General features: G+C 70.8%; 105 protein-coding genes, 2 tRNA genes, 2 pseudogenes and 1 riboswitch (1 of these 110 only partly in view). Of the genes and pseudogenes, 47 read left to right on the top strand and 62 right to left on the bottom strand.

The window, feature by feature from the left end:
* Window positions 1-481: 481 nt before the first annotated feature.
* The 6 genes from AB0K12_RS34510 to AB0K12_RS34535 form a co-directional block, all read right to left on the bottom strand.
* Window positions 482-3046 carry a valine--tRNA ligase gene (locus AB0K12_RS34510; RefSeq protein WP_364570889.1) on the bottom strand — a complete coding sequence of 855 codons (2565 nt, stop codon included), beginning with the start codon at window positions 3044-3046 and terminating at the stop codon, window positions 482-484.
* Window positions 3047-3128: 82 nt separating this feature from the next.
* The gene (gene clpX, locus AB0K12_RS34515) at window positions 3129-4412 is read right to left on the bottom strand and encodes an ATP-dependent Clp protease ATP-binding subunit ClpX (protein ID WP_043640058.1); all 1284 of its coding nucleotides are present in this window, start codon (window positions 4410-4412) and stop codon (window positions 3129-3131) included.
* Between the two features lie 184 nt (window positions 4413-4596).
* Window positions 4597-5220 (bottom strand): ATP-dependent Clp protease proteolytic subunit, encoded by a 624-nt coding sequence (locus AB0K12_RS34520; RefSeq protein ID WP_355420241.1) that lies wholly within the window; start codon window positions 5218-5220, stop codon window positions 4597-4599.
* 11 nt (window positions 5221-5231) lie between these two features.
* Window positions 5232-5864 (bottom strand): ATP-dependent Clp protease proteolytic subunit, encoded by a 633-nt coding sequence (locus tag AB0K12_RS34525; RefSeq protein ID WP_043640066.1) that lies wholly within the window; start codon window positions 5862-5864, stop codon window positions 5232-5234.
* A gap of 364 nt (window positions 5865-6228) precedes the next feature.
* Window positions 6229-7614: a trigger factor gene (gene tig, locus AB0K12_RS34530; RefSeq protein ID WP_364570892.1), complete on the bottom strand. Its 1386-nt coding sequence runs from the start codon at window positions 7612-7614 to the stop codon at window positions 6229-6231.
* A 179-nt stretch (window positions 7615-7793) separates the two neighbouring features.
* The gene (locus AB0K12_RS34535; protein ID WP_364570894.1) at window positions 7794-8660 is read right to left on the bottom strand and encodes a helix-turn-helix transcriptional regulator; all 867 of its coding nucleotides are present in this window, start codon (window positions 8658-8660) and stop codon (window positions 7794-7796) included.
* A gap of 234 nt (window positions 8661-8894) precedes the next feature.
* Here AB0K12_RS34535 and AB0K12_RS34540 point away from each other — a divergent pair, with 234 nt between their 5' ends.
* Window positions 8895-9371 (top strand): ATP-binding protein, encoded by a 477-nt coding sequence (locus AB0K12_RS34540; protein ID WP_364570896.1) that lies wholly within the window; start codon window positions 8895-8897, stop codon window positions 9369-9371.
* A 16-nt stretch (window positions 9372-9387) separates the two neighbouring features.
* On the opposite strand, the gene AB0K12_RS34545 is transcribed toward AB0K12_RS34540, so the two are convergent.
* Both AB0K12_RS34545 and AB0K12_RS34550 read right to left on the bottom strand, forming a co-directional pair.
* On the bottom strand, window positions 9388-9888 hold the full coding sequence (locus AB0K12_RS34545) for a DinB family protein (RefSeq protein ID WP_364570898.1): 501 nt from the start codon (window positions 9886-9888) through the stop codon (window positions 9388-9390).
* Between the two features lie 423 nt (window positions 9889-10311).
* Window positions 10312-10388: transfer RNA gene (locus tag AB0K12_RS34550), tRNA-Pro, on the bottom strand.
* 89 nt (window positions 10389-10477) lie between these two features.
* On the opposite strand from AB0K12_RS34550, the gene AB0K12_RS34555 reads away from it, so the two are divergent.
* The 7 genes from AB0K12_RS34555 (at window position 10478) to AB0K12_RS34585 (ending at window position 16776) form a co-directional block, all read left to right on the top strand.
* Window positions 10478-10548 (top strand) — tRNA-Gly (locus tag AB0K12_RS34555).
* A 127-nt stretch (window positions 10549-10675) separates the two neighbouring features.
* Complete coding sequence (locus AB0K12_RS34560; RefSeq protein WP_364570900.1) at window positions 10676-11329, top strand: uridine kinase; 654 nt, start codon at window positions 10676-10678, stop codon at window positions 11327-11329.
* A 4-nt stretch (window positions 11330-11333) separates the two neighbouring features.
* Window positions 11334-12644: a TrpB-like pyridoxal phosphate-dependent enzyme gene (locus tag AB0K12_RS34565; protein WP_355420222.1), complete on the top strand. Its 1311-nt coding sequence runs from the start codon at window positions 11334-11336 to the stop codon at window positions 12642-12644.
* A 253-nt stretch (window positions 12645-12897) separates the two neighbouring features.
* Window positions 12898-13674 (top strand): DeoR/GlpR family DNA-binding transcription regulator, encoded by a 777-nt coding sequence (locus AB0K12_RS34570; RefSeq protein ID WP_364570903.1) that lies wholly within the window; start codon window positions 12898-12900, stop codon window positions 13672-13674.
* Window positions 13671-14744 carry a galactose-1-phosphate uridylyltransferase gene (gene galT / locus AB0K12_RS34575; protein ID WP_364570905.1) on the top strand — a complete coding sequence of 358 codons (1074 nt, stop codon included), beginning with the start codon at window positions 13671-13673 and terminating at the stop codon, window positions 14742-14744. The genes AB0K12_RS34570 and galT overlap by 4 nt, the downstream gene beginning before the upstream one ends.
* 71 nt (window positions 14745-14815) lie before the next feature.
* A riboswitch (cyclic di-AMP (ydaO/yuaA leader) is annotated at window positions 14816-14954 on the top strand.
* A 5-nt stretch (window positions 14955-14959) separates the two neighbouring features.
* Window positions 14960-15916 (top strand): hypothetical protein, encoded by a 957-nt coding sequence (locus AB0K12_RS34580; RefSeq protein ID WP_364570907.1) that lies wholly within the window; start codon window positions 14960-14962, stop codon window positions 15914-15916.
* 71 nt (window positions 15917-15987) lie between these two features.
* Window positions 15988-16776, top strand: coding sequence for a hypothetical protein (locus AB0K12_RS34585; RefSeq protein WP_364570909.1), 789 nt, complete (start codon window positions 15988-15990; stop codon window positions 16774-16776).
* A 22-nt stretch (window positions 16777-16798) separates the two neighbouring features.
* Here the strand turns inward: AB0K12_RS34585 and AB0K12_RS34590 are convergent, their stop codons facing one another.
* Window positions 16799-18103, bottom strand: a complete 1305-nt coding sequence (locus AB0K12_RS34590; protein ID WP_364570911.1) for a site-2 protease family protein — start codon at window positions 18101-18103, stop codon at window positions 16799-16801.
* A 153-nt stretch (window positions 18104-18256) separates the two neighbouring features.
* Here AB0K12_RS34590 and AB0K12_RS34595 point away from each other — a divergent pair, with 153 nt between their 5' ends.
* Window positions 18257-18853, top strand: a complete 597-nt coding sequence (locus tag AB0K12_RS34595; protein WP_364570913.1) for a response regulator transcription factor — start codon at window positions 18257-18259, stop codon at window positions 18851-18853.
* A 128-nt stretch (window positions 18854-18981) separates the two neighbouring features.
* On the opposite strand, the gene AB0K12_RS34600 is transcribed toward AB0K12_RS34595, so the two are convergent.
* Window positions 18982-20097 carry a PP2C family protein-serine/threonine phosphatase gene (locus tag AB0K12_RS34600; protein ID WP_364570915.1) on the bottom strand — a complete coding sequence of 372 codons (1116 nt, stop codon included), beginning with the start codon at window positions 20095-20097 and terminating at the stop codon, window positions 18982-18984.
* 118 nt (window positions 20098-20215) lie between these two features.
* On the opposite strand from AB0K12_RS34600, the gene AB0K12_RS34605 reads away from it, so the two are divergent.
* Together AB0K12_RS34605 and AB0K12_RS34610 are read left to right on the top strand one after the other, a co-directional pair.
* Window positions 20216-21445: a GNAT family N-acetyltransferase gene (locus AB0K12_RS34605; RefSeq protein WP_364570917.1), complete on the top strand. Its 1230-nt coding sequence runs from the start codon at window positions 20216-20218 to the stop codon at window positions 21443-21445.
* A gap of 33 nt (window positions 21446-21478) precedes the next feature.
* On the top strand, window positions 21479-21625 hold the full coding sequence (locus AB0K12_RS34610) for a hypothetical protein (RefSeq protein WP_355420198.1): 147 nt from the start codon (window positions 21479-21481) through the stop codon (window positions 21623-21625).
* Here the strand turns inward: AB0K12_RS34610 and AB0K12_RS34615 are convergent.
* Window positions 21622-22089 (bottom strand): ribose-5-phosphate isomerase, encoded by a 468-nt coding sequence (locus tag AB0K12_RS34615; protein WP_345388030.1) that lies wholly within the window; start codon window positions 22087-22089, stop codon window positions 21622-21624. The genes AB0K12_RS34610 and AB0K12_RS34615 overlap by 4 nt on opposite strands.
* A gap of 99 nt (window positions 22090-22188) precedes the next feature.
* Between AB0K12_RS34615 and def the strand changes: the two genes are divergently transcribed.
* Complete coding sequence (gene def / locus AB0K12_RS34620; protein ID WP_364570920.1) at window positions 22189-22674, top strand: peptide deformylase; 486 nt, start codon at window positions 22189-22191, stop codon at window positions 22672-22674.
* Window positions 22675-22683: 9 nt separating this feature from the next.
* Window positions 22684-23415 carry an SDR family oxidoreductase gene (locus tag AB0K12_RS34625; RefSeq protein WP_364570922.1) on the top strand — a complete coding sequence of 244 codons (732 nt, stop codon included), beginning with the start codon at window positions 22684-22686 and terminating at the stop codon, window positions 23413-23415.
* Here AB0K12_RS34625 and AB0K12_RS34630 read toward each other — a convergent pair.
* Both AB0K12_RS34630 and AB0K12_RS34635 read right to left on the bottom strand, forming a co-directional pair.
* Window positions 23412-24815 (bottom strand): aldehyde dehydrogenase family protein, encoded by a 1404-nt coding sequence (locus tag AB0K12_RS34630; protein ID WP_364570924.1) that lies wholly within the window; start codon window positions 24813-24815, stop codon window positions 23412-23414. The genes AB0K12_RS34625 and AB0K12_RS34630 overlap by 4 nt on opposite strands.
* 101 nt (window positions 24816-24916) lie before the next feature.
* Entirely contained in the window at window positions 24917-25537 is a 621-nt protein-coding gene (locus tag AB0K12_RS34635; protein ID WP_364570926.1) for a disulfide bond formation protein DsbA, read from the bottom strand.
* A gap of 89 nt (window positions 25538-25626) precedes the next feature.
* Between AB0K12_RS34635 and pepN the strand changes: the two genes are divergently transcribed.
* The 3 genes from pepN to AB0K12_RS34650 all read left to right on the top strand — a co-directional run bounded on the left by pepN (window position 25627) and on the right by AB0K12_RS34650 (window position 30645).
* Entirely contained in the window at window positions 25627-28170 is a 2544-nt protein-coding gene (pepN, locus tag AB0K12_RS34640) for an aminopeptidase N (protein WP_364570928.1), read from the top strand.
* Between the two features lie 84 nt (window positions 28171-28254).
* On the top strand, window positions 28255-29544 hold the full coding sequence (locus AB0K12_RS34645) for a protein kinase (protein WP_364570930.1): 1290 nt from the start codon (window positions 28255-28257) through the stop codon (window positions 29542-29544).
* Between the two features lie 150 nt (window positions 29545-29694).
* Window positions 29695-30645, top strand: coding sequence for a hypothetical protein (locus AB0K12_RS34650; RefSeq protein ID WP_364570932.1), 951 nt, complete (start codon window positions 29695-29697; stop codon window positions 30643-30645).
* 153 nt (window positions 30646-30798) lie between these two features.
* On the opposite strand, the gene AB0K12_RS34655 is transcribed toward AB0K12_RS34650, so the two are convergent.
* The 3 genes from AB0K12_RS34655 to AB0K12_RS34665 form a co-directional block, all read right to left on the bottom strand.
* Window positions 30799-31161, bottom strand: coding sequence for a TPM domain-containing protein (locus AB0K12_RS34655; RefSeq protein ID WP_364570934.1), 363 nt, complete (start codon window positions 31159-31161; stop codon window positions 30799-30801).
* Between the two features lie 124 nt (window positions 31162-31285).
* Window positions 31286-31573, bottom strand: a complete 288-nt coding sequence (locus AB0K12_RS34660) for a hypothetical protein (RefSeq protein ID WP_364570936.1) — start codon at window positions 31571-31573, stop codon at window positions 31286-31288.
* 52 nt (window positions 31574-31625) lie between these two features.
* Entirely contained in the window at window positions 31626-33032 is a 1407-nt protein-coding gene (locus tag AB0K12_RS34665) for an amidase (RefSeq protein WP_364570938.1), read from the bottom strand.
* Between the two features lie 140 nt (window positions 33033-33172).
* Here AB0K12_RS34665 and AB0K12_RS34670 point away from each other — a divergent pair, with 140 nt between their 5' ends.
* The 5 genes and pseudogenes from AB0K12_RS34670 to AB0K12_RS34690 form a co-directional block, all read left to right on the top strand.
* Complete coding sequence (locus AB0K12_RS34670) at window positions 33173-34000, top strand: nuclease-related domain-containing protein (RefSeq protein WP_364570940.1); 828 nt, start codon at window positions 33173-33175, stop codon at window positions 33998-34000.
* 152 nt (window positions 34001-34152) lie between these two features.
* Window positions 34153-35991: a dihydroxy-acid dehydratase gene (ilvD, locus tag AB0K12_RS34675; RefSeq protein ID WP_364570942.1), complete on the top strand. Its 1839-nt coding sequence runs from the start codon at window positions 34153-34155 to the stop codon at window positions 35989-35991.
* 124 nt (window positions 35992-36115) lie between these two features.
* Window positions 36116-36559 (top strand): hypothetical protein, encoded by a 444-nt coding sequence (locus AB0K12_RS34680; protein WP_364570944.1) that lies wholly within the window; start codon window positions 36116-36118, stop codon window positions 36557-36559.
* 66 nt (window positions 36560-36625) lie between these two features.
* Complete coding sequence (locus AB0K12_RS34685) at window positions 36626-37129, top strand: WYL domain-containing protein (protein WP_364381371.1); 504 nt, start codon at window positions 36626-36628, stop codon at window positions 37127-37129.
* Between the two features lie 72 nt (window positions 37130-37201).
* Window positions 37202-37885, top strand: a pseudogene (locus AB0K12_RS34690) (serine hydrolase); the annotation flags it as partial.
* Window positions 37886-38218: 333 nt separating this feature from the next.
* On the opposite strand, the gene AB0K12_RS34695 reads toward AB0K12_RS34690, so the two are convergent.
* The 3 genes from AB0K12_RS34695 to AB0K12_RS34705 all read right to left on the bottom strand — a co-directional run bounded on the left by AB0K12_RS34695 (window position 38219) and on the right by AB0K12_RS34705 (window position 39819).
* Window positions 38219-38428, bottom strand: a complete 210-nt coding sequence (locus tag AB0K12_RS34695; RefSeq protein WP_364571277.1) for a zinc ribbon domain-containing protein — start codon at window positions 38426-38428, stop codon at window positions 38219-38221.
* 18 nt (window positions 38429-38446) lie between these two features.
* Window positions 38447-39244 carry a GNAT family N-acetyltransferase gene (locus AB0K12_RS34700; protein ID WP_364570947.1) on the bottom strand — a complete coding sequence of 266 codons (798 nt, stop codon included), beginning with the start codon at window positions 39242-39244 and terminating at the stop codon, window positions 38447-38449.
* 68 nt (window positions 39245-39312) lie between these two features.
* Entirely contained in the window at window positions 39313-39819 is a 507-nt protein-coding gene (locus AB0K12_RS34705) for an HNH endonuclease (RefSeq protein WP_345409331.1), read from the bottom strand.
* Window positions 39820-40102: 283 nt separating this feature from the next.
* On the opposite strand from AB0K12_RS34705, the gene AB0K12_RS34710 reads away from it, so the two are divergent.
* Window positions 40103-42160 carry a prolyl oligopeptidase family serine peptidase gene (locus tag AB0K12_RS34710; protein ID WP_364570949.1) on the top strand — a complete coding sequence of 686 codons (2058 nt, stop codon included), beginning with the start codon at window positions 40103-40105 and terminating at the stop codon, window positions 42158-42160.
* Window positions 42161-42258: 98 nt separating this feature from the next.
* Here AB0K12_RS34710 and purU read toward each other — a convergent pair whose 3' ends face one another.
* Window positions 42259-43113, bottom strand: coding sequence for a formyltetrahydrofolate deformylase (purU, locus tag AB0K12_RS34715; RefSeq protein ID WP_355420149.1), 855 nt, complete (start codon window positions 43111-43113; stop codon window positions 42259-42261).
* Window positions 43114-43288: 175 nt separating this feature from the next.
* Here purU and AB0K12_RS34720 point away from each other — a divergent pair, with 175 nt between their 5' ends.
* The 4 genes from AB0K12_RS34720 to AB0K12_RS34735 are packed head-to-tail and all read left to right on the top strand — an operon-like array spanning window position 43289 to window position 45774.
* Window positions 43289-44239 (top strand): inorganic phosphate transporter, encoded by a 951-nt coding sequence (locus AB0K12_RS34720; protein ID WP_364570952.1) that lies wholly within the window; start codon window positions 43289-43291, stop codon window positions 44237-44239.
* A gap of 23 nt (window positions 44240-44262) precedes the next feature.
* Window positions 44263-44895, top strand: a complete 633-nt coding sequence (locus AB0K12_RS34725) for a DUF47 family protein (protein WP_355420143.1) — start codon at window positions 44263-44265, stop codon at window positions 44893-44895.
* A gap of 22 nt (window positions 44896-44917) precedes the next feature.
* A complete protein-coding gene (locus AB0K12_RS34730) occupies window positions 44918-45256 on the top strand; it encodes a helix-turn-helix domain-containing protein (protein WP_364570954.1) in 339 nt (112 codons plus the stop codon).
* Window positions 45253-45774, top strand: a complete 522-nt coding sequence (locus AB0K12_RS34735; protein WP_364570957.1) for an NUDIX domain-containing protein — start codon at window positions 45253-45255, stop codon at window positions 45772-45774. The genes AB0K12_RS34730 and AB0K12_RS34735 overlap by 4 nt, the downstream gene beginning before the upstream one ends.
* Before the next feature lie 12 nt (window positions 45775-45786).
* On the opposite strand, the gene AB0K12_RS34740 is transcribed toward AB0K12_RS34735, so the two are convergent.
* From AB0K12_RS34740 to AB0K12_RS34770, 7 genes are all read right to left on the bottom strand, one after another.
* Window positions 45787-46560, bottom strand: a complete 774-nt coding sequence (locus tag AB0K12_RS34740) for a hypothetical protein (protein WP_364570959.1) — start codon at window positions 46558-46560, stop codon at window positions 45787-45789.
* A 74-nt stretch (window positions 46561-46634) separates the two neighbouring features.
* Window positions 46635-47780: a pyridoxal phosphate-dependent aminotransferase gene (locus AB0K12_RS34745; protein WP_364570961.1), complete on the bottom strand. Its 1146-nt coding sequence runs from the start codon at window positions 47778-47780 to the stop codon at window positions 46635-46637.
* 70 nt (window positions 47781-47850) lie between these two features.
* Window positions 47851-48303 (bottom strand): hypothetical protein, encoded by a 453-nt coding sequence (locus AB0K12_RS34750; protein ID WP_364570963.1) that lies wholly within the window; start codon window positions 48301-48303, stop codon window positions 47851-47853.
* Between the two features lie 30 nt (window positions 48304-48333).
* On the bottom strand, window positions 48334-50052 hold the full coding sequence (locus AB0K12_RS34755) for a tetratricopeptide repeat protein (RefSeq protein ID WP_364570965.1): 1719 nt from the start codon (window positions 50050-50052) through the stop codon (window positions 48334-48336).
* Window positions 50053-50249: 197 nt separating this feature from the next.
* On the bottom strand, window positions 50250-51503 hold the full coding sequence (locus AB0K12_RS34760) for a DMT family transporter (protein WP_364570967.1): 1254 nt from the start codon (window positions 51501-51503) through the stop codon (window positions 50250-50252).
* 301 nt (window positions 51504-51804) lie between these two features.
* Window positions 51805-52293, bottom strand: coding sequence for a GNAT family N-acetyltransferase (locus tag AB0K12_RS34765; RefSeq protein WP_364570969.1), 489 nt, complete (start codon window positions 52291-52293; stop codon window positions 51805-51807).
* Window positions 52290-53831, bottom strand: a complete 1542-nt coding sequence (locus tag AB0K12_RS34770; RefSeq protein ID WP_364570971.1) for an XRE family transcriptional regulator — start codon at window positions 53829-53831, stop codon at window positions 52290-52292. Before AB0K12_RS34770 ends, AB0K12_RS34765 begins: the two co-directional genes overlap by 4 nt.
* A gap of 275 nt (window positions 53832-54106) precedes the next feature.
* On the opposite strand from AB0K12_RS34770, the gene AB0K12_RS34775 reads away from it, so the two are divergent.
* From AB0K12_RS34775 to AB0K12_RS34790, 4 genes are all read left to right on the top strand, one after another.
* On the top strand, window positions 54107-54391 hold the full coding sequence (locus AB0K12_RS34775) for a hypothetical protein (RefSeq protein ID WP_355420113.1): 285 nt from the start codon (window positions 54107-54109) through the stop codon (window positions 54389-54391).
* 595 nt (window positions 54392-54986) lie between these two features.
* A complete protein-coding gene (locus tag AB0K12_RS34780) occupies window positions 54987-55850 on the top strand; it encodes a mechanosensitive ion channel family protein (protein WP_345388096.1) in 864 nt (287 codons plus the stop codon).
* Between the two features lie 10 nt (window positions 55851-55860).
* Window positions 55861-56241, top strand: a complete 381-nt coding sequence (locus tag AB0K12_RS34785; protein WP_364381334.1) for a globin — start codon at window positions 55861-55863, stop codon at window positions 56239-56241.
* Window positions 56242-56259: 18 nt separating this feature from the next.
* Window positions 56260-57768 carry a glycoside hydrolase family 13 protein gene (locus AB0K12_RS34790; RefSeq protein ID WP_364570975.1) on the top strand — a complete coding sequence of 503 codons (1509 nt, stop codon included), beginning with the start codon at window positions 56260-56262 and terminating at the stop codon, window positions 57766-57768.
* Here AB0K12_RS34790 and AB0K12_RS34795 read toward each other — a convergent pair.
* From AB0K12_RS34795 to AB0K12_RS34805, 3 genes are all read right to left on the bottom strand, one after another.
* Window positions 57763-58917 (bottom strand): MFS transporter, encoded by a 1155-nt coding sequence (locus tag AB0K12_RS34795; protein ID WP_364570977.1) that lies wholly within the window; start codon window positions 58915-58917, stop codon window positions 57763-57765. The two genes, AB0K12_RS34790 and AB0K12_RS34795, sit on opposite strands and share 6 nt — an antisense overlap.
* A gap of 27 nt (window positions 58918-58944) precedes the next feature.
* Window positions 58945-59319, bottom strand: a complete 375-nt coding sequence (locus tag AB0K12_RS34800) for a thioesterase family protein (RefSeq protein WP_364570979.1) — start codon at window positions 59317-59319, stop codon at window positions 58945-58947.
* 68 nt (window positions 59320-59387) lie between these two features.
* Window positions 59388-60818, bottom strand: a complete 1431-nt coding sequence (locus tag AB0K12_RS34805) for an MFS transporter (RefSeq protein ID WP_364570981.1) — start codon at window positions 60816-60818, stop codon at window positions 59388-59390.
* Between the two features lie 76 nt (window positions 60819-60894).
* Here AB0K12_RS34805 and AB0K12_RS34810 point away from each other — a divergent pair, with 76 nt between their 5' ends.
* Window positions 60895-61794, top strand: coding sequence for an SDR family oxidoreductase (locus tag AB0K12_RS34810; protein ID WP_364570983.1), 900 nt, complete (start codon window positions 60895-60897; stop codon window positions 61792-61794).
* A 1-nt stretch (window position 61795) separates the two neighbouring features.
* The gene (locus AB0K12_RS34815) at window positions 61796-62614 is read left to right on the top strand and encodes a MaoC/PaaZ C-terminal domain-containing protein (protein ID WP_364570985.1); all 819 of its coding nucleotides are present in this window, start codon (window positions 61796-61798) and stop codon (window positions 62612-62614) included.
* On the opposite strand, the gene AB0K12_RS34820 is transcribed toward AB0K12_RS34815, so the two are convergent.
* Window positions 62611-63222 (bottom strand): TetR/AcrR family transcriptional regulator, encoded by a 612-nt coding sequence (locus AB0K12_RS34820; RefSeq protein ID WP_345388109.1) that lies wholly within the window; start codon window positions 63220-63222, stop codon window positions 62611-62613. The two genes, AB0K12_RS34815 and AB0K12_RS34820, sit on opposite strands and share 4 nt — an antisense overlap.
* 90 nt (window positions 63223-63312) lie before the next feature.
* On the opposite strand from AB0K12_RS34820, the gene AB0K12_RS34825 reads away from it, so the two are divergent.
* Together AB0K12_RS34825 and AB0K12_RS34830 are read left to right on the top strand one after the other, a co-directional pair.
* Window positions 63313-64485, top strand: coding sequence for an acyl-CoA dehydrogenase family protein (locus AB0K12_RS34825; protein WP_364570988.1), 1173 nt, complete (start codon window positions 63313-63315; stop codon window positions 64483-64485).
* 5 nt (window positions 64486-64490) lie between these two features.
* A complete protein-coding gene (locus tag AB0K12_RS34830) occupies window positions 64491-66578 on the top strand; it encodes an acetate--CoA ligase family protein (RefSeq protein ID WP_364570990.1) in 2088 nt (695 codons plus the stop codon).
* Window positions 66579-66735: 157 nt separating this feature from the next.
* On the opposite strand, the gene AB0K12_RS34835 is transcribed toward AB0K12_RS34830, so the two are convergent.
* The 3 genes from AB0K12_RS34835 to AB0K12_RS34845 all read right to left on the bottom strand — a co-directional run bounded on the left by AB0K12_RS34835 (window position 66736) and on the right by AB0K12_RS34845 (window position 68852).
* On the bottom strand, window positions 66736-67863 hold the full coding sequence (locus AB0K12_RS34835; RefSeq protein WP_364570992.1) for a thiolase: 1128 nt from the start codon (window positions 67861-67863) through the stop codon (window positions 66736-66738).
* The gene (locus tag AB0K12_RS34840; RefSeq protein ID WP_345388117.1) at window positions 67860-68267 is read right to left on the bottom strand and encodes a Zn-ribbon domain-containing OB-fold protein; all 408 of its coding nucleotides are present in this window, start codon (window positions 68265-68267) and stop codon (window positions 67860-67862) included. The genes AB0K12_RS34835 and AB0K12_RS34840 overlap by 4 nt, the downstream gene beginning before the upstream one ends.
* Window positions 68268-68339: 72 nt before the next feature.
* The gene (locus AB0K12_RS34845; protein WP_364570994.1) at window positions 68340-68852 is read right to left on the bottom strand and encodes a VOC family protein; all 513 of its coding nucleotides are present in this window, start codon (window positions 68850-68852) and stop codon (window positions 68340-68342) included.
* A 165-nt stretch (window positions 68853-69017) separates the two neighbouring features.
* Here AB0K12_RS34845 and AB0K12_RS34850 point away from each other — a divergent pair, with 165 nt between their 5' ends.
* Window positions 69018-70337: an MFS transporter gene (locus tag AB0K12_RS34850; RefSeq protein WP_364570996.1), complete on the top strand. Its 1320-nt coding sequence runs from the start codon at window positions 69018-69020 to the stop codon at window positions 70335-70337.
* Here AB0K12_RS34850 and AB0K12_RS34855 read toward each other — a convergent pair.
* Both AB0K12_RS34855 and AB0K12_RS34860 read right to left on the bottom strand, forming a co-directional pair.
* A complete protein-coding gene (locus tag AB0K12_RS34855; RefSeq protein ID WP_364570998.1) occupies window positions 70334-71221 on the bottom strand; it encodes a LysR family transcriptional regulator in 888 nt (295 codons plus the stop codon). The genes AB0K12_RS34850 and AB0K12_RS34855 overlap by 4 nt on opposite strands.
* Window positions 71222-71393: 172 nt before the next feature.
* Window positions 71394-71720: a putative quinol monooxygenase gene (locus tag AB0K12_RS34860; protein ID WP_364571000.1), complete on the bottom strand. Its 327-nt coding sequence runs from the start codon at window positions 71718-71720 to the stop codon at window positions 71394-71396.
* Window positions 71721-71784: 64 nt separating this feature from the next.
* Here AB0K12_RS34860 and AB0K12_RS34865 point away from each other — a divergent pair, with 64 nt between their 5' ends.
* Window positions 71785-72159 (top strand): MerR family transcriptional regulator, encoded by a 375-nt coding sequence (locus tag AB0K12_RS34865; protein WP_364571002.1) that lies wholly within the window; start codon window positions 71785-71787, stop codon window positions 72157-72159.
* A gap of 56 nt (window positions 72160-72215) precedes the next feature.
* Here the strand turns inward: AB0K12_RS34865 and AB0K12_RS34870 are convergent.
* Window positions 72216-72542 (bottom strand): annotated as a pseudogene (locus AB0K12_RS34870) (alpha/beta fold hydrolase); the annotation flags it as partial.
* A 217-nt stretch (window positions 72543-72759) separates the two neighbouring features.
* On the opposite strand from AB0K12_RS34870, the gene AB0K12_RS34875 reads away from it, so the two are divergent.
* Entirely contained in the window at window positions 72760-73248 is a 489-nt protein-coding gene (locus tag AB0K12_RS34875) for a MarR family transcriptional regulator (RefSeq protein WP_364571004.1), read from the top strand.
* On the top strand, window positions 73245-74579 hold the full coding sequence (locus AB0K12_RS34880) for an MFS transporter (protein WP_364571006.1): 1335 nt from the start codon (window positions 73245-73247) through the stop codon (window positions 74577-74579). Before AB0K12_RS34875 ends, AB0K12_RS34880 begins: the two co-directional genes overlap by 4 nt.
* A 393-nt stretch (window positions 74580-74972) precedes the next feature.
* Here the strand turns inward: AB0K12_RS34880 and AB0K12_RS34885 are convergent, their stop codons facing one another.
* The 6 genes from AB0K12_RS34885 to AB0K12_RS34910 form a co-directional block, all read right to left on the bottom strand.
* On the bottom strand, window positions 74973-75125 hold the full coding sequence (locus AB0K12_RS34885) for a hypothetical protein (RefSeq protein WP_364571008.1): 153 nt from the start codon (window positions 75123-75125) through the stop codon (window positions 74973-74975).
* A 7-nt stretch (window positions 75126-75132) separates the two neighbouring features.
* A complete protein-coding gene (locus AB0K12_RS34890; RefSeq protein WP_364571011.1) occupies window positions 75133-75570 on the bottom strand; it encodes a hypothetical protein in 438 nt (145 codons plus the stop codon).
* Between the two features lie 183 nt (window positions 75571-75753).
* Window positions 75754-75942, bottom strand: coding sequence for a hypothetical protein (locus AB0K12_RS34895; protein WP_364571013.1), 189 nt, complete (start codon window positions 75940-75942; stop codon window positions 75754-75756).
* A 589-nt stretch (window positions 75943-76531) separates the two neighbouring features.
* The gene (locus AB0K12_RS34900) at window positions 76532-76870 is read right to left on the bottom strand and encodes a DUF1330 domain-containing protein (protein ID WP_364571015.1); all 339 of its coding nucleotides are present in this window, start codon (window positions 76868-76870) and stop codon (window positions 76532-76534) included.
* Window positions 76871-76993: 123 nt separating this feature from the next.
* A complete protein-coding gene (locus AB0K12_RS34905; RefSeq protein WP_364571017.1) occupies window positions 76994-77362 on the bottom strand; it encodes a nuclear transport factor 2 family protein in 369 nt (122 codons plus the stop codon).
* 444 nt (window positions 77363-77806) lie between these two features.
* Window positions 77807-78436 carry a LysE family translocator gene (locus AB0K12_RS34910; protein ID WP_364571019.1) on the bottom strand — a complete coding sequence of 210 codons (630 nt, stop codon included), beginning with the start codon at window positions 78434-78436 and terminating at the stop codon, window positions 77807-77809.
* Window positions 78437-78512: 76 nt separating this feature from the next.
* Between AB0K12_RS34910 and AB0K12_RS34915 the strand changes: the two genes are divergently transcribed.
* Window positions 78513-78983: a GNAT family N-acetyltransferase gene (locus AB0K12_RS34915; RefSeq protein WP_364571021.1), complete on the top strand. Its 471-nt coding sequence runs from the start codon at window positions 78513-78515 to the stop codon at window positions 78981-78983.
* 500 nt (window positions 78984-79483) lie between these two features.
* On the opposite strand, the gene ettA is transcribed toward AB0K12_RS34915, so the two are convergent.
* The 5 genes from ettA to AB0K12_RS34940 all read right to left on the bottom strand — a co-directional run bounded on the left by ettA (window position 79484) and on the right by AB0K12_RS34940 (window position 88302).
* Window positions 79484-81148, bottom strand: a complete 1665-nt coding sequence (gene ettA, locus AB0K12_RS34920; protein WP_364571023.1) for an energy-dependent translational throttle protein EttA — start codon at window positions 81146-81148, stop codon at window positions 79484-79486.
* Between the two features lie 391 nt (window positions 81149-81539).
* Window positions 81540-82886, bottom strand: coding sequence for a GGDEF domain-containing protein (locus AB0K12_RS34925; RefSeq protein ID WP_364571025.1), 1347 nt, complete (start codon window positions 82884-82886; stop codon window positions 81540-81542).
* An 838-nt stretch (window positions 82887-83724) separates the two neighbouring features.
* Window positions 83725-84384 carry a single-stranded DNA-binding protein gene (locus AB0K12_RS34930; protein WP_364571027.1) on the bottom strand — a complete coding sequence of 220 codons (660 nt, stop codon included), beginning with the start codon at window positions 84382-84384 and terminating at the stop codon, window positions 83725-83727.
* 373 nt (window positions 84385-84757) lie between these two features.
* Entirely contained in the window at window positions 84758-86380 is a 1623-nt protein-coding gene (locus AB0K12_RS34935; protein WP_364571029.1) for a GTP-binding protein, read from the bottom strand.
* Entirely contained in the window at window positions 86377-88302 is a 1926-nt protein-coding gene (locus tag AB0K12_RS34940; RefSeq protein ID WP_364571032.1) for a GTPase, read from the bottom strand. The genes AB0K12_RS34935 and AB0K12_RS34940 overlap by 4 nt, the downstream gene beginning before the upstream one ends.
* 271 nt (window positions 88303-88573) lie before the next feature.
* On the opposite strand from AB0K12_RS34940, the gene AB0K12_RS34945 reads away from it, so the two are divergent.
* A complete protein-coding gene (locus tag AB0K12_RS34945; RefSeq protein ID WP_364571034.1) occupies window positions 88574-88948 on the top strand; it encodes a hypothetical protein in 375 nt (124 codons plus the stop codon).
* A 625-nt stretch (window positions 88949-89573) separates the two neighbouring features.
* On the opposite strand, the gene cobA is transcribed toward AB0K12_RS34945, so the two are convergent.
* The 5 genes from cobA to AB0K12_RS34970 form a co-directional block, all read right to left on the bottom strand.
* Window positions 89574-90806, bottom strand: a complete 1233-nt coding sequence (cobA, locus tag AB0K12_RS34950; protein WP_355420020.1) for a uroporphyrinogen-III C-methyltransferase — start codon at window positions 90804-90806, stop codon at window positions 89574-89576.
* Window positions 90807-91088: 282 nt separating this feature from the next.
* Window positions 91089-92159 carry a nicotinate-nucleotide--dimethylbenzimidazole phosphoribosyltransferase gene (gene cobT / locus AB0K12_RS34955; RefSeq protein ID WP_364571037.1) on the bottom strand — a complete coding sequence of 357 codons (1071 nt, stop codon included), beginning with the start codon at window positions 92157-92159 and terminating at the stop codon, window positions 91089-91091.
* A 12-nt stretch (window positions 92160-92171) separates the two neighbouring features.
* Window positions 92172-93017: a sirohydrochlorin chelatase gene (locus AB0K12_RS34960; RefSeq protein ID WP_364571039.1), complete on the bottom strand. Its 846-nt coding sequence runs from the start codon at window positions 93015-93017 to the stop codon at window positions 92172-92174.
* Window positions 93018-93085: 68 nt separating this feature from the next.
* Window positions 93086-94264 carry an SAM-dependent methyltransferase gene (locus AB0K12_RS34965; protein ID WP_364571280.1) on the bottom strand — a complete coding sequence of 393 codons (1179 nt, stop codon included), beginning with the start codon at window positions 94262-94264 and terminating at the stop codon, window positions 93086-93088.
* Between the two features lie 79 nt (window positions 94265-94343).
* Window positions 94344-95423, bottom strand: coding sequence for a GNAT family N-acetyltransferase (locus AB0K12_RS34970; RefSeq protein ID WP_364571041.1), 1080 nt, complete (start codon window positions 95421-95423; stop codon window positions 94344-94346).
* A gap of 77 nt (window positions 95424-95500) precedes the next feature.
* Here AB0K12_RS34970 and AB0K12_RS34975 point away from each other — a divergent pair, with 77 nt between their 5' ends.
* Together AB0K12_RS34975 and AB0K12_RS34980 are read left to right on the top strand one after the other, a co-directional pair.
* Window positions 95501-95905 (top strand): DUF2795 domain-containing protein, encoded by a 405-nt coding sequence (locus AB0K12_RS34975; RefSeq protein WP_364571043.1) that lies wholly within the window; start codon window positions 95501-95503, stop codon window positions 95903-95905.
* A 3-nt stretch (window positions 95906-95908) separates the two neighbouring features.
* A complete protein-coding gene (locus AB0K12_RS34980; RefSeq protein ID WP_364571045.1) occupies window positions 95909-96922 on the top strand; it encodes a Vms1/Ankzf1 family peptidyl-tRNA hydrolase in 1014 nt (337 codons plus the stop codon).
* Window positions 96923-97013: 91 nt separating this feature from the next.
* Here AB0K12_RS34980 and AB0K12_RS34985 read toward each other — a convergent pair whose 3' ends face one another.
* Genes AB0K12_RS34985 through AB0K12_RS34995 form a run of 3 tightly spaced genes read right to left on the bottom strand, consistent with a single transcriptional unit; the run spans window position 97014 to window position 99711 of the window.
* Window positions 97014-97577 carry an LUD domain-containing protein gene (locus AB0K12_RS34985; RefSeq protein ID WP_364571047.1) on the bottom strand — a complete coding sequence of 188 codons (564 nt, stop codon included), beginning with the start codon at window positions 97575-97577 and terminating at the stop codon, window positions 97014-97016.
* Window positions 97574-98983, bottom strand: a complete 1410-nt coding sequence (locus AB0K12_RS34990) for a lactate utilization protein B (protein ID WP_364571049.1) — start codon at window positions 98981-98983, stop codon at window positions 97574-97576. The genes AB0K12_RS34985 and AB0K12_RS34990 overlap by 4 nt, the downstream gene beginning before the upstream one ends.
* The gene (locus AB0K12_RS34995; RefSeq protein ID WP_364571051.1) at window positions 98980-99711 is read right to left on the bottom strand and encodes a (Fe-S)-binding protein; all 732 of its coding nucleotides are present in this window, start codon (window positions 99709-99711) and stop codon (window positions 98980-98982) included. The genes AB0K12_RS34990 and AB0K12_RS34995 overlap by 4 nt, the downstream gene beginning before the upstream one ends.
* An 81-nt stretch (window positions 99712-99792) precedes the next feature.
* Between AB0K12_RS34995 and AB0K12_RS35000 the strand changes: the two genes are divergently transcribed.
* The gene (locus AB0K12_RS35000; protein ID WP_364571053.1) at window positions 99793-100503 is read left to right on the top strand and encodes an FCD domain-containing protein; all 711 of its coding nucleotides are present in this window, start codon (window positions 99793-99795) and stop codon (window positions 100501-100503) included.
* A gap of 20 nt (window positions 100504-100523) precedes the next feature.
* Here AB0K12_RS35000 and AB0K12_RS35005 read toward each other — a convergent pair whose 3' ends face one another.
* A complete protein-coding gene (locus AB0K12_RS35005) occupies window positions 100524-101951 on the bottom strand; it encodes a sulfatase (RefSeq protein ID WP_364571055.1) in 1428 nt (475 codons plus the stop codon).
* A gap of 86 nt (window positions 101952-102037) precedes the next feature.
* On the opposite strand from AB0K12_RS35005, the gene AB0K12_RS35010 reads away from it, so the two are divergent.
* A complete protein-coding gene (locus tag AB0K12_RS35010; RefSeq protein ID WP_364571057.1) occupies window positions 102038-103039 on the top strand; it encodes an LLM class F420-dependent oxidoreductase in 1002 nt (333 codons plus the stop codon).
* A 3-nt stretch (window positions 103040-103042) separates the two neighbouring features.
* Here AB0K12_RS35010 and AB0K12_RS35015 read toward each other — a convergent pair whose 3' ends face one another.
* Together AB0K12_RS35015 and AB0K12_RS35020 are read right to left on the bottom strand one after the other, a co-directional pair.
* Window positions 103043-104980, bottom strand: coding sequence for an FtsX-like permease family protein (locus tag AB0K12_RS35015; RefSeq protein WP_364571059.1), 1938 nt, complete (start codon window positions 104978-104980; stop codon window positions 103043-103045).
* Window positions 104977-105654: an ABC transporter ATP-binding protein gene (locus AB0K12_RS35020; RefSeq protein WP_364571061.1), complete on the bottom strand. Its 678-nt coding sequence runs from the start codon at window positions 105652-105654 to the stop codon at window positions 104977-104979. Before AB0K12_RS35020 ends, AB0K12_RS35015 begins: the two co-directional genes overlap by 4 nt.
* Before the next feature lie 107 nt (window positions 105655-105761).
* Here AB0K12_RS35020 and AB0K12_RS35025 point away from each other — a divergent pair, with 107 nt between their 5' ends.
* Together AB0K12_RS35025 and AB0K12_RS35030 are read left to right on the top strand one after the other, a co-directional pair.
* Window positions 105762-106412, top strand: coding sequence for a response regulator transcription factor (locus AB0K12_RS35025; protein WP_345388176.1), 651 nt, complete (start codon window positions 105762-105764; stop codon window positions 106410-106412).
* 46 nt (window positions 106413-106458) lie between these two features.
* On the top strand, window positions 106459-107307 hold the full coding sequence (locus AB0K12_RS35030) for a DUF4328 domain-containing protein (RefSeq protein ID WP_364571064.1): 849 nt from the start codon (window positions 106459-106461) through the stop codon (window positions 107305-107307).
* Between the two features lie 4 nt (window positions 107308-107311).
* On the opposite strand, the gene dnaE is transcribed toward AB0K12_RS35030, so the two are convergent.
* The 3 genes from dnaE to AB0K12_RS35045 form a co-directional block, all read right to left on the bottom strand.
* Window positions 107312-110962, bottom strand: a complete 3651-nt coding sequence (dnaE, locus tag AB0K12_RS35035; protein WP_364571066.1) for a DNA polymerase III subunit alpha — start codon at window positions 110960-110962, stop codon at window positions 107312-107314.
* Window positions 110962-111228, bottom strand: a complete 267-nt coding sequence (locus tag AB0K12_RS35040; RefSeq protein ID WP_305915238.1) for a DUF6504 family protein — start codon at window positions 111226-111228, stop codon at window positions 110962-110964. Before AB0K12_RS35040 ends, dnaE begins: the two co-directional genes overlap by 1 nt.
* 61 nt (window positions 111229-111289) lie before the next feature.
* On the bottom strand, window positions 111290-112057 hold the full coding sequence (locus tag AB0K12_RS35045) for a GntR family transcriptional regulator (protein WP_364571068.1): 768 nt from the start codon (window positions 112055-112057) through the stop codon (window positions 111290-111292).
* 112 nt (window positions 112058-112169) lie between these two features.
* On the opposite strand from AB0K12_RS35045, the gene AB0K12_RS35050 reads away from it, so the two are divergent.
* On the top strand, window positions 112170-112794 hold the 5' portion of the coding sequence (locus tag AB0K12_RS35050; RefSeq protein WP_364571070.1) for an ABC transporter substrate-binding protein. 527 nt of this gene lie beyond the right edge of the window; 625 of the gene's 1152 nt are visible here — the first part of the coding sequence; it begins with the start codon at window positions 112170-112172; its stop codon lies off the right edge, out of view.

Here is a 112794-nt window from a genome sequence, read left to right on the forward strand (position 1 = left end):
CTGAGCCAGGATCAAACTCTCCAAACAATGCTTGAAAAGAAGTCCTGGCCAACACTCATGTCCACATGAATGTCAACCAAAGGAATCCGTCAAAATATGACGGGGTTGTGCATCATGCACTGGCTTTTAACACACTGTTGAGTTCTCAAGAAACGGACGCGTACATCCGCACCAGGATCCTTGGGAGACCCCGGTGCGCGAGGCGCATATTTCGTTTCCTTTAGATTACCAGATCCGGACGAATCTTGTCAAACCGCCCGATCCGGGATCTTCCGGACTTCGCCCCTTCCGAGGCAACCCTGCTAACTTACTCCAACTTTCGGCTCTTGTCCAACCGCGTGGCGGACGCAACCCGAGGGTTGAGGTTCGTTCACTGGGATGTCAGGGCCCATCGGCCCTGCGGTTGAAAACTCTAGCAGCCTCTGAGGCGTGGAAGGTCCACTCTTCGGTAACGAATGGACCTTCCCTGCGTGCGTACCGTCTAAACACCCAGGGCGGCGAGCTGTGCCTCGAGGCGGTCGATGTCCGCGGACGCCTGCTCGGCGCGGCTCCTGACCTTGGCCACCACGTTTTCCGGCGCCTTGGCCATGAACTGCTCGTTGCCCAGCTTGGCCGCGACCTGAGCGGCCTCCTTGCGGGCAGCCGCGAGGTCCTTCTCCAGCCGCTTGCGCTCGGCCGCGACGTCGATGGCGCCGGCGGTGTCGAGCTCAACGCTCACGCCGCTCACCGTCAGGCGCGCGGTGGTGCTGAACGACTCGCCGGGCTCGGTGAGGCGCAGCAGCGAGCGTACGGCGCTCTCCTGGCCCGCCAGAGACGTGCCGGCCAGCCCCAGCCGCGCGGCCACCTTCTGCCCCGGCTTGAGCCCCTGATCGGAGCGGAACCGGCGGACCTCCGTCACCAGCTCCTGCAGCGCCTCGATCTCCGCCTCGGCGGCGGGGTCGGTGTAGCGCGGGTCGGCCGTGGGCCACGGGGCCACCACGATCGACTCGCCACCGGTGACGGCCCGCCACAACTCCTCGGTCACGAACGGCACCAGCGGATGCAGCAACCGCAGCAGCGCGTCGAGCACATGGCCGAGCACCAGCCGGGTGTGCTCCAGGCCCTCACCGAGCTGGATCTTGGCCAGCTCGAGGTACCAGTCGCACACCTCGTCCCAGGCGAAGTGGTAGAGCAGGTCGGACGCCTTGGCGAACTCGAACTCCTCGAACGCCGCGTCGGCCTGCGTGATCACCGACTGCAGCCGCGACAGGATCCACCGGTCGGCCGCCGTCAGCTCGGCGCCCTCCAGCGACCCCACGGCCGCGCCGTTCATCAGGGCGAAGCGGGTGGCGTTCCAGATCTTGTTGCAGAAGTTGCGCGAGCCGGCCGCCCACTCCTCGCTCACCGCGACGTCGGCGCCGGGGTTGGCGCCGCGCAGCAGCGTGAAGCGGGTGGCGTCGGCGCCGAAGCGATCGACCCAGTCGAGCGGGTCGACCACGTTGCCGAACGACTTCGACATCTTCTTGCCGTATTGGTCGCGGACCATGCCGTGCAGCGCGACGACACGGAACGGCGGCTCGCCGTCCATGGCGTACAGGCCGAACATCATCATCCTGGCGACCCAGAAGAACAGGATGTCGTAGCCCGTCACCAGCACCGAGGTCGGGTAGAAGCGCTTGAGCTCGGGCGTCTGGTCGGGCCAGCCCATCGTGGAGAACGGCCACAGGCCGGAGGAGAACCAGGTGTCGAGGACGTCGGAGTCCTGGACGTAGCCGGCGGGCGGCTCCTCGTCGGGGCCGACGCAGACGACCTCGCCGCCCGGGCCGTACCAGACCGGGATGCGGTGGCCCCACCACAGCTGGCGGGAGATGCACCAGTCGTGCATGTCGTCGACCCAGTCGAAGTAGCGCTTGGCCATCTCCGGCGGGTGGATGCGGGTGCGTCCGTCGCGCACGGCGTCGCCCGCGGCCTTGGCCAGCGGCGCGACGTTGACGAACCACTGCAGCGACAGTCTCGGCTCGACCACCGTCTTGCAGCGCGAGCAGTGGCCGACGGAGTGGAGGTAGGGGCGCTTCTCGGCGACGACGCGGCCCTCGGCGCGCAGCGCGGCCACCACGGCCGGACGCGCCTCGAAGCGGTCGAGCCCCTCGAAGGGCCCGTGCGCCGTGATCACGCCGCGCTCGTCCATGACGGTGATCGACGGCAGGTCGTGCCGGCGGCCGATCTCGAAGTCGTTGGGGTCGTGGGCGGGGGTCACCTTGACGGCGCCGGTGCCGAACGAGGGATCGACGTGCTCGTCGGCGACCACCGGGATCATGCGCCCGGTCAGCGGCACCTCGACCATGGTGCCGACCAGGTGGGCGTAACGCTCGTCGGACGGGTGGACGGCCACGGCGGTGTCGCCGAGCATGGTCTCGGCGCGGGTGGTGGCCACCACGATGTCGTCGGAGTAGCGGATGGAGACGAGCTCGCCTTCGTCCTCGCTGTGCTCGACCTCGATGTCGGACAGCGCGGTCAGGCAGCGCGGGCACCAGTTGATGATGCGCTCGGCGCGGTAGATGAGCCCCTCGTCGAAGAGCTTCTTGAAGATCGTTTGCACGGCCCGCGACAGCCCCGTGTCCATCGTGAACCGCTCGCGCGACCAGTCGACCCCGTCACCGAGCTTGCGCATCTGGCCGAGGATCCGGCCGCCGGACTCCTCCTTCCACTCCCAGACGCGCTCGACGAACGCCTCGCGCCCGAGGTCGTGCCGCGACTTGCCCTCCTTGGCCAGCTCGCGTTCGACGACGTTCTGGGTGGCGATGCCGGCGTGGTCCATGCCGGGCAGCCAGAGCGTCTCGCGCCCCTGCATGCGGGCGCGGCGCGTCAGCGCGTCCTGGATGGAGTGGTCGAGGGCGTGCCCGATGTGCAGCACACCCGTCACGTTGGGCGGCGGGAGGACGATGCTGTACGGCTCGCGCGAGCTGCCCGGGTCGGCGCGGAAGTAGCCTTCGGATACCCAGCGCTCGTAGCTGCGGGTCTCGACGTCGGCCGGTGTGTATTGAGTAGGCAGCTCTGGCGTTGTCACAGTGACCAATTCTAGGGAGACGGGAAAGCGGAACGCCCCATGGCCGGTGACCACGGGGCGTTGCCGATCTGGCTGGTGGCGCTCAGGCCGACTTCTCGCGCGGTGTGCGCTGCTGCTTGGCGGCGAGCTGGTCGCGCGGGACGAGCGTCGGGATCGCGTGCTCGATCACCGACTCGCGGGTGATGACGACGCGGGCGACGTCCTGCCTGGAGGGCACTTCGTACATGACGGACTGGAGCACCTCCTCCAGGATGGCGCGCAGGCCGCGAGCGCCGGTGCCGCGCAGGATCGCCTGGTCGGCGATGGCCTCGAGGGCGCCGTCGGTGAACTCGAGCTCGACGCCGTCGAGCTCGAGAAGCTTGCGGTATTGCTTGACGAGCGCGTTGCGGGGCTCGGTGAGGATCTGGATGAGCGCCTCGCGGTCGAGGTTGTGCACCGAGGTGATGACCGGGAGCCGGCCGACGAACTCGGGGATCATGCCGAACTTGAGCAGGTCTTCCGGCATCACGTCGCCGAAGATGTCGGCCGTGTCGACCTCTTCCTTCGAGCGGATGATGGCGTTGAAGCCGATGCCCTTCTTGCCGATGCGCGACTCGATGATCTTTTCCAGACCGGCGAACGCCCCACCGCAGATGAACAGCACGTTGGTGGTGTCGATCTGGATGAACTCCTGGTGCGGGTGCTTGCGGCCGCCCTGCGGAGGCACCGAGGCGGTGGTGCCCTCCAGTATCTTCAGCAGCGCCTGCTGCACGCCCTCACCGGACACGTCGCGCGTGATCGACGGGTTTTCGCTCTTACGGGCGATCTTGTCGACCTCGTCGATGTAGATGATGCCGGTCTCGGCCTTCTTGACGTCGTAGTCGGCGGCCTGGATGAGCTTGAGCAGGATGTTCTCGACATCCTCGCCGACGTAGCCGGCCTCCGTGAGCGCGGTGGCGTCGGCGATGGCGAAGGGCACGTTGAGCATCTTCGCCAGGGTCTGCGCCAGCAGCGTCTTGCCCGAACCCGTGGGCCCGAGCAGCAGGATGTTGCTCTTGGCCAGCTCGAGACCGTCGTCTCTGCCCCGGTCGCCCGACTGCACCCGCTTGTAGTGGTTGTACACCGCCACCGAGAGAGCCTTCTTCGCCTTGTCCTGACCGATGACGTAGGCGTCGAGGAACTCGTAGATCTCCCTCGGCTTGGGCAGGTTGTCCCACTTGAGCTCGGAGGACTCGGACAGCTCCTCCTCGATGATCTCGTTGCAGAGATCGATGCACTCATCGCAGATGTAGACGCCTGGACCGGCAATGAGCTTCTTGACTTGCTTCTGACTCTTTCCGCAGAAAGAGCACTTCAGCAGGTCTCCCCCGTCGCCGATGCGTGCCACCCCAGATACTCCTTTGCGTGGGACCGCCCTGCTCACGAGAGCAGTGTCTCCGGACATTCTCCGGACTAGGCCGAACCGCTCAGGTTTCGACGTTACCGTCTTCTGGGCCCTCAGTGAGCCCCCTAGCGGCGAGTCGCACCGGAACGTGCCCTATTGGGCAGCGCCCCGGTGCGTCACGTCTCGTCTAGGAAGCCACGGCCTGAGCTCGCTTCTTCCTGGACGGGATGATGTCGTCGATCAGACCATACGCCTTTGCCTCGTCCGCGTTGAGAATTTTGTCGCGTTCGATGTCCTTGCGGATGTCGGCGGAGGGCTTGCCCGTGTGGCGGGCCACGATGTCCTCCAGCAGCGTGCGCATGCGGAGGATCTCGCGGGCCTGGATCTCGATGTCGCTTCCCTGGCCGCCGCCCTCGGTGGACGGCTGGTGGATCAGCACCCGGGCATTCGGCAGCGCGAACCGCTTGCCCGGGGTGCCGCCGGCCAGCAGCACGGCCGCGGCGGAGGCGGCCTGGCCGAGGCAGACGGTCTGGATCTCCGGCCGGACGAACTGCATCGTGTCGTAGATCGCCGTCATGGCGGTGAAGGAACCGCCGGGCGAGTTGATGTAGATGCTGATGTCACGGTCGGGGTCGAGCGACTCCAGCGTCAGCAGCTGGGCCATCACGTCGTTGGCCGACGCGTCGTCGATCTGCACTCCGAGGAAGATGATGCGATCCTCGAAGAGCTTGTTGTACGGGTTCATCTCCTTCACGCCGTATGACGTGCGCTCGACGAAGGAGGGGAGAACGTAACGGCTCTGAATGTTCATGTCAGCTCCCCCTAGGAGACCGGGCCAGCGGAGGGCACCTGACGCGCGCTGCGCACCACGTGGTCGATGAAGCCGTAGTCCTTGGCCTCCTCGGCCGTGAACCAGCGGTCACGGTCGGAGTCGGACTCGATCTGCTCCAGCGGCTGCCCGGTGTGGAACGCGATGCGCTCGGCCAGCGTCTTCTTCACATAGAGCATCTGCTCGGCCTGGATGGCGATGTCGGCGGCGGTGCCACCGATGCCGCCGGACGGCTGGTGCATCATCACCCGGGCGTGCGGCAGAGCGTAGCGCTTGCCCCGCGCCCCGGCCGTGAGCAGGAACTGCCCCATCGATGCCGCCATGCCCATCACCACAGTGGAAACGTCATTGGGCACGTATTCCATCATGTCGTAAATGGCCATGCCGGCACTCACCGAGCCACCCGGCGAGTTGATGTAGAGCGTGATGTCGCGCTCGGGGTCGTCGGCCGCGAGCAGCAGCAGCTCGGCGCAGATGCGGTTGGCGATCTCGTCGTTGACCTCCTGCCCGAGCACGATGATGCGCTCGCGGAGCAGGCGCTGGTAGAGCTGGTCCTCAAGCCGGAAGGCGGAGCCGTTCTCACGGCCTCGAGACTCAGGCTGATAGAAGGTCGGCGGGCTGGTCACAGCGTCACCTTCCGATGCGTCGTAATCGATTGGCTTTGCTTGTGACCTTAACGCGCGCTGCCTACAGCTCATGCCCGGTCCCTGGTGCTGTTCGCTGACGGCGCATGTTCGGGCGGCGCGTTTGCCGTAGTTCCCGGCGGCTTTCGTGTCCTTACGAGCGGTTCCGCGGGAGCGCTGAGACGACCCCCTGAGACGGCCCTGAGACGGCCCTGAACGGCCCTGAGGCGGTCGCACACCCGAGTCGGCTCACGTACGCCGTTCCCGCCCGCGGCGCGCGCTGGGCCGCCTCAGCGCCGGTGGAGGGGCGGGCACGCGAAAGCCCCCGGGAGGTCCCAGGGGCTTTCGCAGTGCAGCGGGTGAGGCGTCAGGCCTCGGGCTTGGCGTCCTCGGCGGACTCGTCCTCGCCCTCCTCGACGACCTGCTCACCGTTGATCTCGGTGTAGATCGCCTTGAGGTCGACCTCGTTGCCGTCGGTGTCGACGACCTTGGCGGCGTCGCCCAGGACCGACTTGGCCTTGTCGCGCACGATCTCGACCATGGCCAGCGTCAGCTGGTCGTTGTCGGCGAGGTGCTGGGCCAGCTCGTTGGGCTGCACGCCCATCTCCATGGCGCGGCGCACGACGAAGTTGGTCAGCTCCTGCTCGGAGACGCCCAGCTCCTCGGCCTTGACGATCTTGTCGAGCACGAAGCCGACCTTGATGGCGCGCGCGGAGTTCTTCTCGAACTCCTCGAAGCGCTCCTCCTCCGTCGTCTGGTAGAGGCGGAAGAAGGCGTCGCGGCTGAGACCGCTCTCGGCGATCTGGTGGTCGAGGTTGTGCTTGCGGGCGTCGACCTCGGCCTTGAGCGCGCTGTCGGGCAGCGGGATGTCGATCTTCTCGAGCAGCGTGTCGAGAGCCTTCTCGCGGGCCTGGACGACCTGGTCGATCAGCTTGTTGCGGCGGGCCTGCTCGCGGATGCTGGCCTTGAGCTCGTCGAGCGTGTCGAACTCGCTGGCGAGCTGGGCGAACTCGTCGTCGAGCTCGGGCAGCACCTTCTCCTTGACCGACTTGACGTTGATGATCACGTCGGCTTCATCGCCGGCGTTCTCGCCGCCGACCAGCTCGGTCTTGAAGCTCTTCTCCTCGCCCGCGGACATGCCCTCGAGCGCGGCGTCGAGGCCCTGCAGCACGGAGCCGGCACCGACCTCGTAGGAGACCTCGTTGGCCTGCTGCTCCTCGATGTTCTGGCCGTCGATCTCGGCACGCAGGTCCATCACGACGAAGTCGCCGGTGGCGGCGGCCCGCTCGACGCCGGTGAGCGTGGCGAACCGCTGGCGCAGCGCGTCGAGCTGGGCGTCGACGTCTTCGTCGGAGACCTCGGCGGAGTCGACCGTGACCTCGACGCCCTGGTAGTCGGGGACGTCGAAGTTGGGCCGGATGTCGACCTCGGCGGTGAACTCGATCTGCTCACCGTCGTCGATCTTCGTCACTTCGATGTCCGGCTGGCTGACCGGGAACACGTCGACCTCGTCGACGGCCTGGCCGTACAGCTTGGGCACCGCGTCGTTGAGGGTCTCCTCCAGCACTACCGCCCGGCCGAAGCGCTGCTCGATGATGCGGGCCGGAACCTTGCCAGGCCGGAACCCGGGGACGCGCACCTGCTGCGCGACCTTCTTGTACGCCGCATCCATGCTCGGGCGCAGCTCGTCGAACGGCACCTCGACAGTGAGCTTGACCCGGGTCGGGCTGAGCTCCTCGACAGCGGTCTTCACGGAATGGTCTCCTTGATCAAGCTACGAGTGATCGCGGGCGCGTCCATTCGGTACGGCTCACGCGCCGCGCCCACATGAGCGGTGTTGGGCATGCTCCGCCACGGCGGCATCCAACGCCGATGGCCAGTCTAGGGCAGATGCACACCCAACCACGACGCCACCGCTATGAGAAACGCGGGTCAGAACTCGTCCGCGATCGTCCTCAACAGCTCGATCGTCTCATCCGGGGTGGTGCTCACGGCGCACAACCGCTCCATCACCTCGGTGTATCGGTCCACATCCTCACGCTTGTCCAGGTAGAGCGCGCTGGCCAGCTGCTCCACGTACACGACGTCGGGCAGGTCGGCGTCGGGGAAGCGCAGGATGCTGAACGCGCCTCCTTCCGCGCTGTGCCCGCCGAAGCTGAACGGCATGATCTGGATGGTGATGTTCGGCTGGCGCATGAGGTCGATGAGGTGCTCGATCTGCGCCTTCATCACCTCGATCCCGCCGATGGGCCGCCTGAGCGCGGCCTCGTCGATCACCGCCCAGAAGACGGGCCCGTCTGGCCTGTCGAACATGCGCTGGCGCTCCAGACGCAGGTCCACCCTCCTGGCGATCTCCTCCGCCCCGATGCCCGCCGCCCCGGCGGTCACCACAGCCCTTGCGTACTCCTTGGTCTGCAGCAGTCCCGGCACGAACTGGACCTCGTAGGTCCTGATCCTGGCGGCGGCCTCCTCAAGGCCGACGTACGCCTGGAACCACGTGGGCAAGACGTCGTTGAACCGGTGCCACCAGCCCGGCTCGTTGGCGGTGGAGACCAGATCGAGTACGGCGGCACGGGCCTGCTGATCCACGACCCCGTACAAGGTCAGCAGGTCCGCCACGTCGCGTTCTTTGAACCCCACTCGGCCGAGTTCCATCCGGCTGATCTTGGATTCCGACCCGCGGATGATGTGGCCGGCCTCCTCGCGAGTGACGTTCTTCGCTTCCCTGAGCTTGCGCAGCTGGGAGCCCAGGAGGATGCGCAGCGCCGTCGGTCCGGAACCCGGCTGGTTCTGCGTCACTTTGCCTCCTATCAAGGTCCGCACACACAGTGACACCCCACTGCCGGGTATGACAAGGTCTCAACCGGGTGTCCGATTCCATGACTTATGACCCGAAAACGCCGCTTGCGACTGCACATTGCACCTGCACGTGCATTTGGGTCTTGCAGCTGCCGCGTTCGTGACCCATGATGGCTTAGTGCATATTGGGCCATACATGCACTAACCAAGGCTTTACGGGGAGGTATCGGCAGCATGGTGGAGGACCCTCTGGCCACTGCCGACTGCCTGCAGATCACCCGCGAGGTGGGCTTCGACCACCTGCTCATGGGCGGCAAGCCGGGCACCACCGCCTGCCCGCTCCCCTTCCAGGCCGACTCGGTCAAGACCGCACGGGACGTGACCCGTTCGACCTTGCGCGGCTGGGGCCTGCACGAGCTGAGCGACGACGCCGCCCTGGTGGTCTCCGAGCTGGTCACGAACGCCGTCAGGTACGCGATGTACGCGGCGGGGCGGCGCGAGATCGAGCTCTTGCTGATGCGCGTGACGCCGCACGTGCTGCTGGCCGTGGCCGACCCGAGCGACGAGGTGCCGACGCCCAAGGAGCCCGACTTCATCTCCGAGAACGGGCGCGGCCTCTACATCGTCGAGACCTACAGCCAGTGCTGGGGCTGGGACCCGCTGGCGCGCGGCGGCAAGGCCGTCTGGGCGCTGTTCCGCGCCGACGCCTGAACCGCCGCTCTCTCCACTAGTCGCCTATCACTCCGTCGATGCGCTCGCGCAGCAGGTCGGCGTGGCCATTGTGGCGGGCGTACTCCTCGATCATGTGCACCAGGATGTAGCGGTGCGTGCAGTCGCGCCCCTTGCGGTCGCCGACGGCGTCGAGCGGCTTGGCGGCCGAGATGGCGCGGGCGTGCTCGATCTCCTCCTGCCAGGTGGCGAACGCCTCCTTCACCGAGGCGGTGTCCACCTCGGTGAAGTCGGCGTCGTTGTCGCGGTCCTTGTCCCAGAGCTTGGGCAGGTCCTCGCCGTTGAGCACGTTGCGGAACCAGACGCGTTCGACGTGGGCCATGTGCCTGACGAGGCCGAGCAGGGACAACTCGGACGGCTCCGCCGAGCGCAGGCGCAGCTGGTCGTCCGTGAGGCCGGCGCACTTGACGGCCAGGGTGCCGCGGTGCCATTCGAGCCAGTTGCCGAGCATGGTGCGCTCGTCGCCGGTCAGGGGAGGGATGGTTCTGGTGTTGGTCACGCTGACCGACCTTATCCGGATTTATCACTATTTCTTGCGTTGCAGGATGCGGGTGGCGGATGCCGTCCTCCAGGGTGACGGGGTTGATGAGCGGGCGGCGTACGCGCCACGATGTCGGCGCCGCCACGCCCGCGAGCACCGGCACCACGAGCCCTCCCGCCCCGGCCACGACCTGCAGCACCCACAGCACGACATTGGCGACCCGTCCGGAGCCACGTCCCTGTACGACCGTCATGCTCCCTCTCCCCTCGATCGGCTGGCACCGACGCCGGAAACATCGGCGCCCGGGGAGAATCGCGCCAGCTACCCGATGGGGTGCACCTGCCTCCACCGTTCTGCTCAAGGCCAAGCCGGTGACACCGGTAGCGGCAGTGTGCCTCTGAAGCACAAAGGCCCCACCCGGAACGGGAGGGGCCTTCTGGCTGGTCGGGGCGACAGGATTTGAACCTGCGACTTCTTGCTCCCAAAGCAAGCGCGCTGCCAAGCTGCGCCACGCCCCGTCTCGCCGAGTGCGCATACGCTCCGGGACTCCGGTACGCTTACGCCCTGACGACCGGATGAAGTCTAGACCAGAGTTCGACCGGTTCGCGCGGACGTAGCTCAATGGTAGAGCCCTAGTCTTCCAAACTAGCTACGCGGGTTCGATTCCCGTCGTCCGCTCTCCACGGCGAAAAGGCCAGGTCAGCCCCACCCGGGGCGCCTGGCCTTCCTCATGTCCGCGCCCTTGCTCGATTGTGGTGAAGTGGCCGGCGGCGTCATGAAAGCGCGGCCTCGTAGGGTGGAGGCGATGCGTGCCCGACCGATCTCCCGTGATGCTCTCGTCGAGGAGCTGGCCGAGCTGATCTCCGGCCGTCCGCCCGCCGAGTACGTGCGGGTGGCCGTCGACGGGGCGCCGGCGGCACGGCCCGAGGAGCTGGCCGACGAGCTGGTCGCGCCGCTGCGGCTGCGCGGGCGGCCGGTGGTGCGGGTGTCGGCCGGCGACTTCCTGCGGCCGGCGTCGCTGCGGCTGGAGTACGGCAGGACCGATCCCGACGCCTTCTACGACGACTGGCTGGATGTGAAGGCGCTGCGCAGGGAGGTCCTGGACGCGAGCGAGACCGGCCGGGTGCTGCCCGCGCTTTGGGACAGCTCCATCGACCGGGCCTACCGGGCGCCGTACGAGGAGCTGCCGCCCGGCGGGGTGGTGCTCGTCGACGGGACGCTGCTGCTGGGGCGCGGGCTGGCGTTCGAGGTGAGCGTGCACCTGTGGCTGTCGCGAGGCGCGCTCGAACGCGGCACGCCGGAGGGAGAGCGCTGGAAGCTGCCCGCGTACGAGCGGTACGAGCGCGAGGCCGACCCGCAGCGCAGTGCGGACGTGGTGGTGCGATCGGACCATCCGGCGCGCCTCGCCGTGCTCGTGCCCGACGGTACTGGTACGCGCGGACGCGGCGGCGCACACTGAGGCGATGATCCCCAGCAACTGGTACAACATCATCCCTGACCTGCCCGCACCGCCTCCGCCTCCGCTGCATCCCGGCACGCGGCAGCCCGTGGGCCCCGACGATCTCGCGCCGCTCTTCCCGATGGAGCTGATCGGGCAGGAGGTGAGCGGCGAGCGGTTCGTGCCGATCCCGCAGGAGGTGCTGGACGTCTACCGGCTGTGGCGGCCCACGCCGCTGATGCGGGCGCGCCGGCTGGAGAAGGCGCTGGGCACGCCGGCCAGGATCTACTACAAGTACGAGGGCGTCTCCCCGGCGGGCTCGCACAAGCCGAACACGGCGGTGCCGCAGGCGTACTACAACGCGCGCGAGGGGGTGCGGCTGCTCACCACGGAGACCGGTGCGGGGCAGTGGGGTTCTGCGCTGGCCTTCGCGTGCTCCCAGTTCGACCTGGAGTGCCGGATCTGGATGGTCCGGGCGTCGTACGACCAGAAGCCGTACCGGCGCTCGCTCATGCAGGTGTACGGCGCGACCGTGCACGCGAGTCCCTCGCCCGTGACCGGGGCGGGCAGCAAGGTGCTGGCCGACGACCCCGACTCGCCCGGCAGCCTGGGCATCGCGATCAGCGAGGCGGTGGAGGTGGCGGGCGCGAACCCCGACGCCCGCTACGCGCTCGGCTCGGTGCTCAACCACGTGCTCATGCACCAGACGGTGATCGGCGAGGAGGCGCTCGCGCAGCTGCCCGAGATGCCGGACCTGGTGATCGGCTGCACCGGCGGCGGCTCGAACTTCGCCGGCCTGTCGTTCCCGTTCCTGCGGGAGAAGCTGGCGGGGCGGCTGGCGACGGAGTTCAGGGCGGTCGAGCCGGCGGCCTGCCCGTCGTTCACGCGCGGCGCGTACGCCTACGACTTCGGCGACACGGCCGGGTTCACGCCGCTGCTGAAGATGCACACGCTGGGCCACTCGTTCGTGCCGGACCCGATCCACGCGGGCGGCCTGCGCTATCACGGCATGTCGCCGCTGTTGTCGCACATGTACGAGCTGGGCCTGTTCGAGGCGGTGACCCGGTCGCAGCGGGAGTGTTTCGCGGCCGGCGTACGGTTCGCGCGCACCGAGGGCATCCTGCCGGCGCCCGAGCCCACGCACGCGCTGGCGGAGACGATCGCGGAGGCTCTGCGCTGCAAGGAGAGCGGCGAGGAGAAGGTGATCCTGACCGCGCTGTGCGGCCACGGCCACTTCGACCTGGCCGCCTACGACCGCTATCTGGCCGATGAGCTGGAGGACTACTCGCTGCCCCAGGAGCGCATCGATCTGGCGCTCACGGAGTTGCCGGGGTAGGCCGGCGGGTGGCCGCGGGGGCGGCCACCCGGCCGCTCATCGCGCGGTGGGACGCTTACCGTGGTTCGCCTTCTTCTTCTTGCGTGCCCTGCCCTTACGTGCGCGTCTCGCCATGAGCTCGCCTCCCGCTGATCGGCACTTTCCGACCTTCAACGTCTCCCCGTGCGCTGACCAGCGCAAGCGTTCCGCACGAACTAACATTCCCCAACAAATCCGTGTCATAATTTGGTGGAATGTGTTGGAAGGAGCGGGTGTGCTCGCACAGCAGCGTCAGCAGGCGATCCTCGAACGCGTCCGCAGCAACGGCGGCGTGCGGGTGGCCGACCTCGTACGCGAGCTCGGCGTCTCCGACATGACCATCAGGCGCGACCTCGAGGTGCTGGCCGAGCGCGGCCTGCTGGAGAAGGTGCACGGCGGCGCGACCGCCCTGGGCCCCGGATCGACCGAAGAGCCGGGCTTCACCGCCAAGTCGGCCCGCCAGCAGCAGGAGAAGGAGGCCATCGCCCGGCAGGCGGCCACGCTCGTCCGGCCGGGCACGGCCGTCGCGCTGTCGGCGGGCACCACCACGTGGGCGCTGGCGCACCACCTCATCGGCGTGCCCGAGCTGACCGTGATCACCAACTCGATCCCGGTCGCCGAGGTCTTCCACCGCAACCCGCGCGCCGACCGGACGGTCGTGCTGACCGGTGGCGTGCGCACGCCGTCCGACGCGCTGGTGGGGCCGGTCGCGGTGGCCGCGATCCGCCGCCTGCACGTCGACACGCTCTTCCTCGGCGTGCACGGAATGAGCGTGCGGGCCGGGTTCACCACGCCCAACCTGCTGGAGTCGGAGACCGACAGGGAGCTGGTGGCGGCGGCGACCCGGCTGGTCGTCCCCGCCGACCACACGAAGTGGAACACCGTGGGCATCAGCACGATCGCGGAGCTGAGTGAGGCCGACGTGGTCGTCAGCGACGCGGGCCTGCCCGAGGAAGCACGCACTGAGCTGGCCGGACGGGCCGGCGAACTGATCATCGCGGAGGGCTCGTGAAGCGCACCATCACCCATCTCGCCGACGGACGGGAGCTGATCTACTTCGACCGGCGCGACGACGCCGACAGGAGCGCGATCGACCGCCGGCCGCTCGAGCCCCGGCCGCCGGCCTCCGAGCTGCGCTACGACCCGCTGACCGAGGAGTGGATCGCGATCGCGGGGCATCGGCAGACGCGGACGTTCCTGCCCACGGGCGGCACGGCCGAGTGCCCGTTGTGCCCGTCGACCGACGAGCGGTCGACGGAGATCCCGTCGTACGACTACGACGTGGTCGTGTTCGAGAACCGCTTCCCCTCTTTCTCCGGAAATTTGGGGACTTATGAGGATGTGGGCGGGCTGAGTGAGGTCCGGCCGGGAGTGGGGCGGTGTGAGGTGGTGTGCTTCACCTCCGACCACGACTCCTCCTTCTCCAGGCTCTCCGACGACCAGGTGGAGCTGGTCATGGAGGCGTGGGCCGACCGCACGGCCGAGCTGTCCGCCATTGAGGGCGTCGAGCAGGTCTTCTGCTTCGAGAACCGGGGCGAGGAGATCGGCATCACCATCGCCCACCCGCACGGCCAGATCTACGCCTACCCGTACGTCACGCCCAGGACGAAGCTGCAGCTCGGTGCGGCGCAGCGGTACAAGGGCAACCTGTTCGCCGACGTGCTGGCCGCCGAGCGAGCCGCGGGCACGCGGGTGGTGGCCACGAACGAGCTGTGGACGGCCTTCGTGCCCGCCGCGGCGCGCTGGCCGTTCGAGGTGCACGTTTATCCGCACCGGCAGGTGCCCGACCTGGCGGCGCTGACGGAGGCGGAGCGTGCCGCGTTCGCGCCGCTCTACACCTCGGTGCTGCGGGCGTTCGACGGGCTGTTCGGGGTCGTGATGCCGTACATCTCGGCCTGGCACCAGGCGCCGGTGCGTACGGGGAGGGAGCTGGCGTACCTGCACCTGGAGCTGTTCAGCATCAGGCGGGCGCCGAACAAGCTCAAGTACCTGGCCGGCTCGGAGTCGGCGATGGGGGCGTTCGTCAACGACGTACGCCCGGAGGAAGCGGCGCGCATGCTCCGATCACAGATAGATCACTAATAGATTTCTACTTAAGGTCGCATGACTCGTGATCTACCACTAATATCCCCATATGCGGCGGCCGTAACCCGGCCGACCGCCCGCCTAATCCCGGGCGCGTCGCCCGGGAGCCGGGGACCCAATCCGCACCTTGGGGTGAATCCGCGACAGCGGTAGGGAGCTCCATGCCCGAACCCGTCAGCTAACCCGGCCGGCAGAGGGAGAGGAACTCTTACGTGGCGGCTTCGTCCCCCGCGAAACTTGCCATCGGTCTCGTCACCGCCGCCGCCCTCGCCATCCTCCCGGCGAACGTCGCGACGGCCGCGCCCAAACCGACCGAGTCCGAGCTCCGCGCCCAGCTCAAGCAGCTCAACAACAAGGTCGACAAGCTCATCGAGAAGTACAACCTCAAGCGGGTCGAGCTGGCCGAGGCGCAGGAGTCCGCCAAGAACGCGCAGGCCAAGCTGGCCGCCGCCGAGCAGACGCTGGCCGCGGCCGAGCAGCGGGTCGCCGAGATCGCCCGCCTGCGCTACCAGAACATCGACCCGTCGCTGCCCGGCTTCATGCTGCCCAGCAACGGCGGCAGCGCGGCCCTGCTCGAACAGCTCACCGCCGAGCAGCAGGCCGTCGTGCAGAGCGTGGCCAAGGCCCGCGACGAGCGCAAGAAGGCCAGCGAGGAGGCCGCCGCGCTGACGGCCAAGATCAAGTCGGACGCCGCCACGGTCGCCGGCCAGCGCCGAGAGGCCGAGGACGTCATCAAGGACATCGAGAAGAAGCTGCAGGACCTGGTGCCGGTCGCCACGGGCCGCACGTCCAACGGCACCTGGGCGCCCGAGCTGCCCGGCGGCACCGACAACATCACCCCGCGTACGCGGCTGATGAAGGCCCAGGTGGAGAAGAACTTCGCGCTGCCGTTCACGGTCGGCTGCTTCCGCGGGGGCTCCAGCGGCGAGCACCCGCTCGGCCGGGCCTGCGACTTCATGATGAGCACCGGCGGCAGCATGCCCACGGCCGCCAACAACGCGCTCGGCGACCGCCTCGCGGAGTGGGCGCTGCAGAACAAGGACAAGCTCGGCGTGAAGTACGTGATCTGGAAGCAGCGCATCAACTCCGGCAGCGGCTGGCGCACGATGTCCGACCGCGGCAGCATCACCGAGAACCACTACGACCACGTGCACATCTCGATGAACTGAACGAAAGAGGCATCCCGCACCTGACGAACGGCAGGTGCGGCGGTCTTCTCCCGTACGCCAGGGTGAGCGCCATGTCATCGATCACCCTCACTCCCCCATCGGTCCACCCCAACGCCTGGTTCCCCGGGCGGCTCCTCGGCGGCGGCGCCCTGGTGCTCGGGCCGCTCCTGTGGTTCGCCGGGCTGGCGCTGCGCCATCTGGCGTGGAGCGCGGCGGACTTCACCCCGGAGCAGCGGGCGTCCTTCGCCACGCAGCCGTTCGCCGCGCCCGAGCAGCTGGCCGCGTACGTCGTGAGCCCCGGGCTCGCCACGGCCGGGTACGCCCTCTACACGGCAGGCGCCATCGTGCTGTGCCTGGCCTTCGCCACACTGGCCAGGGTGGTCGCGACGCGCTCGCCCCGGGCGGCCCTCCTGGGGGGCGCGCTGCTGGTCGTGGGCTTGTTCTCGCGCCTGTACTGGGCCGGGGTGGACGAGACGGCCCTGCGGCTCATCGGGACGCTCGGGCTGGAGCGGACGACCGAGATCGTCATGGACCTGTACGCGGACATCTCCTACGGGCCCTGGCGGGTGCCGGTTTCAGCGGCCTTCGGCCTCTACCTCGGGACACTGGTCCTCGGCGCGGCCGCCTTCCGTTCGGGCGTGTTCGGCACCGGGCGCCTCGCGTTGTTCGTGTTCTCCGGGTGGCTGTGGACCGGCGTGCTGAAGAGGAGCGAGCTGGTCGACGGCGTCCTGTCGGGCGCCGCCCTGTGCCTGGTGCTCGTGCCGCTCGGGATCTCGGTGCTGCGCGACGCCGTGCCCGAGCTGCGCGTGCCGGCGCGACCTGCCAGGGAGCGGGCGCGGCTGCGGGTGCTGAGCTGGTGACGCCCAGCGGACCGGCAGGACGTCAGTTCGTCAGCGTGAGCGGGTTGACCAGGTCGGCGTAGACGAGCAGGCCGGCCATGATGATCATGACGATCGCCACCGCGTACGTCACCGGCAGCACCTTCGCGATGTCCACATAGGCGGGCTCCGGCCTGCGCATGATCCTGGCGTAGGCCCGCTTGATGCCCTCCCACAGGCCGCCCGCGATGTGGCCGCCGTCGAGCGGCAGCAGCGGCAGCAGGTTGAACATGCCGATCGCCAGGTTGAAGCCGGCCAGCAGGTTGACGAAGATGGCGATCTTCTTCTCGGTCGACAGGTCGGAGGCGAGGATCTCCCCGCCCATGCGGCCCGCGCCGACCACGCCGACCGGGCCCTCGGGGTCGCGCTCCTCGCCGGAGAAGGCGGCGTGCCAGACGCCGACCATCTTGTTGGGCAGGTTGAGCAGGGAGCTCGCGACCCTGACCGACAGGTCGCCCATGTAGCCGACCACCTGGCCGATGCTCTGCTTCTGCATGACCTCGGTGGGCAGCACGCCGAGGAAGCCGACGTTCCTGTCGATCTTCGTCGGGTCGTCGAGGTTGGGCCGGTCTTGGGCGATGAGCGTGACGTCGAGCGTCATCGGCTTGCCGTCGCGGACGATGCCGACCTTGGCCGGGCCGGGGCCGTGGGAGCGGATGAGCTTGGTGGCGTCGTCCCACGAGGTGATCTTCTTGCCGTCGAAGGCGACGATCTCGTCGCCCGGCTTCATCCCGGCCTGGGCGGCCGGGGTCGGCTTGTCGGCGGGCGTGCACTGCGCGCGCTGCTCGGAGATCGGGATCACGCACGTGTTGGTGTCGGGCGACACGATCGGGGCCCAGGTGGGCAGGCCGATGCCGACCAGCAGGATGCTGAAGAAGACGAAGGCGAGCACGAAGTTCATCGCCGGGCCGCCCGACATGATGATGACCTTCTGCCACCACTTCTTGCGGTAGAAGACCCGCTCTTCGTCGCCCGGCCGCACCTCTTCCTGGGCGGCGTCGCGGGCCGACTCGATCAGCCCCTGGAACGGCCCGGTGGCGGTGCTGCGCACCTTGGTCGGGTCGTCGCCGGGACGCGGCGGCAGCATGCCGATCATGCGGATGTAGCCGCCGAACGGGATCCACTTGATGCCGTATTCGGTCTCGCCCTTGCGCCGGGACCACGCGGTGCCGCCGAAACCCACCATGTATTGGGTGACCTTGACCCCGAAGAGCTTGGCGGGGACCAGGTGACCGAGCTCGTGCAGCGCGATGGAGACCATCAGGCCGAAAAGGAACAGGATGATCCCCACGGCGTAGAGCCAGTTCATCTAGACGCGCTCCCGGCAAACGATAAGGACAGACGAAAGGTCCGACAGCCCCAGAGTAGTCGAACTCGCCATGCCGCACGGCGTACCGCTTTTGACAGGCATTGACAGCGTGCGATCAGACGATCACCCTAAGAGACGACGGAGGGGGACGTCTTGATCCGCATACTGATCGCCGAGCACCTTCCCTTGGTGCGCCGTGGTCTGCTCGCCACGCTCGGAGCCGAGCCCGACATGCGGGTGGTCGCCGAGGCGGGACACGCCGACGAGGTGGTCCGCGCGGCGCTGGACGCCGATCCCGACGTGGCGGTCGTCGATCTCGACCTTCCGGGACGGCCGGCGAGCGCCCTGCTCGCCGAGCACGCGCCCCGCTGCGGGGTGCTGCTCCTGTCGGCCGCCCCCAACCCGGCCCAGGTCCGCGAGGCGCTGGCGGGCCGCGCGCTGGGCTTCATGAGCCTGTGTGTACGCCCCGAGCACCTGACGGAAGGCGTGCGCCAGGTGGCCGCGGGCCATCGGGCGATCGAGGCGGAGCTGGCCGTGGCCGCGCTGGAGTGCGCCACCAACCCGCTGACCAGGCGCGAGCTCGACGTGCTGCGCATCGCGGCGGGCGGCGCCCGTTCGACGGAGATCGCCGACGAGTTGTTCCTGTCGGTCGGCACCGTGCGCAACCACCTGTCGCGCATCATGTGCAAGACGGGCGCCCGCAATCGGCTCGACGCGGTGCGCATCGCGAGCGACTGTGGCTGGTTGTGACGGGAGGAGCCGCGTGACGGGACCCGGTGGAGCCGCGCCGCTCCGCCGGGGCCCGACCCCCTAGAGGATCTCAGCCGGGCGGCGTCCGCTGAAAGTGACCGGTGTCACGACTCGTCCCGTGTGAAACGTCACGGTCGCCAGATGAGCACCAGCGCGCAGTCGTCGTTGTGGCCGGAGGCCATGGCGTTGACCAGGGCCCTGGCGCCGTCGCGGAAGCCGGACGGCAGCAGCCGCTCGGCCTCGCCGAGCAGCCGGTCGAGACCGGCGTCGATGTCGCGGCCGGGCTGCTCGATGAGCCCGTCGGTGAACAGCAGCAGCGCGTCGCCCTTGCGCAGGGTGCCGCTGTCGGGCTCGCAGTGCAGGTCGGGCACCACGCCCAGCACGACGCCCTTGGCCGAGGCGACCTGCCAGTTGCCGGTGCCGGCGTCGAACTTCACGACCGGCGGATGCCCGGCCGAGGTGATCGTGTAGTCGCCGGTGGCGAGGTCGAGTCGCAGGTGCACGGCCGTGACGAAGCCCTCGTCGCCGCGCTGCCTGTGCAGGTAGGCGTTGCAGGCGGGCAGGAAGTCGTCGACCGAGCCGAGCAGGCCGCCGAACGTGCCCGACAGCAGCAGCGCCCGGGTGCCGGCGTCGACGCCCTTGCCCGAGACGTCGACCAGCGCGATCTCGACGGAGTCGCCGTCGCGCATCGAGACCAGGAAGTCGCCGCCGAACGACGAGCCGCCCGCCTGCTTGAGCACGACCTTCGCGCCCCAGTCCTTCGGCAGCTGGGGCAGCTCGCCCTGGCTCTTCAGCCGGTCGCGCAGCTCCAGCAGCATGGCGTCGCCGCGCAGGCCCTGGACGCCGAGCTTGCCCCTGGTGCGGGCCATGAGCACGGCGAGCACGGTGGTGAACAGGATCGTCACCCCGAGCCCGAGCCCCACCCGGCCCGCGCCGAGGTTGACGGCGACGTAGCCCAGCGAGACCCCGACGCCCATCAGCAGCTTGATCAGGCTGCGCAGCCGGAGCTGGAGGCCGCCGACGAGCGTGACGAGGATGAGCAGCGACGGCGAGAACCACTCGTTGGACACCTCGGCCGCGAGGAACCCGATGACGAGCGCCAGCACGATGAGCGTGATGAGCAGGTTGCGGTCACGGGCGATGAGCACGCGCCGGACGAAGCGGACGACGTGCACGAGGAAGGGCACCCGCACCAGGGCGGCGCGGACCCGTGGCGGGATCAGCGGCGCCGGACGGGAACTCATGATGCGCCTGACTGTATCGGTCTGACCCCTGTTTGGGCAGCCCACTTGACCAACGCCTTGATCATTAAGCAGGTATATTCGGTGGCCTCACCCCTTTGCCCGCTCCTACCGTGGACGGATGACGTACCCGATCCGTCCGATTGACGAGTCCGAGTTCCCGGTCTACAGCCAGGTGCTCGAAGAGGCGTTCGGGTGGGCGCCCCATCCCGCCATGGTCGAGCGGGCCAAGGCCGAGACGGAGTTCGACCGCACGCTCGCGGCCTTCGACGGCGACCAGATGGCCGGCGTCACCTCCATCTACAGCTTCACGATGACGGTCCCCGGCGGGCAGCTGCCCGTCGCCGGGGTGACGGCCGTCAGCGTGCTGCCCTCCCACCGCCGGCGCGGGGTGCTGTCCGCGCTCATGCGCAGGCAGCTGTCCGACATCCGTGAGCGCGGCGAGCCCGTGGCCGCGCTCTACGCGTCCGAGTCCCTCATCTACGGCCGGTACGGCTACGGCAGGGCCTCCGCCAACCTGCCGTTCCGCATCGACACCCGCCGCTCGGCGTTCGTGCGAAACGCCCCTCATGACCCGTCGCTGCGGATCAGGGTGGCCAAGCCCGCGCAGGTGCGCGAGGAGCTGGAGAAGCTGTTCGCCGCCGTCGTCACGCGGCGCCCCGGCCGCTACGAGCGCAACGCGCACCACTGGACGGGCATCCTCGCCGACGAGGAGGCCGACCAGGCGGGGCGCGGCCCGCTGCGGGCGATCCTGGCCGAGGACGACCAGGGCGTGCGCGGCTACGCGTTGTTCCGCATCAAGTCGTCGTGGGACGACAACGACATTCCGTCGGGCACGCTGATGCTGGGCGAGCTGGAGGCGGCCGACCCGGCCGCGTACGCGCTGCTCTGGCGCAACGTGCTCGACCGCGACCTGGTCACCCGCGTCGAGACGTACGGCAGGCCGGTCGACGACCCGCTGATCGCGCTGCTGGCCGACCAGCGGCAGGTCCGCGCCCGCTGGTCGGACGAGCTGTGGGTGCGCCTGGTCGAGGTGGACAGGGCGCTGTCGGCGCGGTCGTACGCGGCGCCGGTGGACGTGGTGATCGAGGTCGAGGACGACGTCTGCCCGTGGAACGCGCGGCGCTGGCGGCTGACCGCCGACCTGACGGGCGCCACGTGCAAGCCGGTGGACGACGAGCCTGACGTCACGCTGCCGGTGGCCTCGCTCGGCTCGGCGTATCTCGGCGACGGGATGCTCGGCGAGCAGCTGCAGGCGGGGCTGCTGCGCGAGCACACCGCGGGCGTCGTGCACAGGCTGGCCACGGCGATGTCGTGGAGCCCGAAGCCGTGGACGGGGCTGGTCTTCTGACCGGCCCGGCGATCCTGGCGTAGGCTCGACGGCATGGCCTTGCAAAGTCTGCAGATCACGCCGGTCGTCGCCATGCGGGCCCGCGACGTGTCGCGACCGTCGAAGCAACAGCAGGAGGCCGCCGACAGGCGGCCCCTGCGTGACGAGATGCCCAGGCGCGAGGCCAAGCGCAAGGGCTAAGGGAGCGAGGGCAGCTGGCCGATGGTCTCGTAGGAGGTCAGCTGCGCGATGCGCCTGCTGTGGCGCTCGCTGCCGGAGAACGACGTGGACAGGAAGACCTCCACGAACCTGGTGGCCTCCTCGGTGGAGTGCATGCGGGCGCCGACGCTGACGATGTTGGCGTTGTTGTGCTCGCGGGCCAGGCCGGCCGTCTCCTCGCTCCAGGCGAGCGCGGCGCGGATGCCGCGCACCTTGTTGGCGGCGATCTGCTCGCCGTTGCCCGATCCGCCGATCACGATGCCCAGGCTGCCCGGGTCGCCGGCGACGCCCTCGGCGGCACGCAGGACGAACGCGGGATAGTCGTCCTCGGCGTCGTAGACGAAGGGACCGCAGTCGGTCACCTCGTGCCCGTGGTCCTTCAGCCAGGACACGAGGTGGTTCTTGAGCTCATAGCCGGCATGGTCGGCACCGATGTAGACACGCACAGTGCCAGTCTTCCACAGCCCCCGGCGAGAGGTTCCCGCTCGGTAGAGTAAGGACTCCTACGTATAACCAGTCCTTACACGAGAAGCGAGAGCAGAGTCATGCGAGAGATCCGGGCCCTCGGCGACCCCGTCCTGCGCACGCCCGCGGAGCCGGTGACGGACTTCGACCGCGAGCTGCGCAGGCTCATCGAGGAGATGTTCCAGGCCATGTACGCGGTCAACGGCGTCGGTCTGGCCGGACCGCAGATCGGCGTGTCGCGGCGGTTGTTCGTCTACGACATCGCCGGCCGGAAGGGACATGTGATCAACCCGGTCCTGACCGTGGACGACCCTGAAGAGGTGATCGACGAGGAGGGCTGCCTGTCGGTGACCGACCGCGACACCCGCAAGCCGCTTTACGCGCCGGTCGCCCGCGCCGCGGGCGTGTCGGTCGAAGGGCTCGACCGGTTGCAGCGGCCCGTACGCCTCAAGACGCGCGGCTCGCTGGCCCGCTGCATGCAGCACGAGACCGAGCACCTCGACGGCAAGCTCTACGTCGATCGCCTGCCGCGAACCGAGGCCCGGACGATCATGCTCAAGGCGTAGCTTGGCGGCATGAGCGTACTTTCCGGCAAGGGAGCACTGGTCACCGGCGGCTCCAGGGGCATCGGCAGGGCGATCGTCGAGCGGCTGGCCGCCGACGGCGCGGAGGTCGTCTTCTGCTACCAGAGCTCCGCCGAGGCGGCCGAGCAGGTCGCCAAGGAGACGGGAGCACACGCCGTACGCGCCGACCTCGGCGACGAGGAGGACCTGCGGCGGCTGTTCGCCGAGGCGGAGGCGCGGCTGCCCGGCCTCGACATCCTGGTCAACAACGCCGCCACCGCCGAGGCCCAGAAACCCATCGACGCCATCACCGGCGACGACTACGACCGGGTGTTCGCGGTCAACGCCAAGGCGGTCTTCCTGGCCATCCAGTGGGCGGGCCGGGTGATGCGCGACGGCGGGCGCGTCATCAACGTCTCCTCGCTCAACACGCAGGTGCCGGCCCCCACCCTGGCCCTCTACTGCGGCAGCAAGGGGGCGATGGAGCAGTTCGCCAAGGTGGCGGCGCGCGAGCTGGGCGGGCGCGGCATCACGGTCAACGTGGTCTCGTCGGGCGCCACTGACACCGACATGCTGCGCGGCGCCAACCCGCCGGAGGCGCTGGAGCGGACGCCCGCCATGACCGCGCTGGGGCGGCTGGGCAGGCCCGACGACATCGCGGCCGTGGTCGGGTTCCTGGCCGGCCCCGACGGGCGGTGGGTGACCGGCCAGAACATCCTGGCCACGGGCGGGCTGATCGTCTAGAGCTGCAGTGACTTGATCTCCAAGTACTCCTCCAGGCCGTGCTCGCCCAGCTCGCGGCCGAGGCCCGACTGCTTGTAGCCGCCGAACGGGGCCATCGGGTTGAACCGGCCGCCGTTGACGGCCACCTGGCCGGTGCGCAGGCGGCGGGCGACGTCGAGCGCGCGCTCGTCGGTGCCCGCCCAGACCGCCCCGGCGAGGCCGTAGGGGGTGCCGTTGGCGATCTTGACGGCGTCGTCCTCGTCGAAGTACGGGATCAGCGACAGCACCGGGCCGAAGATCTCCTCCTGCTCGATCGTCATGCCCGGCTCGACGGCCGCGAAGACCGTGGGCTCGACGTAGTAGCCGCGCTCGTGCGGCCGCTCGGTGCCGCCCGCCACCAGCCTGGCGCCCTCCTCCTGGCCCCGGTTGATGTAGCGGGTCACCCGGTCGCGCTGGGTGGCCGAGACCAGCGGCCCGATCTTGGTGGACTCGTCGAAGGGGTCGCCGACGCGGTAGCCGCGGGCCAGCTCGACGGCCAGCCCGACGGCCTCGTCGTACTGGTCGCGCTGGACGAGCATGCGGGTCCACGCCGAGCAGGTCTGGCCTGCGTTCACGAAGCAGTTGGCCACGCCGGTCTTGACCGCGAGCGGCAGGTCGGCGTCGGGCAGGATGAGGTTGGCGGACTTGCCGCCCAGCTCCAGCGCCACCCGCTTGACGGTCTCGGCGGCGAGCGCGGCCACCCGGCGGCCCGCGGCGGTGGAGCCGGTGAAGGAGACCATGTCGACGCCCGGGTGGGCGGCCATGGCCTCGCCGACGACCGGCCCCCGGCCGCTGACCAGGTTGAACACTCCCGGCGGCAGGCCCACCTCGTCGAAGATCTCGGCCAGCGCGTACGCGGCGAGCGGCGCCACCTCGCTCGGCTTGAGCACCACGGTGCAGCTGGCGGCCAGCGCGGGCGCGACCTTGCACACGACCTGGTGCAGCGGGTAGTTCCACGGCGTGATGGCGGCGACGACCCCGACCGGCTCCTTCACGATCAGCGAGTTGCCGACCCGCGACTCGCGCGGGTGGCTCCCGGCCAGCTCGGCGTAGGAGGCGAGGACGGCGGCGGGCGTGAGCGTCTGCACCTTGAGCGCGAACCCCAGCGGCGCGCCCATGTCGGTCGCGATGGTCTTGGCCATGTCGTGCGAACGCTGTCTCAGCAGCTCGGCGGCCTCGGCGAGCAGTCTGCCGCGCTCGGCGGCGGGCGTGCGCGACCACTCGGGGAAGGCGCGCCCGGCTGCGGCCACCGCCGCCTCGACGTCATCGGGCGTGCCGGCGGGCACGTGATCGATGACATCTTCGGTGGCCGGGTTCACGACCTCGATGGGTTCGTCGGATGCCGATGCGGTCCAGGAGCCGCCGATGTACAGCTGACGCATGGACCCATCCTGACAGCGACCCGGCCCGGGATGCGAGGGCTCATCCGCACTCGGGGATAAGCCCTTTACACCGCGACCGGCTTTTCTTCTTCCCGGAGTGGTCAGTCGAACTGCGGGCGCTTGGTCCTGGTGCGCTTGAGTTCGAAGAAGTCGTCGTACTGGGTGACCATGAGGACGCCGTCCCAGAGCTTGCCCGCGTCCTCGTCACGAATGATCTTGGTGATGACCGGGCCGAAGAAGGCGTTCTGGCCGACGCGGATGATCGGGGTGCCGACCTCCTCGCCGACCAGGCCGATGCCCTCCTCGTGGGAGGTGCGGATGGCCGGGTCCCACTCCTCGGAGCGCATCTCGTCGGCGAGCGAGCGGTCGAGGCCGACCTCGTCGAGCGCGCCCTCGATGACCTCGCGCAGCCGCTCGGGCTCCCTGCCGAGGCCCTCGTTGTGCAGGCGGGTGCCGAGCGCGGTGTAGAGCGGGCCGATGACCTGCTCGCCGTGCTTGGCGGCGGCCGCGGCGACGACGCGTACGGAGCCCATGCCCTTGGCGGCCTGCTCGAGGTAGTCGGCGGGGACGTCCTTGTCCTCATTGAGGAAGTAGAGGGACATCTGCCGCCAGCGCGGCTCGATCGGCCTGACCTTCTCGACTTCGAGCAGCCATCGTGAGGTGATCCAGGCGAACGGACAGGCAGGATCGAACCAGAGATCCACGGGAATCTTCTCTGTCATGTCAGCCCGTAACCTGAGGTGGTTCGGGTCCTATTCCCGGCGTGGCAGGATACGGACAACCCCGACGAAGAGGTGAAAAGGAGCGCAAGTTGGCAGGCAACCTGACCCGGGACGAGGCTCGTGAGCGCGCCCGGCTGTTGACGGTCGAGTCGTACGACGTGGCACTCGACCTGACCGAGGGGGACGAGCGCTTCGAGAGCGTCACGAAGGTCCGCTTCACCAGCACGGCCCCGGGGTCGTCCACCTTCATCGACCTGCACGGCGCCGAGGTCAGGCGGGTCACGCTCAACGGCGAGGACCTCGACGTCAGCGCCTATGACGCCGGGCAGGGGCGCTTCCCGCTGCCGTCCCTGGCCGCCGCCAACGAGCTCGTCGTCGACGCCCGCTGCAGCTACATGCGCACCGGCGAGGGCCTGCACCGCTTCGTCGACCCGGTCGACCAGAAGGTCTACCTGCACAGCCAGTTCGAGACGGCCGACGCCCACCGCATGTACGCCTGCTTCGACCAGCCCGACCTCAAGGCCGCCTTCAAGCTCACCGTGCTGGCGCCGGGCGACTGGGAGGTCGTCTCCAACGCCGCCGCCGAGACGGTGAGCGACGTGCCCGGGCAGACCGCCAAGCGGTGGGAGTTCCCGCCCACACCGGTCATGTCCACCTACATCACCGCGCTCGTCGCCGGGCCGTACCACAAGGTGACCTCCGAGCACGACGGCATCCCGCTCGGCATCTACTGCCGCGCCTCGCTCGCCGAGCACCTCGACGCCGACAACATCCTCGAGGTCACCCGGCAGGGCTTCGACTTCTTCCACCGCGTGTTCGGCGTGCGCTACCCCTTCGGCAAGTACGACCAGCTCTTCGTGCCCGAGTTCAACGCCGGCGCCATGGAGAACGCGGGCTGCGTGACGTTCCTGGAGGACTACGTCTTCCGCTCCCGCGTCACCGACGCCGTCGTCGAGCGGCGCGCCGAGACGATCCTGCACGAGATGGCCCACATGTGGTTCGGCGACCTCGTCACCATGCGCTGGTGGGACGACCTGTGGCTGAACGAGTCGTTCGCCACCTACATGTCGGTGCTCGCCCAGGCCGAGGCCACCCGGTGGGGCGGCGGCGCGTGGACGACGTTCGCGAACGTGGAGAAGGCCTGGGCCTACCGCCAGGACCAGCTGCCCTCCACCCACCCCATCTCCGCCGACATCCCCGACATGCAGGCGGTCGAGGTCAACTTCGACGGCATCACCTACGCCAAGGGCGCCTCCGTGCTCAAGCAGCTCGTCGCGTACGTGGGGCTGGACAACTTCCTGGCCGGCGTCCGCGACTACTTCGCCGAGCACGCCTGGGGCAACACCGAGCTGAAGGACCTGCTCGACGCTCTGGAGCGCACCTCCGGGCGCGACCTGTCGGCCTGGTCGAAGGAGTGGCTGGAGACCTCCTGGGTCAACACGCTGCGGCCGGAGTTCGAGGTGTCCGGAGGCCGCTTCACCAAGTTCGAGGTGCTGCAGGAGGCTCCCGCCGACTACCCGACGCTGCGCTCGCACCGCATCGCGATCGGCCTGTACTCGCTCTCCGGCGGCACCCTCACCCGCACCAAGCGGGTCGAGCTGGACGTCGTCGGCGGCCGTACCGAGGTGGCCCAGCTCGTCGGCGAGGAGCAGCCCGACCTGGTGCTGCTCAACGACGACGACCTCACCTACGCCAAGATCCGCCTCGACGACGCCTCGCTGCGCACGCTCGTCGACGGCGGCATCGCGAAGATCACCGAGTCGCTGCCGCGCGCCCTGTGCTGGTCGGCGGCCTGGGACATGACCCGCGACGGCGAGATGCCCGCCCGCGACTACGTCAAGCTCGTCGTCTCCGGCGCCGCCACGGTCACCGACATCACGGTCCTGCAGGCCGTGCTGCGCCAGGCCCGCCAGGCCGTGCAGCAGTACGCCGACCCGGCCTGGCAGCCCGAGGGGCTCGCGCTGCTGGCCACCGAGCTGCGCGCGCTGCTCGGCTCCGCCGCGCCCGGCTCCGACCACCAGCTCGCCTTCGTGCAGGCGTTCGCGGGCGTCGCCACCTCGGGCGGCGACCTCGACCTGATCCAGGGCATCCTCGACGGCGCCTCGGTGCCCGACGGGCTGGCCGTCGACACCGACCTGCGCTGGACGCTGCTGCAGGCGCTCGTCTCCGGCGGCCGGTGCGGCGAGGCCGACATCGAGGCCGAGCTGCGGCGCGACCCCACCGCCACCGGTGAGCGCTCGGCCGCCACGTGCCGGGCCGCCATCCCGACGGCCGGGGCCAAGGCGGCGGCGTGGGAGCGCATCGTGGGCGGCGAGCTGGCCAACCACATCGCCAGGGCCACCATCGGCGGCTTCCAGGACCCGCACCACATCGACCTGCTGGCGCCGTACAGGGAGAAGTACTTCGCCGAGGTCGGCCGCATCTACAAGGAGTGGACGTTCGACCAGGCCTCGACGTTCGCCGTCGGCTGCTTCCCCTCGTTCCTCATCGAGCCCGCCACGGTCGAGGCCGCCCAGCGCTTCCTCACCGAGGCGCAGCCGCCGCAGGCGCTGCGCAGGCTCATCCTCGAGGGCGCCGACGGCGTCGGCCGCGCGCTGCGCAACCGGGAGAAGGACGCCGCCGCGGCAGGTTGATCGGTCACAGCCGGTAGGTCTCCGTGGCCTACCGGCTACATCGAGTTGACGATGGCACCCCGGGTGCGGTGTTAGCCTCGAACGGTGCTAGGCGCGGGGACCACCCTCAACGACCGCTACGTGCTCGGCGACCGTCTCGGCGGCGGCGGCATGGGCGAGGTGTGGCGTGCCGACGACACCGTGCTCGGGCGCACGGTCGCGGTCAAGGTGCTGATGCCCGCGCTCAGCGAGGACCCGACCTTCATCCAGCGTTTCCAGAACGAAGCCAGGGCCATGGCCACGCTGCGCCACCCCGGCGTCGTCGACGTCTACGACTACGGCGTCTGCGAGGTCGAGGGGCGCCGGGTCAGCTTCCTGGTGATGGCCTACGTCGAGGGCGAGTCGCTCGACCGCGTGCTGCGGCGCGGGCCGCTCGGCGTCGAGACCACCATGCGGCTGGTCGCCGAGGTCGCCGACGCGCTGGCCGCCGCCCACGCCCAGGGCATCGTGCACCGCGACGTCAAGCCGGCCAACCTCATGGTCAGGGCCGGCGGCGGCGTGGTGCTCACCGACTTCGGCATCGCCCACTCCGCCTCGGCGGGGCAGCTCACGGCCACCGGCACCATGCTCTGCTCGGCCGGCTACTGCGCTCCCGAGATGGCCACCGCCAGCGACGTGACGCCCGCCGTCGACGTCTATGCGCTGGGGGTGGTGGCGTACGAGTGTCTGAGCGGGGAGCTGCCGTTCCAGGGCGACACTCCCGTACAGATCATCTTCAAGCACCTCAACTCCCCCGTGCCCCGGTTGCCCGACAGCGTGCCGCCCGGCCCGCGGCAGATCGTCACCAGGGCGCTGGAGAAGTCGCCCGACGCGCGCTGGCAGTCCGCGCCGCAGATGGCCGAGGCGGCGCGCAAGGCGCTGAGCGCTCCCCGCGAGCTGCCCGCGCCGCGGCGCCGCAACAAGACGCTGCGGGCCGGGCTCACCATGCTCATCGCCGTCATCGTCACCGCCGTCGTGGCCGGGACCGTGTGGTGGCGTCCCGCCGAGCCGACCAGCGGCGGCGCCAACGTCTCGCCGCCCACCTTCCTCGGCACCCCGGTCGACATCGTGCCTCCCACCCCGACGGCCACCCCCAGGCGCCCCACGGCCCAGCCCGTCCGGCGCTCCCCCACCCCGAAGCCGTCAGCGACGAGCACCCCCGTGCCCAGCGTCTCCCACCCGACCACCACCCCCACCACCCCGACCCGCACCCCCAGCTCCCCGCCCACGACGCCGTCCGAGCCGACACCGACGGAGGAGCCGACGACCCCGCCTGGCCCGGAGGAGCCGACGTCGGAGCCCACGGTCAGCAAACCGACGGGCGACATCCAGTGCATCCGCGCCCCCTGCCCCTGACCGGGCCGCCGGCCGGGCCTGTCGCCGACTCTGGCCAGCTCCCCGCCCCTTTTCTCCGCCCTGCTCCTGCTCTTCGCGGGTGAGTTGCGGGGCTGGGGGATCGAGGGGTGCATGTCCGTCATCGGGCGCTGATCGTGAGAAAGTCGTCGCGTGGACTCGACTCGTGACCTGTTCATCGCCCTTGCCCGTCGTTACGCCTTCGCCGATCTCGGTGCGCTCGCGCCCGCCGGGGAGATCGAGGAGGTGTGCGAGTTCGGGCACCGGTTGCTTTCGCTGGACGCCGAGGACTTCGCGGCCGAGGCGCGGGTGGTGCCCGCCGACCTGCGGCGGCGTGCCCGGGCTTGCCACATGCCGCAGACACCGCGCGAGCAGCCGCGCGGCGCGCTGGAGTCGCTGCGGCCCGCGTACGGGCTGCTGCTCGAGGTCATCGCGGCCCGGTGGCACCGGCGCGAGCTCAGCCCGATGATCGCGGCCGTGCACATCGCCAGCGAGTACCTGCCGTTGCTGGCCTTCGAGCCGCAGCTCGGGCACGCAGGCGATCCGGCGCGCTGGCCTGAGGGGCTGAGCGCGGTGGGCAGCCGGTTCGGGGTGATCGGGGATCGGGAGTGCGATCACACCAAGTCCGAGCAGTCCGCCACCAACCGGACGTTGCGCGTTTCCGTGGAGCCGGCCGAGGGGTGGCGGGCGTACTTCGACCGGCAGCACAGCCAGGTCGCCGGGGCGCTGGCCGTGTGCGTGGCCACCTGCCGCAACCCCTGCACGGCCATGGACTGGATCGATCCCGAGCCGCGCGCCGACCTGGAGACGCGGGCCCGTACGGCGCTGACCTTCGCCGAGACCCCGCTCGTACGGCTGCGGCACGCGGCGCCGGTCGGGCACGGGTTCGGGGTGCCGTCCCCTGAGGAGGTGCTGGACGCCTGGGAGCGCAGCCGGGCCTCGCTCGACAAGAACGCGGTGGGTGCGGCGGCGCTCAAGGACGACGGGTTCCCGCTGCCCGGCCTGCCGTCGCTGTTCTCGGCGATCGCCGATGCGCCCATCGAGCCCGCGACTCTGCTGGAGGGCGTCAGCCGCCACATCGTCACCCTGCTCGAACGCCTATGACTGCGCTGCCTTCTCCGGCCCCGCTGCCACCCCTGGCCCCGCTTCCGGGAGGTGAGTGATCACTCCGGCGGGGCGGGGCGACCAGAGCGTGGACGTCTCGGCGGCGTGGGCGACCCCGCTGCGGCCGGCTTCGGCATGGCGGGGTGGGTGGGGTCAGCGGCGGGCGGTGGCGTGTTCGCCGAGGGCGGCGATGCCGTACAGGAGGCCGCCCGCGAGGTCGCCGACGCTGAATGCGGTGGCCATCGACATCGCGACCAGTCGGCAGGCGCCGTCGCTCAGGCGGCGCCGCGCGTTCGCGCCGGTGACGATCTCCAGGCCGCGTCCGGTCAGGTCGACGAAGATGACCACGGCGTCGGGGGCATCCGGGCCGAGTGCGGCGTGGAGGCGCTCGGCGAAGTGACGCCGGCCGCCGACGGGTTCGCCGATGAAGAGGCCGAAGCGCAGGCCGCTGCGCCGCTCGGCGGTGTGCAACGCCTGCCGGATGTCGTCGGCCTGTGCGGCGGTCAGTCCTCGCATGACGCACCTCGCCAGGTGGTGGGACGGGCGGCGATCAGCCCTCGGCCGGTGGCGAAGCGGGCTGCGGACAACCCTTCGCCGGTGGTGGCGCGGGTCAGGGATGTGGGGAGATGGGGCATGGGGGTCACCAGCCGGCGGAGGCGCCGCCTGTGCGGGCGCTGGGTTCGGCGGTTTCCGCGGCGGTCACCCAGTCGTGTTCTGGGACGTCGGCCCACTCCGGTACGCGGTCGGCCAGCACCAGGCCGGAGGTGCTCACCCCGCGTTCGCTCCGGGAGGGGCCGCCCAGCCAGATGGGGCCCGAGCGGGGCCGGGCGGGGCCGCGGCCGGGCAGCAGGACGAGCAGGGTGATCAGGACGAACAGCCCCATGGACGCCCCGATGAGGAGGAGCAGGATCTCTGCCGCGCTGTTCACAACAAGACCGTAATCCTCGCCGCCGGGTCCGGCCAGACCCGCCGCGGGTGTCTTACCAGACCGGGGGCCGCCGGGAGCCCCAGAAGCCGCCCCTGGCCGCCTCCACCTGCGCCGACAGGGAGATCAGCAGGCCCTCCTCACCGATCCGGCCGGCCAGCATGACGCCGATGGGCAGCCCGCCGGCGGTCCAGTGCAAGGGCAGGTTCACGGCGGGCTGGCCGCTGACGTTGTAGATGGCGGGAAAGGCGGCGAAGCGTTTCATCCGCTCGAACGTCTCCTCCGGGTCGTCCACGTCCTCGAACCAGCCGACGGGCCGGGGCGGCTGGGTGACGGTCGGGGTGAGGACGGCGTCGTAGGCGTTCGTGATCTCCAGGGCGGCGCGTGTGGCGAGCTGGAGCTGCGCCTGGGCCTGGAGGAAGCCGGGCGCCGAGGTGGCATGGCCGCGCCGGCGCAGCCAGCGGGTGAGTGGCCGCAGCAGGTGCTCGTTCTCCTCGGGTACGGGGTGCATGCAGGCGAAGGCGTACCAGAGGGTGACGAACGTGGGCACCACGTCGGGCCCGAAGGGGCGGGGGATCTCGACGACGTCGTGGCCGAGGTCGGCGAGGGTCTTGGCGGCCTCCTCGTACGCGACCAGCACCTCGGCGTCGACCTCCGCCTCCGGCACGACGGGCTCGGCGTAGCGGGCGATGCGCAGCCGGCCGGGTTCGCGGAAGGCGCAGGAGAGGAACGTGCCCTCGTGCGGCGGCGCCAGGTAGAGGTCACCGGGCGTGTTGTGGGCCATGACGTCGAGCAGGGCCGCGGCGTCGGCGACGGTACGGGCGATGGGCCCGTTCGTGGACAGACCGGCGAGGTCGGGGATGATCGGCGCGAAGCTGATGCGCCCGCGCGTGGGCTTGATGCCGTACAGGCCGCAGACCGAGGCGGGGATGCGGATCGAGCCCGCGCCGTCGCTGCCGTGGGCGGCGGGGGCGAGCCCGGCGGCCACGGCCGCGGCCGCTCCCCCGCTGGATCCGCCCGCCGATGTGCGCGGATCCCACGGCGAGCGGGCGGGCGGCCCGACGGAGGTCTCGGTGTAGCAGGGCAGGCCGAACTCGGGGGTGGCGGTCTTGCCGAGCATGATCGTGCCGGCTGCCCGCAGGCGGGTGACGACGGTGTCGTCGACGGGCGCGACGAAGTCACGGTAGGTGGCCGAGCCGAAACCGATCGGCACGTCCTTCACCAGGTTAAGATCTTTGACCGGGATCGGCACTCCGCCGAGCGGCCCGTCGGGCGGCTCGCGTTCCAGGCTGCGTGCCTGGTCGAGTGCCTGCTCGCCGGTCACGGTCACGTAGGCGCCGATGTCCGGATCGATGCGTTCGATCCGGTCGAGGTAGTGCCGCGTGAGCTCGACGGGTGAGATGTCGCGCGAACGGATGGAGCGGGCTTGGTCGAGCGCGGACAGCTCGTGGAGTTCAGGCACGTTCGGAACCCTTGGGCATCTCTAGAGAAGAACAAAAGACATACCCCGAAAACATGCGTGGAACACGATGAGCCGGGCCATAAAACTATGGACACGACAACACTAGGAATCGATCGAAACCCCGGGCTACGGTGAGTTGCGTGGACTCCGACAACCAGCGTGAAGACGGTCACAACGCCTCACCCATCTGGGTGAGCGACCGGCCAGAAAGCGAGCAGACCGCCGCTGCGAGGCCTTCGGCGCCCACCTCCACGTACGCGCCGGTCGAGCGCGCGTCCGTGCGCAGCCTGCTGCAACAACCACGGGTCCGCCGCCTGCGCAACCGCGCTCTGGTGGCGGTGGCCGTCGGCCTTGCGGTGGGCTTCCTTGTGCGCGACTGGCGGATAGGGGTGACCGCGGGTGTGATCGCGGCCATCCTGGAGGCGGTCTACCGTTCGCGATCCCACTCGTCCGTGCCGGCGTGGCGGCGCTCGTCCGTCGCGGAGCGCCGCACCGAGGCGCAGTTGAAGAAGCTCGAACGCAGCGGCTACCGCACCTTGCACGCCCGCGCGATCCCCGGCAGCGAGGCGCAGATCGACCATCTCGTGGTGGGCCCGACCGGCGTCTACGCGGTCGACTCCGAGAAGTGGGATCGCCGGCTGCCCGTACGCGTGCAGATGGGGAAAAAGCTCTTCCACGGCCCCTTCGACATGAAGCCCCGGCTCACCGAGGCCAAGTGGGAGGCGTCGGAGGCGAGCAAGCTGATCAGCGAGTTGTTCGGCCGGGAGATCTCGGTCGTGCCGTCGCTGGCCATCTACGGCCCGCCGGTCCCGTGGAAGATCATGACCATCCGCGACGTGGACGTCTACCAGGGCGATCGCGCCCGTAAGTGGATCACCAAGCGCGAGCGGGCGCTGACCGCCGCCGAGATCGACCGCATCTACGACATCGCCGCGCAGGTGCTGCCGCCGCGCTACGGCGAGGGCTGACCGACCAGACGGCGACCGGCCGCGCGTCTCGATCATCGAGACGCGCGGCCGGCTTTTTCGCGTCTGGGGTGTCCGGCGTCTGGACAGTCGTCTCATTTACCGGGCGGTGGCCGTACCATGTGAAGACTCACTAAGCGATGGGAGAAGCGCCAATGCCCGCCCTCAGGTCACGTACAGTCACCCACGGCAGGAACATGGCCGGTGCCCGGGCCCTGCTCCGGGCGACCGGCGTAGCCGGGAGCGACTTCGGTAAACCCATCATCGCGGTGGCCAACAGCTTCACCCAGTTCGTCCCTGGCCACGTGCATCTGCGCGAGGTGGGCGACGTGGTGTCCGCGGCGATCAGGGAGGCGGGGGCGATCCCCCGCGAGTTCAACACGATCGCGGTCGACGACGGCATCGCCATGGGCCACGGCGGCATGCTCTACTCGCTGCCGTCGCGCGAGCTGATCGCCGACGCCGTGGAGTACATGGTCGAGGCCCACTGCGCCGACGCGCTGATCTGCGTCTCCAACTGCGACAAGATCACGCCCGGCATGCTGCTCGCCGCGTTCCGGCTGAACATCCCGACGATCTTCGTCTCGGGCGGCCCCATGGAGGCCGGCAAGACGCCCGGCAAGAAGCTCGACCTGATCGACCCGATGATCGCCTCCGCCGACGACTCCGTCTCCGACGCCGAGTTGCTGGAGATGGAGGAGAACGCCTGCCCGACCTGCGGCTCGTGCTCCGGCATGTTCACCGCCAACTCCATGAACTGCCTGACCGAGGCCATCGGCCTGGCGCTGCCCGGCAACGGCACCGTGCTGGCCACCCACAAGGCCCGCAAGCAGCTCTTCGAGGACGCCGGCCGGCAGCTCGTCGAGATCACCCGCCGCTACTACGAGGACGGCGACGAGTCGGTGCTGCCGCGCTCGATCGCCACCCGCGCCTCGTTCGAGAACGCGATGGCCCTCGACGTCGCCATGGGCGGCTCCACCAACACGATCCTGCACCTGCTGGCCGCCGCCCGCGAGGCGGAGGTCGACTTCGGGCTCAAGGAGATCAACGAGATCTCGCTGCGGGTGCCGTGCCTGTGCAAGGTCGCCCCGGCCACCGACAAATACCACGTCGAGGACGTCCACCGGGCCGGCGGCATCCCCGCCATCCTGGGCGAGCTCGACCGCGCCGGGCTGCTGCACCGCGACGTGCCCACGGTCACCGGCGGCACGCTGGCCGACGTGCTGGCGGCCTGGGACGTGCGCTCGCCGTCGGTCAAGCCCGAGGCCGTCGAGCTGTGGCACGCGGCGCCCGGCAACGTCCGCACGATCAAGGCCTACTCCCAGGACAACCGCTGGGACACCCTCGACCTCGACCGCGAGGCCGGCTGCATCCGCGACCGCGAGCACGCCTACACCGCCGACGGCGGCCTGGCCGTGCTCTACGGCAACATCGCGCGTGACGGCGCGGTCGTGAAGACGGCCGGCGTGGACGAGTCGATCTGGACGTTCAGCGGGCCGGCCGTGGTGTTCGAGTCGCAGGAGCAGGCCGTTGAGGGCATCCTCGGCGGGCGGGTCAAGGCCGGCGACGTGGTCGTCATCCGGTACGAAGGCCCCAAGGGCGGCCCCGGCATGCAGGAGATGCTCTACCCGACGTCCTTCCTCAAGGGCAAGGGCCTGGGCAAGGCGTGCGCGCTCGTCACCGACGGGCGCTTCTCCGGCGGCACCTCCGGCCTGTCCATCGGCCACGCCTCACCCGAGGCCGCCGAAGGCGGGGCGATAGCGCTGATCGAGGACGGCGACATCATCGACATCGACATCCCCAACCGGGGCCTCGAGCTGCGGGTGCCGGAGGACGAGCTGGCCAAGCGCCGCGAGCGGCTGCTGGCCGACCTGGGCGGTTTCCGGCCGCGCGACCGCAACCGGCCGGTGAGCGTGGCGCTGCAGGCGTACGCGGCGATGACGACGTCCGCCTCCACGGGCGCCTCCCGCGACCTGACGCAGCTCTCCCGCTGACAAACCGACACGGCCGACGAACCGACACGGCTGACAAACCGACATGAAGGACCCCCGTCGCGCCGCGGCGGGGGTTCTCTCGTCTCCCAGGAACCGATCCACGCGGTCCGGCATCTCATCACACATGAGGTCATATCTGCGGGCGAGCGCCTGGCTGGCCGTGTTCGTCGCAGGCGTGCCCGTGCTGTGGCTGGTCGCGGTGGTCGTCGCGTTATGGGGACGGCCGTGGGTGGCGTTCGCGGTGCCCTATGTGGGGTTGTTCGGCCTGGCCTTCCTCGTGGGGCTGATCCCCCTCGCGCTGCTGCGCTTCCGGCCGGACTGGCTGCGGGCGCTGGCGGCCGCCGCGGTCGTGTACGCGCTCGCGTCCTTCACGCCGGTGATCGCCGAGATGACGCGGTACCCGTACCACGTGGTCAGGTGCGGTGGCCTGCCGGTCGTCGCCTCCGGCTTCATGGCCGCCATGACCTACAACGTCCCCGGCGACGAGTTCTACGCGACGCCGCTGCAGGACAGGTTCTTCTGCACGAAGGAGGAGGCCCGAGCCGCCGGATACCGCCACTACCCCTGACACGAGGGGGGTGTCCTTCCGGACAGGTTTTCGAAAAATGTCGGTCGTCATCTCTATTGTTGGGGTATGACGACAGTCGTGAAGCACGATACTCGCCCGCTGACGACCGCCGAGATCGCCGCACTCGCACTCTCCCTCGCCCACCTCGGAGCGGGGCCCCAGGCCGTCACCGCACGGCGTGGCCTGCAGCACGCATTCGAGCACCTCGACCTCGACGACGACGTCATTGCCACCACGCTCACGACCCTCACCGAGCCGCTGCCGGCCGACGTCGCCGCGCGGGCCAGGCTCATGGCCGACGCCATCACCAGCCGGCTCAACGTCCGCCTGCACTACCGCGACGCCTCCGGACGCGTCACCGCGCGTGACGTGGAGCCGGTGACGTGCCTGGTGCACCGCGAATACTGGTACCTCGTCGGCGTGTGCAGGATGCGCCGGGCGATCAGGGCGTTCAGGTTCGACCGGATCATCGCGGTCGAGCCGACGCTCACGCCGTCCAGGCCGCACCTGGCCGACCGGTTCCTGCCGTTCCAGCGCCGCAAGCGGCGCGCCTCCAACACAGCTGCCTGAGCCGGGAGAACTGGCCGGGGTTTGACTCCGCTCGCCCCGGCCGTTGGGGTGGCGGCTGGCAGGCTCCCGCACATGCGCGTACGGGAGTTGTCGCTGTTCGCCGCCCTGCTGGTCACCCTCCCAGGCGGGGCCGGGCCGCCTGAGCCGCCCCCGAGCCTTCCTGTCCGGTACGTCCCCGAACCGGGCGAGGGTTCGCCGCCCACCGACGTGTGGCGAGCCCTCGACCTCAAGCTGGGGCGCTACCTGAGCGGGCGGCCGGGACGGGCCGCGCTGGCCGTCCACGACCGCACGACAGGCGTCAGGTACGCCTACCGCGAGCGCGCCTCGTTCCTGCTGGCCAGCGTGGCCAAGGTGGACATCCTGCTGGCGTTCCTGCTGGACGGGCACGGCCGGCGGCTCAGCGCGCGCGAGCGGCGGCTGACCTCGCGGATGATCCGGCAGAGCGACAACGACTGCGCCCGCGAGCTGTACGCGGCGATCGGCGGCGCGCCCGGCCTGGCGCGGACGCTGCGCCGGCTGGGCGTGCGGCACACCACGCCCGGCGCGGACACGTCGTGGGGCTACACCCGCAGCCGGCCCTCCGACCAGGTGGAGGTGCTGGAGCGGCTGGTGGTGCCCGGCGGGCCGCTGCCCGACAGCGAGCGCCGCTACGCGCTGGAGCTGATGTCGTCGGTGGAGCCGGCGCAGGCATGGGGCGTCAGCGCGGCGGCTGCCGGCGGCGAGGTGGCGCTGAAGAACGGCTGGCTGCCCGCCGCGCGGCACGACGGGCTGTGGACGGTCAACAGCGTGGGCCGGGTCATCGTCGCCGGCCACGACCTGCTCATCGCCGTGCTGTCGGAGCGCAGCCCCACCATGGAGGCGGGCGTCACGACGGTCGAACGACTGTCGAGACTCGCGGTCACCGCCATCACGGAACAACCGACGGCGACAGGGCCAACGACAGGGCCGACGACAGGGCCGACGACAGGGCCGACGACAGGGCCGACGACAGGGCCGGCGACGGGAGAACCGGCGGCACCGCAGCCGACGACGGCGGGCGAGCCGCCGGCGCCAGGGCCGGCGGCACCGCAGCCGGCGGGCGGGGCGGGGCTAGGAGGCGCAGCAGCCACCGCCGCAGCAGCCACCGCCACCGCCGCCCCTGGGCGCGGCGGCGCTGCCCGTCATCGAGACGGTGGACAGCAGCTTCACCGTGTCGTCGTGCCCCTCGGGGCAGGCGGCCGGGGCGTCGGAGGCCGACATGGGACGGGACACCTCGAAGGTGGAGCCGCAGGCGCGGCACCGGAAGTCGTAACGCGGCATGCAGCCATGGTAACCGCGTCAGGCGTAGGCGACATGGGCGTAGTCGCCGACCGGTTCGTAGCCGATGGCCTGGTAGATGGCGTTGCTGGTGGGGTTGTCCAGGTCGGTGAAGAGCACGACCTGCACCTGGCGCTCGTCCGTCCCCGTACGGCTGGCGTACGCCGTGACGGCGGCCCCGTAACCGCGGCGGCGGCGTGAGGGCGGCGTGTAGACAGGACCGATGCGGCACACCCCGCCGCACGACGGCGAGAGCCCGGCCAGCGAGACGGGCGCGCCTTCGTCCTCCCACACGAACAGCTCCCTGCCCGCCAGCCGCCTGGCCACCCGCTCGACGACGTCGCCCTCCGGCATGCCGCTCTCTTCGCCGAAGGCGTGATACCAGCTCACCAGCAGCGGGAAGTCGCCGGGCACACAGGGACGGCCCTGCCCGGGAACGTCGGGGACGGTGAGCGTGCCGAGGCGGTAGAGCCGCTCCGACACCACCCGCGCGGGCTCACCGAGCAGCCGGACGGCCGCGTCGACCACGTCGAGCGGCCCGACCAGCACCGGCAGGTCGCCGCCGAGCGCGTCCACCAGCGGGGCGACCGCCTCGACGGGCACCGAGAAGAGCCCGACGGGATGCGGCGGCGTACGGAAGACCGCCCCGCGCACCTCGCCGCCGGCCGACCACCAGCCGAAGAGCGGATCCTTGGCCGGCATGCCGGCCCGCAGACCGGCCAGCACCGTCAGCGGGACGGTGTTGCGCACCGGGTCGCCGAGCAGGAACGGCTCGGCGACCGCGGCGTACGCCTCGACGTCGGAGGTGAAGGTCCACATGCCTGTCCATGCTGTCAGGCGGTGGCCTCCACCATCAACGCCGCACTCGACGCCGTTTCACACCCGGCTCATGCGGCCGCTTCGAGGTAGGGCGCCCATTGCGGGTCGCCGACGAGCGAGGCGCCGATGAGCCGCCAGTGGGCGCCCCGTGGCACCGCGGGGTGCACGCGCAGCGTCCACCCCAGCTCCTCCAGATACTTGTCGGCCTTCCTGTGGTTGCACGTGGTGCACGAGGCGACGCAGTTCTCCCAGGTGTGGGCGCCGCCCCGCGACCGGGGGATGACGTGGTCGATCGTCTCGGCCTTCTGCCCGCAGTAGGCGCAGCGGTAGTCGTCGCGCCGCATGAGGGCGGCCCTGGTCAGCGGAATGCGGGAACGGTAAGGGATGCGGACATATCTTCGGAGCCTGATGACCGAGGGCACGTCGAGCGTGCGGCTCGCGGAGCGCAGCACCGCGCCCCTGCCGTCGCGGTGGACGACCTCGGCCTTGTCACGCAGCACCAGGACGATGGCCCGGTGCAGCGACAGGGTGGTCAACGGCTCATAGGTGGCATTCAGCAGCAGGACCTGGCGCATCATCGGGCCTCTCCCTGCCGCGCGCGTATCAAAGGGGACATGCCGCGGCATGTCCCGACTGTCGGCCCCTCCTGGGGCACTCGTGCTTCCGTCACGTGGACCTCCGCCGGACGGTCCGACGGGTGGTCACCACGGCACCGTCCTGTCACCAAGTCTGGCGTTTGCACCGCGGTCCCCGCCACCCCAAAAATCTCTGCCCGGAATGACCAGAGGGACGCACGGTACGTTTTATGCCCGCTCGACCAGCACTTTACGCATGCCCGTTGGCAGTAGGGTTCGGTCCATGACGCGAGAGCCGTACCCGAGCGCACGCCGCGAAGACACCGTCGACATCCTGCACGGAACCCCTGTCCCCGACCCCTACCGCTGGCTCGAGGACCCGGACAGCCCCGAGACCAAGGGGTGGCTGGACGCGCAGGCCGAGCTCTATGCCAGGGAGCGGGGGCCGCAGCGGTTCAAGAGCCGCATCGCCGAGCTGCTCAGGTCGGGCTCCGTGGGGGCGCCTGCCTGGCGTGGTGAGCGTCGCTTCTTCTCCCGCCGCACGCCGGACCAGGAGCACGCGGTCTACTACGTGGTCGATCCCGACGGCACCGAGCGCGCGCTGATCGACCCGATGGAGCTCGACCCGTCCGGGCTGACCACGCTCGACGCGGTGCAGCCCGACAAGGAGGGGCGGCTGCTGGCGTACCAGATCTCGGTGGGCGGCGACGAGGAGTCGGTGCTCTACGTGATCGACGTCGCGACGGGCGCTCGCGTCGAGGGACCGATCGACCGCTGCCGCTACTCCCCCGTGGCGTGGCTGCCGGGCGGTGAGGCGTTCTACTACGTGCGCAGGCTGCCCGGCATCGAGGTGCCCGAGGACGAGCGGCAGTTCCACCGCCGCGTCTACCTGCACCGCGTCGGCACCTCCACCGAGGACGACGTGATGATCTTCGGTCAGGGCATGAAGATGACCAACTACTACGGCGTGTCGGTCTCCCGCGACGGCCGCTGGCTGCAGGTGTCGGCGTCCGAGGGCACCGCGCCGCGCAACGACCTGTGGGTGGCCGACCTGACCGAGTCGCCGATCGACCGGCCTGAGCTGCGGGTCGTGCAGGAGGGCGTGGACGCGCAGACGGGGCTGGTGTTCGGCCGCGACGGCCGGCTCTACGTGCACACCGACCGCGACGCGCCGCGCGGCCGGGTCTGCGTCACCGACCCCGCCGAGCCTGGCTACGAGAGCTGGCGCGACCTCATCCCCGAGGACTCCGAGGCGGTGCTGACCGACTTCGCGATCCTCGACGACCTCGACCGCCCGGTCATGCTGGTCGGCTGGACCCGCCACGCCATCAGCGAGATCACCGTGCACGACCTCGCGACGGGCGAGCGCGTCGGCGAGGTGCCGACGCCGGGGCTGGGCTCGATCGGCGGCATCGTCGAGCGTCCTGAGGGCGGCCACGAGGCGTGGTTCGGCTACACCGACAACACCACGCCGCCGAACGTGCAGCGCTACGACGCGCGGACGGGCGAGACGACGCTGTGGGCGGCCTCGCCGGGCGTGGTGGAGGTGCCGCCGGTCCGCACGCAGCAGGTGGTCTACCGCTCACAGGACGGCACCGACGTCCGCATGCTGATCATCTCGCCCGAGGGCGAGGCGTCCGGCCCGCGGCCCACCATCCTCTACGGCTACGGCGGCTTCGGCCTGTCCATGACGCCCGGCTACTCCGCCACGATCCTCGCCTGGGTGGAGGCCGGCGGCGTCTACGCCATCGCCAACCTGCGCGGCGGCGGCGAGGAGGGCGAGGAGTGGCACCGCGCGGGCATGCTGGCCCACAAGCAGAACGTGTTCGACGACTTCCACGCCGCCGCCGAGCACCTCATCGCCACCGGCGTCACCACGCGCGAGCAGCTCGGCATCTCCGGCGGCTCCAACGGCGGCCTGCTGGTGGGCGCCGCGCTGACGCAGCGCCCCGACCTGTACGCGGCCGTGGTCTGCTCGGCCCCGCTGCTCGACATGGTCAGGTACGAGAAGTTCGGCCTCGGCGCCACCTGGAACGTCGAGTACGGCTCGGCCGACGACCCCGAGCAGTTCGGCTGGCTGCACGGCTACTCGCCCTACCACCACGTCAAGGAGCAGGTGGCCTACCCGGCGACGCTGTTCACGGTCTTCCAGTCCGACACCCGGGTGCACCCGCTGCACGCGTGGAAGACGTGCGCGGCGCTGCAGCACGCCTCGACGTCCGACCGGCCGGTGCTGCTGCGCAACGAGGCCGAGGTGGGCCACGGGGCCCGCGCGGTGAGCAGGTCGGCGGATCTGTGGGCCGACACGCTGACCTTCCTCGCCAAGCACACCGGGCTATAGCCTCGAAGGCATGAGCGAGCCGGGGACGGTCATCGTCGAGGCCGCCCCCTCCTCGCGTACGCCTGCACCGACCCCTGGTTCTTCCGGACGTACCGGCCCTAGCGCGGGAAGATGATCGTCTTGTGGCCGTCGAGCAGCACCCGCTGCTCGGCGTGCCATTTGACCGCCCTGGCCAGCGTCACGCACTCGACGTCGCGCCCCATCGCCACCAGGTCCTCGGGCGAGTGGCTGTGGTTGACCCTGACCACCTCCTGCTCGATGATCGGGCCCTCGTCGAGGTCGGCCGTCACGTAGTGGGCGGTCGCGCCGATGAGCTTGACGCCGCGGTTGTGGGCCTGGTGGTAGGGCTTGGCGCCCTTGAACGACGGCAGGAACGAGTGGTGGATGTTGATGGCCCGGCCCGCCAGCTTCGCGCAGAGCTCCTCCGACAGCACCTGCATGTAGCGGGCCAGCACCACCAGATCGACCTGATAGTGCTCGACCAGCGCCATCACCTCGGCCTCCTGGCGCGGCTTGGTCTCGGGGGTGACCGGCAGGTGGTGGTAGTCGATGCCGTTGGACTGCGTGAGCGGGCGCAGGTCGGGGTGGTTGGAGACGACGGCGGCGATCTCGATGTCGAGCGCACCCGACCGTACGCGGTAGAGCAGGTCGTTGAGGCAGTGGTCGAACCTGCTCACCATGATGAGCACGCGCGGCTTGCGCGCGACGTCGCGCAGCCTGAACTCCATCGCGAAGTCGGGCGCCAGCGCGGCGAACGCGGCGTTGAGGTCGTCCTCGCCGAGCGGCGAGGAGAACTGCACGCGCATGAAGAAGCGCTGCCCCACCCTGTCGCCGAACTGCTGGCTCTCGATGATGTTGCAACCGCGTCCGGCGAGCAGGCCGGAGACGGCGGCCACGACACCGGGCCGGTCGGGACAGGACAGCGTCAGGATGTATTCGGCGGGGCTGGTCATCGCTTCACTCTCGGGCTGTGGGCGGTCACGTCGAGGGTACCTGGGAAGTCTTCGAGCAGTGATGCTGTTAGTTGCGTTTCAGGGTAGTTAGTCGGTTGCAACCCGGCCCGATACCGTAGGTGACCTCTAGGATGTCCCGCCGCAGGCAGGCGGGGCGGAGATGGAGCATGTGCCTTTGGAAGCCGTCGTACTGTTCGTGGTGGCCGGTCTCTTCGCCGTCGTGTCGGGGATCAATGACGGAGGCGCGCTCGTCGCGACAGGGCTCAAGCTGCCGACCGTGCGACCGGTGACCGGGGTGCTCGTCCTCGTCGTGGCCGTGGCCATCGTGCCGCTGCTCACCCATCAGGTGGCGCTGACGTTCGTCAACCGGTTGGCCTCCTTCGACGAGCCGGGCGCGCGCATCGCGATGACGATCGCGGTCGTCGCGGCGCTGATCGTGGTGACCACGCTCAGCGCGAAGGGCCGCCCGACCAGCCTCACCCTGGCCGTCGTCGGCGGGCTCACCGGAGCCGGCCTCGGCTGGGGGCTGCCGGTCTCCGGCAGCTCGGTCGCGCTGGTGCTGGCGTTCGGCGTCGCGGCGCCCATCGTCGGCGGGCTGCTGGCATGGGTGCTGATCCGGGTGCTGGTCGCCGCCACCACGGCCCGCGGGCTGTGGCGCTGGCACTGGGCCGGGTTCCTGCTGCAGACGCTGGCGTACGCCTCCAACGACGCCCAGAAGATGCTGGCCGTGTTCATGGTCGCGGCCGGGTTCACCGGGGCGCCGGTCACGTACACGGTGCTCGTCGCCGTGCTGTTCGGCATCGGCACGATGTACGGGCTGCCGAGGGGCGGCCGCACGCTGAGCAGGGAGATCATCGTCTCCCGGCCCGCGCACGGCGTGGCCGCCGAGCTGTCGGCGGGCACGGCGGTGATCGCGTCGGCGGCGGCCGGCATGCCGGTGAGCATGACCCAGGCCATCGCGGGCGCGCTCATCGGCGCGGGCGTGGCGCAGGGCGGCGGGCGGGTGCGCTGGTACGCCGCGGGCAAGATCGTGGCGGCCTGGTTGCTGACGCTGCCGGCCAGCGGGCTCCTCGGGTGGGGACTCGCTCTCCTGATGAAGGGATTCGCGGGCGTGAGGTGGACGTGACGGTCTTCTTAGTGGGAGGTGCCGTGAAGCGACTGAGGCGGATCAAGGACCTCATGACCGGGCGCATGGACAGTGCGCTCACCGAGGCGTTGCTGGGCCAGCTCGAGGCCACGAAGGAAGGCGCGTGGCTGGCCATGGCGATGATCGGCGGTGAGGTCGGCAGGACGGGCGCGCACGAGCAGATGCGCTCGATCGAGCACCTCGGCGACGAGGAGCGGGCCCGCCTCATCGACGAGCTCAAGACCGCCCTCGTCACCCCCATCGACAGGGAGGACCTGTTCCGGCTCTCGCGCTCGATCGACGACGTGCTCGACTCGCTGCGCGACTTCGTCCGCGAGTCGCACCTCTACCGGGTGCCCGACCAGATCCGCTTCACTCCCCTGCTCGACCAGGTCATCGTGGGCATCGACGCGCTGGAGAACGCCGTGCGCGACCTCGCCTCCCGGCCGTCCGTGGTCGCCCAGGACGCGCTCGAGGCGAAGAAGGCGGGCGGGGCGATCAGGCGGATGTACCAGTACGAGATCTCCCGCATCTTCTCCGGCGAGCTGACCGCCGAGGCCATGAAGCAGCGCGAGCTGGTGCGCCGGCTGGAGATCGTGGGCGTGGCCATCGGCGAGGCGGCGGACGCGATCGCCGACGGCGCCATGAAACGGTGACCAGGTAGGATGTTCGACTGTTATGGAACAACACGTCCGGAGCAGGACCCGCGGCCTCACGCACACCGCGCCCGCCGAGGTCACGCTCCAGGCCGCCCTCGACGCGCTCGCCGACCCGATCCGCCGGCGCATCGTGCGTGAGCTGGCCGGGGTGCCCGACTGGGAGCGGCCCTGCGGCACGTTCAACCACCTGCCGGTCGCCAAGTCCACGCTCAGCCACCACTTCGCCGTGCTGCGCGGCGTCGGGCTGCTGGAGCAGCGCGACGAGGGGGCGCGGCGGCTCAACCGGCTGCGCCGGGCGGAGTTCGACGAGCGGTTCCCCGGGCTGCTGGCGCTGGTCGTCGGCGAGGAGGGGTCGTGAGCGACGTCCAGGACACTCCCGCCGCGCGGGTCGTCTGCCTCGACCGTGACGGCCGGGTGCTGCTCATGCACTGGTACGACCGGGTCGCCGGCGCCGACCTCTGGGAGCCGCCCGGTGGCCGGCTCGAGCCCGGTGAGACTCCGCTCGACGCCGCCAGGCGCGAGCTGACCGAGGAGACCGGGCTGCCCGGCGCGGCGGTGTCGGAGCGGATGGTCGAGGTCGAGCGCGACTTCACCTGGCTCGGTGTCCGTTACGTCCGGCGTGAGCCCTTCTACCTGGCCCGCTTCGACGAGGCCCGCCCCGAGGTGGTGCCCGACGCCCTGACCGACGAGGAGCAGGCCGGCCTCCTCGGTCACGTGTGGGCCGAGGACCTGCCCGAGACCGTCGACCCGCCGCACCTCGCCGAAATCGTCGCACTGCTCACCCGCGACCCCGGCGAGCCTGAGGCCCAGCGGCTCACCCGCGACCCCGGCGAGCCTGAGGCCCAGCGGATCTCCCCCGGCCCCCGGCGAGCTTAGGTCCGAGCGCGGTCAGCCGTGGCCCAGCTCGGCCATCATCCGCGTCATGAGGCCGCGCAGCAGCTCGCCCGCCACCTTCTCGTGGCGGTCCTCCACCGACAGGCCCGTGGTGACGCGCTCGCGGTAGACCTCGCGCTCGTGCGCGTCGGTGTAGGGCAGCGCGGTCATCGCGACGACGACGCTGACCCTGCTGCCCCCGTTGGGCAGGACGGCCACCGCGTGCGTACGCAGGCACGTCTCGTCGGGCCCGCCGTACCAGCCGCACTTGACCGCGGCGCCGGGCCGGCCCACGGCCGCGCGCGCCCCGAACGTCTGCGAGTCTGGCACCTCCGCCATCCAGCCGAGCACCGCCTCCGCCACCGGGTCGCCCGTCGCGGCGGCCTGGGCGAGCACCGCGTACGCGGCGGCCACCTCGCCCGCCGCGACCTCCACCGAGCCGAACCGCGACGGGTCGCCGTTGGGCGGCTCCCAGCGCACGCCGGTGCGCTCGCCCAGGTCGTCGAGGATGACGCGGGGCCCGACCGACAGCCACAGGCCGAGCGTGTCGGCGTTGGAGGAGACGACGACCGCGGGCTCGGCGAGCCTGCGCCACCGCTCGGAGTCGGCGATGCGGCCGGCCGCCACCCAGGCGTACAGCGGCTTGAGCAGGGAGGCGCAGCGCAGCCTGGTCAGCCCTGAGCCGACCGCGACCGTGCGGGGCGGCGGCCCGCCGTAGCCGCGCCTGATGCCCGCGGCCTGCGCGCCGGCGCCGTGATCGAGGTGGTCGAGCAGCTCGTTGAAGCTCACCCGCCAACCGTAGACCCACCGGCCGCCTGCTCCCGCCATGCCACACGCTCACTCCAGTGCCTCATTCCAGGGCCTCATTCCAGGGCGGCGGCGAAGCGGGAGCGCAGCTCGGACAGGCGCTTGACGGGCTCGTTGCTGAAGACCAGGCGGACGTAGCGGGGCGCCACGTGCTCGCCCCACGCCGTCATGGGGGTGGCGGCGATCCTGCCGCGTTCGAGGAGGCGGGCCGACAGCTCGGGCGCGGACAGGCCCATGGCGTCGGCGTCCACCAGGCAGGACCAGCCGCCGCCGGCCCGTACCAGCGGCAGGTGGGCGAGCTGCGCGGCCACCGTCTCGTGGCGCGCCTGGTACTCGGCCACCGCCTCGGCGACCCCCGACGGCTCCCTGAGCGCGGCGGCGGCGCCGAACTGGTGGAAACCGCTGGCCACGGTCGTGTTGTAGATGCCCGCGACCATGATCCGGGACATGATGCCGGCCGGGCCGGCCACCCAGCCGATGCGCCAGCCGATCATGCGGTACTCCTTCGACATCGAGCCGATGATGATCGTCCGCTCCCCCAGGCCGTCCACCCGGCACGGGTGGATCAGCGGGTGGCCGTCGAAGACGATGCGCTCCATGGCCGCGTCGTAGATCAGGTACGCGCCGGTGCGCTCGCACACCTGCGCCACCGCCGCCCAGTCGTCATGGTCGAGCACCACACCCGACGGCATCGACGGGCTCATCAGCAGCAGTGCCGCCGCCGTCCGCACCTGCGACAGCGCCTCGCGGTCGAGCCGCCAGTGGCCGTCGTGGACGCGCAGCGGCACGAGATGGGGGTTCGCGCCGGACAGGCGGACGCGCTGGAGCAGGCCCGCGTACGTCGGGTCGGTGAGCACCACCGGGTCGCCGGGCTCGGTGGTGGCGAGCAGCACCGGCATGACCGCCGACGTGCCGCCCGAGGTGATCGTGATCTGGCGCAGCGGGTCGTAACCGAGCCCGGTGCGCCGCCGCAGGTCGTCCGCGACGGCCTCGCGCAGCTCGGGCAGGCCGGTGAAGGGCAGCCAGCTGTTGCCCGTGCCCTCCTCCAGCGACCTCCGGGTGGCCTCGACGGCGGCGGGCGGCGGCGGGACGTCGGTGTCGAGGTTCTCCAGGCGCAGGACGTCGGGGTCGGCGCCGGCCTCGGCCGCCACCCGGTCGATGTCGAACGGCTGGACGTGCGCGAAACGGGAGTTGGGGCGCATGGCAGCACCTCCGTGAAGGATGGGGTTCCGTATACGGAACGTCCGCCATCAGGGGGCTGCTGTCAAGGGGTCACAGGTCGTACAGGGTGAGTGCGGCGGCCAGCGCGGCGGGTATCAGGGCGGCCACGACGGTGAACGCGGCGATCCGCGCCCCGCGCGCCGCCCTCGGCTCCGTCATCAGGGCCGCCAGCGCCCCCGCCGCCGCGAACGCAGCGCCGGTCGCCACCACGTGCGCGAGCGTGGACGTCCACGACGGCACGGCCTCCGCCGCGATCCTGATCACCACGAACGCCCCCACCGCGACCAGCGCCACCCGCCGCGCCGGCCGCACGTCCACCCGGTCCAGCGCGTACGCCGCCCCCGCCAGCCCGGCCAGGCTGATCACCACGAGCACGGCGATCGACGGCACCAGGCATCCCCGGTCCGCGCAGCCGACGCCCGTCCAGGCCAGCCGCACGCTCGCCCACCACCACACGCCGAGCACCGCGCACACCGCCGCGGCCCGCCCGATTCGCCCCGTCATGCCCCTCATGCTGCCACCCGGCGGCGGAAGTCAGGGCTGGGCGGCCCGGTGGTCGTCGGCCTCGGCCTCCGCGTGGCGGCCGAGGGTGCGCAGGGCGACGGCGCGGTTGGCGTACAGGTCGGGCTGGGGCTGCAGGGCGATGGCCCGGGTGAGGTCGGCGATCGCGCCCTCCAGGTCGCCGGTCGCGTAGCGCAGGATGCCCCGGTTGCCCCAGGCGGCGGCGAGGTCGGGGGCGCCTTCAACGGCGCGGTCGAGCGCGTCGGCGGCCTCGGCCATGCGGCCGGCGGCCGTCTCCAGCTGGCCGAGCACGGTGAGCAGGTGCGGGTTGCCGGGCGCGAGCGCCAGCCCCGCCTCGACGTCGGCCCTGGCGTCCTCGTCCCGGTCGAGCGCGGCCAGCAGGCCCGCGCGGTTGATGTAGGCGTCGAGGTAGGAGGGGTCGAGCTCGATCACGTGCCCCAGGTCGGCCAGGGCGCCGTCGGTGTCGCCCCGCACCGTACGCAGCTCCGCCCGGTTGTAGTACCCCTCGGGCAGCGGCGGCCCGGCGTCGATGGCGCGCTCGAAGTCGGCCAGGGCCTCGTCGTGGCGGCCGAGCCGGAAGAGCAGGTTGCCGCGTTCCAGGTAATAGTCGGGAAAGCCCGGGTCGAGGGCGATGGCGGCGGCGTAGTCCTCCAGCGCCTCCTTGACCTGCCCGCGTCCGGCCAGCAGCTGGGCCCTGTTGGCCAGCAGCACCATCCGGTGCACGGGGTGCCGCGGGCCGAGCTGCCCGGCCAGCTCGACGGCGGACTCGACGAGGGCCAGCGCGGCGTCCGCCCGGCCTTCGCGCAGCTCGACGAGCGCCAGCCCGTTGCGGTCGAAGCCGAGCTTGAAGGCACGTTCCGCGGGGTCGGGCAGCAGGCGGGAGATGGCGATGGCGAGGTTGAGCCAGGCACGGGCGCGGGTCAGGTCGCGCTGGGCGGGGTCGGGGTGGCGGGCGTCGAGCATGGCGGTGCCGTACGCGGCGGCGGCGTGCATGGCCGGGTCCTGGCTGGCCAGGCGTACGCGGTCCCAGAGGGCGCGGGCCTGCGCGGTGCGCCCGAGGCCGCCGAGTGCGGTGGCGGTGCGCTGCGCGAAGCGCCACCACGGGTCGCCGCCCGGCTCCGTGGCCGCCATGCCGAGCTCGCCCAGCTCGGCCACGGCGTGCAGGAACCCCTCGCGCATGCACCGGTCCACGAGCTCCCACAGCTCACCCGGGTCGCGGTGGTCCTGCGGAGGTTCAGGGCCGCCGGAGTAGACGGTGATCGCTAGGACTGCGGGCGGCACCCGCCGCATCAGCACGTCGATCAGCTCGGTGTCGGTGGGGTCGGCGGCGGCGGCGTTGCACACCATGACGGACGAACCCGGCGGCACGGCGTCGCGGACGAACTCGGCGATTCCGTTGGCCAGCCGCAGCGTACGGCGGGGCGCGGGGACGAGGATGCGCTCCTCGTCGGAGAGCCCGGCGTCGATCGTGCCCCTCAGCGCCTTGACCCGCGTCTTGACCAGGCCGGCCAGCTCGGGCGCCACCGCCAGGATCTCGATGTCGTGCGCGGCCACCAGATCGGGGAAGTCCCGCATGGCCGCCGGTACCAGGTGGCTCAGCAGGACGGCGGCGAAGGCGTAAGGGCCGCGCGGCCGTCGATGCGCGTCGATCATCGGCAGCTCCGGCCGCGCGGCCCCGGTTAGGACGGGTGGATCGCCCAGGACCTTGAGGTGGGACCTCTCCTCAGTCACCCCTTGTGAATGACGCTGGAGGTCCCTGCGAGCCTCGCGGTACCAGGCTTGCGGACGACGATGCGCTTCATGACGTGCCTCTCCACTCGGGGCTAATCACCCATTATTAGGGCACCTCACCGAATAGCAAGGTTTATTCCGAATAAGTGGGAGGCTAATGGATAAAATGCACTTGCCTTTCGAATAGTATGTCTAACCTATTCGGAGCGAAACCACCGCTGCAATCCTGTGGTATGGGCCTGCTGCTCGGAATCCTCCATGAGATCGCACAGGCACCGCCCGAGCAACGTGACCGACTGGCAGCACCCCGGCCCGTTCTTGGCCCGCACGATGCGAGTGGCCCGGTTGAGCAGCCGTTCGAGGCTCGGCTCCGCGCCGCCCTTGAGCGAGTGAGTCTGCCAGGGGCAGGACGCGGCGTCCGTACAGGCGCTGGCGGCGAGATAGGGCACGGGCCCGCTCTGCAACCGCAGCCGGTCCTCCCGCTTGACCCGCTGCTCGGCCAGCGCGTGCGCGGCCCTGCGGGCGATCGTCAGCAGGTGGCGCCGGCCGCCGTCGTCGCGCCTGGTCACGGAGCGTGACGGTAGCGCGAACAACGTCGCCCCGCCCATCAGCACGCCGCCCACGATCATGCCCCAGCCCATCGGCTCGTCGAACCAGATCACCGCGATCGCCGCCACCCACACGGGCTGGGTCGACATGAGGATCTGGCTCGGCATCGCCGACAGGTACTTCTGCCCGTACGAGCGGGCCAGGAAGCCCAGCGCGCACGACACCACCGACAGGTGGGCGAGGATCGTCCAGTCGGGCAGGCCGGCCGGCAGGGTGATCCCGTCGCGTACGGCGAAGCAGCCGGTCAGCACCCCGATGGTGAGCAACTGCACGGTGGTCAGCCCGTACGCGGGAAAGCCCGACGGCCGCTTGGACAGATGGGCCAGGAAGAGCGTGTGGCCCGAGTACAGCGCCGCGGCGAGGAGCGTGACCCCCAGCGCCGGCAGCGACATGTCGTCGGTGTTCATGCCGCGGACGAACGCGAACACCCCCATGCCTGCCAGCGCGAGCACCACCCCCGCCCAGATCCGCCGCGCCACCCGCTGGCGGAACAGCACCAGCGTCAGGATCGGCGTGATGATCACGCTGCACCCCACCGCGAACCCCGACACCGCCGACGGCAGGCTGTCCAGCGCCACCGCCTGAGCCGCCTGCCCGAGCCCGAACAGCACCCCCAGCAGCACGCCGTGCAGCCAGGAACTCCACGACATCCCCCGCAGCCCCCGTGGCCTGATGACGAGCAGCGTGAGCCCCGCGACGAGATAGCGCTCGGCGAGCAGATCCTCCACCGGTAAACGGAGAATGAGGTCTTTCATCAGCGGGAACGCCGACCCCCATGCGGCACTGACGAACAACAGAAGCACGGCTCCCAGTAGGGGGCGGGAAGCGGGCACACCTGCCATGGAGAAAGCATGGCACTACTATTCGCGACGTCAGATGTACAGGGAGCAGCCGGTGAGGCTTGCTTACACCTCAGTGGTAAGAGCCTCACCCGCGGGTTCGTACAACCTTATCCGCGGGGGCCGATACGGCATGATCGGACATTTCCTGCTTGAGATACGGACCTGGCATGCCGAGGCCGTGGAATGTCCGGAAATAGAGCCGGCGGGGATGTCACGCCGGTGCTCCCGGGTGGCTTCACCGGGAAAGTCGGAGGCAGCGGCCCCAGGAGGGGGTGGATGGGGCCGTTGGGGGTGGCGCCGGCTAGCGTTCTATTACGGCGCGCGGGACCAGCCGTTTCTCCCCGTAGATCACGGTGAGCTCGCCGACCCGCTCGCGGGAGAGCTCACGCCATCCGCGGCGCTGGTAGAGCGCCAGCGCGGCCTCCTGGTTGAGCGTGGTGTCGCCGCGTACGCGCTGGAAGCCGAGCTCCACCGCGCGCCGCTCGATCGCGGCCAGCATGGCCGCCCCGAACCCGCGCCGCTGGAACTCCGGATGCACCCGCAGCCTGCAGACCTCGGCCGTGGCGGTGTCGACGGGTTTCAGCCCGCCCATCGCCACGATCCGTGAGCCCACCTCGCCCACCAGGAAGTCACCGCCGCAGGCGAGGTAGATCTCCTGGATCCGCGGGAAGTCGTCGTCATAGTAGACGCCGTCACCCGGGACCAGGCCCACCTCGGCGAGGCAGATCCGGTGGAGCGCGAGCAGGGTGTCGAGATCCGACCAGCGATAGCGCCTGATCTCCAGCTTCATGCATCGCCCCCTTGCATCTGGTGCTGTTTGGGTCGTCGAAGCTGCGCCAGATACTCATCCAGGTCAGGAGCGTTCGCCACCTTGAGCCGCTCTCCGAGCAGGATCGCGGGACGCACGATGAGGTCGGTGAGGTAGTCGGCGGGGACCAGGCTGAGCGCCTTGGTCGCGATGGCCACCGCCTCCCGGACGTCACCGTCGAGCAGCTTGCACTGAGCCTGGTCGAGCCGGATGAGCGTCTGGTCGAGGATGTGGTCTTCGTATTTGCCGAGCGCCTGGTCGAGCACGACCTCCGCCTCGATCGTCTGGCCCAGCTTGGTGAGCACGTCGCCCTGGTAGAAGTAGAGCTGCTTCTCGGTGTAGCCGAAGGCGACGTCTTCGCGGTCTTCGGCCTTCATGTGGGAGAAGGCGTTCCTGGCCCGCGCGAGAGCACGCTTGGCCTGGTCGACGATCTCCTTCTTGTTGTCGTTGCCGGCCAGCGCGGCCAGCGCCCTGGCCTCGACGACCGGAGCCATGGCCTGCGCCGGGCAGGGCGTGGAGCCGGCCATGTCGCGGCTCTTCTTGGCGAGGTTGAGCGCCTCGCGGGCGTCGCCGAAGTAGAGCGGCACGAGCGACTCGCGCGCGCAGATCCACGCCCGCAGCGCCCGGTCGCCGGTCTCGTCGGCGGCGGTGCGGCCGGTGCGGAAGAACGAGCGGGCCAGCCGGTGATCGCCCAGGTTGATGAGGATCATCCCGCTCAGGCCGGACAGCTGGGCGGCCATCCTGCACAGCCGCTCCTGCAGGTCGATCGGCTGGCGGCGGGACATCGCCGTGCGTACGGCGCTCAGCTCCAGCAGCACGTCGCACAGCAGCCGCAGCGGCGCCGTCGTCGTGTACTGGCGGCCGAAGCTGACCGTCGCCTCCTCCCACTGGTCGAGCATCGCGGCGGAGACCGTGGCCGAGACCAGCGTCTCGTCCATCCTGCGCCGGATGCCCTCGCACGCCCCCAGCACCGGCCCGTCCAGCTCCGTGCCCTTGGCGTCGGTGTTGAGGAGGTTTAAGAGGGTGCGCCGGAGGATGTTCTCGTCCTCCTCGGCGTCGGGCTCGGGCTCCACCGGCTTGATCATCAGCTCGCGATCCTGCTGCTGGCAGCGGTCCTTGGAGTCACCGCCGACGACGCCCGGCATGCGGTGGCCGTGGCCGCAGATGCAGGGCGCGTCATAGCCCAGGGCGATCGGCTCGACCCGGTAGACCGTGCACAGATAATGCAGGTATTCCGGGCCCGGGCGTTTCAGCCCGCTCTCGTACGCTGACAACAGGGTCTCTCCGATGCCGGGCATCGGCTTGGAGTCGCGCTCGAACAGAGCCCTCACCTGTTCGATGACGTCGGCCAGCGCGATCCCGTAGGCCAGTCGATGCGCCTTGATGCGGGTCGTGCTGAACTGCGCCGTGCACGCCTCGTGGATCTCATCAGCTATCTGAGCCGACGTGCGCCCGGCGGCGAGGCCCCTGGCCCTGATCCGCCGGGCGATCTCCGTCTCTCGGTGCTGTCTGCCGGACATCCCGGCCCCTCTCACACAAGTCTCGACCGGTCCGCAACTGGTGACTCAGCGTAGTCCTCAAGTCGCTGTACGCCTACCCATGACTATGAAGCAATGACGACGGGATGGGAAACGCCGATAGGGAGCCTACGGTTAAGGATCGTCCTCCCGAGGACTGTTTCTTACAACCCATGAGTGAGAAGCGACTCCCCGTGAGCAAACAGCCCCGTTGCGCGAACCCTTGACTTGGGCCATCTTTGGCGCACCGGCAACGATTCCCAAGGGAGGGACGAACGGTGGGGGACGACAACTTCGAGCACCTTGAGCGTCTGGTGACCGAACTCGGCGCTCGCGGGCTGCTCGCACGAGTGGTCCGGACCCAGAGCGGGCGCACCTTCGTCCGGGTGATCAACCCGGACGCCACGAGCCTTTCCGAGAACGTCACGTGCCGCCCGGCCGCCGTCTCGGAGGTCTCGGCCTGGTGGTACTGCTGGTCCTGGGGCGACCGGATGCACACGGCCGACGACCCGGCCGGTGCGGCGAACAAGGTCGCCCGCGTGCTCGCCGTCGCGGGTGAGTGAACGGCGTGGTGATCCGGGTGGAGCGCAGCCACCGCGGCTCACCGCGACCCGCGGCGGCTTCTGGGAGCCGGCGGGGTGACCGGTGCGGAGGGGCTCCGGCGTGCCCGGGCCCTTGGTCACCCCGCCGGTTCCGGCCGGCCGCACGTCACATGCCTCGTCATGGCCTCCCTGTGAGGCTCGTCCGTACGGCGCCGCCCGCCGTACGGGCTCTCAGACCCCCCGCCCGCATCACCGGGCGGGTGTTCGGGGGATCCCTCCCGGAACCGGCTCGGGACACGCTTCCGGGTGCGTGTCCCGTTCCGAGCCGTCCGTCATCGGAGCGCCGTCTCTCTCCCTCCGCGGCCCAGAGAGCCGGCGACCCCGTCTTCCCCGGCGTGATGTGACGGCGGGCGGTTCGGTCAGCGGTATTTTTGGATCGAAACGGTCCAATAGGCGACCGAACCGCTTCCGGAGGGGATCCACCATAGTGTTACTGCTGGTGACGCCGGCACCACCATCCGCGTCTCCGTCGCTGCTGCCGGACGTGGATTCGATGACCACGCAAATGTCCGCTGTCTGCCAAAGTGACACGGTCCTTTGCTCTACCCTGGTCAGGGTGTTCGGCAACGAGCCCTGGGCGCCCCTGGTGTCCAGCGCGATAACCATCGTCCTGATCCTCGTGCTCGCCTTCGTTCTGCGGAACGTCGCGCACCGGATCATCACGAGGGTGGTCAACAGAGCGGCCACGGGTGGTTCGATCACGAGCCGGTTCCGCAAGGGAGCCGCTCCCGACGGCATCGACGCGCTGCTGCACGAGCGGCGCAAGCAGCGGGCCGAGACCATGGGGTCGGTGCTCAAGCACGTCGCCTCGATCGTGGTGCTCGGCACTGCGGCGCTGACCGTGCTCGACCGGCTGACCATCCCGATCGCGCCCCTGCTGACCAGCGTCGGCATCCTCGGCGTCGCGGTCGGCTTCGGCGCGCAGGAGCTGGTGAAGGACTTCATCGCCGGCATGTTCATGCTGCTGGAGGACCAGTACGGCGTCGGCGACGTGATCGACACGGGCGCCGCCGTGGGCACCGTCGAGGCGGTCACCCTGCGCATCACCCGGCTGCGCGACGCCGACGGCCGCGTGTGGTACATCCGCAACGGCACGATCACCCGGGTCGGCAACGAGTCGCAGGGGTGGTCGCGGGCGTACATGGACGTCCCTGTGGCGTACGACGCCGACGTGGTGGGCGTGAAGGTGCTGCTCGAGCAGGTGGCCGAGGAGATGTGGGCCGACTCCGAGCTGCGCGAGAGCAAGATCGTCGAAGAGCCGCAGGTCTACGGCGTCGAGCAGCTGTCCGACAGCTCGCTGGTGTTCCGCATCACCACCAAGACGCTGCCGTCGGCGCAGTCCGAGGTGGCGCGCGAGATGCGGCTGCGGGTCAAGTCGGCGCTCGACACCGCGGGCATTCAGCTGGTGGGCAGCGCCTAAGCTAGGGATCGTGACAGAGACCTCCTTTTACGACGCCGTCGGGGGCGAGGAGACGTTCCGGCGCCTCGTACACCGCTTCTATGAGGGGGTCGCGGAAGACCCGCTGCTGCGGCCGCTCTATCCGGAGCCCGATCTCACGGGCGCGGAAGAGCGGCTGCGCGGTTTCCTGGTCCAATACTGGGGCGGTCCCAAGACCTACAGCGAGCAGCGCGGCCACCCCCGGCTGCGCATGCGGCACATGCCGTTCGTCATCGGCGAGCCCGAGCGCGACGCCTGGCTGCGGCACATGCGTGACGCGGTCGACTCGCTCGATCTGCCGGAGGAGCAGGACAAGCGGCTCTGGGACTATCTGGTCTACGCGGCCCACAGCCTGGTGAACTCCCCCACATAACGGGGCATGACACGCCACATGGATATCCCCTGGTGGCGTGACGCAGTCGTCTACGAGATCTATGTCCGCAGCTTCGCCGACGCCTCGGGAGACGGCGTCGGCGATCTCGCCGGCATCCGCGAGCGCCTGCCCTATCTGCGGCGGCTGGGCGTGGACGCCATCTGGCTGACCCCGTTCTACCCCTCCCCCATGGCCGACGGCGGCTACGACGTGGCCGACTACCGCGGCGTCGATCCGATGTTCGGCTCACTGGACGACTTCGACGCGCTGGTGACGCAGGCGCACGAGCTGGGGCTGCGGGTGCTCGTGGACGTCGTGCCCAACCACAGCTCGTCGGCGCATCCCTGGTTCCAGGAGGCGCTGCGCGGGGTGGGCCGCGACCGCTACATCTTCCGCGACCACACCAACAACTGGAAGTCCACCTTCAGCGGGCCCGCCTGGACGCAGGCGCCCGACGGGCAGTACTACCTGCATCTGTTCGCGCCCGAGCAGCCCGACTTCAACTGGCGCAACCGCGAGGTGCACGAGGAGTTCCTCGACGTGCTGCGCTTCTGGCTGGAGCGCGGCGTCGACGGGTTCCGCATCGACGTGGCGATGGGGCTCTACAAGGCGGAAGGGCTGCCCGACGTGCGCGACCAGTCGTTCACCTCGGTCTCGCCGGTGTGGGGGCAGCCGGAGGTGCACGGCGTCTACCGCGAGTGGCGGCGGCTGCTCGACTCCTACCCGGGGGAGCGGATGGCGGTGGGCGAGGTGTGGACCGACGACGCCGAGGACCTCGCCCGCTACGTACGCCCCGACGAGCTGCACCAGAGCTTCAACTTCGCCTGGCTGGAGGCGCCGTGGTCGGCCACCGCGTTCCGCAAGGTGATCGACGACACGCTGGCGGCGGTGCCGTACGCGACGTGGGTGCTGTCCAACCACGACGTCGTACGCCACCGCACCCGCTACGGGACGGACGAGCCCGGCGCGGGCCTGGCGCGGGCCAGGGCGGCGCTGCTGACGATGCTGGCCCTGCCCGGCTCCGCCTACCTCTACCAGGGCGAGGAGCTGGGGCTGCCGGAGGTGACCGACCTGCCGGACGACGCCAGGCAGGACCCCATCTTCTTCCGGTCGAAGGGCGAGCTGCCGGGGCGCGACGGGTGCCGGGTGCCGATCCCGTGGACGGTCGATCCGCCGTCCCACGGGTTCTCGCCGGGCGGGGTGGAGCCGTGGCTGCCGCAGCCGGAGTGGTTCGCGGAGCTGAGCGTCGAGAAGCAGGAAGGGGTGGCGGACTCGACGCTGGAGTTCTACCGGCGGGCCCTGGCGCTGCGCCGCGCGCTGGCGGGAGAGATTCCTTACACCTTGGAGTGGCTTGATTCCCCCGAGGGAGCGCTTTTCTTCACCCGGGGTCCGCTGATCTGCGCACTCAACTGCGGCACGGGTCCCGTACATCTGCCCGAGCACACCGAGGTGCTGCTGACGAGCGGCCCGCTCAAGCGCGGTCTGCTTCCGCAGGACACGGCGGTGTGGCTGCGCCGCGCGTCATGAGCGGTCCGCGCGCAGCGGGATGACCGGCAGCGAGACCAGCGCGCAGCCGAGGCCGGCGGCGAAGCCCGCCCAGTAGCCGGTGCCCTCGATGAGCAGGCCGGCGAGCGGGGTGGCGACGAGGGCGACGGAGTTCTGGACGGTGTTGTGGGTGCCGAGCACCCGGCCTGCCCAGCCGGGTCCGGCCAGTTCGCCGGCCGTGAGGTAGGCGAGGCCGTTGCCCGCCACGGTCATCACCGAGGCGAGCGCGAGCATGGCCACGCCGAACGCGGCTCCGGTGAGCGCGCCGGCGACGAGCAGGGCCAGCACGGCGAGGTTCCAGAGCGTGAGCAGCAGCAGGGGACGCATGCGCAGGCCGGTCCTGTCCGACCAGCGACCGGCCGCGACGCGGACCACGGCGCCGCCGATCGCGGCCACGCCGAACAGCCGCCCCGCCGCGACGCCGTCCCAGCCGTAGGAGGTGACCAGGCAGTCCACCCCGTACGTGGTGACCACGATCTGCGGCACCGCGTGCAGGGCGCTGGTGGCGTGCACCCGCCACAGCGCGGGCTGCCGGTACGGCGAGCCCGCCGCGGCCGCCCTGCTTTCGGGAGCCGCGTGCGGCGGCTCGGCCAGGAAGAGCGCGGCCAGCACGGCGGCCAGCAGGCTGAGCCCCGAGCAGAGCAGGAGCACGCCGGTCAGGCCGTGGGCGGCGGCGACGGGCGGCAGCACGAAGGCGGCGGCCGCCATGCCGAGGGTGAAGGAGACCTGCCGCACGCCCATGGCGACGCCGCGCTCGGGCGGGCTGAACCAGCGCAGCACGATCCGGCCGCCGCCGACCATCGCGGCGGAGCCGCCAGCGCCGGCCAGGGCGAGCAGCGCGATCACGGCCCAGGCGGCCTCGGCGAACGCGGCGGCGGCCAGCGTCACGGCGGCCACGCCGACGCCGAGTCCCAAGACGAGCCGTTCGCCGTGCCGGTCGGCGAGCGCGCCCCAGGCGACGAGGGCACAGAGAATGCCGATCGCCGGGGCGTTCCCTATCAGGCCACCCACCGGCAGCGAGACACCGAAATGTCGCAAGATTTCGGGCATGACCAGAGGCAGTCCGAACAGCCCCAGGGTGACGCTGGCGTGCGCGTTGACGCCCAGCGCCAGCATCCACCACCGCTTCATGCGCCCCTTCTCATCGGCGGGGGCGCGTCATTCGGCGTAACGCTTGAGGTAGGCCAGCTCACTCTCGCTCAGGCGGCGGGGCGCGGCCCGCTCGACGTCGTACGCCGCGAGCACCGACCTCGCGGTCACGTAGAGGTCCTCGTCGTCGCGGATCTCGTAACGCAGCGTGAACCGTACCGCCCGGATCTCCGTCACCCAGGTCTCGACGCGTACGGGCGCCGCGCGGAAGCCGAGCGGGCGCCGGTAGTCGATCTCGTGACGCGTCACGACCAGCCCTTTGAAGGGCTCGGCACCCTCGTTGTACGGGTCGATGCTCAACATGCCGAACCGCGCGTCCTCGAGGTAGTCGAGGAAGCGCACGTTGTTCACATGACCTTGGGAGTCGATGTCACCGAATCTCACCACGCGGGGATAGATGTGCCGTCGGGCCGGGGAAGGTTCATCCACGTCCGCCACCGTACCGGGCCACGTCAGGTGGCCTTGCGCCGGGCCAGGCAGGTCAGCACGGTCAGCACCGACACCGCGGCCATCGTGCCGAGCGCCCACCGGTAGCCGGTGACGAGCTGCCCGACCGCCTCGCCGGAGAGCAGGCCGAGCGTGCCGGCGAAGACCTGCTGGTGCAGCGCGGCGGGCAGCGGCGCGACGAGGATCGACAGCACCATGCCGGTGCCGACGACGTTGCCGGTGTTCTGCAGCATGAGCCGCATGGCGTTGACGATGCCGAGCCGGTTCGACGGCAGGCCGTCGAGGATGGCGGTGTTGTTGGACGGCAGGAAGATTCCGGAGCCGAGGCCGATGAGCACGAGCCCGGTGGCGACGGCCGGATACGGCATCGTCGTGGACATCACCGCCATCATGACCGCGAGGCCGCAGGTGGTCGTCGCGGCCCCGGCGACGGCGAGGGCGCGGGCGCTGAAGCGGCGCTGCAGGAACCCGGAGACGACCGAGGCGCACAGGGCGGCCACGGCCAGCGGCAGCACCTTGAGCCCGGCCTGTACGGGATCGTCCCCGCGGACGGCCTGGAAGTAGAGCGCGACCAGGAAGACCATGCCCATCCGCGCGACGGCGTTGAGGAACGAGGCGAGCGTCCCGAAGGCGAAGGACGGCTCGCGGAAGAGGCTCATGTCCACCACGGGGTGGGCGGCCCTGCGCTCCCTGAGCACGAACAGCGGCAGCCCCACGACGAAGGCCGCCGCGCCGCCGAGCACCAGCGGATGCTGCCAGCCGAGCCTGGTGAACTCCGACAGCGCCAGCAGCAGCCCGCCCAGCGTCAGCAGCACGAGCAGGCTGCCCGGCGCGTCGAGCCCGCCGTCGCGGCGGGCGGGCGCCGTCCTGCGCAGCGTGATCGAGCCCCACAACAGGCAGAGCAGCCCGATCGGCACGTTGAACCAGAACACCCACCGCCAGCCCAGGCTCTCGGCCAGCACGCCGCCCAGCGTGGGGCCGATCAGCCCGGCGATGGAGAACGAGGCGACGTACACGCCCATGCCCTCGCCCAGCCGCTCGCGCGGGAAGGCATCGCTGACCAGGGCCGCGCTGTTGGTGAGCAGCATGGCGGCGCCCGCCGCCTGCACGACCCGCATGGCGACGACCAGCCAGGCGTTGGGGGCGAGCCCGGCGAGCAGCGCGGCCCCCGTGTACGTGGCCAGCCCCAGCAGGTACATCCTGCGCCTGCCGAACAAGTCGGCCAGCCTGCCGAATACCACCATGAGGACGGTCGTGGTCAACTGGTAGCCGAGGAGGATCCAGCTCGCCGCGGTGGCGTCGGCGCCGGTGTTCCGCGCGATCTCGGGGAGCGCGACGTTGATCGCACTGCCGCCGAGCCCGGTCAGGACGCTGGCCAGGCTCACGACCGACAGGGTTCGCCAGGCGTAGCCGAGGGTCGGGGTGGTCGCCGCCAAAGGCCCTTATCCTTTCTAGATTTCAATACTAGAATCTTATTCGCATCGTTCGCCGGTCAAGGATTCGAGGTGTCGGATGAGCGGGATAGTCGAGGGCCGCGTGGTGATCGTCACGGGCGCGGCCAGGGGCATCGGACGGGGACACGCCCTGGAGTTCGCCAGGCAGGGCGCGAAGGTGGTGGTCAACGACCTCGGAGCGGAGGTGGACGGCACCGGCTCGTCGGGAGCGGCGGCCGAGGTGGTGGCGGAGATCGAGGCCATGGGCGGCCAGGCGATCGTCAACGGCGAGGACGTCTCCGACTTCGACGGCGCCGAGCGGCTGGTCCGCGCCGCCATCGACCACTTCGGCACGCTCGACGTGCTGGTCAACAACGCGGGCATCCTGCGCGACCGGATGCTGGTCAACATGACCGCAGAGGAGTGGGACGCGGTCATCAGGGTGCACCTGCGCGGCACGTTCGCACCCCTGCGCCACGCCGCCGCCTACTGGCGCTCGAAGGCCAAGGCGGGCGAGCAGGTGGACGCCCGCATCATCAACACGACCTCGTCCTCCGGCATCTACGGCAACCCCGGACAGGGTAACTACGGCGCCGCGAAGGCCGGCATAGCGGGTCTGACCGTCATCGCCGCCAGGGAGCTGGAGCGCTACGGCGTGACGGTCAACGCGATCGCGCCCGCCGCGCTCACCCGCATGACCGAGAACCTGCTGCCCAAGGGGGCCACCGGCGCCGACCCCGACGACATCGCGCCGCTGGTCGTGTGGCTGGCCGGCGCGGAGGCCAGGAGCATCACCGGGCGGGTGTTCAACGTGCGCGGCGGCGTCATCAGCGTGGCCGAGGGCTGGCACGCGGGGCCCGGCGTGGACAAGGGCGGGCGCTGGGACCCGGCCGAGCTGGGCTCGGTCATCCCCGCGCTGGTCGAGAAGGCCGCGCCCAACGCGCTCACCAACGGCCGCATCCCCGGGCGGGAGGACTGACATGCCACTCGACCACACCGTGATCGGCGTCGAGAGCCCGCCCCACGAGCGCACGTGGACGGCCAAGGACACCATGCTGTACGCGCTCGGCGTCGGAGCCGGCACCGCCGAGCTGGAGTTCACCACGGAGAAGGGGCAGCGGGTGCTGCCGACGTTCGCGGTGCTGGCCGCGCAGGCGCCGGGGCGGCGGCTCGGCGGCTTCGACCCGGCCATGCTGGTCCACGCCGAGCAGGGCTTCGAGCTGCACCGGGAGCTGCCCGCGGCGGGCGGAGTGCGGACCACCTCGAAGGTGACCGGCATCTACGACAAGGGCTCGGGCGCGCTGGTCACCTCCGAGGCCAGGGCCGTCGATCTCGACACCGGCGAGCTGGTCATCTCCTCCTACAGCTCGGTGTTCATCCGGGGCGAGGGCGGGTTCGGGGGTGACCGGGGGCCGCGCGACTCCTGGGCGGCGCCGGACCGGGCGCCCGACCACAAGGTGACGTACTCGACATATCCGGAGCAGGCGCTCATCTACCGGCTGTCGGGGGACTACAACCCGCTGCACAGCGACCCGGAGTTCGCCGCCAGGGCCGGGTTCGACCGGCCGATCCTGCACGGGCTGTGCACGTACGGGGTGACCGGCAGGGCCCTGCTGCACGCGGTGGCGGGCTCCGACCCGGCGCGCTTCAAGGCGATGTCGGGGCGCTTCTCCAGCCCGGTCTTCCCCGGTGAGTCGCTGACCGTCTCGATCTGGACGGACGGCACGGACGTGCTGTTCAGGACCGCCAAGGACGACGGGACCGTGGTGATCGACCGGGGCCGCGCGACGATCGGCTAGCCCTCGCGCAGCTCCCTGAGGGGGTCGAGGCGGTGGATGAGCGTCACCGCCGCCTCGATCACCTCCTGCGCCTCCTCCTCGTTGTCGGAGGTGGCGACCTCGCGGGCGGCCTCGCCGATGATGCTGGTCAGCACGGCCACCGTGAACCGGTCGAGCGGGTCGCCGCCGGCGCCGAGCAGCACCGCGTTCTGGCGTACCCACTCGCGCCCGCGGGTGCGGCGGATCAGCTCGAAACCAGGAGGGCCGTCGCCGTCGATGAAGAGCCTGACCAGGTCGCGGCGCTCCCACGCGCCCGCGAGATAGGCCCGCGCGCCCGCGATCAGCAGCTCGACCGGGTCGGTGACCCCCTCTTTCTTGGCCTTGGCCACGCTGGCGGCCGACGCCTGCTCGTGGGCGGCCTGGTGGTCCTCGTAGAGGGCGAGGAAGAGCTCCGTCTTGCCACCGAAGTGGTGGTAGAGGCTGCCCACGCTCGACCCGGCACGGGCGACGACGTCGGAGACGTTGGAGTCGGCGAAGCCGTGCTCGCTGAAGACCTCACGGGCGGCCTGCAGCATGCTCTTGCGAGTCTGGGCCGTACGGCTCCACTCCCACGAGGACTTGCGTGCCATGCGCCTATCGTAGCGCGGCGAATTCTAGAATCCGATTCTTGACACTGGACGACATAGGCTAGAACCTATTCCTAGAGAACGATTCTAGAAATGCCCTGGGAGGCGGCTGTGGACTTCTCGCTCACCCCCGAGGAACGGCAGATCCGTGACACCGTCCGGTCCTTCATCGAGAAGGAGGTCATGCCGCTGGAGCCGGAGGTCCTGCGCAACGAGCGCGAGGGCCGCCCCGGCCTGGACGCCGACGTGCTGCGCGACCTGCGCGCCAAGGCCAGGAAGTCCGGCTTCTGGGGCATCAACACCCCCGAGGAGTACGGCGGCGCCGCCCTCGGCCCCATCATGTCCGCGATCATCGCCATGGAGATCGGCAGGACGTTCGTGCCGTTCTCGTTCGGCGGCAGCGCCGACAACATCCTGTACGCCGGCACCGACGAGCAGAAGCAGCGCTACCTCATCCCCACCATCGAGGGCGAGCGCCGCTCCTGCTTCGCCATCACCGAGCCGGGCGCCGGCTCCGACGCCCGCAACATCCGCACCCGCGCCACCCGCGACGGCGCCGAGTGGGTGATCAACGGCGAGAAGACGTTCATCACCGGCGGCAACGAGGCCGACTTCGTCATGGTCTTCGCCCTGGCCGAGGAGCACGGCGTCACCTGCTTCCTGGTGGACAGGGACATGGGCTGGACCTCGGAGCCGATCCCGACCATGGGCCAGTGGGGCCCCGCCTCGCTGGTGTTCCAGGACGTCCGGGTGCCGGAGGAGAACATCCTGGGCGAGCTGGGCAAGGGCTTCGAGCTGGCCATGCAGTGGATCGGCCAGGGCCGCTACATGATCCCCGCCCGCGCCATCGGCTCGTCCGAGCGCATGCTGCAGATGGCCATCGACTACGCCAAGATCCGCAAGTCGATGGGCCAGACCATCTCGAACTACCAGGCCATCCAGTGGATGATCGCCGACTCCCAGGTGGAGATCGAGGCCGCCAAGTGGCTCACGCTGTACGCCGCCTGGCAGGTGAGCCAGGGCATGGACGCCCGGCACGCCTCCTCCATCGCCAAGCTCAACGGCGCCGTCATGGCGAACCAGGTCGTGGACCGGGTGCTGCAGATCCACGGGGGCATGGGGTACACCAAGGAGCTGCCGATCGAGCGGTGGTATCGCGAGCTGCGCCTGCTGCGCATCTTCGAGGGCACCGACGAGATCCAGCGGCGCACGATCGCCCGCAACCTGATCAAGGGGCACGCTCGGCTCGGCCTCATCGGAGAGTGAGGGGCATGTCCGTCCGCGAACTGTTCAACCCGCGCTCGATCGCCCTGGTCGGCGCGACGGACAAGTCCGGCTGGTCCATCAGCACGCTCGGCAACCTGCGCGCGCACGGGTTTCCCGGGCCCGTGCACCTGGTCAACCCCCGGGGTGGCGTCGTGCACGGCATGCCGGCGCACAAGAGCCTCACCGACATCGCCGAACCCGTGGATCTCGCGTACGTGATGGTGCCCACCACCGCCGTGCTGGGCGTGCTGCGCGAGGGCGCCAAGCTGGGCATCGGCTGCTACGTGATCCTCACGGCCGGGTTCGGCGAGTCGGGCGAGGAGGGGGCGCGGCTGGAGGCCGAGATCGCCGGGTTCGCCGTGGAGCACGGGCTGACCATCCTCGGGCCCAACGGCAACGGCTACATCAACGCCGCCGCGGGCGTGACCCCGTACGGGCTGCCGATCCCGCCGCCGCTGCTGCGCGGCGAGGTCGGCGTGGTGCTGCAGAGCGGCGCGCTGGCCAGCTCGGTCCTCTCCTTCGCGCAGGCCCGCAACGTCGGCATCAGCCTGCTCACCTCCATGGGCAACGAGGCCGTCGTGAGCGTCACCGACGTCATCGACTACCTCGTGGACGACCCGGCCACCCGGGTCATCGCGCTGTTCCTGGAGACGATCAGGAACCCGGCCGAGTTCTCCCGCGTGGCGCGGCGGGCGCTGGAGGCGGGCAAGCCGATCGTGGCGCTCAAGATCGGCCGCAGCACGCTCGCCTCGCACACCGCCCAGGCCCACACCGGCGCGCTGGTGGGCGACGACGACGTGATCGACGCGGCGCTGCGCCAGCTCGGCGTGATCCGGGTGCGCTCGCTGGAGGATCTCATCATCACCGCGGGGCTGCTGGCCTCCAGCGGGCCGCTGCCGGGGCCGCGCGTGGGCGTCGTGACGCCGTCGGGCGGCGCGTCGGAGATCATCGCCGACCGGGCCGAGGACGAAGGGCTGGAGCTGCCGGCGTTCGCGCCGGAGACGGTCGAACGGCTCAGGGAGATCGTGCCGGCCTTCGGCACCGTGCAGAACCCGCTCGACGTCACCGGGTACGTGCTCATCGACCGCACCCTGCTCGGCCGCGCGCTCGACGTGGTCACCGCCGACCCGAACATCGACCTCGTCATGCTGCTGTCCGAGCCGCCCAAGCTCGCGCCGCCCGACCCGGCGCCCGTCCTCGCCCAGTACACGGCCAGCGCCGAGCGCATCGCGGCCTCGCGGGTGCCGGTCGTGGTGGTGAGCAACGTGCTGACCGACGTGACCGCGTTCGGGCGGCAGGTGCAGCAGGAGACCGGGTTCCCGTACGTGGCGGGCGGGATCGAGCACGGCATGCACGCCATCGGGGCCGCCGTACGGTGGTCGCGGACACGGGCCAGGGTGCTGTCCCGGCCCGAGCCCATCCCCTGCGCCGAGGGGACGCTGCGCCCGCCCGGCGCGCACGGGGTGTGGGCCGAGCACCGCGCCGCCGCGCTGCTGGCCTCCTCCGGGCTGCCGGTCGTGCCGTCCGATCTGGCCCGCTCGGAAGCCGAGGCCGTCGCCGCCGCCAGGAGATTCGGCTATCCCGTGGTGCTCAAGGCCGCCGCCGAGGGGCTCGGGCACAAGAGCGACGTCGGCGGGGTCAGGCTCGGGCTCTCCGCCGAGGAGGACGTGCGGCGGGCCTACCGGGAGGTGGTGGCCGCGGTGCCGTCGCTCGACGGCGTGCTCGTCCAGCCGCAGCGCGGCGGCGGGATCGAGCTGCTGGTCGGCGTCGTCCGCGATCCGGCCTGGGGGCTCACGCTGGCCGTGGGGCTCGGCGGGGTCTGGGTGGAGGTGCTGCGCGACACCGCGCTGCGGGTGCTGCCGGTGGACGCGGGCGAGGTGCGTACGGCGCTGGCGGAGCTGCGCGGCGCGGCCCTGCTGGACGGCGTGCGCGGCGGCCCCGCCGCGGATCTGGACGCGGTGGCGGACGTCGTGGCCCGCGTCGCTTCGTTCGCCGAGTCGCTGGGCGACGGGCTGGAGTCCCTGGAGATCAACCCGCTGCTGGTCACCGGCTCCCGCGTCGAAGCCCTCGACGCACTGATCACCTGGCGCTGACCCCGCCCGTGGTTCGTGGGCTCCGTGGGCCGCCAGGCCCGTGGGCCCCTCGATCCGTGGGGCCCTCGGCCCGTGACTCCCCGGGTTTGTGGGGTCCCTGGGTTCGTGGGTCCCGGAGTTTTGGGGAGGGGCGCCCCCTCAGGCGCCCCTCCCCTGCTCACGGCAGGCGGTTGGACAGAACGAGGGTGGCGGCCGAGGCGAACATGCCGCCGTTGCCCAGGACCACGCTCACCTCCACGCCGGGCACCTGCGCCGCCGCCTCGCCGCGTAGCTGGCGTACCGACTCCTGGATGGCGAACATGCCGTACATGCCGGTGTGCGTGTAGGACAGGCCGCCGCCGTTGGTGTTGAGCGGCAGCCGGCCGCCCGGCGAGGTGTGGCCCTCGGCGATGAACGCCCCCGCCTCGCCGCGCCCGACGAAGCCCAGGTCCTCCAGGCCGTAGATGGGCACGTGGGCGAAGGCGTCGTACACCATGAGATGGTCGACGTCCGCGTGCGTGATCTTCGCCTCGGCGAAGGCCGCCTCGCCCGAGAGGCGGAAGCCCTTGGAGGTGGTGAAGTCCTCCATCTGGGAGATGATCGGCGACTCGGCCGCCTCCCCCGAGCCCAGCAGGTAGACCGGGGAGCGCCGGGCCCGCTCGGGCGTGGTGACGATCAGCGCGCCGCCGCCGTCGGTGACCAGGCAGCACTCCAGCAGGTGGAAGGGGTAGGCGACCAGGCGCGAGGCGAGCACGTCCTCGACCGTGATGAGGTCGCGGCACATGGCCCTGGGGTTGAGGTGCGACCAGCGCCGCTGCGCCACCGCGACCTCGGCGAGCTGCTCGTGGGTGAGGCCGGTCTCCTTCATGTAGCGCAGCGCGGTGATCGTGAACGACGTGGGCGGGCCGACCACCCCGTACGGCAGCTCGAACTGCCCGAGCAGCGAGTCGGGCCCCATGCCGTAGCGACCGGCCCCGACCCGCGAGCGCCCCGACTCGCCGTGCGTGATGAGCACGGTGTGGCACATCCCCGCCCTGATCGCGGCGGCCGCGTGCCGCACGTGGAAGAGGAACGACGAGCCGCCCACGCCCGTGCCGTCCAGCCAGGCGGGCGTGACGCCGAGGGCGTGGGCGATCTGGATCGGGCCCGGCGTGCCGACGGTGGCGATGCCGTCGATGTCGTGGATGGTCATGCCCGCGTCGGCGAGGGCGTTCCTGGCGGCCTCCAGGTGGAGCTGCAACGTGGAGTGGCCGGGCAGGCGGCCCACCTCGTCGGTCTCGGCGGCGCCGGCGATCACCACGGTCATCGGGCACCTCCGGCCGGCTCGAACAGCGGCACGGTGACCTCGCCCCGCCGCTCGAACACCACCTGCAGCTCCATGTCCAGGGGCAGGTTCTCGGGGACGTTCGGCACGCCCACGATGTTGGTCATCATCCGCACGCCCTCCTCCAGCTCCACGACCGCGATCGCGTACGGGGCCTCCTCCTCGAAGCCCGGCGCGGGACGGTGGTTGATGACGTACGAGTAGAGGGTCGCCCGCCCGCTGGCGCGGACCCATTCGACCTGGTCGCCGCCGCACCGGGGGCAGGTGGGGCGAGGGTAGAAGTAGTGGCGCTCGCAGGTGGTGCAGCGCTGGATCCGCAGCTCGCCCGCGGCGGTCCCGTCCCAGAAGGGCTGGGTCTCCGGTGTGGGCTTAGGTGCCGGCTTCATCAGCCTCCCCAATCCTAGTTCTAGAATTCCACTCTAGATCTAAGTTCTGCGGCACCTCAAGAGCCCGGACGCTCAGGGGCTGGGGATGCCGTTGCCGTTCCTGCCGCGGCCGGCCAGCACGTCCCCCAAGGTCGGACGCTCCTCGGCGGGCTCGCGCGGCCCCGGCTGGGCGAGCTGGATGAGCACCCCGTGCGCCTCCTTGGGGTGCAGGAACACCTCCTGCCAGCGCGGATCCGACCGGTTGAGCCCGTGCAGCCGGTAGCCGCGCCCGGTCAGCCTGGCCACCGCCGCGCCGAGGTCGCTGACGTGGAAGTTGAGGTGGTGGACGCCGCCCCTGCCCCTGGTGAGCTCGAAGAAGCTGTCGAAGAACGTCGAACCGGCCAGCGGCTCCATCAGCTCGACCTTGCCGCCGTTGCCGTACGTGAGCTGCAGCGTGCGGTAGCCGGCCCGCAGGTTGTCACCGCCGCCGCCGAGATGCCGGCCGCCCAGCAGGTCGCGATAGATCGGCAGCAGGTCCCTGATCCGGGGCGCCGCCACGGCGGTGTGGTCGAAGTGTACGTCGAGGCCGTCCAGTTCCAGGTCCACGCGGGGGGCTCCTCGCTCTCGGCAATCCTAGAATTTCATTCTAGCCACGGACCCGGCCTCACACCCTTGACGGAACCAGATGTGAGAGGCAGCATCGCAGAAATAGATTCTAGAGCTGTCTTCTAGAACTACACGGGGGGTAAAGCTCGACCAGAAAGGTTGGCCATGAGGCTGTCCTACGTCCGTGAGCTCGACGAGTACCCGACCGGCGCCCGGCGCATGAAGATCCTCACGATGGCCGTGCTGGCCATCCTCATCGGCTCGTACGAAGGCCAGATCGCCCCCGTCGTGCCCCTGCTGCTCAAAGACCTCGACATGTCGCTGGCCACGTACGGCGCGGTGTCCGGCGGCGCCGCCGTGACCGGGGCCATCGCCTCCATCATCGGCGGCCGGCTCACCGACCGCCTGGGCCGGGTCAGGCTGCTCGTCCCCCTCATGGCGCTGACGGCCGTCCTCTGCTTCACCATGACCCTCGTCCACACCCCGCGCGACCTGCTGATCGCCCGGATCGTGCTGGCGTTCGTGGACGGCGTCGCCATGGCCAGCACCGCGCCGCTGATCCGCGACTTCTCACCGCGCCTCGGACGCGCCCAGGCGTTCGGCTTCTGGACGTGGGGCCCGGTCGGCGCCAACTTCCTCGCCGCCGCAGTCGCCGGATGGACGCTGCCCATCTTCAACGACTCCTGGCGCTCCCAGTTCGTCATCATGGGCTGCTTCTCGCTGGTCATCTCGATCGTCATCGCGCTGAACATCGCCGACCTCTCCCCCGAACTGCGGGCCAGGATCCAGCACACGGAACGCGCCGCCAGCCAGGTCGTGGACCTCTCCAAGCCGCCGACCCTGCGCTCGCTGTTCAGGCGGCGCAACATCTGGGCCCACGTCGTCGGCATCTCCCTGTGGCTCGTCCTCTACATCACGCTCTCGCTGTTCGGGCAGACCATGCTGGTCGGCGCGCTCGGCATCAGCAGCGCGGAGGCGTCCACGATCATGGCCGCCTTCTGGAGCCTCAACCTCATCACGCTCATCGTCACCGGCCGCCTGTCCGACCGTACGCAGCTGCGCAAGCCGTTCTCGCTCGGCGGCACCATCGCCGCCGTCCTCGTCACCGCCTACCTCGCCGTCTCGCTCGGCCAGGAAGGCGTCTCCACCGGCCTGCTGATGGTGGTCGGCGCGCTGCTCGGCGGCTCGCTCGGCGTCGCCTACGCCCCCTGGATGGCCAACTACTCCGAGGACGCCGAGGACGCCGACCCGCGCCTGCAGGGCACCGCGTGGGGGCTGTTCGGCTTCCTCAGCAAGGGCATCGCGGTGATCGGCCTGCTCGTCATCCCGCACGTCGTCGAGGCCACCAACTGGCAGACGTGGCTGTTCGTGGCGCTCGGTTGCCTCGTCCTGTTCATCCCCGCCATCCTGCTGTTCAATGGGCCCTGGCGGCGGCCCTCGCAGCCCGCGCCCACTCCGGTCGCCGTCGGGAAGGAGGCCGTTTAGCATCGAATGCTGCAGGTCGTCTCCTTGGCGGTCTGTGCGAGCGCGCGGATGAGGTCGGTCTCGGCGGCGGTACGCCAGATCAGGGCCCAGCGGGCGAGCGGGGCGTCGCGGATGGGAACGTAGGCGATGTCGGACCGCGTCATGTAGCGGGCGGCGTGCATGTGCACAGGGGAGACGGCTTCGCCGCCGGCGATGACCGGGATCATCCCCATGAAGTGGGAGACATGCGGGCCTACCGGGATCGGCCGTCCGCTGGGGGTGTGCGTGGGAACGAGCGCCTGGCGCCAGTAATCGGGGCGGGCGCCGCCCAGCACGGTGAGGTCGGCGAGGTCCTCGTACGACACCGTGTCCCTGCCGGCCAGGGGATGGGTGGGTGAGAGCGCGAGCACGACGGGTTCGGTGTAGACGATCGGGCCGACGGTGAGGTCGGGTTCGTCGACGGGGAGCCAGATGAGCGCGACGTCGATGTCCCCGCTGCGCAGTGTCCCGAAAGGGTCGCCGAAGTCGACGCTGCGGATCTGCAGGTCGCATCCGGGATGGCGGGCCTTGAAGGCGTCGAAGAGGGGGCGCAGGTCCTGCGGGTTGTGCCCGACCATGCCCAGCCGCAGGACGCCGGTCGTGCCCTGGGCGGCCCGGACGGCTCGCTCGATGCCCTCGCGCAGCCCCCGGTACATGGGTTGGAGATCTTCGAACAGCTGCCGGCCGATCGGGGTCAGGGCCACGTTGCGGTTGTCACGGTCGAACAAGGCGGCGCCGATACGGCGTTCCTGCTTCTTGATCGCCTGGCTGACACGGGCCTGGGTCACGTGCAGGCGCTGGGCTGTGCGGCCGAAGTGCAGTTCCTCTGCCAGAGTCAGGAAGATTTCGATGTCGCGAAGCTCCACCCGCGCGCTCCCTTCGACTGATCAACAGGAGGGTATGGCATATTGCCGGATTTGAGATCATTTCTGAGGTTTCGGGCGATCACTCCCAGGGACGCCCGAAACACCAGCTTTGCCGCTCGATGTACTCACGGTTCTTGCAGAAGGGGCCCGCCGGCTGGCGAGCATGTGGACGTCAGGTCAGGCCCGGGTAGGGGCTCCTCATGATGCCGAAGTAGGCCTCGGGCGCGCCTTCGAGGTGTTCGGGCAGTGCGCTCATGAAGGTGCGCAGCAAGGGGGTGGCGTTATGCCGGTCGAGGTCCTCCTGGGAACGCCACACCTCGTAGAGGAAGAATCGGCCGTCCTCCTGCTCGTGAAGGTGGTACTGGAGGCTGCCCTCATGTCCTCGGGACGGCTCGACGAGGTCCGTCAGGAGCTTGCGGAGCTCATCGGCGTGTCCAGGCTTGGGGGTCAGAAATCCATAGAGCGAAACGGGCGCTGGCGCGGTAGGTGTCGTGGTCATGGGCTCAACGTTAGAATGTGACACGGATGTGAGATTCAAGCTGGCGTGCTATGAGGTGGGTCACATGAAGATCGGAGAGCTGTCGCGCAAGACCGGCGTGGCCGTGCGCCTTCTCCGCTACTACGAGGCCCAGGGGCTGCTCACCTCCCATCGCAGCGAAGGCGGCCACCGCCACTACGGACCCGAGGCGCCCGCCACCGTCGACCGCATCCGCACCCTGCTCGCCGCCGGGCTCCCCACCAGGATCATCCGGGAGCTCATGCCCTGCTTCGCCGGCGACGGCACCCGGCTGCAGGCCTGCGTTCTCGACCACCTCAGAACCCAGTACGCCGAGCTGGACTCTCGCATAGCCGACCTCACCCAGGCCCGCACGGCGCTCGGCGACATCCTTGACGCCTCGACTCGGACCCTCGTCGACACCGAGCCGGCCGCCATCTGACAGCAGGCCTTCGCGTCGCCCGCCGTCCTGTGAACGGGCGGCTGACCGGTGCGGGGTCGTCCGGCGGGGTCGTCCGGCGGCGCGGAGTGGGACAGCAGCCGCGCGTGGGCGGCCAGCACCTGGAACACGTCCCTGTCACGGTCGGCCTCGGGTACCCCGCGCACGAACCGCTCCTGCGCCTCGGGGAAGAACCTGCCGACACCCCGGTAGAGCCAGACGATCTCGCTGCGGCGGGTCATGGTGACGGCGGGGATGACGATCTCCGAGACCCGCTCGGGGTGGGTCTCGGCGTAGGCCAGGATCAGCGCCGAGCCCCACGAGCCGCCGTACATCAGCCACCGGTCGATGCCGAGATGCTCGCGCAGCCGCTCCATGTCGGCGATGAGGTGCTGGGCCGTGGGTGGTGTTGCGACTCAGGTCGCTCTCGTACGGTTCGATCGGGGGATACAACGGGGGCTCCTCTCAGGAGGTTAGCGGCTTCAAGGCGCGGCCCTCCTCCATGGCGCCGTCTTCCCGCTTGCGGTGACCGCGTTCCCTTGGTGGAGGGCGAGCCCTCCGGATGCTGATCTCCAAATATCGTAGCACTGTTATATTAGCGCTGTGACATCTCTGGACCCCACCCTCGTACCCGATCCCTGGCACGCCCTGCACGAGCTCCTGGCGGCCATGGACGCCGAGATCGAGCAGGTCTACCTCGAGCGTGGCCTCAAGGGAGTGCGGCCCCGGTTCGCCTATCCGCTGATCCGGCTCGCCCACACCGGACCGCTCACCATCCGCGAGCTCGCCGAGTCCTTGAACCGCTCGCACTCTGCGATCAGCCAGACCATCGCCGCGATGCGCAAGGAGGATCTGGTCACCTCGGAGCCGGGACCTGATGCCCGCACCCGGCGGATCAGCCTGACCGAGCGCGGCCGGTCGCTGGTGCCGTTCCTGGAGGCGGAGTGGCGCGCCACCCACGACACGGTCGCCGAGCTGGACAGCGAGCTGCCGTATGCGATGACCGCCGTGGTCGAGGACGTGCGGCGGGCGCTGGAACGCCGGTCGATGCGGCAGCGGATCCTGCACCACCTTGCCGAGCCACCACGATGAGGCGGGTTCGGGTCCGGTTCATCGACACCCGCCCGCTGCGTTGCAGCCGGCCGTTTCGCCACCTGTGGATCGGCACCTCGGTCTCTCAACTCGGCGGACAAGTCGCCAACGTGGCGGTGCTGGCGCAGGTCTGGGACCTGACCGGCAGTCCCGTGGCCACCGGCGCCATCGGGCTCGCCACCGGCCTGCCGGCGGTGCTGTTCGGGCTGCTCGGCGGCACGCTGGCCGATACCGTCGATCGCCGTGTGGTGATGCGGGCCACTACCGCGGGCCACTTGCTGGCTGCCGCGGGGCTGTGTGCCCAAGCTCTGGCGGGCAACCGGAACGTGTTGTCACTGCTCGCCCTGGTCGCCTTGGCAAGCAGTTGCAGCGCTCTCGGAGTTCCTGCCCGGCGCGCCTTCCCGGTGCGGCTGTTGCCAGGTGACGAGGTCGCGGCCGGTCTTGCGCTGACCAATATGTCGTTCCAGGTGGCGATGCTGGCAGGTCCCGCACTGGCTGGGCTGATCATCGCCTGCTGGGATCTCCCTGCCGCCTACGGGGCCCAGACCGTGGCCCTGGTGGTGTCGATGCTCGCGACGATCCGTCTACCCGTCATGCGGCCAGAAGGCACCGGCGCGGCGGGCGGCAGGCCCCGGCCGAAGCGTGGGGGCTGGCAGATCGTTCTGCGCCGTCCCACGCTGTGGGGCTCGATGGCCACCGACCTGTCCGCGACGCTGCTCGCCATGCCCGTTGCCCTCTTCCCGCTGGTCAACGACCTCCGCTTCGGGGGAGACCCGCAGACTCTGGGCCTGTTCCTGTCGGCTGTCGCGGTCGGAGGGATCACGGCCGGTCTGCTCTCCGGCACGGTGACGAGCCGGCGCCGCGCCGGCCTGCTGCAGCTGTCCGCAGCGGGTGTCTGGGGCCTGGCGCTGGCCTGTTTCGGCCTGGCCGGGCCGTTGTGGATGGCGCTCGGCTGCCTGGCCGTGGCGGGCGCCGCCGACACCGTTTCCGTCGTCACCCGCAGCGCCCTGGTCCAACGGGAGACTCCGGACGCCTACCGGGGCCGGGTCTCCTCGGTGGAACACGTTATCGGCGTCGCCGGCCCCGAGCTCGGCAACTTCCGCGGCGGCCTGCTGGCGTCGGCCACCTCCGCCTCCTTCTCCCTGGTCTTCGGCGGGCTGTCTGCCGTCCTGGCGATCGTCGTCGTGTCCGCGGCCAACGCCCCCCTCCGGACCTACCGCCTGCCGCCTGCCGCCGGGACGCCTGTCGCCCCCGGAACCGACGACGCGGCGGCGGCCGCCGGGCCGCCCGTCAGCGACACCGCGCTCATCGACGACCTCCGCCGTCCTTGAGCTGGTCGTCGCAAGTGGGTCTCATCGGCGTCCCCGGAAGGTTCGCCGCAGATCGTCGCCCCACTCATGCGGGCGACGAAGGTGATCCCGGTCGGGGCCGGGTCCAGGAGTAGCGGTTGTTGCTGGCGTAGGTGCGGATCGAGGTGCCGATCGAGTGGGTGACCCAGAAGATCATGGCCTGGTGAGCAGGTCGGCCTTGCTGAAGACGGTCTCGATGTCGCCGCCGTTGTCGCTCCAGTAGCCGACGAGCTCTTCGAGATGGGCGCGGCGGACGCAGGAGTAACCGTCCTTCCTTGCCCGCGTCGTCCGGCCGGCACGACAGCTCCAGACGCCGCCGCAGGTCGTCCAGCACTTCGTCGAGAACGTGGATGCGGGTCGGCTGGAGCGACTACGTCACGATTGTTCCTCCTGTTCGCGTTGCTGACCGAGGTCCACCAGCCGCCTGAGTGCGGGTAGCGCGGCCACGATGGGCGCCCACTCGGCGGGGGTCAGGCGGCCGGTGAGCTCCGCGAGATGCGCGATGCGGCCGGCGCGACGCCCTTCCACGACGGCATCATCTGTGACGCCTTGGCCGTCTCTCGGTGCCGCCGGGCTTCAGCGTGGCGCTGACGGTGATCCCGCCGCCGAGGACGGCGTTCACCGACAACCGGCCGTCCCATGCCGCGAACCGCGCCTGGGCCACCTGGAGGCGTTCGGCGAGCCGGCCCGGCGGCAGCCCGATGCCGTCGCCGCTGACAGTCAGGCGCAGGCCGCGGGCACCCGCGGTCAGCGCGAAGCCCACGTGCCGCACCGTGCCGTCGGCCTCGAAGCCGGCCAGGATGTCGAGGACCGTGGCCTGGACGAGCTCCGCGAGCGGGAGGGCCAGGGGCTCGCGGGGAAGTGCCCACACCTCCACCGCGATCCCGGTCGCGCCGGACCAGTGCTCGAGGTGCGCGCGCAGGTCTCGTGCGGGCGCGATCCGCTCGTCGGGGCGGAGTCCGTCCAGAGTCATGGTCTTCCTTAGCTGTCGATACGGTGATGCCGGCTCAGGGGGCGGGGCGCAGCAGGCCGTACAAGTCAGTGATCGTTCCGGGCGCGGGCGTTCCTGGCGTTCCAGGCGGCAGCGCGGCCGAGCAGGCCCTGGCGCAGGCGGGCCACCGGCGCCTCGGCCGCAGGCGCGGCGTCGGCCGTGCGGTCAGTGATCCCGCCGAACAGGTTGTCCAGCTTCAGCTCGCCGGTGGCGACGGGCGAACCAGGAGTACCGGCCGTAGTAGCGCCGTCCCTGCACCACGCCGCCGGACGCGTCGCGGACCACCCGGTAGATGGCGGGGTAGCCGATCGCCTTGCCGCCGATGACGACCGTGTCGTGGGCTCCGTACATCACGCTGTCGCCGCCGGCGGCGATGCGCCGCGGCCGACCGGTCGATGAAGGTCTGCGCCTGAGAGGAGATCGAGCCCTCGGTCACCGGGCCCTCCGCCTGGTGGCCCACGAGGGCCCGGCGAACGTGGTGAGAGTCAGGGCGCTCAGCAGGGCAGCGGCAAGTAACCGCTTCTTGGTCATGGTCGTTCTTCTCTTCGGGCGCCTGAGACGGGCGCCGGTCGGGATGCTTGCGAGAAGAGTCGTGCATGCGACCGACGTGGCCGTGTGGCCGACGTGGCGCATGCCGATGTGACCGATGCGGCCGCTGTGACTGAGGCGACCGTCGCGGCTGTCGGCAATGATCAAGGCCACGTCGAGGCCCGCCGGCCTCCGGGCGAAGCGGGCGAGATCAGGGTGAGAGGAGCGCACCGGCAGGGCGTCCGCGAAGGTGAAGCCGGCTGCCGGTGTCGCCCGTCGGCTCGGTGTGTCCCGACGGCGCCTCGTCGGCAACGTCGACAGAGGTGGGCCTCGGCGCGCGACGGTCATGGCGGGTCGCCCGCTCGGCGCGGTGCGGTCCTGCCATGCAGAGTGTTGGAGTGTGCCGGTGTCTCCGTCAGGCGGAGCGCAGTGCAACGGCCATCTCGGCCGAGTCGTGGTCGGGGTCGACACCGTCCACGATGATCAGGTCACCTTCGAGATGGGCGGTGCGGAGCGGCTTGATCTCCTGGTAGGCGGCCGAGTCGTAGAAGTCGCGCGCGTGTGCCATCGACGGGAACTCCACCAGCACGACGTCTCCGGGCCACTGTCCCTCCCGGACCTCCATCGCGCCTCCGTGCACGAGGAACCGGCCGGAGAAGGGGTCCAACGCCGACTGGACCCTCTCCAGGTACTCCAGCACCTCGGGGTGGACCTCGGCGGACTTGCGAAGATGCGCGAGCATGTAAGCGGTCATCGTTCCTCCTTTTGGGTACGGGTGCGCCAGGCGCCGCTGATCCCCTGGGTACGGCCGGACATGACGCCGACGGCGTCCCGGCAGCCCAGGGCAGGGCACTCGGTCGATCTCGCCCGCGTGGGCTCAGGCTCCGGCCGGCACCCGGTCGAGAAACCCGAGCACCTGGCTGATGCGGCCGTCGTCGCCGATCACGACGACGTCGAAGCCGATGACAAGCGGATCGGCGCCCGCGGCACCGAGATGCCAGGTGAAGCGGGCGATGTCGTGGTGCGCGTCGACGGGCCCGCCCAGGCTGAACCGCAAACCCTCGAACTGCTCCTGCACCGCCGCGATGGTGGCGTTTAGGCCGTCGCGACCCCGGACCGCCACCACCGGGTCGGTGTACGTGGCGTCCTCGGCGAACACATCCGCGATGAGAGCCTGCCGCGCGTCCGGGCGGATCTCGTTCCACGCCGCCAGATAGCGTTCCACCAGTTCGTTCCTGTCGCTCATGACCTGTCTCCTCCATGATCGTTCCTGCGGCCCACGTCCTGGTACAGAACAGGTGGATCCCGCGCTTATCCGAGCGTTTCGGACATCCATAAGCCTGGCGTCCTGGAGTCCCAGGAACAATCTCAAGTCCGGTAACGTGCGATAACCTGCGACTAATCGCTGAAAGGGCGCGCGCAGGGATTCCACATGGCGCCGCCCCGTTCGACCGCGACAACAGTGATGCAGAACCTCACGCGGTAGTGAGAGTCATGACTTGAGCCGCTGCAGGATGACCGACCATCCGAACCTCCCGGCGCCGCGCCGAACCGCCACGGCTCCGGCTGAGGCGAGGAAGAGCCGCCTCTACGGCCACAGCGCCAAGGGCGAACGCCCGGACGACTGGGCTGTGACCGGCGTGCCATCCGCGATCGAAGCCCTGGCTACGGCATTGACAGTTTCACCTGGTCAGCGTTCGACCGCGAGAGTGACACCCAGGCCGATGAATACGCTCCCGGTTGCCGCATCGATCCGGCGGCGCACTGCCTGACGGCGGTGCAGCCAGCCGCCGATCTTTCCGGCCAGCACGCCGACCGTCGCGTCGGCCACGAACTCCAGGGCGATCAGGATGGTGCCGAGAATGGCGAACTGCAGCCAGACGGGTCCCGCCGCCGGATCGATGAACTGCGGAAGAAAGGCGATCATGAACGTGAATGTCTGCGGGTTGGCCATGGAGGAGACCACGCCGTTGAGAAAGGCCCGCCGGCCCGACATCCCGCTGACCGCCGGCTCATCGGCCGGAGCCTTCTTCCGATTGCGGATCATCTGGATGCCAAGGTAGATCAGATACGCTGCGCCGGCGAAACGTAGCACCGTGAAAACGACGGGGAACGCCGTCAGCAGCACGGCAAGCCCCGCAGCGGCCGCGACGATGTACAGCGCGTCTCCTGTGATGATCCCGACTGTGGCCAGCAGCCCAGCGCGGACGCCGCCGCGGACCCCACATCCGAGCACGAACAGCATGTCGGGTCCTGGAGTGACTAAGGCGACAATAGTGGTGACCGTGAACATGGCAAGCAGATGGGCATCGATAGGCATCTGGTGATTCTCCCATCTCGGGCCAGTACCGGCCGCGGGTGCCGCCAATGGACGCGACCGCAACCCCCACCCCTGCTTGCCGACAGGGCCGCCCACCGTCGATCTCATAGTCACCATCTCCGCCGACCACGACCCCGCGATCCAGCGGCTGGTCCGCGCCCTCGATGCCGACCTCGCCGCCCGCTACCCTGACGACCCCACCATCACCGCCGCCCGGCTCGGCCCGGCCGCTCGCTTCCTGCTCGCTGAGCTCGACGGCCACCCAGTCGGCTGCTGCGCCATCCAGCCCACCGCCGGCGGTGCCGAACTGAAGCGCATGTATGTGACTCCGCAGGCACGCGGCCGCGGCGTCGCCAGGCGACTGCTGGCCGAAGCCGAAGACCTCGCCACCGCCCTCGGCCACCGTCGGATCCGCCTGGAGACCGGCATCCACCAACCCGAAGCCATCGCCTTGTACACGCGCACCGGCTACATGCCCGTCCCGGCCTATCCGCCCTACCAGCACGACCCGCTCAGCCGCTGCTACGCCAAGCCACTGTCACCGTGAAGCTCATGCCCGTCGTACCGAAACCGGGAACGCACCGCATCGCTCAAGAAGTCACCCCGGATGTGGCTTCACCGTCGGCGTTGCGGCCTCTCCACACCGGATGGTTGCCGTCGCCCGACCCGCTGGGGTCGTGTCAACCTGAAACCGCAGGCCAAGGGACGGATCCAGCACTCTCTCTCGGTAGCGGTGCGCTGGCTCAGCGACCGGGTGATGCGAGCCCTTCACCGCTGGGGCGCAGTCTGTGCGGGACGGCTGCGACCGAGGCGGCGAAGGCGCCACGACGCACAAAAGCCGGCACCGCCGCAAACCCCCTCGGCACCAGGACATCACGGCACCGCCGGCCCCAGCCCGGTCCCACCGGTGTCGCCGCGCCCAACCCACCCGCACCACCGACGCCCTAAACGCCGAAACCACCACCCTCGGCGTACTGCCGAGAAGCGCCTGACGGTGGTGGCGGCGTGTGTCTGAGTGCGTGCCTCGGGAAACCCGGGACTACGGGATCAGTCGCGGTGGAGCTTGCGGTAGGTCACCCGGTGCGGGCGGGCCGCGTCGGCGCCCAGCCGCTCGATCTTGTTCTTCTCGTAGTCGGCGTAGTTGCCCTCGAACCAGAACCAGTTGGACCCTTCCTCCCAAGCCAGGATGTGGGTCGCGATGCGGTCGAGGAACCACCGGTCGTGGGAGGTGATCACGGCACAGCCCGGGAAGTCGAGCAGCGCGTTCTCCAGCGACGACAGGGTCTCGGTGTCGAGGTCGTTGGTCGGCTCGTCGAGCAGCAGCACGTTGCCGCCCTGCTTGAGGGTGAGCGCCAGGTTGAGCCGGTTACGCTCGCCACCCGACAGCACGCCGGCCTTCTTCTGCTGGTCAGGGCCCTTGAACCCGAACGCCGCGATGTAGGCCCGCGACGGCATCTCCACGTTGCCGACCTTGATGTGGTCGAGCCCGTCGGAGACGACCTCCCAGACGTTCTTGCTCGGATCGATGCCGCCCCGGCTCTGGTCGGCGTACGAGATCTTGACCGTGTCGCCGATGATGATGGAGCCCTCGTCGGGCGTCTCGCCACCGGTGATCATGCGGAACAGCGTCGTCTTACCGACACCGTTGGGACCGATGACGCCGACGATGCCGTTACGCGGCAGGTCGAACGTCAGCCCCTCCATGAGCAGCCGCTCGCCGAAGCCCTTGGTGAGCTTTTCCGCCTTGATCACCGTGGTGCCCAGACGCGGGCCCGGCGGGATCTGGATCTCTTCGAAGTCGAGCTTGCGGTATTTGTCGGCCTCGGCGGCCATCTCCTCGTAGCGCTGCAGACGGGCCTTGCTCTTGGTCTGGCGGGCCTTCGGGTTGGACCGCACCCACTCCAGCTCATCCTCCAGGCGCTTCTTGCGCTTGGCGTCCTTCTGGCCCTCGACCTTGAGCCGCTGGGCCTTCATGTCGAGGTAGGTGGAGTAGTTGCCCTCGTAGGGGTAGCACCGGCCCCGGTCGAGCTCGAGGATCCAGGTCGCGACGTTGTCGAGGAAGTAGCGGTCGTGGGTGACGGCCAGGACGGTGCCCGCGTACTTCTCCAGGTGCGACTCCAGCCACTGCACGCTCTCGGCGTCGAGGTGGTTGGTGGGCTCGTCGAGCAGCAGCAGATCGGGCGCCTCGAGCAGCAGCTTGCACAGCGCCACCCGGCGGCGCTCACCACCGGACAGCTTCGAGACGTCGGCGTCGGGCGGCGGGCAGCGCAGCGCGTCCATCGCCTGCTCCAGCTGGCTGTCGAGGTCCCACGCGTTGCGGTGCTCGAGCTGCTCCTGGAGCTTGCCCATCTCCTCCAGCAGCTCGTCGCTGTAGTCGGTGGCCATCTGCTCGGCGATCTCGTTGTAGCGCTGGAGCATCGCCATCGTCTCGGCGACACCCTCCTGCACGTTGCCGAGGACGGTCTTCTCCTCGTTGAGCGGCGGCTCCTGCTGAAGCATGCCGACCGTGAAGCCCGGCATCAGCTTGGCCTCACCGTTGGACGGCTGCTCCAGGCCGGCCATCATCCGGAGCAGCGTCGACTTCCCGGTGCCGTTCGGCCCCAGGACACCGATCTTGGCTCCGGGCAGGAACGACAGCGTGACGTCGTCAAGGACAACCTTGTCGCCGTGCGCCTTGCGCACGCGCTGCAGCGTGTAGATGTTCTCCGGCATGCCATCTAGCTTAGGGGCTCCCAACCCGGGCTACCGCCGCTCCCGCCCGTCAACCCGACCAGCAACCACCCGAGTCCCGGGCTGTCACCCCCGACATGCAGGAACACACCTCCTCGCGGGGAAGCAAGACTCAAGGGGCAACACAACCCTCCCCACCCCGCCCACCCAAAGGTCCACACCCACGCCCCCGCCCGTCGGCACCGGCGCTTTCGCCGATGACCGCCGTCCTGACAGCGCTGACACCACACGCCGCACACAGCGGCGGGCCGGCGGGCCGGCGGGGTGGAAAGGAGACGGCCTGCGGATGCCGGACGAAGGGAAACGACGTGCGGATGCCGGCAAAAGGGAACGGACATGCGGATGCCGGACGAGGAGAGGCCGGGTGGCCTGGTCAGGGGGTGGGGTCGGGGTCGGGGTCCTGCGGCGCGGGGGTGGGGTCGGGGGGTGGGGTGGTGTCCGTAGGGAGGGGGTGGGGTGGCGAGGACGGGACGGCGGGGATGCAGACGCGGTCGCGGCCCAGCTCCTTGGCCCGGTAGAGCGCCAGATCGGCGGCCGTCAGCAGGTCGATCAGGTCGTCACCGTGCACGCTCATCAACGCCACACCCGTCGAGACCGTGACTTTGACCAGGGTGTCCTCGACGGGGACGGCCATGTGGCTGATGTGCACGCGCAGGCGTTCGGCGACGCGGCGGGCCTCGTCGATGTCGGCGCCGGGCAGCAGCACCACGAACTCCTCACCGCCGAACCGGCCGACCACGTCGTAGTCGCGCAACTGGCTGCGCAGCATGGACGCCACCCCGACCAGCACCTCATCGCCGACGAGGTGGCCGTGAGCGTCGTTGACGCGCTTGAAGTGGTCGATGTCGATGATGAGGAGCGCCAGGGACTCGCCGGTGCGCCGCGCTCGTACGATCTCGGTGTCGGCCTCGCGCTGCCAGGCGGCCGCGTTGAGCAGCCCGGTCTTGGCGTCCGTACGGGCGGCGGCCTGGAGCTGCGCGTGCAGGAGGCTGCGCTGCAACAGCACCACGGGCGGAAGCGCGAGCAGCAGCAGAGCCATGTTGAGCCCGCACGCGATCGAGACCGTGACGCCCAGGCACAGCTCGACGATGTCCAGCAGCACGCTCTCCCGGTCCCACAGCACCTCGCGCCACGTCATGTCGGGGTCGGCGGTGTGCGCGGCGATGGCGATGAGCGCCATGTTGAGCACCGAGAAGAGCGCGGCGGCGGCCACCGCGAACATGATCGGCGCCCCGCTCCCCTGGGCCAGCACCGACGGGTCGGGAACGAACCAGTGGAAGCCCAGGGACGCCGTGCACCCGGCGAGCCCGATGGCGGCCGAGCTGAACACCCGGCGGTAGAGGACGGTGGCGCGTACCCGCACCTGGAGCAGGATCTGCAGCACGATGGGGGCGAAGAGCGCGTACACCGGCGGGAGGAGCAGCGCCACCGGCAGCCACCACGCCGACAGCAGGTCGCGCGACACTCCGGCGGGCATGCCGAGCCGCCTGGTCGCTTCGATGCAGACAGCGCCGCACGCCATGAGAGCGGCGAACGTCAGCGCGTCCCGCCACTGGAAGACGGTGAACGCCGAGAGCATGACGATCGCGGCGAGATCAAGAGCGACGATCGCGCACAAGTAGCCGACCAGCGGGCGACGTTGCCCGAGCAATGGCCAGCGGTCGGTCAGTGTTGACACTCCGTCGCGAGGCTTGATCGAGGCGTGACTGGTCACCGCCATCTCGTCTCCTCTCAGACTAACGATGTGTAACACAATAATTGCGGAGTGTGCGATGTGCGATGGGAACCGATACGTTTGGCAATGACCACACCTGCTCAATTCGCGAGCGGGCCATGACGGACAGCCGCGCTGGAAAGGAGCAACCATGGTGCGGGGCGTTACCTGGACATGACAGGTGCTCTAGCCCACTGAGGCGGGCAACACACCATCGGCCGTCCCTCGGGGGCGTTCGCGAAATTCCGGCCGGTGCCCCCCTCCCCCCTCCCGCCTCACCACCAGCCGAGTCACACCGCCCCAACGGCACGCACCCCACCTCCCCACCCCCTGCTCCCTCCCGCCAAACTCCCTCCGCCCAACTCCCTCCGCCCGACTCCCTCCGCCCAATTGCCTCCGCCCAACTCCCTCCCGCCCGACTCCCTCCCCCGCCAGATCCCCCTTGCGCCCGTCCGCACCTCTCCCCCGACCTCCCGCCCGTTCCCCTTTCCTGCTTGCGCGCGGCGCATGCGCGCCACCTCGGCGGCATGGGGCTGGTGACGACCTCAGACGCTGCCGGCTGCGGGCCAGGGAAGCTGAGCGGTAAGCGGTGAGCGCGCCCGCCACCCGCTGGGCGTGCAGGGTAAGCGCCCGCGACCCGCTGGGCATGCAGGGTAAGCGCCCGCGACCCGCTGGGCATGCAGGGTAAGCGCCCGCGACCCGCTGGGCATGCGGGTGAGCGCGCCCGCCGTCCGTTGGCGTGCATGGTGGACGCGGATGCCGGCGCGTTCCGCGATGTCCCGTGCCGCACGGCGGTCAAGGCCGATGCGGCGCTGGCCTATGCGGCACGGGGCATGGTTGCCGGTCAGGCGGCGGCGCGTTCTTCTGCTGCCGGGTGGTCTTGCTCCTCAGTCGCTGCCGTCGCCTCGGAGTCGTTTGCGGTGGTGGTGGCGGTCAGGATGCGGACTGTGTCGTCGTTCGGGCCCAGGGTGCGGACGAGGGCGTTGCCCGATCTGGTGTCCTGAGCCGATGGCTGCTGCTGCTCCGAGTTCGCGGCGGTGAAGTCGGGCATGGGGGCGCGGCTGGGGCGGGTGCCCATGGCCCAGTCGCGGGTCTCCTCGTCGAGCTTGTCGCGCATCTCCTTGCTCATCGAACCGATGCCGCTGCGCCCGGGCTTGGTGAACACGCCCGTGCCCCACCGCAGGTCGTGGCCCACGGCGCTGGCCTCGATCTCGGGCATGAAGCGGCGGTCTCCGTCGGTGCCGAACTCACGGATGCGGAGCTTGCCCGACACCACCACCGGCTGCCCCGCGCGTATGGACGCCGCGACGTTCTCCCCGAGCGCACGCCAGCAGCGGACCGTGAAGCAGACCTTCTCGCCGTCCGTCCACTGGCCGGTCTTCCTGTCGAAGTAGCGATGTGAGGTGAGGACCTTCAGTGAGGTGACCCTCGTGCCCTCGTCGAAGCTGTACTGCCTGGGCTCGGCTGCGACGTTACCGGTGAGCGTGATGTAGATGTCGTTCATCCCATGCCTCCCATGCGGCGGGCCCGCTGCCCGCGACCTGGGCAATACGGTGCCGTGGAAGGGCAGGGGCGGGGACGTCCGAACGCGGTTCTGTGGAGGGGGAACAACAATGGGCGTCGCCTGTGGATAAGGGTGCCTGTTCGCGATGGCGGCACCACAGGCGCCGGTAGGCGCCGGTCAATGGTGGCGGTGTCTCTAAGCGCTGAGCAGCGATGGTGGTGCCTCCACACGCTGAGCAGCGATGGTGGTGCCTCCACACGCTGAGCAGCAGTGGTGGTGCCTCCACACGCTGAGCAGCAGTGGTGGTGACGTAAGAGCCGCCGCATGGGAAAGGCTGCCCGCTCGTCCGAACGCGGGCAGCCTCCAACACCCCTCAGACGGACAAGTCCCGCATGGCCGTGTAGAAGGCGTGGTGCCGTTTCAGCTCTTCCTCCACCGGCTCCACGACCATGGTCGCCGACACGGCCGCGACGCGCCGGCGCATCTCCCGCTCGAGACGCTCCCGCTCCCGCGAAGCGCCCAGCTCGACGAAGTTCCGGGAGGCGATGCCGGACAAAGCCCCCAACCCCAGGACGGACGCCATCATCAGCCCCACCCACGGCAACGTCGCACTGTCGCCCAGGAGCTCCAGGGCGTCCGGCAACTGACCGGGCATGAGCAACCCCACGACCAGCCAGGCGAGCCCGGCCACGAACGCCAGCACCAGCAGGTACTGCCAGACCTTGAGCACCCACCACCACACCGGTACGCGATCGAGCTGCGGCGCCACCTCGGCGAGATCCTCGGTGAGCGCCTGCGGCAAACCCCTGGACCGGCCACGAGCCGCCTTGTACACGGCCGTCCGCCACACCGGATGCATGCCGCCGGACAGCCCGTCGGCCAGCGCCTGCACCGCGTTCGCCACCTCGGCCGACTGCGCGGTGACCGACGTGGTGCTGATGCCGCGGATCTCCTCCGCGACGTCGTCGAGCTTGAGGCTCTTCAGCGGATCGGCACGGAACTTCCCCGCCCACCGCGGGTACGGCCACCCGACATACCGGTTCGACCGTTCGGCGTACATGTTCTCCATGGCCTCGCCCACGGCCGGCACACCCACCGCGTCGCACAGCGCGTCGGTGAGCCCCATGCGGCGGGCCTCGTCGACCGCGGACGGCGCCGACAGGGCCTCGCCCATCGGCATGGCCTGGCTGAGCTTCTGCTCCAGCCGCTGCAGGTCGGCTTCGAGCTTCTGGATGGCGGCCCTGCGCCGGGCGACCGCGGTGGCGATCACGCTCTTGAGGCTCTCGACGCCGCGGCCGGTGACGGCGGAGGTCGGTACGACGCTGGGGTGCTCGACGCCTTCCTTGCGCAGCAGGTCGTTGAGGTCGATGACCAGCTCGGCCAGCTCTTCCGTGGTCAGCCGGTCGGCCTGGTTGAGCGCGAACACGGTGACCGCGTCGTGCCCGGCCAGCTCGGTGACGTAGCGCCGGTGCGTGGACGCGTCGGCGTACTTCTGCGGGTCGAGCACCCACACCACCAGGTCGGCCAGCCCGATCAGCCGGTCGGCCTCGGTGTCGGTGAGCGCCCTGATCGAGTCGTGGTCGGGCAGGTCGAGCAGGATCAGCCCGTGCAGCTGGCTGTCGCCCTTGTCGAGCGCGCTCGCCCGGGAGAAGCGGTGACGCCACTGGATCTGCAGCCAGTCGAGCAGTGGCCCCGATCCGTCGAGCCCCCACACGCAGGCGTGGGTACGGGCGGTGGTGGGCCGGCGTACGCCGGTGGGCGACAGCTCCAGCCCCGAGATGGCGTTGAACAGCGATGACTTGCCGCTGCCCGTGCCGCCCGCGAGGGCGACGACGGTGTGCTCGGACGACAGCTTGAGCCGGTCGCCGGCGCGCAGCAGCAGCGCACTGGCCTCGTCGAGCAGCTTCTGGTCGAGCCGCCCCTGGCCCAGCTCCACCACTTTGGCGAGCGCGGACAGCCGCGGGGCGAGCCCCGGCCTGGTGGTCGTGGTGGTCATCGAGCGACCTCGAGGTTGTACGTAGCCTGGTAGAGGCGGGTTGCGACGGACTCGTCCGGAATGCCGGCGGAGTCGAGCGCCTTCACGTAACGCATGGCTTCCTCGTCGAAGAGCATGCCGATCCTGGCCCGGAGATCACTGAATGCCTTGGTGCCGATGCCGCGCAGGGACTCGGCGCCGAGCAGGGCGTTGACCAGCCGGTGCGGCACGCCCTCGCCGTTGCCCCCGCTGAACATGGCCACCATGAAGATCAGGGCGAGCGACTCGGGGTCGAACGAGACGATCTTCGACACCGAGCGCTTGGCCACGCCCTCCGTGCGTACGAGCTCGCCCAGGTGGTCCTGCCAGGACGCGATCGCGCGGCCGGTGTGGCGTACGAGGTCGTCCGACGGCCTGTCGAGGTCCTCCCCGAGCTTGGCCCCCAGCTCCGAGCGGTGCCGCCAGCGCGCCGCCACCTCCTTCGAGGCGCGGTTGGCCGCGGCGACGATCACCGACTCGAGCCCCGACCTGATCGCCGCCTTGAACGCCAGCACCCGCTCCGGCGCCTGCCTGGCCGCCCTGCCGCGCCTGCGCAGGTGCAGCGCGCGCATCAGGTCGCCGGAGCCGGCGAAGTCCTGCCAGCGGGCCAGCACCTCGCCGTGCAGCAGCGAGCCGTTCTTGGACGCCTTGTCGATGTCGCTCAACGCGCTCAGGAACGCGGCCTCGACGTCGCCGCGCAGCTCCGCCCTGATCGCGGCCCCCGCCTCCAAGTGCTTGGCCAGCGCGGGCACGCGGGTGCGGAAGCTGTTGAGCACGCCGTTCAGCGTCTCGCGTACGGCCTGCGCCCGCCTGGCCTCGTCGACCGACAGCTCCGCCAGCCACAGCCGCAGCTCCGTCACTTCGCTGTCGGGCAGCCTGCCGTCGGACACCTTCGACTCGTGGATGACGAACCGCTCGATGTCGCCCAGACCGTATTCGGTCAGCATGCGGACGAAGTGCTTGAGCACCACGTCGGCGGACTTGTCGGGCACCCGGGACAGGACGATCGCCAGCCGGGCGCCGCGCTCCTTGGCCAGGCGCAGCACGTTCCAGGCCGGCGCGTCGGCGTAGCGGGCGGCCGTCGTCACGAAGATCCACAGGTCGGCGGTGTCGAGCATGCGGCGGGCGATCTCGTGGTGCTCCTCGACCACCGAGTCGATGTCGGGGGTGTCGAGCAGCGCCACGCCCTGCGGCAGCTTCTCCGTCGGGGCGATGACCACGCTGTCCAGGCCCGCCTCGGGGGTCGGCTTGTCGAGCCGCTCAAGGCCGCCCAGCAGCTCGCCCTCCGCGAACCACTTGTGGTCCTCCGGGTGGCAGACCAGCACCGGGGTGCCGGTGGTCGGGCGGCGCACGCCCGTGCGCGAGACGTTCTTCTCGGCCAGGCTGTTGACCAGCGTGGACTTGCCCGCGCCCGTCGAACCGGCAACCACGATCAGGGCCGGGGCCGTGCTCGTCTTGATCCTCGGGACGACGTAGTTCTCGAGCTGGGCCAGCAGGGCCGCCTGCGCCTGCCGTGCCTCGGACGACCCTGGCAGGTCGTCGCAGAAGCGTACGTCGGCGATGCTCTCGCGGAGGGCGTTCAGGGCCGTCGTGAGCGCCTCGACCGTCTCGGGCGGCAACTCCTCGACCCGCTCACCGGGCCCGGGCGGCGACACCTCCGGCCACCCGGCCTCGCCCCCATCTTCCTGAGCGTCCTGGGCCTGGGCGTCTTGGTCCTGGGCGTCTTGGGACTGGGCGTCTTGGGACTGGGCGGCCTCAGCCTGCTCGCCGCCCTCCGGGGGCTCGCCAGAGGCGGCCTGCTCGCCGTCCTTCGGCTGCTCGTCGGAGCTCTGCTCGCTCTGGGACTGCGGCTCGGACGCGGCGGGCTCGGAGGTTTCCGGCTTTCCGGCTTCGTCCGCGCTCACCGGCTCATCGCGCTGCCGAGCATCCTGTACGTCACCAGCGTCGGCCGACGGGGACGGCTGTTTGCCCACCGGTGGCTGCCGCAGCACGGCCGGCTTCTCGAAGAGCGAGGGGCGCCCCGGGGAAGGCTCAGAGGACGCGGCCGGCACGTCGATGGACGGGAACGACGGCCAGTCGAGCGACGGCAGAGACGGTTCGTCCGTGGACCGATGGGAGGGCCCATCGCTGGACGGATAGGACGGCGCGTCCGTGGACGGGTACGAAGGCCCGTCGGTGGACGCGAAGGACGGCCTGTCACCGGGCGCGGGCTCCCGGAGGACGGCCGGCTTCTCGAACATCGAGGTGCGCCCGGAAGGCGGCTCGGGCTGCTGCTCGACCTTGCGCGCCGGACGGAACGCCCACGAGGTCCCGTCATCGGCCGCCGAGCCCGCGGCAGGAGACGATCGGCCAGGCGCCGGGAACTCACCGGAGGGGCTGTCGGTGGCAGGAGGGTTCTGCAACACGGCCGGCTTCTCGAACAGTGAAGGTCTGGGGGACGAAGGCTTCTCGAAGAGCGAAGGCCGACGCCCGCCCTGCTCCTCGGGCGCGGAGGCATCGGCATCCGCCCGCTCATCGGAGGCTGTGCTGACGGTGCTCGCCTCGGCCTGACCCTGGGCAGCAGTTTCAGAGTCGCCGGGAGCGGCCGCTTGAGCCTCGGCAGTTTGGGCCGGCTCGGAATCAGCGGCTCCGGTCGGGCCGGTCTCGCTGTCTTCGGCTGTCTCGACGTCGCCGCCGGCGGCCGCTTCGGGCTCGCTGGGTCCGGGCGCGTCGGCCTCGTCAGGCGTGACCGCCTCTGTGGCGTCGGATGGAGCGTCGGCCTCGTCTCCTTCGATGGCGGCGGGCTCGCCGGACCCCGATGCTTCGGGTTCGACGGTCGCTTCGCGCTCGGCTGCATCGTCGCTCTGGGCGGGCTGAGTGGCCTCGCTCTGGCTTTCGCGTGGGCCCTTCTCGGGCGCGGAGGCCGTGGTGTCCCCGGGCGCGGAGGCCGAGGGGCGTTCCGGGGTGGAGGTCGTGGCGTCCTCGGGGGTGACCGGGAGGGCTTCGGTCAGGGGGGTCGCCTCCTGCAGGAGGTTGCGGGGCTCGGACTTCTTAGGGCGGCGGGGGTGGTCGTCAGCGGATGTCGGGTCCCCCGTGCCCTCTTCGGATGCCTCCGGGAGGGCGTCGTCGGTTATCGGGCGGAAGCTCATCGTCTGCTCCCCGGGCGGCTCCGGCCGCCCGTCATCCATGGCCGTGTTCACGGCAAGCGCTCCGCTCGAACCATCTCGACCTCCTGGCCGACCCTCACGACGTCGCCGACGATGACGATCGCCGGCGGCCGGATCCCAGCCGCGGACACGCGGTCGGCCACGGTGGAAAGCGAAGCGGTGACCGCCCGCTGGGTCGGAAGGGTACCGTCCTGCACCACCATTACGGGAGTCTCTGGAGAACGTCCGTCACGGATGAGCGCTTCTGCGACTTTTGGCAGGCGTTCGACGGCCATCAGCAGCACCAGAGTGCCGTGGGAACGCGCCAGGGCGGGCCAGTCGACGGTGGAGGCGGGGTCGTCGGGGGCCACGTGCACGGAGATCACGTGGAACTCCTGGCTCACCCCGCGATGGGTGACGGGCACGCCGGCCGCGGCGGGCACGGCGACGGCGCTGGTGAGGCCGGGCACGATGAGCACCGGGATGCCCGCCTCGGCGCAGGCGATGAGCTCTTCGCCGCCCCGCCCGAACACGAACGAGTCGCCGCCCTTGAGCCTGACCACGAACTTGCCCTGCCTGGCCCGGTCGATGAGCAGCTCGTTGATGGTCTCCTGGGGCAGCGAACGGCCGTAGGGGACCTTGGCGGCGTCGATGAGCTCGACGTCGGGGGCCAGCTCGTCGAGCAGGGCGCGCGGCGCGAGGCGGTCGGCGACCACGACGTCGGCCTGGGCGAGCAGCTGGCGCCCGCGCACGGTGATGAGGCCGGGATCGCCGGGGCCGCCGCCGACGAGGGCGACACCGACGGGTTTGGTGCGGTTGCGCCGGGCGTCGACGGTGCCGTCGCGCAGCGCGCCGACGATGGCGTCGCGGATGCCCGCGGCCCTGCGCGGGTCGCCGCCGGCGGTGACGGCCACGCCGATCTCGTCGACCCGCCCGGTGGCAGGGGTCCAGGCGGCGGAGGCGTCTTTGTCGTCGGCGCGCACGCACCACACGCGCTTGGCCTCCGCCTCGGCGGCGACCGCCGTGTTGACCGACCTGTCGTCGGAGCACGCCTGTACGAGCCAGGCCCCGTCGCAGTCGCCGACCTCGTAGGGCCGGGCGTGCCACGTGACCCTTCCCGCGGCGATCAGGTCGTCGAGCGCCGGTGTGACGGACGGCGAGACGACCGTGACCTCCGCACCGGCCTCTAGCAGCGCGGGCACCCGGCGCTGGGCGACGCGGCCGCCGCCCACGACGAGCACCCGGCGGCCGGAAAGCCGCAGGCCGAGGAGGTAGGGACCCATGGGGGGAATCTCCCGTTCGCGAAGGTTGTGTTAAGAGGTAAACCTACCGGCTTCGCTTGTGTCATTTGCTGCGCACACGTTAACGAGCGTGGAAAGCGACCGCGCGAGGCCCGCCCTCATCGTCACCACGGCGTCCGGCCATCGCTGTCAGGCCCCAAGGATAACCCGATCCCGCAGGCCATCGCCCTTGCCGAGAGCCGTTGCGGGCATTCGGGCAGGCGTGGCCCGGTGACGGCCGAGCGCCGCCAGGAAACCTGAGCGCCCTGGTCGCCGTACGGAACGTCACACGGGCTTCTCGGTCACCCCGGCCGAGTCGAACGTGGCCACCTCGTGCAGCACCCGCACCGCCGCGCACACCGTCGGATGCGCCAGCAGGCCGCCCGTGCCCTCGCCGAGCCGCAGCTCCAGGTCCATGATCGGGCGCAGCCCGAGGTGGTCGAGCGCGGCGCCGTGGCCGGGCTCGGCGGAGCGGTGACCGGCCACGCAGTGGTCGGTCACCGCGGGGTCGAGCGCCGCGGCGACCAGCGCGGCGGCCCCGGAGATGACGCCGTCGAGTATCACCGGCACGCGGGCGGCGGCCCCGGCGAGGATGAACCCCGCGATGGCCGCGTGCTCGAACCCGCCCACGGCCGCGAGCGCCCGCAGCGCCTCGCTGGGCGAGGAGGCGACGTCGGCCAGGGCGTGGGAGCGCATGGCCTGGCGGACGATGCCGACCTTCAGCTCGTACGTCTCGTCGTCGATGCCGGTGCCCCGCCCGGTCACCTCGGCCGGGTCCCTGCCGGTGAAGGCGGAGACGAGGGCGGCCGAGGCGGTGGTGTTGGCGATGCCCATGTCGCCGGTGATGAGGCAGCGCGCGCCGGAGTCCACGAGGTCCCTGGCGGTCTGGATGCCCGCCTCCAGACCCCGGACGGCCTGGTCGACGGTCATGGCGGGGCCGGCGGACAGGTCGGCGGTGCCGTACGCGACCTTGCGCTTGATGAGCCCCGGCGCGTCGGGCAGGTCGGCGGCGACGCCGACGTCCACCACGGTCACGGACGCGCCCGCCTGCGCCGCGAAGGCGTTGGCGACCGCGCCGCCGGCGAGGAAGTTGGCGACCATCTGCACGGTCACCTCCTGCGGCCACGGGCTGACGCCGCGCGCGTGCACGCCGTGGTCGGCGGCGAAGATGGCCAGGGCGGCCGGCTCGGGCATGGGCGGCGGGCTGACGCCGGCCGCGCCCGCGAGACGGATCGAGACCTCCTCCAGCGCGCCGAGCGAGCCGCGGGGCTTGGTGAGGCGGTCCTGGTGGGCGCGGGCGTCGGCGAGCGCCCCAGGGTCGGCGGGGCGGATCGCGGCGAGCGTCTCGGCGAGCACGAAAACCTCCACTTACGGGACGAGTTGGAGCGCTTCTTCGTAGCGGTCGATGACGACGTCGGCGAGGGTCTCGCAGTCGCCGATCACCTCGGCGCAGCGGATGTCGAGATCGGGGTGCCCGGCGCCGTACGCCAGCGCCTGCGCCCACACGCGCTCCAGCAGCCCGCCCGCGAACAGCAGGTACGGCACCACGATGACGCGCTTGGCGCCGAGCCGGCGGCAGCGTTCGAGCCCGCCGGGCACGCCGGGCGGCGTGACGGAGACGAAGGCGGTCTCGACGGTCATGAAGTCGTAGGCGTGGGTCTCCCAGAACAGCCGGGAGACGCGGTGGACCTCCGCGTTGGCGGTGGCGTCGGTGGAGCCTTCGCCGACCAGGACGACGGCGGTCTCGCCCGGCTCGACGTGGGCGTGGAGGTCTTCGGACGGCGAGGCGTCGACCGCGCGCAGCCGGGGCCTGGCACCGGCGAGCTCCAGCGCGCGCGGACGGGAGATCTCGGTGGCGGCCTCGTTGAGCCGCTCGGCCAGCAGCGCGAGCACGCGCGGGTCGGGGCCGAGGGGGCGGCCGTAGTCGTACATGAGTGTGGGGTGGCGCTGCTGCTCCAGCGCCATCGCGGCCGGGAACTCCTCGCCCACCCTGCTGAGGCTCAGCGGCAGCGCGACCAGCCGGTGGTGCCCCCGCGCGACGAGGGAGGCGACCGAGTCGCTCAGCCGGGGCGTGGCCCGCTCGAGATAGCCGCCCGAGACGTCGGCGCCCGTCTGGTCGAGGCGGCAGCGCAGGCGGTGTACGAACCTGCCGAACTCGGCGGCGTAGGCGTCGTCCTGTGAGCCCTGCCCGATCAGCAGGAGCGGCGGCTTCATTGAGGGAATCTCCGGTGCGGTAGACAAAGTCACGCGAGGATAACCGATGCGCGCCGGTAGGGAACAGGTCACCCTGTGTGCGCGGGCCTGGCGTGCACCACGAAGACGGGGTCGGCGGCGGTCAGGCGGTGTGCGCCGTCGGGGTCGACGCTCAGCCTGGAGGCCAGGATCTGCGTGCCCTCGCCGCGGTAGCCCTGCTCGCGCAGCCGGTCGAGCACGGCGGCCACCTGCTCGACCTTGCGCAGCGCGCAGACCAGCGCGCGTGGCCGCCGCGCGGCGCAGGCGTCGATCACGTCGAGCCCGCCGCCGCCCACGTAGACGGCGTCGGGGTCGGGCAGCGGCTCCAGCGCGGGCGGCGCCTGTCCCCTGGTCAGCGCCACTTTCACCCCGTGTTCGAGTACGTTGGCGCGCAGCGCGGCGCAGCGGGCCTCGTCGCGTTCGACGGCCACGACGGCCGCGCCGAGCCTGGCGCACTCGACGGCGATCTGGCCGACGCCGGCGCCGACGTCCCAGACCAGGTCGCCGAGCCGCGGCCCCAGCTTGGCCAGCACGTACGCCCGCACCTCGGGCGGGATCCCGTCGTCGCCGAACGCCAGCGCCCACTCCTCCGGCCCCGGCTGCGCACCCGCCACCCAGCCCCGCTCGCCCGGCCGGTGCAGCGGATCGACGACGAGCACCACGTCGGGGTCCTTCCACGGCCGGGTGGTGGCCTCGCCCATGCGGCTGTGGGTGACGCGCTCGTCGGGGCCGCCGAGGTCCTCGCAGACGATGAGCGCGCGCGGTGTGGTGGGCGCCAGCTCCCTGGCGATCTCGGCGGGGCCCACGCCGGGCGCGACGAGCAGCGCGACCTTGGGGTGGGCGCGGCAGGCGTTGACCACCCTGGCCAGCTGCGCGGGCCCGGACGGCGCCACGACCAGGGCGTCGTCCCAGTGCAGCCCGGCGCGGGCGAAGGCCGTGCCGACGAGCGACGTGGCGGGCAGGACGTCCGGCTTGAGCCCGTGTGCCCGCAGCTCGCGGACGACGCCGAAGAAGCCGGGGTCGCCCTGGGCGAGCACGACCGCGGGGCCCTCGCCGTGTTCGAGATGGTCGTCGATGGTCTCCAGCAGCGACGTGTCCCGCGCGGTCGCCGCGTTCAGCTTGAGCTGCCCGATGATCGCGTCGGGGCCCACGACGAGCCCCGCCTCCTGCAGTTTGGTCACCGCCCTGGCCGACAGCTCGGAACCGTCCCAGCCGACCACCGTGATCATGCGCCTCACCGTCCTCACCTCAAGGGTGACGGCTGCGGAGGGGTTTCACAAAGGGTGACGGGGTCAGTCCGCCGTGCCCTCAGGCCAGATCCGACGGGATGAGGCTGTAGACGACCAGGTCCTCGCCCGCCAGCGACGACCGCGCGACGCCCTCGCGGACGAAGCCGGCCTTCTCGGCGACCCGCTGGGAGGCGGTGTTGGCGGTGGCGGCGCGCAGCTGGAGCCGGGCGAAGCCGTGCCGCTCGAACAGCCAGCGGGCGACGGCCAGCACGGCTTCCGCCGCGTAGCCGTTGCCCCTGGCCCAGGGCGCGGTCATGTAGCCGACCTCGGCGGTCCTGTTGTGCCAGTCGAGGTCGCGCAGGTCGAGGTTGACCGCGTACCTGCCGGTCGCGAGCTCCTCGGCGGTCCAGGCGACGCCGATGCCGCGGATGCGCTGGCGCTCGGTGTGGGCGATGTAGGCGCGCGCGTGCTCCTCGGTGTAGCCGCGCGGCACGCCCGTGTGCTCCTGGGTGAGCGGGTCGGCGCCGGTGGCCGCCAGGTACGGCGCGTCGCGCGGCTCCTGGGGGCGCAGCCGGAGCCGCTCGGTGAGCAGGTCCGCGTTCGGCAGCGTGGCGCCGGGGGCCGGGCTGTCGGTGCGCAGCAGGCCGAAGACGACGAGGTCGTGGGCGCCGTCGTCGTCCAGCACGGCTTCGCGGATGACGCCCTCCCAGGTGAAGCCCGCTTTGCGGGCGACGCTGAGCGAGGCGTGGTTGTCCAGGTTCGCGGTCAGGTCGATGCGGCGCAGCCCGACGGTCTCGAACGCCCACTTCGCCAGCCCGCGCACCGCCTCGGTGGCGAAGCCGCGACCCCGGTAGAGGGGGTGCACGCCGTAGCCGACCTCGGTCGTCCCCGTGCTCCATGAGGTCTTGAACAGGCTGATCGCGCCCACGATGAGGCCCTCGCCGTCGGTCATCGCGAGGTGGATGCCCTGACCGCTGCGGCGCAGCTCGTGCACGCCCTGCCGCAGCCACTGCTCGACGCCGCCGGCCTTGGCGGGCGCGCCGGGCGGCAGGAACCGTACGCCGGACTTGACGATCGAGCGGATCCTGGGCGCGTCCTCAGGGCCGAACGCCCGCAGCGTCAGCCGGGCCGTGGCGATGCGCACATCGGGGTCGAACACGCTGGGCAGGGTACACAGCCGCGATGTTTGCCCACGAAAGCGGGGGTAGGGGCGCATCAGAGAGGAGTGAGAGAAGCATGGAACGTGGGAGCGACAAGCACGGACCCCGCCTGGACGAGGAGCAGAAGCACGAGACCGAGGGCATGATGCGCGGCGGCGGCACGACGCACGCCGAGGAGTGGAAGGAGCCCGAGGCCATGCCGTCCGCCGGAGAGGAGTCGTCGTCGTACCCGCCCGGTCACGCGCCCGGCGTCTCGGAGGGCATGACGCAGCGTGACGTGGACGTCCGCAGCGACCTGGCGAAGTGGCTGAGCGACACCCATTGGCCGGCCTCGAAGGAGGAGCTGCTGGCCAGGGCCCGCCGTGAAGGCGCTCCCGATCCCGTGATCGACATGGTGGAGTCGCTGCCCGATCGCGACTACACGAACATGTCCGACGTCGCCAAGGCCCTCGGTCTCGGCGTGGAGCAGCGGAGGTTCTGAACCGTGCGGCTCGACTTCATCCGCCCCCTGTACGACCGGCGCGGACCGTACGCGTCGGTCTACATGGGAGCGCTCACCGTCCCGGAGCGCAAGGCCCACTGGCGCAGCGTCCGCGACCGGCTCGACCACCAGGTGGACGACGCCACCATCGAGGCGCTCGAAGAGGAGGCGCTGCAGGCCGCCGCCGGGCGGGCGCTGTTCGCGACGGACGGCACGGTGGTGCTGGCGGAGTCGCTGGCGCAGCCGCCCGACGAGCTGGCCACCTGCTCGCCGCTGCCGCACGTCACGCCGATGCTGATGCGGCGCGGCGAGAACGTGCCGCACATCCGGGTCATCGTGGACCACGCGGGGGCGGAGGTGACCGTGTACGGCGGCGGCGCGCCGCGCCGGACGACGGTGGAGGCCGAGTCCTGGCCTTTGCAGAAGACGTCGCAGGGCGGCTGGTCGCAGCGCCGCTACGAGCAGACCGTCGAGGACACCTGGGAGAAGAACGCGGTCGCGGTCGCGCACGAGGTCGATGAGCAGGTCCGCAGGATCGGCGCGGAGCTGGTCCTGGTGGCCGGACAGCCGAAGTCGCGCTCGTACCTGCTGCGCCACCTCGGCACCCAGTCGGCCGACCGTGTCACGATCGTCGAGCACGGGAGCCGCGACGACCACGGGCAGTTCGAGCGGGACGTGGAGCGCGCGCTCGACGAGTGGCTCGCCCGCCGCTGCGCCGAGCTGCTCGAACGTCACCAGGAATCGGCCGCGCCCGCCGGGCCCGCGCGCGTCTCGCAGGCGCTGCGCGAGGGCCGCGTGCACGCGGTGCTGATGCCCGGCGAGCTGTCCGCGCCCGTCTGGGTCGGCGAGGGCGGCACACAGGTGGGCACCGATCCCCACGAGCTGCGCCGCTGGGGGGTGGCCGAGCCGGTGCGTGAGCGCGCCGACTCCGCGCTGGTCAGGGCGGCCGCGATGACGGACGCCGAGGTGTGGTTCACCGACGACGTCAAGGACGTCGCCGCGGTCCTGCGCTACTGACCGAAACGCCGCCACGGCGCCTCGCCACAGGCCGGGACGCCGCGACGGCCCATCGCCACCGGCCAGGAGCGGCGGACCATCGACGAGGGCTTCAGGTGCTGATGACCACTTCGAGGGTGCGAGGGCCGTGGACGCCCTCGACCCGGTTCAGCTCGATGTCGCTGGTCGCCGACGGGCCGCTGATCCAGGTGAGGGGCCGCGACGGGTCGAGCCTGGCGATCGCCTCTGGCACGCCGGGGACGATCTGGTCGGCCCGCACCACGCACAGGTGGTAGTCGGGCACCAGTGTCTGCGCCCGCGTGCCCTGGCCGGGCCCGTGGTCGAGGACGATGGTGCCGGTCTCGGCGACGGCGACCGCGCAGCCGGTGATCACGCCGTCGGCGGTCCGCAGGTCGGGCCAGCCGCCCTCCCGGTCGAAGCCGTCGGGGACGATCATCTTGCGCTCGCCGAGGCACGCGTCGATGGTGGCCGATACCTCGGCCGCCGCCACGACGTGCACGATCGCGCGGTAGTCGTCGACCCGCTCGGCGAACAGGCGTACCAGCTCGGACGCGTCCACCTCCCGCCGCACGCGGTAGCCGCGCGGGATCTCGACATCGGGCGCACCCGCCACGGCCCTGCCGATCCTGGCCAGGATCTCCTCACGCGCGCTCATTCCGCCTCCTCGCTCGCGCCGCCGCCGGTCCGCTTCCACCAGTCCCTGAACGGCTCCTCGGGGATCTCCGGCACGTCCCTGGTGTCGGTCCACGCCGACAGCGGCCCCGGCAGCCGTCTCGGCACCACCTTGCGCAGCCGGGAGGCCGCGCGCTGCGCCTTGGCCAGGCGTTCGTGGTCGTCGAGCACCCAGCCGGCCACCTTCATGCCGGCCTTCTCGGCCGCCGCGTGCGGCGCCTTGGCGCGCAGGTCCACCAGGACCTCGGGGATGTCGATGGCGACGGGGCACACCTCGTAGCAGGCGCCGCACAGGCTGGAGGCGTACGGCAGCGAGGCGTCCAGCTCCGAGGTCATGCCTCTGAGCTGCGGGGTGAGGATCGCGCCGATCGGCCCCGGATAGACCGAGCCGTACGCGTGGCCGCCGGCCCGCTCGTACACGGGGCACACGTTCAGGCAGGCCGAGCAGCGGATGCAGCGCAGCGCCTGGCGGCCCACCTCGTCGGCGAGCACGTCGGTGCGGCCGTTGTCGAGCAGCACCAGGTGGAAGTCCTGGCCCTCGACGGCGCCGGTCCACATGCTCGTGTACGGGTTCATCCGCTCGCCGGTGGAGCTGCGCGGCAGAAGCTGGAGGAACACCTCCAGATCCCGCCAGGACGGCAGCAGCTTCTCGATCCCGACGACGCTGATGAGGGTCTCGGGCAGCGACAGGCACATGCGGCCGTTGCCCTCCGACTCCAGCACGACGAGGGTGCCGCTCTCGGCCACCATGAAGTTGGCGCCGGAGATCGCGACCTTGCTCCTGAGGAAGCGTTCGCGCAGGTGGAGCCGGGCCGCCTCGGTCAGCGCGGGCGGGTCGTCGGTGAGGCCGGCCGAGACGCCGGGCATCTTGTCGAGGAAGATCTCCCGGATCTCCGAGCGGTTGCGGTGAATCGCGGGGACCAGGATGTGGCTCGGGAAGTCGTCGCCGAGCTGCACGATCAGCTCGGCGAGGTCGGTCTCGTACGCGGTGATGCCGTGCTCGGCGAGCGCCTCGTTGAGCCCGATCTCCTGGGTGGCCATCGACTTGACCTTGACCACCTCGCGCTCGCCGGTGGCCCTGACCAGCTCGGTGACGATGCGGTTGGCCTCGGCGGCGTCCCTCGCCCAGTGGACGGTGCCGCCCGCCGTGGTGACCGCGGCCTCCAGCTGGAGCAGGTAGCGGTCGAGGTTGCGCAGCGTGTGGTCCTTGATGGCCTTGCCGGCGGCGCGCAGCTCCTGCCAGTCGGGCAGCTCGCCGACGACGGAGGCGCGCTTGCCGCGAATGGTGTGGGTGGCTTTGCGGAGGTTGAAGCGCAGCTGCGAGTTTTGGACAGCCTTCTCCGAGTTTTCCGGGAAACTTCCTGGCATCCCAAGGAATGTCGCGCTCATTGGGCCTCCTCCGTGGACGCGAGGATCTCGGCCAGATGCATGGTCCTGACGCCCGCCCGCTGCCGGCCCAGCGTGCCGCCGATGTGCATGAGGCAGGAGTTGTCGGCCGCGCACAGCACCTCGGCGCCGGTGCCCAGGATGTTGCGGGTCTTGTCGGCGCCCATCGCGGCGGAGATCGCCGGGTTCTTCACGGCGAACGTGCCGCCGAAGCCGCAGCACTCCTCGGCGCCGGGCAGCGGGACGAGTTCGAGGCCGCGCACGTTCCGCAGCAGCCGCAGGGGACGGTCGCCCAGGCGGAGGCCGCGCAGCGAGTGGCACGTCGGGTGATATGTCACCCGGTGCGGGAAATATGCGCCGACGTCGTCAACCTTCAGGACGTCGATCAGGAACTCCGACAGCTCGTACACCTTGGGCGCGACCTCCGCGATCGCCGCCGCGCCCCGGCTGCCCGGCTTGGCCAGCTTCGGATACTGCTCGCGCACCATGGCCGCGCACGATCCCGACGGCGCCACCACGGCGTCGTACCCGGCGAAGACCTCCGTGAAGTGCCGCGCCAGCCGTACGCCCTCCGTCCGATAGCCGGTGTTGACGTGCATCTGCCCGCAGCAGGTCTGGGCGACGGGAAAGTCCACCTCGCAGCCGAGCCTGCGCAGGAGCGACACGACCGCCTTGCCGGTGCCGGGGAAGAGCGTGTCGTTCACGCACGTAATGAACAGGGCGACTCGCACGACTCTCCTTCCAAAGGTATGGTCCGACCACAATATGGTCAGACCATACTCGAAGCCATCATGTCCGGCCAGGGAGGGCTGTTGGACGGAACCGGCTGGCGTCCCGTCAAGCGGACGCGGACGTTCGAGGACGTACTCGCTCAGATCGAGCGGCGCATCGCCGAGGACGGCCTCACCGTGGGCGACCGGTTGCCCGCCGAGCGGCACCTCGCCGAGCAGCTCGGCGTCAGCCGCTCCTCCGTACGCGAGGCGATGCGCGTGCTGGAGACCCTCGGCGTGGTCTCGTCGCAGGCGGGACGGGGCCCCGACGCGGGCGCGGTGCTCACCTCGCGCCCCGACTCGGCGCTGAGCGACCTGCTGCGCCTCCACCTCGGGCTGACCGGCCTGGAGATGCGCGAGGTCATCGACACCCGGCACATGATCGAGCAGTGGGCCGCCACCCGCGCCGCCACCCGCGCCGCCACCGTGGGTGCCGCCACCACGGAGCTCGCGGCGGCGCTGGCCGGGATGGACGCGGCCGAGTCGCCCGAGGAGTTCGTGGAGCACGACACGGCCTTCCACTGCGCGATCGCGGACGCCTCCGGCAACCGGCTGGTCGCCGCCATCATGCGGTCGCTGCGCGACTCGATGCGCAAGTACTCGGTCGAGGCGGTGCGCCGGCTGGGCGACACCTCGGTGCTGCGCGCCGACCACGTACGCATCCTCGATGCCATCGACGGCGGCGACCCCGAGGAGGCGGCGAGAGCGGTCTCCGAGCATCTGGCGCACGCCTACCCCACGCTCTTCCGCTGACCCGCTCACTCCACCCGATCTCACTCCACCCGGTCGGCCTGCCGGCAGGTCGCCCCCGAGCACGCGGCCATCGCCGACAGCCGCTCGTCCAGCCGGGCCAGCAGCGACAGGTCGGCGGACATGGCGAGGTTGTCGAGCTGGTAGGGGTCGGCGTCGAGGTCGTAGAGCTGCCGCTCCCCCGTCTCGTACCGCACGTACGTGTACTGCTCGGTGCGCAGCGCCTGATAGGCGGGCACGGGCGTCTGGGCCGCCGACATGCGGTTGGCCGGGCGGACGAACTCCACGAGCACCTGTCCGCGCCACTCCGGCGGCGGCTGCCCGCGCAGCAGCGGCGCCAGCGAGCGCCCCTCGGCGAAGTCCGGCACGGTGGCGCCGCCCAGCTCGGCCACGGTCGGCGCGAGGTCGATCGTGGCGCTCATGTGCGCGATCGTCGAGCCGGGCGCGACGCCCGGACCCCTGACGACGAGCGGCACTCTGATCGCCTCGTCGAACGGGGTGGTCTTGCCGTGCTTGAGCCGGTGGGTGCCGAGGTGGAAGCCGTTGTCGGAGGTGAAGAAGACGTAGGTGTTGTCGAGCTTGCCCGACTCCTGCAGCGCCCGCAGCACCGAGCCGACCAGGTCGTCCACGCCGAGCATCGAGCGCAGCCTGGCGCGGTGCCGCTCGTCGACGGCGGCCTCCGCGCGCGGCGACAGCGGCGGCTGCATCTGCATCCACAGCGGCTCGGCGCTGATGTCGTCCTGGTCGTACGACGGCGTGCGGGGCGCGACCTCCATCGGGAAGGCCTCGGCGTGCCGGAAGGCGGGATTGGCCGGATTGTGCGGGCCCACCGGGTTCAGATAGAGGAAGAACGGCTGGTCGGAGGCCGTGATGAAGGAGCGGGCGTGACCGGCGAGCACGTCGGACAGGTAGTCCTGCTCGGCCCAGCCGTAGTCGCGCAGCGCGCCGTTCTCGTTGAGCCGGTAGCCGTACTCCTCGTAGAGGGCGCGTACGGGAACCCGCCAGTCGTTCCAGCCGGGCGGCACGTACGTCTCGGGCGCCGAGTTCCCCGGATAATGGTTGAGGAACTTGCCCATCAGCGCGGTGCGGTAGCCGGCCTGCTGCATCCAGGTGCCGAGCGTGGAGCGTTCCAGGCCCAGCTCGTGGAAGCGGTGGAAACCGCCCTCGGGAGCGGTGTTGGTGAGCACGCCGTGGCTATGGACGTGCTGGGAGCGCAGGATCGACGAGCGGGACGGGCAGCACCAGGAGTTGGTCACGAAGTGGCGGTCGAACGAGGCGCCCTGGGCCACGAGCTGCTGGGTGATGTTCGGGAAGTGGTGCAGCGTGCCGGTCTCGAGGTCGTCGGCCATGATGACGACGATGTTGGGCCGCGACTGGCTCTGCGCCACGGTGGGCTCGGCCGCCGGCAGCAGGAGCAGCAGGCAGACGAGTCGCGACAGAGCCTTGAGCACAGAGTGTGACTTCCCCGGAGGATCCGCCATTGACACGTTGGGCCGCCACGGCAGTAATAGAACTTAATTCCGGAGGTGGTCCTTAAATGAAGCTCGGCCTGAACCTCGGCTACTGGCAGCGCGGCGCCGACGACGCGACCGAATCGGTGCTGGCGGCCGAACGGCTCGGCTACGACTCGGTGTGGACCGCCGAGGCGTACGGCAGCGACGTGTTCACCCCCCTCGCCTGGTACGGCGCGCGTACCAGCCGCATCAAGCTCGGCACCTCGATCGCCCAGATCTCGGCCAGGCCACCGGTCACGACGGCGATGACCGCGATGACCCTCGACCACCTCACCGGCGGCCGGCTGCTGCTGGGCGTGGGCGCCTCGGGCCCGCAGGTGGTGGAGGGCTGGTACGGCCAGCCGTTCGCCAAGCCGCTGGCCAGGACCCGCGAGTACGTCGAGATCATGCGCAAGGTGTGGCGCCGCGAGGAGCCGGTGACCAGCGAAGGCCCGCACTACCCGCTGCCCCTGCCGGGCGGCCTCGGCAAGCCGCTCAAGCTCATCACGCACCCGCTCCGCCAGGACATCCCCGTCTATCTCGGCGCGGAAGGGCCCAGGAACGTGGCCCTGGCCGCGGAGGTGGCCCAGGGCTGGCTGCCGCTGTTCGCCTTCCCCGAGAAGATCGAGCAGATGTACGGCGACGCGCTCGCGGGCGCCCCCGCCGACTTCGACGTGGCCGCCATGGTGCTGGTGGTGATCTCCGACGACGTACGGGCCGCGCTCGACGGCGTCAAGACCATGCTGACCCTCTACATCGGCGGCATGGGCGCCAAGCAGCGCAACTTCCACGCCGACATCATCGGCCGCATGGGCTACGCCGAGGCCGCCGAGCACATCCAGTCGCTCTACCTGGCAGGACGCAGGGACGAGGCGTTCCGTGCGATCCCTGACGAGCTGGCCGACGGCATCTCGCTCGTCGGCCCGCCCGGCCGGATCAAGGAACGCCTCGAGCTGTGGCACCGCAGCCCGGTCACCAGCCTGCTGGTGATGGGGGTGCGGGACGAGCCCTCGCTGAAGCTCGTCCGCGACCTCGTGCTCGGGTAACCGTCAGTCGGGGCGCGGCGCGGGGTCGGTGGTGACCGAGCGCAGCAGCGGCCGGCTCAGCGCGCCCGCCCCGATCACCCCGGCGAAGCCCGCGACGACGCAGGCCGCGAGGGTCAGCGCGCCGGTCACGTTGGGCTCGCCGAGCATGAACGGCAGCCCGCAGAACACCCCGGTCAGGATCGCGCCGCCGCCCATCACGGTCAGCGGGATGAGCGTCTCGGACCTGCGCGCCTTGTCGAGCACCTCCAGCGGCGTGCCGGCCAGGCGCAGCAGCCCGTACGTCTGCCGCCGGTCCAGCACCGACGACATGGCGGTGATCCCCGAGCTGGTGATCGCCACCAGGAACGACACCGACAGCACCACGATCGTCCCGACCCTGATGTCGGCGAGGATCTCCGAGCCGAAGCGCCGGCCCTCCTCCTGGGTGGTGGGCGTGTGCCCGGGCACGAGGTCGGCCAGCGCGGTTCGCGCCCTGTCCAGCGTCGCGGCATCGGCCGAGCTGCCCAGCGCGGCGACCACGGCCTTGTCCCGCGGCTCGACGGTGGCGGTCACGCCGGCCTCCTTGAGCAGGTCGCGGGCCTGCCCGGCCACCTCGGCGGGCTTGCCCTCGGTGACGCTCACGCTGAGCTGGGGCGGCCCTGTGACCTCCTCGAACGCCCCCGGGCTGAGCAGGCCGAGGAAGCCCGCCACGAACCCCGTCAGCGCCACGCCGCTCACCGTGCGCCAGGCCGAGCGCGGGTCGTCCACGAGCCGCCGGGCCGCCAGCAGCCCGGCAGGGCCACGCGCGCTCTTGGCCGCGACGCGGCCGATGATGCCGACCACCCAGGGGCCCGCCAGGTTGAGGCAGAGGAACGCCAGGGCGAGCGCGATCGCGATGATGGTGACGCTGGTCTCCCTGCTCAGCAGGGGGAAGACGGCGAGGGCGGCGAACAGGGCGAGCACCCGGAAGATCCGCATGGCGGGCGGCGTCTCCCGCTTGGCCACGCCGAGCGGGCTCACCACGACCCGCCGCAGCCCGGCCACCGCCGACAGGCCGACCAGCAGCGGCACCGCGACCAGCGCCCCGGCGAGGAGCAGCGGGCCGGGCAGCAGGTCGCCGGCGAACCACGGGCCGCCCTGCATCTCGATGCGCGTCAGCAGCGGCACGGACAACGCGTAGACGACGGCTCCGGCGAGCGTGCCGGCCAGCGCGACGAGCACCGCCTCCGTCACGGTCATCGCGACGACCTGGCCGGGTGTGGCGCCGACCAGCCGCAGCGCGGCCAGCCGCCGGTCACGTCTCGCGACCGTGAGCCGCGCCGCCGCCCCGCCGAACACCAGCAGCGGCACCACCATGAGCACCCCGGCGATGGCGGAGAGCCACTGGTAGGCGACCGCGTCCTCGCTCGGCTGCCCGGCCAGGCTCGCGACCTTGACCGGCGGCCTGGACATGACCCAGTCGTCGAGGCGGGGCGCCGTCATCGCGGGCGCGTCCGGCTGCTGCCCGAAGACCGCGACCAGCTCGCCCGGGTACACCAGGGCCTCGTCGCCGATGACGCCCGCGCGCTTCGGATAGCGCGCGGCCAGCTCGGCCGCGGGCAGCTCGTCGGCCAGCTCGGCGAGCGCGGGCGACAGCCACACCTCGCCGGGCGCGGGGAAGCGCGGCAGGCCGGGCGGCGCTTCTGGATCCGCGCCCTTGAGCGCGGCCAGGTCGATGACGGTGATCTTCTGGTCGCGGACGAAGTCGAAGCGCTGCGCCTCGACCGCGACCGCGTCCGTGGTGGCGGGCACCGGGTTGCGCCAGGCGCCGCGCTCGGCCCTGGCCTGGAAGGCGAAATTGGCGGCCACCGCGAACAGCAGCAGCGCCGTCGCCACGGCCACCGCCCCGAACGTCAGCCAGGTGCCGAGCATCCCCTTGCGCCCGCCGCCCTTGATGAGCCGCCAGGTGAGGTCGAGGTTCACGCCATCGCCCCGCTCGCCAGCAGGCGGCCGTCGCGGACCTCCACCGTGCGGTCGCACCAGGAGGCCACGTTGGGGTCGTGGGTGACGACGATCAGGCAGGCGCCGTTGTGCTTGGTCGCCTCCACCAGCAGCCGCATGGTCTCCTGGCCGGTCTGCTGGTCGAGCGCCCCCGTGGGCTCGTCGGCGAAGACCACCGCCGGCTTGGTCACCAGGGCCCTGGCGATGGCCACCCGCTGCGCCTGGCCGCCGGACAGCTCGCCCGGCCGCCTGGTCTCCATGCCGTTCAGCCCGAGCGGCCAGAACCACTCGCGGGCCTGGCGTACGGCCTGCGTCCGCGGCACCCCGCCCAGCATGAGCGGCAGCGCCACGTTCTCGTCGGCGGGCAGCTCGGGCAGCAGCTGGCCGAACTGGAAGACGAAGCCGAAGCGGGTGCGCCGCAGCGCGCTGCGCTTGCGCTCGCCGAGCGTGTCGATGCGCTGCCCGAGCAGGTGCACCTCGCCGTCGTCCGGCTTCATGATGCCGGCCAGGCAGTGCAGCAGGGTCGACTTGCCGGACCCGCTCGGTCCCATGATCGCCACCGCTTCGCCGGCCGGCACGGTGATGTCCACGCCACCCAGCGCCGTCGTCTGCCCGAACCGCTTGGTCAGGGCCCGTCCAACAAGTACGTCGTTCATGGCGACCAGCATTCCGGGAAGGAAGGAACGGGCGGATCGGCCGTGCGGTCGGTCCGTCATCGGCCGAACGGCCGATCCTCGTCCCGGCCGCTCCATAGAGTTGTCGGGTGACTATTCGGGTACTCATCGCCGACGATCAGCAACTGGTAAGAACCGGCTTCCAAATGATCCTGGACGCGCAACCGGACATGGAGGTCGTGGCCGCCGTCGCCGACGGGGCGGAGGCGGTGGCCGAGGCCAGGCGGCTGCGCCCGGACGTGTGCCTGCTCGACATCAGGATGCCCAAGCTGGACGGGCTGGAGGTGACCAGGGCGCTGGCCGGGCCGGGCGTGGAGAACCCGCTGCGGGTCGTCATCGTCACCACGTTCGACCTGGACGAGTACGTCTACGGCGCCCTGCGCTCCGGCGCCACCGGCTTCCTGCTCAAGGACAGCGGCCCCACGCTGCTCGTCGAGGCCGTCAGGGCCGCCTCGGTGGGCGACGCGCTGGTGTCGCCTTCGGTGACCGTACGGCTGCTGCAGCACCTGTCGCAGCCCCGCACGCCGGCCCCGCTGCCGGCCGCCGACCCGCTGACCGACCGCGAGCTGGACGTCGTGCGCCTGGTGGCCAGGGGACGGACGAACAAGGAGGTGGCCGCCGAGCTGTTCGTGTCGCTGTCGACGGTGAAGACGCACCTCGGGAGCATCCAGGCCAAGCTCGGCGTGCGCAACAGGGTCGGAATCGCGGCATGGGCGTGGGAATCCGGCGTGGTGAGCTGATTAACAGCGGGGCTCCCGGGATACAAGTGAATCAGAACCTCAGCGCATGGCCCGGGGGGAGAACAACGTGCGCTACACCCAGGCATCACCCGCCAGAGCCGCCGCCGTCTACGTGACGCTGACCGCCCAGGTCCTCTCCCTCGCCGCCCTTGTGATCTTCGAGCTGACCCGCGGCCGCGACCTCGCCGTGCAGCTCGCCGCGTTCGGCGGCCGGCCCCAGGGGGCCGACGCCGAGGCGGTGGTGGGGGCGGTGACCCTGTTCGCGGTGCTGATGATGCTGGTGGCGGGCACCACGATCGCCGCCGCCGCCGCGTACGCGACCTGGTTGGTACGTGCCAGGCGGGCCAACGACCGCTCGGCCGCGACCGGCCCGGTGGCGGCGGCCTGGCTGATCCCGCTGGTCAACCTGGTCGCGCCCGTGGTGCTGGTCGACCAGGTGTGGCGGGGCGCCCGCCCGCCGGCCGGCCGCCGGGGCAGGTGGCTGGTCCTGCTGGCCGCGTGGTGGCTGAGCTGGCTGGCCACGCTGGCGATGGTGACGATCCGGCTGCCGCTCGGCTCGTCGGACGTCGACCTGACGGGCGTGGGCGTGCCCGAGCTGGCCTGCGCGGCGGTGGCGGCGGTGCTGTGCGCCGCCACGGTGCGTGAGCTGGCCGGGCTGCAGCGGGCCGCGCGGACGACGTGGACCCTGGAGTCGGGCACCCTGCGGGTCTCCGCCCACCCCAAGCCCGGGCCCCAGCCTCAGACACAGCCCCAGACACAGCCTCAGACACAGCCCCGGACACAGCTTCAGCCGGTGATCCCGCAGCAGCCGCAGGCACCCGTACAGACTCCGGTGCAGCCGCCTGTTCAGGCTCCTGTTCAGGCGCCGCCTCAGACGCAGCCGCAGACCGGCTGAGCGGTCACGCCGCCGTCGGGCCCGAGCTGCCGGGGCTGGCGTGCCACAGCTGCCGCGGCGGGTTCGTGGTGACGGCGGGGGCGAGGTCGGAGTAGGGCGACAGGCGGAAGCCGTTGGCGTACTCGATCGGCCGGCCGCCGACGCCCGCCGCCTCCTCGGGAGCCCGGTCGATGAGGGCGCGCACCGCCTCGATGCCCTGCGAGCGCCAGAGCGCGTCGAGGTCGGCCAGGTTCCAGCAGTCGACCGCCCGCATGGTCACCGCCCGCGCCCCCGTGCGCCTGACCACTCCCCTGGCCAGCATCAGCCACGAGCCGAACACGATCGAGGCGCACCGGCCCTGCACCGACTCGAAGAACGTCAGGTCGATCGGCCCGGTCGAGTCGTCGAGCGTGGTGAAGATGATCCGCTGGCCCGAGCGGATGGCCGGCGTCTGGGTGGCCACCTTGACCCCGGCCACCAGGATCTCCGCCCCGTTGCGCTGGCGGAGCAGGTCGCTGGAACGTACCACTCCGAGCGCGTCGAGCAGCTCCTGGTGGAAGCTGATGACGTGCCGGCTGACGTCGATGCCGAGGATGTCCAGCTCGGCCTCGACCATCTCGGTCTCGGTCATCTCGGGCAGCTCCCCCGGCGGCAGCCTCTCGCCGAACCCGAGCGGAAGCTGCACCGCCGGAGGAGCCGCGTTCTGGGGAGGCGACACGTCCATGTGAGAGCTGTAGCGGCGGGACTTGCGCGGGCCCGCCTGCACGCCGTGGGCCGAGGCCCGGTCGAGCACGCCCACCTGGGCGATCAGGTCGCGGCGGGTCAGCTCGCCCGGCCGCCAGCGCGGGCCGCCCGGGTGCAGGTCGTGCAGCGCGTCGAGGCCGCCGACCTGGACGATGCGCTCGATCGTGGGCCGCGACGGCCTGGCGCGATCCCAGAAGTCGGCCAGCGACGTGTACGGCTGCCCCGCCACCATCCGCTCGACCTCCGCCTCGCTCACGCCCTTGATGGCCGAGAACGGCACGCGCAGCGCGTACCCCTTGCCGATGTCGCCGATCCTGAACTCCCTGCGCACCCGCGAGCCGCCCTCGAGCTCTGACGGCCGCACCCGCACCTGCACCCGCGGCCCGAGCCGCTCGACCTGCCAGTCCTTGCCCGACTTGTTGACGTCGAGCGGGAGGATCCGCACCCCGCACTGCCTGGCCTCGTCGATGATGACGCGCGGCGGGTACATGCCGGGCTCGTGGGTGAGCACCCCGGCGAAGAACGCCGCCGTGTGGTGCCGCTTGAGCCAGGCCGACTGGTAGGTGGGCAGCGCGAACGCCGCCGCGTGCGCCTTGCAGAACCCGAACGAGCCGAACGCGTCGAGCACCTGCCAGGCCCGCTCCACGGCCGCGTCGTCGAACCCGTTGGCCCTGGCCAGCGGCATGAACGCGCGGCGCACCCGCGCGCGGCCCTCCGGCGTGTCGAGCGTGCGGCGCAGCTTCTCGGCGTAGGACAGGTCGCGCCCGGTCATCACCGAGATGATCTTCAGCACCTGCTCGTGGAAGACCACCACCCCGTGGGTCTCCTTCAGCGCCTCGCGCAGCCGCTCGTGCGGGTAGTACGGCTGCCGCCAGCCGCCCCTGGCCTCGAGGTAGGGGGTGACCATGTCGGAGTTGACCGGTCCTGGACGGAACAGCGAGATGTCCACGATCAGGTCGTGCATCCTGCGCGGCTCCAGCTTGGCGACCAGCTCGCGCTGGCCGGGCGACTCGATCTGGAAGCAGCCCAGGGTGCGGGAGGCGCAGATCATGTCGTACGTCTCCTGGTCGTCGTGGGGGACGTACTGGACGTCGGGCTGCTCGTCGCCGTGCTGGGTGTCCAGCTTCACCTCGATGCCGTCCACCCGCTTGATCTCGCTCAGCGCGTACGCCAGGGCCGACTGCATCCGCACGCCCAGCACGTCGAGCTTGAGCAGCCCCGCCTCCTCCACGTCCTCCTTGTCGAACTGCGACATCGGGAACTCCAGCAGGCTGCGCTCCACCGGCGTGCGGTCGCGCAGGCCCGCGTTGCCGATCAGCACGCCGCACGGGTGCAGCGCGATGTGCCTGGGCAGCCCGTCGAGCTTCTCCGCCAGCCGGAACACCCGGTCGAGCCCCGCGTCACCGAGCCGGCTCTCGCGCAGCTCGGGCAGGTCGTGCAGGGACGCGGTGATCTGCTTGGCCCTGATGTGCGGGAACGCCTTGGCGATGGCGTCGATCTCGTGGGGCGGCAGGCCCATGGCGCCGGCGACGTCGCGGATGGCGCTGCGGGCGCGGTAGGTCTCCATCATGGACACGCAGGCCACCCTGGACTCGCCGTAACGCTCGAAGATGGCCTGGTAGCAGTCGAGGCGGCGGGCCGACTCGACGTCGACGTCGATGTCGGGCAGCCCGATGCGGCCCTCCGACAGGAAGCGCTCCATGAGCAGGCCGTGGTCGAGCGGGTTCACCTCGCCGATGCCGATGAGGTAGTTGACCAGGCTGCCCGCGCCCGAGCCGCGGATGGCGCAGCGGATGCCCATGCCGCGGATCATGTCGGTGATGCCGGCCACCGCGACGAAGTAGCCCGACAGGCGCTTGCGCTCGATGATGGCCAGCTCGTCGTCCAGCCGCCGCCTGGCCTCGGCCGAGCGGTCGAGCCCGCGCCTGAACAGGCCGTCCTCGACCCGGTTGCGCAGCAGCGGCACCGGGTCGCGGCCGATCTCGGGCAGGTGCAGCGCGGGCGGGTCGTTGCGCAGCGCCAGCAGGTCGAGCGGGTCCATCGCGCACGCCTCCGCCAGCCGCCTGGTGGTGCGCAGCAGGCGGACCATCCGCTCCTGGTCGCCCGCGCACACCTTGGCCGCCACCTGCAGCATCTCCTTGGTGCCCTTGAGGTAGGCGTGGGAGGTGGTGCGGTCGAGGTGGCGCGGGTGCAGCGGGACGAGCTGGCGGGCCGCGTCGAGCACGTCGCCCACCTGGTGGTCGGCGGGGTCGAGGTAGCGCACGGCGTTGGTCAGCACGGCCGGCACGTCCATCGACTCGGCCAGGCCGAGCATGCGCACGGCCGTGGTGGCGTCGCGGAAGCCGTACTGGTCGACCAGCTCGACCACCACGCCGGGCAGGGCGGCGCGCCACAGGCCGAGCAGCGTCCTCGCGTGCTCGTCGCGCCTTTCCGCGACCGCGCGGCCCACGTCGGAGCGGGGGCCGAGCAGCACCACGAGGCCGTCTTCCGCGCCGAATCCGGGCGTGCCGGGACCGCCCGCCCACTCGGCGAGCAGCTCGCGGGTCACCTTAGGCGCGCCCCGCTCGCCCGCGTAGTGGGCGGCGGTGACCAGGCGGGCCAGCCGCGACCAGCCCTTGCCGCGGGCCAGCACCGTGACGCGGTCCTCCGCCGCGGGGCCGGTGCGCGGGCGCGGCGTGCGGATGCCGGGCACCGGGATGAACGCCCCGGCGGGCGCGTCGAGCGCCAGGTTGACGCCGACGACGGGCGCGATGCCGGCCTCGGCGCACGCCTGCACGTGCTTGATCGCGCCGTAGAGGCCGTCGCGGTCGGTCAGCGCCAGGATGTCCATGCCGTAGTCGGCCGCCCTGCTCACCAGCGCGCGCGGGAACGCCGTGCCGTAGCGCATCGAGTAGGCGGAGCTCACGTTGAGGTGGGGGAACGGGGGCGCCATCAGTCCCACGCCCTCAGCAGCAGCCAGCCGTTGCCGGCGGTGTCGTAACGCAGCTCGTAGGAGCCCACCTCGCGGCCGGGGCTGGCCTCGACCCGCCAGAACTGGCGCTCACCCGGGTCGCCCTCGCCGGTCTTCCACCACTCGCGCGCGACCACCCAGTGGTCGAGCACGCGGCGGACGAGATAGAGCCGGTCACGCCAGACGAACTGGGTGGGCTCCCCGTCTCGGGTCCACACCTCTATCGGATCGCCATAGAGTCTGCTCAAGACGCGTCTCCCCGCGGCTCTGGTGGTGCCTGTGCTGAGCCACCCGGGGGAAGACGGGCGCTTATGACTCGAACATATGTTCTCCCGGTCCGAAACGCAAGTCGCCCGCCTGCCGGGCGAGCGGGTTCGCGCCGATCGAGTTGCGGATGCTGAAGGCCACGCTGCCCGGGCGATAGCGGTCGTCCGACGACTCCACCGGCCTGCCCTCGTGGGTGGTCGTCACACGTCGCTGGCGCAGCAGCGGGCTGCCCCTGCGCACGCCCAGGAGACGGGCGTCCTCAGCGCCTGCGGCCACGGCGTCGATGAGGTGCTCGCCGTAGGCGAACACCAGGCCGATGGAGGCGTACAGGGCCTCGGTGACGGACTCGCAGTCGGCGGGCAGCTCCTCGACGGCGGCGGCCACCCACCCGGCGTACACCGTGCGTTCCAGCAGCACGGGCTCGCTCTCCAGCGAGCGCACCCGCAGCACCTCCAGCACCTCCTCGGAGGCGAGCCTGGCGGACTCGGCGCCGCTCGCGCGGCGGCGGCGCTGGGCGATCACCTGGCCGCCGAAGCGGTAGCCGTTCGCGCGGGCCCACTGGGCGAAGCTGTGCAGCTCGGCGAAGCTCTGGCTGCGCGCCCTGCCGAGCACGATGCGCCTGGCCCCCTGCCGGGAGCCGACCAGGCCCTCGGCGGCCAGCACGGCCACCGCCTGGCGTACGGTGCCGCGCGCCGCCGCGTGCCGCTCCGCCAGCTCGGCCTCGCTGGGCAGCTGGGAGCCGACCGGGTGCGCGCCGGACAGGATCTCCTCGCGTAAGGCATCGGCGATCCGTTCATAGCGCGCGACCATTCACGACCCTCCCCATTCATGAAAGAGCAACATTCATGCGACTTACTGGTGCTCGCTTGTTTGTACAAGTTCCCCTACCTTCTTGCTACACCCCCTGGAAAATGGAGGCGTCGTGTTCACACCTCGCGCCCGTGCGGCCGGCGTTGCCGCAGTCCTGACCCTCCTCACCGCGGCGTGCGGCGCCGCTCCGAGCAGCCGACAGTCCACGACGGCGCAAGGCGGCGTGAACGCGGCCACCGCCACCTCCGCCGCCGACTTCGGCGGGTTCGACAAGCTCGTCGAGGCGGCCAAGAAGGAGGGCAACCTGCACGTCATCGCCCTGCCGCCCGACTGGGCCAACTACGGCGAGATCATCGAGAGGTTCCAGGCGAAATACGGCATCAAGATCGAGAGCGAGACCCCCGACGCCGCCAGCGCCGACGAGATCAACGCGGTGAAGACCCGCAAGGGCCAGGACCGCGCCCCCGACGTGCTCGACCTCGGCCAGTCCTTCGCCATCAGCGGGGCCAAGGAGGGGCTGTTCGCGCCGTACAAGGTGCAGACCTTCGACAAGATCCCCGAGGGGCAGAAGGAGCCGACCGGGCTCTGGGTCAACGACTACGGCGGCTACGTCTCCATCGGCTGCGACGCCAAGCAGATCAAGACCTGCCCGACGAGCTTCGCCGACCTGCTCAAGCCCGAGTACAAGGGCCAGGTCGCGATGAACGGCAACCCCACCGAGGCCGGCTCGGCCTTCG

The organism is Nonomuraea sp. NPDC049419, assembly GCF_040676995.1.
Classification (GTDB): Bacteria; Actinomycetota; Actinomycetes; order Streptosporangiales; family Streptosporangiaceae; genus Nonomuraea; species Nonomuraea salmonea.

What these genes read in the sequence shown, in the direction of transcription:
- AB0K12_RS34610 (WP_355420198.1), top strand. Translation starts at nt 21,479, where the DNA reads ATGGCCTTGCAAAGTCTGCAGATCACGCCGGTCGTCGCCATGCGGGCC.
- AB0K12_RS34710 (WP_364570949.1), top strand. Translation starts at nt 40,103, where the DNA reads ATGACGCGAGAGCCGTACCCGAGCGCACGCCGCGAAGACACCGTCGAC.
- AB0K12_RS34900 (WP_364571015.1), bottom strand. Translation starts at nt 76,870, where the DNA reads ATGACCGCTTACATGCTCGCGCATCTTCGCAAGTCCGCCGAGGTCCAC.
- AB0K12_RS35045 (WP_364571068.1), bottom strand. Translation starts at nt 112,057, where the DNA reads ATGGTCGCGCGCTATGAACGGATCGCCGATGCCTTACGCGAGGAGATC.
- AB0K12_RS34795 (WP_364570977.1), bottom strand. Translation starts at nt 58,917, where the DNA reads ATGAAGCGGTGGTGGATGCTGGCGCTGGGCGTCAACGCGCACGCCAGC.
- AB0K12_RS34935 (WP_364571029.1), bottom strand. Translation starts at nt 86,380, where the DNA reads ATGACCACCACGACCACCAGGCCGGGGCTCGCCCCGCGGCTGTCCGCG.
- AB0K12_RS34830 (WP_364570990.1), top strand. Translation starts at nt 64,491, where the DNA reads ATGTCCGTCCGCGAACTGTTCAACCCGCGCTCGATCGCCCTGGTCGGC.
- AB0K12_RS34700 (WP_364570947.1), bottom strand. Translation starts at nt 39,244, where the DNA reads ATGTGGACCTTCACCTCCGACGTCGAGGCGTACGCCGCGGTCGCCGAG.
- AB0K12_RS35020 (WP_364571061.1), bottom strand. Translation starts at nt 105,654, where the DNA reads ATGAACGACGTACTTGTTGGACGGGCCCTGACCAAGCGGTTCGGGCAG.
- AB0K12_RS34680 (WP_364570944.1), top strand. Translation starts at nt 36,116, where the DNA reads ATGAGGTCATATCTGCGGGCGAGCGCCTGGCTGGCCGTGTTCGTCGCA.
- AB0K12_RS34975 (WP_364571043.1), top strand. Translation starts at nt 95,501, where the DNA reads ATGGAACGTGGGAGCGACAAGCACGGACCCCGCCTGGACGAGGAGCAG.
- AB0K12_RS34770 (WP_364570971.1), bottom strand. Translation starts at nt 53,831, where the DNA reads ATGTCCGGCAGACAGCACCGAGAGACGGAGATCGCCCGGCGGATCAGG.
- AB0K12_RS34865 (WP_364571002.1), top strand. Translation starts at nt 71,785, where the DNA reads ATGAAGATCGGAGAGCTGTCGCGCAAGACCGGCGTGGCCGTGCGCCTT.
- AB0K12_RS34815 (WP_364570985.1), top strand. Translation starts at nt 61,796, where the DNA reads ATGCCACTCGACCACACCGTGATCGGCGTCGAGAGCCCGCCCCACGAG.
- AB0K12_RS34765 (WP_364570969.1), bottom strand. Translation starts at nt 52,293, where the DNA reads ATGAAGCTGGAGATCAGGCGCTATCGCTGGTCGGATCTCGACACCCTG.
- AB0K12_RS34860 (WP_364571000.1), bottom strand. Translation starts at nt 71,720, where the DNA reads ATGACCACGACACCTACCGCGCCAGCGCCCGTTTCGCTCTATGGATTT.
- AB0K12_RS34890 (WP_364571011.1), bottom strand. Translation starts at nt 75,570, where the DNA reads ATGACTCTGGACGGACTCCGCCCCGACGAGCGGATCGCGCCCGCACGA.
- AB0K12_RS34625 (WP_364570922.1), top strand. Translation starts at nt 22,684, where the DNA reads ATGAGCGTACTTTCCGGCAAGGGAGCACTGGTCACCGGCGGCTCCAGG.
- AB0K12_RS34585 (WP_364570909.1), top strand. Translation starts at nt 15,988, where the DNA reads ATGTCATCGATCACCCTCACTCCCCCATCGGTCCACCCCAACGCCTGG.
- AB0K12_RS34565 (WP_355420222.1), top strand. Translation starts at nt 11,334, where the DNA reads ATGATCCCCAGCAACTGGTACAACATCATCCCTGACCTGCCCGCACCG.
- AB0K12_RS34605 (WP_364570917.1), top strand. Translation starts at nt 20,216, where the DNA reads ATGACGTACCCGATCCGTCCGATTGACGAGTCCGAGTTCCCGGTCTAC.
- AB0K12_RS34750 (WP_364570963.1), bottom strand. Translation starts at nt 48,303, where the DNA reads ATGACGGGGCGAATCGGGCGGGCCGCGGCGGTGTGCGCGGTGCTCGGC.
- AB0K12_RS34960 (WP_364571039.1), bottom strand. Translation starts at nt 93,017, where the DNA reads ATGAAGCCGCCGCTCCTGCTGATCGGGCAGGGCTCACAGGACGACGCC.
- AB0K12_RS34520 (WP_355420241.1), bottom strand. Translation starts at nt 5,220, where the DNA reads ATGAACATTCAGAGCCGTTACGTTCTCCCCTCCTTCGTCGAGCGCACG.
- AB0K12_RS34990 (WP_364571049.1), bottom strand. Translation starts at nt 98,983, where the DNA reads ATGAGCGCGACATTCCTTGGGATGCCAGGAAGTTTCCCGGAAAACTCG.
- AB0K12_RS34635 (WP_364570926.1), bottom strand. Translation starts at nt 25,537, where the DNA reads ATGACAGAGAAGATTCCCGTGGATCTCTGGTTCGATCCTGCCTGTCCG.
- AB0K12_RS34820 (WP_345388109.1), bottom strand. Translation starts at nt 63,222, where the DNA reads ATGGCACGCAAGTCCTCGTGGGAGTGGAGCCGTACGGCCCAGACTCGC.
- AB0K12_RS34905 (WP_364571017.1), bottom strand. Translation starts at nt 77,362, where the DNA reads ATGAGCGACAGGAACGAACTGGTGGAACGCTATCTGGCGGCGTGGAAC.
- purU (WP_355420149.1), bottom strand. Translation starts at nt 43,113, where the DNA reads ATGACCAGCCCCGCCGAATACATCCTGACGCTGTCCTGTCCCGACCGG.
- AB0K12_RS34880 (WP_364571006.1), top strand. Translation starts at nt 73,245, where the DNA reads ATGAGGCGGGTTCGGGTCCGGTTCATCGACACCCGCCCGCTGCGTTGC.
- AB0K12_RS34840 (WP_345388117.1), bottom strand. Translation starts at nt 68,267, where the DNA reads ATGAAGCCGGCACCTAAGCCCACACCGGAGACCCAGCCCTTCTGGGAC.
- AB0K12_RS34745 (WP_364570961.1), bottom strand. Translation starts at nt 47,780, where the DNA reads ATGCGCCCCAACTCCCGTTTCGCGCACGTCCAGCCGTTCGACATCGAC.
- AB0K12_RS34760 (WP_364570967.1), bottom strand. Translation starts at nt 51,503, where the DNA reads ATGGCAGGTGTGCCCGCTTCCCGCCCCCTACTGGGAGCCGTGCTTCTG.
- AB0K12_RS34790 (WP_364570975.1), top strand. Translation starts at nt 56,260, where the DNA reads ATGGATATCCCCTGGTGGCGTGACGCAGTCGTCTACGAGATCTATGTC.
- AB0K12_RS34705 (WP_345409331.1), bottom strand. Translation starts at nt 39,819, where the DNA reads ATGCGCCAGGTCCTGCTGCTGAATGCCACCTATGAGCCGTTGACCACC.
- AB0K12_RS34695 (WP_364571277.1), bottom strand. Translation starts at nt 38,428, where the DNA reads ATGCCGCGTTACGACTTCCGGTGCCGCGCCTGCGGCTCCACCTTCGAG.
- AB0K12_RS34850 (WP_364570996.1), top strand. Translation starts at nt 69,018, where the DNA reads ATGAGGCTGTCCTACGTCCGTGAGCTCGACGAGTACCCGACCGGCGCC.
- AB0K12_RS34930 (WP_364571027.1), bottom strand. Translation starts at nt 84,384, where the DNA reads ATGAACGACATCTACATCACGCTCACCGGTAACGTCGCAGCCGAGCCC.
- AB0K12_RS34685 (WP_364381371.1), top strand. Translation starts at nt 36,626, where the DNA reads ATGACGACAGTCGTGAAGCACGATACTCGCCCGCTGACGACCGCCGAG.
- AB0K12_RS34985 (WP_364571047.1), bottom strand. Translation starts at nt 97,577, where the DNA reads ATGAGCGCGCGTGAGGAGATCCTGGCCAGGATCGGCAGGGCCGTGGCG.
- ilvD (WP_364570942.1), top strand. Translation starts at nt 34,153, where the DNA reads ATGCCCGCCCTCAGGTCACGTACAGTCACCCACGGCAGGAACATGGCC.
- AB0K12_RS34590 (WP_364570911.1), bottom strand. Translation starts at nt 18,103, where the DNA reads ATGAACTGGCTCTACGCCGTGGGGATCATCCTGTTCCTTTTCGGCCTG.
- AB0K12_RS34825 (WP_364570988.1), top strand. Translation starts at nt 63,313, where the DNA reads ATGCCCTGGGAGGCGGCTGTGGACTTCTCGCTCACCCCCGAGGAACGG.
- AB0K12_RS35010 (WP_364571057.1), top strand. Translation starts at nt 102,038, where the DNA reads ATGAAGCTCGGCCTGAACCTCGGCTACTGGCAGCGCGGCGCCGACGAC.
- def (WP_364570920.1), top strand. Translation starts at nt 22,189, where the DNA reads ATGCGAGAGATCCGGGCCCTCGGCGACCCCGTCCTGCGCACGCCCGCG.
- AB0K12_RS34810 (WP_364570983.1), top strand. Translation starts at nt 60,895, where the DNA reads ATGAGCGGGATAGTCGAGGGCCGCGTGGTGATCGTCACGGGCGCGGCC.
- dnaE (WP_364571066.1), bottom strand. Translation starts at nt 110,962, where the DNA reads ATGGCGCCCCCGTTCCCCCACCTCAACGTGAGCTCCGCCTACTCGATG.
- cobA (WP_355420020.1), bottom strand. Translation starts at nt 90,806, where the DNA reads ATGGGTCCCTACCTCCTCGGCCTGCGGCTTTCCGGCCGCCGGGTGCTC.
- AB0K12_RS34835 (WP_364570992.1), bottom strand. Translation starts at nt 67,863, where the DNA reads ATGACCGTGGTGATCGCCGGCGCCGCCGAGACCGACGAGGTGGGCCGC.
- AB0K12_RS34965 (WP_364571280.1), bottom strand. Translation starts at nt 94,264, where the DNA reads ATGATCACGGTGGTCGGCTGGGACGGTTCCGAGCTGTCGGCCAGGGCG.
- AB0K12_RS34600 (WP_364570915.1), bottom strand. Translation starts at nt 20,097, where the DNA reads ATGAGTTCCCGTCCGGCGCCGCTGATCCCGCCACGGGTCCGCGCCGCC.
- AB0K12_RS34910 (WP_364571019.1), bottom strand. Translation starts at nt 78,436, where the DNA reads ATGCCTATCGATGCCCATCTGCTTGCCATGTTCACGGTCACCACTATT.
- ettA (WP_364571023.1), bottom strand. Translation starts at nt 81,148, where the DNA reads ATGCCGGAGAACATCTACACGCTGCAGCGCGTGCGCAAGGCGCACGGC.
- AB0K12_RS34730 (WP_364570954.1), top strand. Translation starts at nt 44,918, where the DNA reads ATGGAACAACACGTCCGGAGCAGGACCCGCGGCCTCACGCACACCGCG.
- AB0K12_RS34925 (WP_364571025.1), bottom strand. Translation starts at nt 82,886, where the DNA reads ATGGCGGTGACCAGTCACGCCTCGATCAAGCCTCGCGACGGAGTGTCA.
- AB0K12_RS34560 (WP_364570900.1), top strand. Translation starts at nt 10,676, where the DNA reads ATGCGTGCCCGACCGATCTCCCGTGATGCTCTCGTCGAGGAGCTGGCC.
- AB0K12_RS35030 (WP_364571064.1), top strand. Translation starts at nt 106,459, where the DNA reads ATGGCCCGGGGGGAGAACAACGTGCGCTACACCCAGGCATCACCCGCC.
- AB0K12_RS34540 (WP_364570896.1), top strand. Translation starts at nt 8,895, where the DNA reads ATGGTGGAGGACCCTCTGGCCACTGCCGACTGCCTGCAGATCACCCGC.
- AB0K12_RS34655 (WP_364570934.1), bottom strand. Translation starts at nt 31,161, where the DNA reads ATGCGAGGACTGACCGCCGCACAGGCCGACGACATCCGGCAGGCGTTG.
- AB0K12_RS34630 (WP_364570924.1), bottom strand. Translation starts at nt 24,815, where the DNA reads ATGCGTCAGCTGTACATCGGCGGCTCCTGGACCGCATCGGCATCCGAC.